The sequence below is a fragment of the Streptomyces sp. NPDC031265 genome (assembly GCF_055570295.1).
This window is the reverse complement of sequence record NZ_JBVIHM010000002.1, coordinates 171943-286792: the sequence shown is the minus strand read 5'-3', so window position 1 is coordinate 286792 and position 114850 is coordinate 171943. Positions and strand designations below refer to the sequence as shown.

Annotated in this window: 101 protein-coding genes and 4 pseudogenes (2 of these 105 running past the window's edge); 67 read left to right on the top strand and 38 right to left on the bottom strand. The window is 72.1% G+C overall.

Features of this window, described 5'->3' with window-relative positions; translation table 11 throughout:
• The 16 genes from rsmH to ACZ499_RS05390 form a co-directional block, all read left to right on the top strand.
• On the top strand, positions 1 to 162 hold the final stretch of the coding sequence (rsmH, locus tag ACZ499_RS05465) for a 16S rRNA (cytosine(1402)-N(4))-methyltransferase RsmH (protein WP_468672520.1). Its footprint begins 843 nt before the window's first position; 162 of the gene's 1005 nt are visible here — the last part of the coding sequence; the start codon falls outside the window, past its left edge; its stop codon occupies positions 160 to 162.
• Positions 159 to 758 carry a cell division protein FtsL gene (ftsL, locus tag ACZ499_RS05460; protein WP_468672518.1) on the top strand — a complete coding sequence of 200 codons (600 nt, stop codon included), beginning with the start codon at positions 159 to 161 and terminating at the stop codon, positions 756 to 758. The genes rsmH and ftsL overlap by 4 nt, the downstream gene beginning before the upstream one ends.
• 4 nt (positions 759 to 762) lie before the next feature.
• Positions 763 to 2718, top strand: a complete 1956-nt coding sequence (locus ACZ499_RS05455) for a peptidoglycan D,D-transpeptidase FtsI family protein (RefSeq protein WP_468672516.1) — start codon at positions 763 to 765, stop codon at positions 2716 to 2718.
• A 14-nt stretch (positions 2719 to 2732) separates the two neighbouring features.
• Positions 2733 to 4421: a UDP-N-acetylmuramoyl-L-alanyl-D-glutamate--2,6-diaminopimelate ligase gene (locus ACZ499_RS05450; protein WP_468405344.1), complete on the top strand. Its 1689-nt coding sequence runs from the start codon at positions 2733 to 2735 to the stop codon at positions 4419 to 4421.
• Complete coding sequence (locus tag ACZ499_RS05445) at positions 4418 to 5824, top strand: UDP-N-acetylmuramoyl-tripeptide--D-alanyl-D-alanine ligase (protein WP_468672511.1); 1407 nt, start codon at positions 4418 to 4420, stop codon at positions 5822 to 5824. Before ACZ499_RS05450 ends, ACZ499_RS05445 begins: the two co-directional genes overlap by 4 nt.
• The gene (gene mraY, locus ACZ499_RS05440; protein ID WP_371652236.1) at positions 5821 to 6891 is read left to right on the top strand and encodes a phospho-N-acetylmuramoyl-pentapeptide-transferase; all 1071 of its coding nucleotides are present in this window, start codon (positions 5821 to 5823) and stop codon (positions 6889 to 6891) included. Before ACZ499_RS05445 ends, mraY begins: the two co-directional genes overlap by 4 nt.
• Positions 6873 to 8303, top strand: a complete 1431-nt coding sequence (gene murD, locus ACZ499_RS05435; protein WP_468672508.1) for a UDP-N-acetylmuramoyl-L-alanine--D-glutamate ligase — start codon at positions 6873 to 6875, stop codon at positions 8301 to 8303. Before mraY ends, murD begins: the two co-directional genes overlap by 19 nt.
• A 60-nt stretch (positions 8304 to 8363) precedes the next feature.
• On the top strand, positions 8364 to 9713 hold the full coding sequence (gene ftsW, locus ACZ499_RS05430) for a putative lipid II flippase FtsW (RefSeq protein ID WP_468672506.1): 1350 nt from the start codon (positions 8364 to 8366) through the stop codon (positions 9711 to 9713).
• A 6-nt stretch (positions 9714 to 9719) separates the two neighbouring features.
• On the top strand, positions 9720 to 10805 hold the full coding sequence (murG, locus tag ACZ499_RS05425; protein WP_101387923.1) for an undecaprenyldiphospho-muramoylpentapeptide beta-N-acetylglucosaminyltransferase: 1086 nt from the start codon (positions 9720 to 9722) through the stop codon (positions 10803 to 10805).
• 24 nt (positions 10806 to 10829) lie between these two features.
• A complete protein-coding gene (locus ACZ499_RS05420) occupies positions 10830 to 11633 on the top strand; it encodes a cell division protein FtsQ/DivIB (protein WP_468672504.1) in 804 nt (267 codons plus the stop codon).
• A gap of 276 nt (positions 11634 to 11909) precedes the next feature.
• Positions 11910 to 13103, top strand: coding sequence for a cell division protein FtsZ (ftsZ, locus tag ACZ499_RS05415; RefSeq protein ID WP_468672502.1), 1194 nt, complete (start codon positions 11910 to 11912; stop codon positions 13101 to 13103).
• Entirely contained in the window at positions 13100 to 13906 is an 807-nt protein-coding gene (gene pgeF, locus ACZ499_RS05410) for a peptidoglycan editing factor PgeF (protein ID WP_468672500.1), read from the top strand. Before ftsZ ends, pgeF begins: the two co-directional genes overlap by 4 nt.
• Positions 13893 to 14615 (top strand): YggS family pyridoxal phosphate-dependent enzyme, encoded by a 723-nt coding sequence (locus ACZ499_RS05405; protein ID WP_468672497.1) that lies wholly within the window; start codon positions 13893 to 13895, stop codon positions 14613 to 14615. The genes pgeF and ACZ499_RS05405 overlap by 14 nt, the downstream gene beginning before the upstream one ends.
• A 142-nt stretch (positions 14616 to 14757) precedes the next feature.
• On the top strand, positions 14758 to 15375 hold the full coding sequence (locus tag ACZ499_RS05400; RefSeq protein ID WP_101387917.1) for a cell division protein SepF: 618 nt from the start codon (positions 14758 to 14760) through the stop codon (positions 15373 to 15375).
• 68 nt (positions 15376 to 15443) lie between these two features.
• Positions 15444 to 15734 (top strand): YggT family protein, encoded by a 291-nt coding sequence (locus ACZ499_RS05395; protein WP_067158122.1) that lies wholly within the window; start codon positions 15444 to 15446, stop codon positions 15732 to 15734.
• 55 nt (positions 15735 to 15789) lie between these two features.
• Entirely contained in the window at positions 15790 to 17031 is a 1242-nt protein-coding gene (locus ACZ499_RS05390; protein WP_468672493.1) for a DivIVA domain-containing protein, read from the top strand.
• A 533-nt stretch (positions 17032 to 17564) separates the two neighbouring features.
• Here the strand turns inward: ACZ499_RS05390 and ileS are convergent.
• On the bottom strand, positions 17565 to 20717 hold the full coding sequence (ileS, locus tag ACZ499_RS05385) for an isoleucine--tRNA ligase (protein WP_385541444.1): 3153 nt from the start codon (positions 20715 to 20717) through the stop codon (positions 17565 to 17567).
• Between the two features lie 587 nt (positions 20718 to 21304).
• Between ileS and ACZ499_RS05380 the strand changes: the two genes are divergently transcribed.
• The 4 genes from ACZ499_RS05380 (at position 21305) to ACZ499_RS05365 (ending at position 25633) form a co-directional block, all read left to right on the top strand.
• On the top strand, positions 21305 to 22273 hold the full coding sequence (locus tag ACZ499_RS05380) for a TraR/DksA family transcriptional regulator (RefSeq protein WP_468672491.1): 969 nt from the start codon (positions 21305 to 21307) through the stop codon (positions 22271 to 22273).
• A gap of 60 nt (positions 22274 to 22333) precedes the next feature.
• Entirely contained in the window at positions 22334 to 22900 is a 567-nt protein-coding gene (lspA, locus tag ACZ499_RS05375) for a signal peptidase II (RefSeq protein ID WP_468672489.1), read from the top strand.
• Positions 22901 to 22952: 52 nt separating this feature from the next.
• Positions 22953 to 23894 carry an RluA family pseudouridine synthase gene (locus ACZ499_RS05370; RefSeq protein WP_468672488.1) on the top strand — a complete coding sequence of 314 codons (942 nt, stop codon included), beginning with the start codon at positions 22953 to 22955 and terminating at the stop codon, positions 23892 to 23894.
• A gap of 152 nt (positions 23895 to 24046) precedes the next feature.
• A complete protein-coding gene (locus ACZ499_RS05365; protein WP_468672486.1) occupies positions 24047 to 25633 on the top strand; it encodes a Na+/H+ antiporter in 1587 nt (528 codons plus the stop codon).
• A gap of 158 nt (positions 25634 to 25791) precedes the next feature.
• On the opposite strand, the gene ACZ499_RS05360 is transcribed toward ACZ499_RS05365, so the two are convergent.
• Entirely contained in the window at positions 25792 to 26823 is a 1032-nt protein-coding gene (locus ACZ499_RS05360) for a mechanosensitive ion channel family protein (RefSeq protein WP_468405316.1), read from the bottom strand.
• Between the two features lie 30 nt (positions 26824 to 26853).
• On the opposite strand from ACZ499_RS05360, the gene ACZ499_RS05355 reads away from it, so the two are divergent.
• On the top strand, positions 26854 to 27423 hold the full coding sequence (locus ACZ499_RS05355) for a dienelactone hydrolase family protein (RefSeq protein WP_468672481.1): 570 nt from the start codon (positions 26854 to 26856) through the stop codon (positions 27421 to 27423).
• An 8-nt stretch (positions 27424 to 27431) separates the two neighbouring features.
• On the opposite strand, the gene ACZ499_RS05350 is transcribed toward ACZ499_RS05355, so the two are convergent.
• From ACZ499_RS05350 to ACZ499_RS05335, 4 genes are all read right to left on the bottom strand, one after another.
• Complete coding sequence (locus ACZ499_RS05350; protein ID WP_468672479.1) at positions 27432 to 29081, bottom strand: alkaline phosphatase D family protein; 1650 nt, start codon at positions 29079 to 29081, stop codon at positions 27432 to 27434.
• A 128-nt stretch (positions 29082 to 29209) separates the two neighbouring features.
• A complete protein-coding gene (locus ACZ499_RS05345) occupies positions 29210 to 30022 on the bottom strand; it encodes a thioredoxin domain-containing protein (RefSeq protein ID WP_468672476.1) in 813 nt (270 codons plus the stop codon).
• A gap of 91 nt (positions 30023 to 30113) precedes the next feature.
• On the bottom strand, positions 30114 to 30803 hold the full coding sequence (locus tag ACZ499_RS05340) for a hypothetical protein (protein WP_468672474.1): 690 nt from the start codon (positions 30801 to 30803) through the stop codon (positions 30114 to 30116).
• Positions 30804 to 31115: 312 nt separating this feature from the next.
• The gene (locus tag ACZ499_RS05335) at positions 31116 to 32468 is read right to left on the bottom strand and encodes a DUF2252 domain-containing protein (protein ID WP_468672471.1); all 1353 of its coding nucleotides are present in this window, start codon (positions 32466 to 32468) and stop codon (positions 31116 to 31118) included.
• A 235-nt stretch (positions 32469 to 32703) separates the two neighbouring features.
• On the opposite strand from ACZ499_RS05335, the gene dnaE reads away from it, so the two are divergent.
• A complete protein-coding gene (gene dnaE / locus ACZ499_RS05330) occupies positions 32704 to 36249 on the top strand; it encodes a DNA polymerase III subunit alpha (protein WP_468672468.1) in 3546 nt (1181 codons plus the stop codon).
• 92 nt (positions 36250 to 36341) lie between these two features.
• Here dnaE and ACZ499_RS05325 read toward each other — a convergent pair whose 3' ends face one another.
• On the bottom strand, positions 36342 to 36515 hold the full coding sequence (locus ACZ499_RS05325; protein WP_371652212.1) for a hypothetical protein: 174 nt from the start codon (positions 36513 to 36515) through the stop codon (positions 36342 to 36344).
• A 282-nt stretch (positions 36516 to 36797) separates the two neighbouring features.
• Here ACZ499_RS05325 and ACZ499_RS05320 point away from each other — a divergent pair, with 282 nt between their 5' ends.
• From ACZ499_RS05320 to ACZ499_RS05305, 4 genes are all read left to right on the top strand, one after another.
• Positions 36798 to 38060, top strand: a complete 1263-nt coding sequence (locus ACZ499_RS05320; RefSeq protein WP_468672465.1) for an NYN domain-containing protein — start codon at positions 36798 to 36800, stop codon at positions 38058 to 38060.
• Positions 38061 to 38225: 165 nt separating this feature from the next.
• Complete coding sequence (locus ACZ499_RS05315) at positions 38226 to 39233, top strand: ABC transporter ATP-binding protein (protein ID WP_385541419.1); 1008 nt, start codon at positions 38226 to 38228, stop codon at positions 39231 to 39233.
• A gap of 23 nt (positions 39234 to 39256) precedes the next feature.
• Positions 39257 to 40066 carry an ABC transporter permease gene (locus ACZ499_RS05310; RefSeq protein WP_468672853.1) on the top strand — a complete coding sequence of 270 codons (810 nt, stop codon included), beginning with the start codon at positions 39257 to 39259 and terminating at the stop codon, positions 40064 to 40066.
• Between the two features lie 34 nt (positions 40067 to 40100).
• Positions 40101 to 40742 (top strand): DUF2567 domain-containing protein, encoded by a 642-nt coding sequence (locus ACZ499_RS05305; protein ID WP_468672461.1) that lies wholly within the window; start codon positions 40101 to 40103, stop codon positions 40740 to 40742.
• Between the two features lie 343 nt (positions 40743 to 41085).
• On the opposite strand, the gene ACZ499_RS05300 is transcribed toward ACZ499_RS05305, so the two are convergent.
• From ACZ499_RS05300 to ACZ499_RS05280, 5 genes are all read right to left on the bottom strand, one after another.
• Positions 41086 to 41160 (bottom strand): hypothetical protein, encoded by a 75-nt coding sequence (locus ACZ499_RS05300; RefSeq protein ID WP_465270266.1) that lies wholly within the window; start codon positions 41158 to 41160, stop codon positions 41086 to 41088.
• A 61-nt stretch (positions 41161 to 41221) separates the two neighbouring features.
• Positions 41222 to 41713 carry a Cys-tRNA(Pro) deacylase gene (ybaK, locus tag ACZ499_RS05295; RefSeq protein ID WP_468405298.1) on the bottom strand — a complete coding sequence of 164 codons (492 nt, stop codon included), beginning with the start codon at positions 41711 to 41713 and terminating at the stop codon, positions 41222 to 41224.
• A gap of 18 nt (positions 41714 to 41731) precedes the next feature.
• The gene (locus ACZ499_RS05290; RefSeq protein WP_385541413.1) at positions 41732 to 42493 is read right to left on the bottom strand and encodes an LON peptidase substrate-binding domain-containing protein; all 762 of its coding nucleotides are present in this window, start codon (positions 42491 to 42493) and stop codon (positions 41732 to 41734) included.
• A gap of 5 nt (positions 42494 to 42498) precedes the next feature.
• Positions 42499 to 43662, bottom strand: coding sequence for a hypothetical protein (locus ACZ499_RS05285; protein ID WP_468672458.1), 1164 nt, complete (start codon positions 43660 to 43662; stop codon positions 42499 to 42501).
• 96 nt (positions 43663 to 43758) lie between these two features.
• Positions 43759 to 45360, bottom strand: coding sequence for an oxidoreductase (locus ACZ499_RS05280; RefSeq protein ID WP_468672456.1), 1602 nt, complete (start codon positions 45358 to 45360; stop codon positions 43759 to 43761).
• 179 nt (positions 45361 to 45539) lie between these two features.
• Between ACZ499_RS05280 and hisD the strand changes: the two genes are divergently transcribed.
• The 8 genes from hisD to hisF are packed head-to-tail and all read left to right on the top strand — an operon-like array spanning position 45540 to position 51298.
• Complete coding sequence (gene hisD, locus ACZ499_RS05275) at positions 45540 to 46880, top strand: histidinol dehydrogenase (RefSeq protein WP_468672454.1); 1341 nt, start codon at positions 45540 to 45542, stop codon at positions 46878 to 46880.
• Positions 46877 to 47995 (top strand): histidinol-phosphate transaminase, encoded by a 1119-nt coding sequence (locus ACZ499_RS05270; protein WP_468672452.1) that lies wholly within the window; start codon positions 46877 to 46879, stop codon positions 47993 to 47995. The genes hisD and ACZ499_RS05270 overlap by 4 nt, the downstream gene beginning before the upstream one ends.
• Positions 47992 to 48585, top strand: coding sequence for an imidazoleglycerol-phosphate dehydratase HisB (hisB, locus tag ACZ499_RS05265; protein WP_067158063.1), 594 nt, complete (start codon positions 47992 to 47994; stop codon positions 48583 to 48585). Before ACZ499_RS05270 ends, hisB begins: the two co-directional genes overlap by 4 nt.
• Positions 48582 to 48746, top strand: a complete 165-nt coding sequence (locus ACZ499_RS05260; protein WP_468405288.1) for a hypothetical protein — start codon at positions 48582 to 48584, stop codon at positions 48744 to 48746. The genes hisB and ACZ499_RS05260 overlap by 4 nt, the downstream gene beginning before the upstream one ends.
• Complete coding sequence (gene hisH / locus ACZ499_RS05255; protein WP_468672451.1) at positions 48743 to 49390, top strand: imidazole glycerol phosphate synthase subunit HisH; 648 nt, start codon at positions 48743 to 48745, stop codon at positions 49388 to 49390. Before ACZ499_RS05260 ends, hisH begins: the two co-directional genes overlap by 4 nt.
• The gene (priA, locus tag ACZ499_RS05250; RefSeq protein WP_385541399.1) at positions 49390 to 50127 is read left to right on the top strand and encodes a bifunctional 1-(5-phosphoribosyl)-5-((5-phosphoribosylamino)methylideneamino)imidazole-4-carboxamide isomerase/phosphoribosylanthranilate isomerase PriA; all 738 of its coding nucleotides are present in this window, start codon (positions 49390 to 49392) and stop codon (positions 50125 to 50127) included. The genes hisH and priA overlap by 1 nt, the downstream gene beginning before the upstream one ends.
• On the top strand, positions 50124 to 50546 hold the full coding sequence (locus ACZ499_RS05245; protein ID WP_468405283.1) for a RidA family protein: 423 nt from the start codon (positions 50124 to 50126) through the stop codon (positions 50544 to 50546). Before priA ends, ACZ499_RS05245 begins: the two co-directional genes overlap by 4 nt.
• A complete protein-coding gene (gene hisF, locus ACZ499_RS05240; protein WP_385541395.1) occupies positions 50543 to 51298 on the top strand; it encodes an imidazole glycerol phosphate synthase subunit HisF in 756 nt (251 codons plus the stop codon). The genes ACZ499_RS05245 and hisF overlap by 4 nt, the downstream gene beginning before the upstream one ends.
• Before the next feature lie 588 nt (positions 51299 to 51886).
• On the opposite strand, the gene ACZ499_RS05235 is transcribed toward hisF, so the two are convergent.
• Positions 51887 to 52519: a TIGR03085 family metal-binding protein gene (locus ACZ499_RS05235; RefSeq protein WP_385541393.1), complete on the bottom strand. Its 633-nt coding sequence runs from the start codon at positions 52517 to 52519 to the stop codon at positions 51887 to 51889.
• A gap of 82 nt (positions 52520 to 52601) precedes the next feature.
• Between ACZ499_RS05235 and hisI the strand changes: the two genes are divergently transcribed.
• The 11 genes and pseudogenes from hisI (at position 52602) to lgt (ending at position 61645) form a co-directional block, all read left to right on the top strand.
• Positions 52602 to 52958 carry a phosphoribosyl-AMP cyclohydrolase gene (hisI, locus tag ACZ499_RS05230; RefSeq protein ID WP_358836572.1) on the top strand — a complete coding sequence of 119 codons (357 nt, stop codon included), beginning with the start codon at positions 52602 to 52604 and terminating at the stop codon, positions 52956 to 52958.
• A gap of 9 nt (positions 52959 to 52967) precedes the next feature.
• The gene (locus tag ACZ499_RS05225; RefSeq protein ID WP_468672446.1) at positions 52968 to 54452 is read left to right on the top strand and encodes an anthranilate synthase component I; all 1485 of its coding nucleotides are present in this window, start codon (positions 52968 to 52970) and stop codon (positions 54450 to 54452) included.
• A 74-nt stretch (positions 54453 to 54526) separates the two neighbouring features.
• Positions 54527 to 55177 carry a TIGR02234 family membrane protein gene (locus tag ACZ499_RS05220; RefSeq protein ID WP_385541446.1) on the top strand — a complete coding sequence of 217 codons (651 nt, stop codon included), beginning with the start codon at positions 54527 to 54529 and terminating at the stop codon, positions 55175 to 55177.
• A 132-nt stretch (positions 55178 to 55309) separates the two neighbouring features.
• Positions 55310 to 55582 carry an HGxxPAAW family protein gene (locus ACZ499_RS05215; protein ID WP_468405280.1) on the top strand — a complete coding sequence of 91 codons (273 nt, stop codon included), beginning with the start codon at positions 55310 to 55312 and terminating at the stop codon, positions 55580 to 55582.
• Between the two features lie 94 nt (positions 55583 to 55676).
• The gene (locus ACZ499_RS05210; RefSeq protein WP_468672443.1) at positions 55677 to 56114 is read left to right on the top strand and encodes a DUF2752 domain-containing protein; all 438 of its coding nucleotides are present in this window, start codon (positions 55677 to 55679) and stop codon (positions 56112 to 56114) included.
• A gap of 148 nt (positions 56115 to 56262) precedes the next feature.
• Positions 56263 to 57072, top strand: a complete 810-nt coding sequence (gene trpC, locus ACZ499_RS05205) for an indole-3-glycerol phosphate synthase TrpC (protein ID WP_468672441.1) — start codon at positions 56263 to 56265, stop codon at positions 57070 to 57072.
• A 4-nt stretch (positions 57073 to 57076) separates the two neighbouring features.
• On the top strand, positions 57077 to 57232 hold the full coding sequence (trpM, locus tag ACZ499_RS05200) for a tryptophan biosynthesis modulator TrpM (protein ID WP_468405276.1): 156 nt from the start codon (positions 57077 to 57079) through the stop codon (positions 57230 to 57232).
• A gap of 148 nt (positions 57233 to 57380) precedes the next feature.
• Positions 57381 to 58628: a tryptophan synthase subunit beta gene (gene trpB, locus ACZ499_RS05195; protein WP_468405274.1), complete on the top strand. Its 1248-nt coding sequence runs from the start codon at positions 57381 to 57383 to the stop codon at positions 58626 to 58628.
• Positions 58625 to 59440: a tryptophan synthase subunit alpha gene (trpA, locus tag ACZ499_RS05190; RefSeq protein WP_385541380.1), complete on the top strand. Its 816-nt coding sequence runs from the start codon at positions 58625 to 58627 to the stop codon at positions 59438 to 59440. Before trpB ends, trpA begins: the two co-directional genes overlap by 4 nt.
• A gap of 130 nt (positions 59441 to 59570) precedes the next feature.
• Positions 59571 to 60392 (top strand): annotated as a pseudogene (locus ACZ499_RS05185) (DsbA family protein); the annotation flags it as partial.
• A 299-nt stretch (positions 60393 to 60691) separates the two neighbouring features.
• A complete protein-coding gene (gene lgt, locus ACZ499_RS05180) occupies positions 60692 to 61645 on the top strand; it encodes a prolipoprotein diacylglyceryl transferase (RefSeq protein ID WP_468672438.1) in 954 nt (317 codons plus the stop codon).
• 456 nt (positions 61646 to 62101) lie between these two features.
• Here lgt and ACZ499_RS05175 read toward each other — a convergent pair whose 3' ends face one another.
• From ACZ499_RS05175 to ACZ499_RS05145, 7 genes and pseudogenes are all read right to left on the bottom strand, one after another.
• Positions 62102 to 62920, bottom strand: coding sequence for an HpcH/HpaI aldolase/citrate lyase family protein (locus ACZ499_RS05175; RefSeq protein ID WP_468672850.1), 819 nt, complete (start codon positions 62918 to 62920; stop codon positions 62102 to 62104).
• A 5-nt stretch (positions 62921 to 62925) separates the two neighbouring features.
• Positions 62926 to 64128 (bottom strand): CaiB/BaiF CoA transferase family protein, encoded by a 1203-nt coding sequence (locus ACZ499_RS05170; protein WP_468672435.1) that lies wholly within the window; start codon positions 64126 to 64128, stop codon positions 62926 to 62928.
• Positions 64125 to 65036 (bottom strand): ribokinase, encoded by a 912-nt coding sequence (gene rbsK, locus ACZ499_RS05165; RefSeq protein WP_468672433.1) that lies wholly within the window; start codon positions 65034 to 65036, stop codon positions 64125 to 64127. The genes ACZ499_RS05170 and rbsK overlap by 4 nt, the downstream gene beginning before the upstream one ends.
• Complete coding sequence (locus ACZ499_RS05160) at positions 65033 to 66691, bottom strand: ADP-ribosylglycohydrolase family protein (RefSeq protein ID WP_468672431.1); 1659 nt, start codon at positions 66689 to 66691, stop codon at positions 65033 to 65035. The genes rbsK and ACZ499_RS05160 overlap by 4 nt, the downstream gene beginning before the upstream one ends.
• The gene (locus tag ACZ499_RS05155; protein ID WP_468672429.1) at positions 66688 to 67851 is read right to left on the bottom strand and encodes an ADP-ribosylglycohydrolase family protein; all 1164 of its coding nucleotides are present in this window, start codon (positions 67849 to 67851) and stop codon (positions 66688 to 66690) included. Before ACZ499_RS05155 ends, ACZ499_RS05160 begins: the two co-directional genes overlap by 4 nt.
• A pseudogene (locus tag ACZ499_RS05150) lies at positions 67814 to 69216 on the bottom strand (ADP-ribosylglycohydrolase family protein). Before ACZ499_RS05150 ends, ACZ499_RS05155 begins: the two are co-directional and overlap by 38 nt.
• 203 nt (positions 69217 to 69419) lie before the next feature.
• Positions 69420 to 70427: an ADP-ribosylglycohydrolase family protein gene (locus tag ACZ499_RS05145; protein WP_468672427.1), complete on the bottom strand. Its 1008-nt coding sequence runs from the start codon at positions 70425 to 70427 to the stop codon at positions 69420 to 69422.
• A 243-nt stretch (positions 70428 to 70670) separates the two neighbouring features.
• Here ACZ499_RS05145 and ACZ499_RS05140 point away from each other — a divergent pair, with 243 nt between their 5' ends.
• The 6 genes and pseudogenes from ACZ499_RS05140 (at position 70671) to ACZ499_RS05115 (ending at position 79243) form a co-directional block, all read left to right on the top strand.
• On the top strand, positions 70671 to 71402 hold the full coding sequence (locus ACZ499_RS05140) for a VIT1/CCC1 transporter family protein (protein WP_468672425.1): 732 nt from the start codon (positions 70671 to 70673) through the stop codon (positions 71400 to 71402).
• Positions 71403 to 71847: 445 nt separating this feature from the next.
• The gene (gltB, locus tag ACZ499_RS05135) at positions 71848 to 76419 is read left to right on the top strand and encodes a glutamate synthase large subunit (protein WP_468672423.1); all 4572 of its coding nucleotides are present in this window, start codon (positions 71848 to 71850) and stop codon (positions 76417 to 76419) included.
• Entirely contained in the window at positions 76412 to 77872 is a 1461-nt protein-coding gene (locus ACZ499_RS05130) for a glutamate synthase subunit beta (protein ID WP_468672420.1), read from the top strand. The genes gltB and ACZ499_RS05130 overlap by 8 nt, the downstream gene beginning before the upstream one ends.
• Positions 77873 to 78184: 312 nt before the next feature.
• Positions 78185 to 78325: a hypothetical protein gene (locus ACZ499_RS05125; RefSeq protein ID WP_468672418.1), complete on the top strand. Its 141-nt coding sequence runs from the start codon at positions 78185 to 78187 to the stop codon at positions 78323 to 78325.
• 62 nt (positions 78326 to 78387) lie between these two features.
• Positions 78388 to 78642: pseudogene (locus ACZ499_RS05120) on the top strand (VWA domain-containing protein); the annotation flags it as partial.
• Between the two features lie 85 nt (positions 78643 to 78727).
• Positions 78728 to 79243 carry a pyridoxamine 5'-phosphate oxidase family protein gene (locus ACZ499_RS05115; RefSeq protein WP_385549717.1) on the top strand — a complete coding sequence of 172 codons (516 nt, stop codon included), beginning with the start codon at positions 78728 to 78730 and terminating at the stop codon, positions 79241 to 79243.
• On the opposite strand, the gene ACZ499_RS05110 is transcribed toward ACZ499_RS05115, so the two are convergent.
• Positions 79240 to 80355 carry an acyl-CoA dehydrogenase family protein gene (locus ACZ499_RS05110; RefSeq protein WP_468672415.1) on the bottom strand — a complete coding sequence of 372 codons (1116 nt, stop codon included), beginning with the start codon at positions 80353 to 80355 and terminating at the stop codon, positions 79240 to 79242. The two genes, ACZ499_RS05115 and ACZ499_RS05110, sit on opposite strands and share 4 nt — an antisense overlap.
• Complete coding sequence (locus ACZ499_RS05105; protein ID WP_468672413.1) at positions 80352 to 81500, bottom strand: acyl-CoA dehydrogenase family protein; 1149 nt, start codon at positions 81498 to 81500, stop codon at positions 80352 to 80354. Before ACZ499_RS05105 ends, ACZ499_RS05110 begins: the two co-directional genes overlap by 4 nt.
• A 61-nt stretch (positions 81501 to 81561) precedes the next feature.
• Between ACZ499_RS05105 and ACZ499_RS05100 the strand changes: the two genes are divergently transcribed.
• The 5 genes from ACZ499_RS05100 (at position 81562) to ACZ499_RS05080 (ending at position 86292) form a co-directional block, all read left to right on the top strand.
• Positions 81562 to 82350: an SDR family oxidoreductase gene (locus tag ACZ499_RS05100; RefSeq protein ID WP_385546307.1), complete on the top strand. Its 789-nt coding sequence runs from the start codon at positions 81562 to 81564 to the stop codon at positions 82348 to 82350.
• A 37-nt stretch (positions 82351 to 82387) separates the two neighbouring features.
• Positions 82388 to 82999, top strand: a complete 612-nt coding sequence (locus ACZ499_RS05095) for a TetR/AcrR family transcriptional regulator (protein ID WP_385546310.1) — start codon at positions 82388 to 82390, stop codon at positions 82997 to 82999.
• Positions 83000 to 83026: 27 nt separating this feature from the next.
• Positions 83027 to 84184: an acetyl-CoA C-acetyltransferase gene (locus ACZ499_RS05090; RefSeq protein ID WP_468672409.1), complete on the top strand. Its 1158-nt coding sequence runs from the start codon at positions 83027 to 83029 to the stop codon at positions 84182 to 84184.
• Positions 84185 to 84374: 190 nt separating this feature from the next.
• Entirely contained in the window at positions 84375 to 84578 is a 204-nt protein-coding gene (locus ACZ499_RS05085; protein ID WP_385546315.1) for a cold-shock protein, read from the top strand.
• Between the two features lie 94 nt (positions 84579 to 84672).
• Positions 84673 to 86292, top strand: coding sequence for a DEAD/DEAH box helicase (locus ACZ499_RS05080; RefSeq protein ID WP_468672405.1), 1620 nt, complete (start codon positions 84673 to 84675; stop codon positions 86290 to 86292).
• 548 nt (positions 86293 to 86840) lie between these two features.
• Here ACZ499_RS05080 and ACZ499_RS05075 read toward each other — a convergent pair.
• The 4 genes from ACZ499_RS05075 to ACZ499_RS05060 are packed head-to-tail and all read right to left on the bottom strand — an operon-like array spanning position 86841 to position 90251.
• Positions 86841 to 87908: an NAD(P)H-dependent flavin oxidoreductase gene (locus tag ACZ499_RS05075; protein WP_468672403.1), complete on the bottom strand. Its 1068-nt coding sequence runs from the start codon at positions 87906 to 87908 to the stop codon at positions 86841 to 86843.
• A complete protein-coding gene (locus ACZ499_RS05070) occupies positions 87908 to 88645 on the bottom strand; it encodes a CoA-transferase subunit beta (RefSeq protein ID WP_385546324.1) in 738 nt (245 codons plus the stop codon). The genes ACZ499_RS05075 and ACZ499_RS05070 overlap by 1 nt, the downstream gene beginning before the upstream one ends.
• Entirely contained in the window at positions 88642 to 89490 is an 849-nt protein-coding gene (locus ACZ499_RS05065) for a CoA transferase subunit A (RefSeq protein ID WP_468405240.1), read from the bottom strand. The genes ACZ499_RS05070 and ACZ499_RS05065 overlap by 4 nt, the downstream gene beginning before the upstream one ends.
• Entirely contained in the window at positions 89487 to 90251 is a 765-nt protein-coding gene (locus ACZ499_RS05060) for an enoyl-CoA hydratase family protein (protein WP_468672401.1), read from the bottom strand. The genes ACZ499_RS05065 and ACZ499_RS05060 overlap by 4 nt, the downstream gene beginning before the upstream one ends.
• 56 nt (positions 90252 to 90307) lie before the next feature.
• On the opposite strand from ACZ499_RS05060, the gene ACZ499_RS05055 reads away from it, so the two are divergent.
• A complete protein-coding gene (locus ACZ499_RS05055) occupies positions 90308 to 91087 on the top strand; it encodes an SDR family oxidoreductase (RefSeq protein WP_468672399.1) in 780 nt (259 codons plus the stop codon).
• Position 91088: 1 nt separating this feature from the next.
• Positions 91089 to 91970, top strand: coding sequence for an SDR family oxidoreductase (locus ACZ499_RS05050; RefSeq protein WP_468672397.1), 882 nt, complete (start codon positions 91089 to 91091; stop codon positions 91968 to 91970).
• Positions 91971 to 92077: 107 nt separating this feature from the next.
• Here ACZ499_RS05050 and ACZ499_RS05045 read toward each other — a convergent pair whose 3' ends face one another.
• Positions 92078 to 92548, bottom strand: coding sequence for a MarR family winged helix-turn-helix transcriptional regulator (locus tag ACZ499_RS05045; RefSeq protein ID WP_468672394.1), 471 nt, complete (start codon positions 92546 to 92548; stop codon positions 92078 to 92080).
• 178 nt (positions 92549 to 92726) lie between these two features.
• On the opposite strand from ACZ499_RS05045, the gene ACZ499_RS05040 reads away from it, so the two are divergent.
• Positions 92727 to 93143 carry a guanyl-specific ribonuclease gene (locus ACZ499_RS05040; RefSeq protein WP_468672392.1) on the top strand — a complete coding sequence of 139 codons (417 nt, stop codon included), beginning with the start codon at positions 92727 to 92729 and terminating at the stop codon, positions 93141 to 93143.
• Between the two features lie 32 nt (positions 93144 to 93175).
• On the opposite strand, the gene ACZ499_RS05035 is transcribed toward ACZ499_RS05040, so the two are convergent.
• The 7 genes from ACZ499_RS05035 to ACZ499_RS05005 form a co-directional block, all read right to left on the bottom strand.
• Complete coding sequence (locus ACZ499_RS05035; RefSeq protein ID WP_468672390.1) at positions 93176 to 93931, bottom strand: GntR family transcriptional regulator; 756 nt, start codon at positions 93929 to 93931, stop codon at positions 93176 to 93178.
• Between the two features lie 38 nt (positions 93932 to 93969).
• The gene (locus tag ACZ499_RS05030; protein WP_468672387.1) at positions 93970 to 94620 is read right to left on the bottom strand and encodes an HAD family hydrolase; all 651 of its coding nucleotides are present in this window, start codon (positions 94618 to 94620) and stop codon (positions 93970 to 93972) included.
• The gene (locus ACZ499_RS05025; protein WP_468672385.1) at positions 94617 to 95675 is read right to left on the bottom strand and encodes an ABC transporter ATP-binding protein; all 1059 of its coding nucleotides are present in this window, start codon (positions 95673 to 95675) and stop codon (positions 94617 to 94619) included. The genes ACZ499_RS05030 and ACZ499_RS05025 overlap by 4 nt, the downstream gene beginning before the upstream one ends.
• Complete coding sequence (locus tag ACZ499_RS05020) at positions 95672 to 96541, bottom strand: ABC transporter permease (protein WP_468672383.1); 870 nt, start codon at positions 96539 to 96541, stop codon at positions 95672 to 95674. The genes ACZ499_RS05025 and ACZ499_RS05020 overlap by 4 nt, the downstream gene beginning before the upstream one ends.
• A complete protein-coding gene (locus tag ACZ499_RS05015) occupies positions 96529 to 97428 on the bottom strand; it encodes an ABC transporter permease (protein ID WP_468672381.1) in 900 nt (299 codons plus the stop codon). The genes ACZ499_RS05020 and ACZ499_RS05015 overlap by 13 nt, the downstream gene beginning before the upstream one ends.
• Positions 97429 to 97436: 8 nt before the next feature.
• Positions 97437 to 98606, bottom strand: coding sequence for an ABC transporter substrate-binding protein (locus tag ACZ499_RS05010; RefSeq protein ID WP_468672378.1), 1170 nt, complete (start codon positions 98604 to 98606; stop codon positions 97437 to 97439).
• 691 nt (positions 98607 to 99297) lie between these two features.
• On the bottom strand, positions 99298 to 100206 hold the full coding sequence (locus ACZ499_RS05005; RefSeq protein WP_468672376.1) for a hypothetical protein: 909 nt from the start codon (positions 100204 to 100206) through the stop codon (positions 99298 to 99300).
• Positions 100207 to 100460: 254 nt separating this feature from the next.
• On the opposite strand from ACZ499_RS05005, the gene ACZ499_RS05000 reads away from it, so the two are divergent.
• The 3 genes from ACZ499_RS05000 (at position 100461) to ACZ499_RS04990 (ending at position 105175) form a co-directional block, all read left to right on the top strand.
• Positions 100461 to 101207: a S1 family peptidase gene (locus ACZ499_RS05000; protein WP_468672848.1), complete on the top strand. Its 747-nt coding sequence runs from the start codon at positions 100461 to 100463 to the stop codon at positions 101205 to 101207.
• Positions 101208 to 101542: 335 nt separating this feature from the next.
• Positions 101543 to 102013, top strand: a complete 471-nt coding sequence (locus ACZ499_RS04995) for an ATP-binding protein (protein WP_468672374.1) — start codon at positions 101543 to 101545, stop codon at positions 102011 to 102013.
• A 93-nt stretch (positions 102014 to 102106) separates the two neighbouring features.
• Positions 102107 to 105175, top strand: coding sequence for an endo-alpha-N-acetylgalactosaminidase family protein (locus ACZ499_RS04990; RefSeq protein ID WP_468672371.1), 3069 nt, complete (start codon positions 102107 to 102109; stop codon positions 105173 to 105175).
• 54 nt (positions 105176 to 105229) lie between these two features.
• On the opposite strand, the gene ACZ499_RS04985 is transcribed toward ACZ499_RS04990, so the two are convergent.
• The 3 genes and pseudogenes from ACZ499_RS04985 to ACZ499_RS04975 all read right to left on the bottom strand — a co-directional run bounded on the left by ACZ499_RS04985 (position 105230) and on the right by ACZ499_RS04975 (position 107275).
• Complete coding sequence (locus ACZ499_RS04985; protein WP_468672369.1) at positions 105230 to 105376, bottom strand: hypothetical protein; 147 nt, start codon at positions 105374 to 105376, stop codon at positions 105230 to 105232.
• A 22-nt stretch (positions 105377 to 105398) separates the two neighbouring features.
• A pseudogene (locus ACZ499_RS04980) lies at positions 105399 to 105533 on the bottom strand (hypothetical protein); the annotation flags it as partial.
• Positions 105524 to 107275 carry a beta-galactosidase gene (locus ACZ499_RS04975; RefSeq protein WP_468672367.1) on the bottom strand — a complete coding sequence of 584 codons (1752 nt, stop codon included), beginning with the start codon at positions 107273 to 107275 and terminating at the stop codon, positions 105524 to 105526. The gene ACZ499_RS04975 and the pseudogene ACZ499_RS04980, both read right to left, overlap by 10 nt.
• A 119-nt stretch (positions 107276 to 107394) precedes the next feature.
• On the opposite strand from ACZ499_RS04975, the gene ACZ499_RS04970 reads away from it, so the two are divergent.
• The 5 genes from ACZ499_RS04970 (at position 107395) to ACZ499_RS04950 (ending at position 114266) form a co-directional block, all read left to right on the top strand.
• Positions 107395 to 108282, top strand: coding sequence for a helix-turn-helix domain-containing protein (locus ACZ499_RS04970; RefSeq protein ID WP_468672365.1), 888 nt, complete (start codon positions 107395 to 107397; stop codon positions 108280 to 108282).
• Positions 108283 to 108293: 11 nt separating this feature from the next.
• Positions 108294 to 108596 (top strand): chorismate mutase, encoded by a 303-nt coding sequence (locus ACZ499_RS04965; RefSeq protein ID WP_385537111.1) that lies wholly within the window; start codon positions 108294 to 108296, stop codon positions 108594 to 108596.
• Positions 108597 to 108779: 183 nt separating this feature from the next.
• Positions 108780 to 111308 (top strand): aminopeptidase N, encoded by a 2529-nt coding sequence (pepN, locus tag ACZ499_RS04960; protein ID WP_468672362.1) that lies wholly within the window; start codon positions 108780 to 108782, stop codon positions 111306 to 111308.
• Positions 111309 to 111489: 181 nt separating this feature from the next.
• Positions 111490 to 112857, top strand: coding sequence for a pyridoxal phosphate-dependent decarboxylase family protein (locus ACZ499_RS04955; protein WP_468672359.1), 1368 nt, complete (start codon positions 111490 to 111492; stop codon positions 112855 to 112857).
• Positions 112854 to 114266: a lysine N(6)-hydroxylase/L-ornithine N(5)-oxygenase family protein gene (locus ACZ499_RS04950; protein ID WP_468672357.1), complete on the top strand. Its 1413-nt coding sequence runs from the start codon at positions 112854 to 112856 to the stop codon at positions 114264 to 114266. The genes ACZ499_RS04955 and ACZ499_RS04950 overlap by 4 nt, the downstream gene beginning before the upstream one ends.
• A 100-nt stretch (positions 114267 to 114366) precedes the next feature.
• Here the strand turns inward: ACZ499_RS04950 and ACZ499_RS04945 are convergent, their stop codons facing one another.
• On the bottom strand, positions 114367 to 114850 hold the final stretch of the coding sequence (locus ACZ499_RS04945; protein ID WP_468672354.1) for a bifunctional metallophosphatase/5'-nucleotidase. The gene runs 1325 nt beyond the window's last position; the window shows 484 of its 1809 coding nt (coding positions 1326-1809); the start codon falls outside the window, past its right edge; it ends in the stop codon at positions 114367 to 114369.

The window sequence follows — 114850 nt, the reverse complement described above, 5'->3', positions numbered from 1 at the left end:
GCCCCGCCGGGTCTGCCGGTCGTGCCCGAGCAGTACCAGCCGCGTCTCAAGCTCCTCACCCGCGGCGCCGAACTGCCCACGGAGGAGGAGGTCGCCGAGAACCGGCGGGCGGCCCCCGCCAGGTTCCGCGGGGCTCAGCGGATCCGGGAGGACGTGCGGTGAGCGGACCGGCCAGGCAGCTGCGGGGGCGGGCGGCCCGGCTCGGCCGGCTGCTGCCCCCCGCGGGCGCGCGCAGCGCCGCCCGCACCCCTTTTGTGCTGCTGGTCGTCGTGCTCCTCGGCGGCGGTCTGATCAGCCTGCTGCTGCTGAACTCCGCGCTGAACGAGGGCTCGTTCAAGCTGAGCGAGCTGCGCCGCGAGACCACCGGGCTCACCGACGAGCAGCAGGCGCTCCAGCACGACGTGGACAGCCTCTCCGCCCCCGACGCGCTCTCCCGCCGGGCCACCGAGCTCGGCATGGTCCCCGGCACCAGCCCCCTGTTCCTCAACCCGGACGGCGCGGTCAAGGGCGTGCCCGGCGCGGGCACCGCCCAGCCGGCCCCCGCGCTCAGCCCCGAGCTGGTCCAGGGCGCGGCCGTGACCGCCCCTGCCACCGAGGCCCCCGCAGCGTCCCCGGCGTCCAGCGCCCAGCCGCACGGCACCCCCGCGCCGGTCCCCGCGCCCGCGCACACATCCTCCGGCACGCCGCCGAGTGCCGCCGCTTCCGCCGCACTCCCGGCGCCCGCCCCCGCGAAGACCTCCCCGACCCCCGGCAGGTGACGCAGTGAGCCCCCAGGAACCGCCGCGCCGCCGGGTGCCAGGACCCGCGCGGCCGCGCCCCCAGGCCCGCCCGGCGCCGCGCCGCCAGGCCCGCTCGGCGCCGCGCCGCCCCAAGGCCCCCGCACGCATAAGGCTCGGCAGCCCCCGGCCCCGGCTGCGCCTGGTCAGCCTGGGGCTCACCCTCATCATGATCGCGTTCGTGGTGCGGCTGCTCCAGGTGCAGGCGGTCGACGCCAGCGCGTACTCGGCCAAGGCGGAGAAGAACCGGTACGCCAGCTATGCGCTGCCCGCCGAGCGCGGCGAGATCACCGACCGCGACGGCATCGCCCTGGCCACCAGCGTCGACGCGTACGACATCACCGCCGACCCGTCGTTGTTCACGCCGGCGACCAGCAAGGCCGACGACGCCCCCGAGCAGGCCGCGGCCCTGCTGTCCCCGCTGATCGGCCAGGACCAGGAGGAGATCGCCAAGAAGCTCAAGACGCCCAAGAGCCGCTATGTGGTCCTGGCCCGCCGCCAGACCCCGCAGGTGTGGAACCAGATCAAGGACCTCAAGAAGGTCTTCGCCGAGAAGGCCCGCGCCGACTCGGCCAAGGGCGGCCCCGGCGCCAATGTGCTCGGCGGCGTCTTCAACGAGTCCAGCAGCAAGCGGGTCTACCCCAACGGCGACCTCGCCGCCGGGATACTGGGTTACGTCAACGCCGAGGGGCGCGGCGGCGGGGGCCTGGAGTCCCAGCTCGACAAGGTGCTGGCCGGTCAGGACGGCAAGATCACCTATGCCCAGTCCGGCGGCCGCCGGGTGCCCACGGCGGGCACGTACGAGACCCCGGCCGTGCCCGGCTCGGGCGTCGAGCTGACCATCGACCGGGACATCCAGTGGATGGCCCAGAAGGCCGTCACCGACCAGGTCCGCAAGTCCCAGGCCGACCGGGGCTATGTAGTGGTCCAGCGCACCGACACCGGCGAGGTCCTGGCCATGGCCAACGCCCCCGGCTTCGACCCCAACGACCTGTCGCACGCCAACAAGGCGGCGCTGGGCAACGCGGCCCTTCAGGACGTGTACGAGCCGGGCTCCACCGCCAAGGTCATGTCCATGGCCGCCGTCCTGGAGGAGAACGCGGCGACCCCGCTGACCCACGTCACCGTGCCCAACCGGCTGCACCGGGGCGACCGGCTCTTCAAGGACGACATCGACCACCCGACCTGGAACCTGACGCTCAACGGCGTCCTCGCCAAGTCCAGCAACATCGGCACGATCCTCGCCGTGGAGCAGATCGGCAAGACCGACGCCGAGGCCGGCCGGGTCCTCTACTCGTATCTGCGCAAGTTCGGCCTCGGCTCGCCGACCGGCCTCGGCTACCCCGGCGAGACCTCCGGCATCCTGTCGCCGCCGCAGAAGTGGTCGACCTCCCAGCAGTACACGGTCCGCTTCGGCCAGGGCCTCTCGCTCAGCGCCATGCAGGCGGCCTCCGTGTACTCGACGATCGCCAACGGCGGGGTGCGGATCGAACCGACCCTGGTACGGGGCACGAAGGGCCCCGACGGCCGCTTCACCCCGGCCCCCGCGCCCAAGCAGTCCCGGGTGGTCAGCGAGAAGACCGCAAGGAGCGTGGCCCAGATGCTGGAGTCGGTCGTCGGGGACGAGGAGGGAACCGGAATCAAGGCCCGTATTCCCGGGTACCGGGTCGCGGGCAAGACCGGAACCGCCAACCGGGTCGACCCCAAGACCGGCCGCTACCACGGCTACACCGCGTCCTTCGCCGGCTTCGCCCCCGCCGACAAACCGGCGATCACCGTCTACTGCGCCATCCAGAACCCGACCAGGGGCAGCTACTTCGGCGGCCAGATCTGCGGTCCGATCTACAAGCAGGTGATGGAGTTCGCGCTCAAGACCCTGCAGATCCCGCCGACCGGCGCCAAACAGCCCAATCTGCCCGTCTCCTTCGGCGGCAACGACTGAATCCGGAACCATCAGTGACAACCATCACCCCCGGCCCCGGGAACCAGGACCGCGACCACCACGCCCCGCCCCCCTCTTTTGGCGACCCGGCGGGTGCGCCCGGTACGCTCACCGCCGTGCCACACGCTGATCAGTACCGAACCGCCCCGCAGGACGCCCCCGCGCACCAGCCGGGAGCGCCCCGGCCGGACCGGGCCCGCCCGACATCCCTGGGCGAACTGGCCGACCGGCTGGGAGCCGGGACCCCGGGGTCGGGAGAGGTCTCGGGCATCACCCACGACTCCCGCGCGGTCCGCCCCGGCGACCTCTACGCGGCCCTGCCCGGCGCCCGCTTCCACGGCGCCGACTTCGCCGCCCAGGCCGCGAGCCTCGGCGCGGCCGCCGTCCTCACCGACCCGGCGGGCGCCGACCGCGCCGCCGCGACCGGCCTGCCGGTCCTGGTCACCGAGGACCCGCGCGGCGCCATGGGCGAGCTGGCCGCCGAGATCTACGGACACCCCGGCCGCGACCTGCTCCAACTGGGCATCACCGGGACCTCCGGGAAGACCACCACCGCGTACCTCGTCGAGGGCGGGCTGCGCGGGGCGGGGCACCGCACGGGCCTCATCGGCACGGTGGAGATGCGCATCGGCGACGAGCGCATCAAGTCCGAGCGGACCACCCCCGAAGCCACCGATCTGCAGGCCCTGTTCGCGGTGATGCGCGAGCGCGGGGTCGAGTCGGTCGCCATGGAGGTCTCCAGCCACGCGCTGGTGCTCGGCCGGGTCGACGGCTGCGTCTTCGACGTCGCCGTCTTCAACAACCTGAGCCCTGAGCACATGGAGTTCCACTCCGACATGGAGGACTACTTCCAGGCCAAGGCGCAGCTGTTCACGCCGGAGCGCGCGCGGCTCGGGGTGGTGAACCTCGACGACGAGTACGGCCGCAGACTGGCCACCGGCGAGTCCGGCATCCCGGTCACCACCTTCTCGGCCGAGGGCCACCCGGACGCCGACTGGCGCGCCGAGGACGTGGACGTACGCCAGGACAGCTCGACCTTCACGGCCGTCGGCCCCAAGGGCGAGCGGATCTCCGCCACCGCCCCGCTGCCCGGCCCCTTCAACGTGGCCAACACCCTCGCCGCGATCGTGACGCTGGCCGTCGCGGGCATCGACCCGCAGACCGCCGCCGACGGCGTGGCCGCCGTACCCGGAGTGCCCGGCCGGCTGGAGCGGGTGGACGCGGGCCAGCCGTTCCTGGCCGTGGTGGACTACGCGCACAAGACGGACGCCGTCGAATCGGTTCTGCGCTCGCTGCGCAAGGTCACCCGGGGCAAGCTGCACATCGTCCTCGGCTGCGGCGGGGACCGCGACCAGACCAAGCGCGCGCCGATGGGCGCCGCCGCCGCCCGGCTCGCCGACACCGCCGTACTGACCTCGGACAACCCGCGCTCCGAGGACCCCCTCGCCATCCTCGCCGCGATGCTCGCGGGCGCCGCCGAGGTGCCCGTCCACGAGCGCGGCAACGTCCTGGTCGACGCCGACCGGGCCGCCGCCATCGCCGCGGCCGTGGCCCGCGCCGAGCCGGGCGACACCGTCCTGGTCGCGGGCAAGGGCCACGAGCAGGGCCAGGACACCGCCGGAGTGGTCCGCCCCTTCGACGACCGTCTGGTCCTGCGGGCCGCGATCGAACACCGCCAAGCACAGTCAGGGATGAAGCAGTGATCGCCCTCTCCCTCGCCGAGATCGCCGAAATCGTCGGCGGGCAGTCGTACGACATACCGGATCCGTCCGCCCAGGTCACCGGATCCGTCGTCATCGACTCCCGCCGAGTGGCGCCCGGTTCCCTCTTCGCCGCCTTCGCGGGCGAGCAGGTCGACGGCCACGACTACGCGCGCGTTGCGTACGAGGCGGGAGCGGTGGCCGTGCTGGCCACCCGGCCCGTCGGTGTGCCCGCGATCGTCGTCGACGACGTCCAGGGCGCCCTCGGGGCGCTGGCCCGCGAGGTCGTACGCCGCCTGGGCACCGACGTGGTGGCGCTCACCGGCTCCTCCGGCAAGACCTCCACCAAGGACCTGATCGCGCAGGTGCTCCAGCGGCACGCGCCGACGGTCTACACACCGGGCTCGCTCAACAACGAGATCGGCCTGCCGCTGACCGCGCTCACCGCCACCTCCGAAACCCGGCACCTGGTCCTGGAGATGGGCGCGCGCGGAATCGGCCACATCCGCTATCTGACCGGTCTGACCCCGCCGCGGATCGGGCTCGTCCTCAACGTCGGCACCGCCCACATCGGCGAGTTCGGCGGCCGCGAGCAGATCGCCGAGGCCAAGGGCGAGTTGGTGGAGGCGCTGCCGCAGGACGGCTGCGCCGTGCTGAACGCGGACGATCCGCTCGTACGGGCCATGGCGCCGCGCACCAAGGCGCGCGTCGTGCTCTTCGGCGAGGCCGAGGACGCGGACGTACGTGCCGAGAATGTCCGGCTCACAGAAGCCGGACAGCCTTCTTTCAGGCTTCACACACCCTCCGGGTGCAGCGACGTGACCTTGCGCCTGTACGGTGAGCACCACGTGTCGAACGCGCTCGCCGCGGCCGCCGTCGCCTATGAGCTGGGCATGCCTGTCGACGAGATCGCCCTCGCGCTCTCCGAGGCGGGCAACCTCTCCCGCTGGCGCATGGAGGTCACCGAGCGCCCGGACGGAGTGACAGTCGTCAACGACGCCTACAACGCGAACCCCGAGTCCATGCGAGCCGCTCTGCGCGCGCTCGCGGCCATGGGCAAGGGGCGCCGTACGTGGGCGGTGCTCGGTCCGATGGCCGAGCTCGGCGACGAATCGCTCGCCGAGCACGACGCGGTCGGACGGCTCGCCGTCCGGCTCAACGTCAGCAAGCTCGTGGCAGTCGGGGACCGGGAAGCGTCCTGGCTGCAACTGGGCGCATATAACGAGGGTTCGTGGGGTGAGGAGTCGGTGCACGTGTCCGACGCACAGGCGGCCGTCGACCTGCTGCGCAGTGAACTGCGCCCGGGAGACGTCGTGCTGGTGAAGGCATCGCGGTCGATCGGCCTGGAACGGGTGGCACTCGCGCTGCTCGACGGTGGCGTCGAGGGCGAGGTCGCCGCCCGATGAGGCAGATCCTCTTCGCGGGAGCCATCGGTCTCTTCCTGACGCTGGTCGGCACCCCGTTGCTCATCAAGCTGCTCGCCCGCAAGGGCTACGGCCAGTTCATCCGTGACGACGGCCCGCGCGGCCACGCCGGCAAGAAGGGCACGCCCACCATGGGCGGCATCGCCTTCATCCTTGCCACGCTCATCGCGTACGCCGCCACCAAGGTGATCACCAGCGAGGACCCGACCTTCTCGGGTCTGCTGGTGCTCTTCCTGACCGCGGGCATGGGTGTGGTCGGCTTCCTGGACGACTACATCAAGATCGTCAAGCAGCGTTCGCTCGGTCTGCGCGCCAAGGCGAAGATGGCCGGCCAGCTGATCGTCGGTATCGCCTTCGCGGTCCTGGCGCTCCAGTTCGCGGACAAGCGGGGCAACACCCCCGCCTCCACCAAGCTCTCCTTCATCACGGACTTCGGCTGGTCCATCGGGCCCGTCCTGTTCGTGATCTGGGCGCTGTTCATGATTCTCGCCATGTCCAACGGCGTGAACCTGACGGACGGTCTGGACGGCCTGGCCACCGGCGCGTCGGTGATGGTCTTCGGCGCGTACACCTTCATCGGGCTGTGGCAGTTCCAGGAGTCCTGCGCCAACGCGCAGACCCTGACCAACCCCAACGCCTGCTTCGAGGTGCGCGATCCGCTGGACCTCGCGGTGGTCGCCTCGGCCCTGATGGGCTCCTGCTTCGGCTTCCTGTGGTGGAACACCTCGCCCGCCAAGATCTTCATGGGCGACACCGGTTCGCTCGCGCTCGGCGGCGCGCTCGCCGGTCTCGCGATCTGCTCGCGCACCGAGTTCCTGATCGCGCTGCTCGGCGGCCTCTTCGTGATGATCACCATGTCGGTGGTCATCCAGGTCGGCTCGTTCAAGATGACCGGGAAGCGCGTCTTCCGGATGGCCCCGCTCCAGCACCACTTCGAACTCAAGGGCTGGTCAGAAGTCCTTGTGGTGGTGAGATTCTGGATCATCCAGGGCATGTGCGTCATCGTGGGTCTGGGTCTCTTCTACGCGGGATGGGCAGCCGACAAGTGAGTCAGAGCTGGCAGGGCAGGCGGATCACCGTCGCCGGTCTCGGGGTGAGCGGCATCAGCGCCGCCCGCGCCCTGGCCGGTCTCGGCGCCGTGGTGACGGTCGTGGACGGCGGTGACTCCGGTACGCACCGGGAGCGCGCGGCCGAACTGGCGGAGGAAGGTATCTCCGTCCGCCTCGGGGACGCGGAAACGCTGCCCGAGGGGACCGGTCTGGTCGTCACCTCGCCCGGCTGGAAGCCCGACTCCCCGCTGTTCGCGGCCGCCGCCGAGGCGGGCGTGGACGTGGTCGGCGATGTGGAGATCGCCTGGCAGTTGCGCGGCGACGACGCCGCGCCCTGGCTGGCGATCACCGGTACCAACGGCAAGACCACCACCACCCAGATGCTGGCGTCGATCCTGCGCGCGGCGGGCCTGCGCACCGCCGCCGTCGGCAACATCGGCACGCCGATCGTCGACGTGGTGCTCGGCGAGGAGACGTACGACGTACTCGCCGTCGAGCTCTCCAGCTACCAGCTGCACTGGGCGCCCTCGCTGCGCGCCCACTCGGCCGCCGTGCTCAACCTGGCCCCGGACCACCTCGACTGGCACGGCTCCATGGAGGCGTACGCGGCCGACAAGGGCCGGATCTACGAGGGCAACACGGTCGCCTGCGTCTACAACGCGGCCGATCCGGCCACCGAGGACCTGGTCCGCGAGGCCGACGTCGAGGAGGGCTGCCGGGCGATCGGCTTCACCCTCGGCACCCCCGGCCCCTCCCAGCTCGGCGTCGTGGACGGCATCCTGGTCGACCGCGCCTTCGTCACCAACCGGCAGAAGAACGCGCAGGAGCTGGCCGAGGTCGCGGACGTCAATCCGCCCGCGCCCCACAACATCGCCAACGCCCTCGCGGCGGCCGCGCTGGCCCGTGCCTTCGGCGTGGAGCCCAAGGCCGTACGGGACGGGCTGAGGGCCTTCCGCCCCGACGCCCACCGCATCGCGCACGTGGCGTACGTGGACGAGGTCGCGTACGTGGACGACTCCAAGGCGACCAACACGCACGCCGCCGAGGCGTCCCTGGCCTCCTACGAGCCGATCGTCTGGATCGCCGGGGGCCTCGCCAAGGGCGCGTCCTTCGACGAGCTCGTCCAGAGGTCGGCCAAGCGGCTGCGCGGGGTCGTCCTGATCGGCGCCGAGCGCCACCTGATCGCCGAAGCGCTGACGCGACACGCCCCCGAGGTACCGGTGGTCGACGTCGGCCGGACCGACACTGGGGCGATGTCCGCGGCGGTCCGCGAGGCGGCCGGGCTCGCGAAGCCCGGGGACACGGTCCTGCTGGCCCCGGCCTGCGCCTCGATGGACATGTTCACCAACTACAACAAGCGCGGCGATGCCTTCGCGGAAGCGGTCCGCGAACTCGCAGCCGAGCGCGCCTAGCCGGCCGGGACCCGTCCCGCGGACCGGCGGCGCCGGACACGAGTGGAGGGGACAGCACACATGCCGGCCGAAGCGACCCCGCCCGGGCTCGTCCTGCGCAGCCGTGCCGCCGGGTCCGTACGCCGCCCCGCGGTCGGGCGCGGCGGCACGAGCGGCACCCCGTCACGCCCCCGGGGCGGCGGCCCGCGGCGGCTGCTCGAGCGGGCCCGGCGGGCCTGGGACCGGCCGCTCACCGCGTACTACCTGATCCTCGGCAGCGCGCTGCTGATCACCGTGCTCGGTCTGGTGATGGTCTACTCGGCCTCGATGATCAAGGCCCTTGAGCTGTCGCTGCCGGCCTCGTACTTCTTCCGCAAGCAGTTCCTCGCCGCCGTGATCGGCGGCGCCCTGATGTTCGCGGCCGCCCGGATGCCCGCCAAGCTGCACCGGGCGCTCTCGTACCCGATGCTGATGGTCACCGTCTTCCTGATGGTCCTGGTGCAGATCCCCGGGATAGGGATGTCGGTCAACGGCAACCAGAACTGGATCTATCTGGGCGGCCCGTTCCAGCTCCAGCCCAGCGAGTTCGGCAAGCTGGCGCTGATCCTGTGGGGCGCCGACCTGCTCGCCCGCAAGCAGGACAAACGGTTGCTCACCCAGTGGAAGCACATGCTGGTGCCGCTGGTCCCGGTGGCGTTCCTGCTGCTCGGGCTGATCATGCTCGGCGGCGACATGGGCACCGCGATCATCCTCTGCGCGATCCTCTTCGGACTGCTCTGGCTCGCCGGAGCCCCCACCCGGCTCTTCGGGGGCGTCCTCGCGGTGGCCGGGACCATCGCGGGGCTGCTCATCAAGACCAGCCCCAACCGGATGGGCCGGCTCGCCTGCATCGGGGCCACCGACCCCGGCCCGCAGGACCAGTGCTGGCAGGCCGTCCATGGAATCTACGCCCTCGCCTCGGGCGGATGGTTCGGTTCCGGCCTGGGTGCGAGTGTGGAAAAATGGGGTCAACTCCCCGAACCGCACACCGACTTCATCTTCGCCATCACCGGTGAGGAACTGGGCCTGGCGGGCACACTGTCGGTGCTCGCCCTGTTCGCGGCTCTAGGCTATGCGGGTATCCGCGTGGCCGGACGCACGGAGGACCCCTTCGTGAGGTACGCCGCGGGAGGTGTGACCACCTGGATCGTGGCCCAGGCCGTGATCAACATCGGTGCGGTGCTCGGCCTGCTGCCGATCGCTGGTGTCCCGCTCCCGCTGTTCTCCTACGGTGGGTCCGCGCTGCTGCCGACCATGTTCGCCGTGGGGCTGCTGATCGCGTTCGCGCGGGACGACCCCGCGGCGCGGGCGGCGCTGGCCATGCGGCAGCCTCGGGTGAGTTGGAAGTCGATGAGACGGCGCGTCAAGAAGCGTCCGTCCGGAGAGCGGTGAATTTCGGTGCATGTCGTACTCGCCGGTGGGGGGACCGCCGGCCACATCGAGCCCGCGCTCGCCCTCGCGGACGCCCTGCGCAGGCAGGACCCGACCGTGGGGATCACGGCCCTCGGTACGGAGAAGGGCCTGGAGACGCGGCTGGTCCCCGAGCGGGGCTATGAACTCGCGCTCATCCCGGCCGTCCCGCTGCCCCGCAGGCCCACCCCCGAACTGATCACGGTCCCGGGCCGGCTGCGCGGCACGATCAAGGCCGCCGAGCAGATCCTGGAGCGCACCAAGGCGGACTGCGTCGTCGGCTTCGGCGGCTATGTGGCGCTGCCCGGCTACCTCGCCGCCAAGCGGCTCGGGGTGCCGATCGTGGTCCACGAGGCCAACGCCCGCCCCGGCCTCGCCAACAAGATCGGCTCGCGGTACGCGGCCGGGGTGGCCGTCGCCACCCCCGACAGCAAGCTGCGGGGCGCCCGCTACATCGGGATCCCGCTGCGGCACTCCATCGCCACGCTCGACCGCGCCCGGGTCCGCCCCGAGGCGCGCGCCGCGTTCGGCCTGGACCCCAACCTGCCGACGCTGCTCGTCTCCGGCGGCTCACAGGGCGCCCGCCGTCTCAACGAGGTGATCCAGCAGGTCGCTCCGGTGCTCCAGCGCTCCGGCATCCAGATCCTGCACGCGGTCGGCCCGAAGAACGAAGTGCCGCGCGTCGACAACATGCCCGGAATGCCGCCGTACATCCCGGTACCGTACGTGGACCGGATGGATCTCGCGTACGCGGCGGCCGACATGATGCTCTGCCGCGCGGGCGCGATGACCGTCGCCGAACTCTCCGCCGTCGGGCTGCCCGCCGCCTACGTACCGCTGCCGATCGGCAACGGCGAACAGCGGCTCAACGCCCAGCCGGTGGTGAAGGCGGGCGGCGGTCTGCTGGTCGACGACGCCGAGCTCACCCCCGGGTGGGTGCAGGACCAGGTCCTGCCCGTGCTCGCCGACCCGCACCGGCTGTACGAGATGTCCCGCGCCGCCTCCGAGTTCGGCCGCCGGGACGCCGACGACCTGCTCGTCGGCATGGTGTACGAGGCGATCGCCGCACGCTGACGGGGCGGCAGAAGGCAGGGGACCGTGGCCGGACAGGCGACCGCTCGACGCGGAACGGGGCAGGCGAGGAAGTCCGGCCCGTCCGGCTCCCGCCGCCCCGGCGCGGGACGGCCGCGGCTGCGCCTGCCCGCCCGGCGCCGGCTGCTGCTGATTCTGGCCACGGCCGTCGTCCTCGGCGCGGCCGCCGTGTGGGTGCTGTACGGGTCCACCTGGCTGCGGGTCGAACAGGTGGAAACCACCGGCACCGAGGTGCTCACCACCGCCGAGGTCGAGGCGGCGGCGGCCGCTCCGGTCGGCTCCCCGCTGGTCTCGGTCGACACGGGGGCGATCGAGGCCCGGCTGCTGCGCAAACTGCCGCGGCTGGACTCGGTGGAGGTCAGCCGTTCCTGGCCGCACGGCATCGCGCTCGACGTGACCGAACGCAAGCCCGTTCTCCTGATGAAAAAAGGCGCGAACTTCACCGAAGTGGACGCCAAGGGTGTGCGGTTCGCCACGGTCACCAAGGCGCCCGGACATGTACCGCTACTCGATCTGAACCCGGACAACTCGCCCTCGTTGCGCCGCTTTCCGGTCGACGCACTGGTGCGCGAGGCGGTCAAGGTGGCGGCCGAACTACCGTCCGCAGTCGCCAAGGACACCCGCCTCGTCCGGGTCACCTCGTACGACGCGGTCTCCCTGGAGTTGAGCCGCGGGCGTACGGTCCTGTGGGGCAGTGACGAGGAGGGGGAGCTCAAGGCCCGTACGCTGGTCGCCCTCATGAAAGCGGCGCCCAGAGCGCAGTACTTCGATGTGAGCGCCCCCACCGCCCCGGCGGCATCGGGGAGTTGACGCACATATGCGCTGGCCAGCACCCTGGTTGGTCATCGCTACGGGTGATCACATAGGGTGAAAAGAAAAACGGGAGGTTCGGCGTGTTCGTTGAACGTGCGCCACTTGTCGACTTAGTGTCCTGTTCGGAAGAGTCCAGGGAACAGACACATTGGTAACCCTAAGCTTCAACGTTAGGGTTCGGGTCGGCGTTCGGACCGTCCCACATCGGCATTCGTCGTCGCCGTGCGACACCCGCACGTGACGACCCGTAACTCGAGGCGAGAGGCCTTCGACGTGGCAGCACCGCAGAACTACCTCGCAGTCATCAAGGTCATCGGTGTCGGCGGCGGTGGTGTCAATGCCATCAACCGAATGATCGAGGTCGGTCTCAAGGGCGTCGAGTTCATCGCGATCAACACCGACGCACAAGCTCTGTTGATGAGCGACGCCGACGTCAAGCTCGACGTCGGCCGTGAACTCACCCGCGGCCTCGGCGCCGGAGCCAACCCGGCAGTCGGGCGCAAGGCGGCGGAGGACCACCGCGAGGAGATCGAGGAGGTCCTCAAGGGGGCCGACATGGTCTTCGTCACCGCGGGAGAGGGCGGCGGCACCGGCACCGGTGGCGCACCCGTCGTCGCCAACATCGCGCGCTCGCTCGGCGCACTCACGATCGGTGTGGTCACCCGGCCGTTCACCTTCGAGGGCCGCCGTCGCGCCAACCAGGCGGAGGACGGCATCGCCGAGCTCCGTGAAGAGGTCGACACCCTCATCGTCATCCCCAACGACCGGCTGCTCTCCATCTCGGACCGCCAGGTCAGCGTGCTCGACGCGTTCAAGTCGGCCGACCAGGTACTGCTCTCCGGCGTCCAGGGCATCACCGACCTGATCACCACCCCGGGCCTGATCAACCTCGACTTCGCCGACGTCAAGTCGGTCATGTCCGAGGCCGGTTCGGCGCTCATGGGCATCGGCTCGGCGCGCGGCGACGACCGCGCGGTGGCCGCCGCCGAGATGGCGATCTCCTCGCCGCTCCTGGAGGCGTCCATCGACGGGGCCCGTGGTGTGCTGCTCTCCATCTCCGGTGGCTCGGACCTCGGTCTCTTCGAGATCAACGAGGCCGCGCAGCTGGTCAGCGAGGCCGCCCATCCCGAGGCCAACATCATCTTCGGTGCGGTCATCGACGACGCCCTCGGCGACGAGGTACGGGTCACGGTCATCGCGGCCGGGTTCGACGGCGGCCAGCCGCCCGCCCGTCGCGACACCGTGCTGGGCTCCACCGCCGCCAAGCGCGACGAGCCCACCCCGGTCCGCGCCGCCGAGCGCCCGCTCGGCGGGCTCGGCACGGTGAGCGCCCGCGAGGAATCCCCGGCCCCGGCCCAGGTCGAGACGGCGCCGGTCGGCGAGGCGAGCCCGGCGCAGGTGCCCACGGCCCGCCCGTACCAGGACAGCCAGGCCGAAGAGCTGGATGTCCCGGACTTCTTGAAGTGATAGGGCAGCACGCCCTCGTGAGCGGCGCGCACTTCGCCTTCACCGACCGGTGGGGCGGAGTGAGCGCCGCTCCGTACGAGGAGCTCAACCTCGGCGGCGCGGTCGGCGACGACCCCGCCGCGGTCCGGACCAACCGCGGCCTCGCCGCGAAGGCGCTGGGGCTCGACCCGGACCTGGTGGTCTGGATGAACCAGGTGCACGGGCCGGACGTGGCCGTGGTGGACGGGCCTTGGGGCCCGGGCGCGGTCAAAGGGATCACACACAGTCCGGCCGTGGACGCGGTGGTGACGGCTCGTCGCGGGCTCGCCCTCGCGGTCCTGACCGCCGACTGCACACCTGTTCTCCTCGCCGACCCGGTCGCCGGGGTGGTGGCCGCCGCGCACGCGGGGCGGCCGGGGATGGTCGCGGGCGTGGTGCCCGCGGCGGTCGCGGCGATGGTCTCGCTCGGCGCCGAGCCGTCCCGGATCACCGCGCGGACCGGGCCCGCCGTCTGCGGCAAGTGCTACGAGGTCCCGGCGGCGATGCGGGACGAGGTCGCCGCGGCCGAGCCGGCCGCGCGGGCGGAGACGAGCTGGGGGACCCCGGCCGTCGACGTCACCGCCGGAGTGCACGCGCAGCTCGGGGCGCTCGGGGTGAACGACCGGCAGGCGTCCGGGGTGTGCACGCTCGAATCGCACGACCACTTCTCGTACCGCCGCGACCGCACCACCGGGCGGCTCGCCGGATACGTCTGGCTCGACGCCGCGGGAGCCGGTGCGGCCGGTGCAGCCGAGGGGGAGGGAAGCGGGCATGACGGACCGTAAGGCGGAACTCGCCGCGAACCTGGCACAGGTGGAGGAACGTATCTCCGCAGCCTGTGCGGCCGTCGGGCGCAAGCGGGCCGAGGTGACGCTCATCGTGGTCACCAAGACCTACCCCGCCAGCGACGTCCGGCTCCTGTACGAGCTGGGGGTGCGTCAGGTCGCCGAGAACCGGGACCAGGACGCGGCGCCCAAGGCGGCCGACTGCGCGGACCTCGCGGATCTGCGCTGGCACTTCGTGGGCCAGCTCCAGACGAACAAGGTCCGTTCCGTGGTGACCTACTCGGATCTGGTGCAGTCCGTCGACCGGCCCAAGCTGGTCGGCGCGCTCTCCTCGGCCGCCGTGAAGGCGGAGCGCGAGGTGGGGTGCCTGATCCAGGTGGCGCTCGACGCCGCCTCGGGGGCGCGGGGCGACCGGGGCGGCACCGCCCCTGATGGAATCGAGCAGTTGGCCGGACTTGTGGCGGACGCGCCCGGTCTGCGGCTGGACGGTCTGATGACCGTGGCGCCGCTGGCGGGTGAGTACGCCGACCGGCAACGGGCTGCATTCGAGCGGCTGATGGATTTGTCGACTGACCTGCGCCGTGCTCATCCGGCTGCGAACATGGTGTCAGCAGGGATGAGTGCGGATCTCGAAGAGGCTGTTGCGGCCGGAGCGACACATGTACGCGTCGGTACGGCGGTACTCGGAGTCCGACCCCGGCTCGGGTAACGTCGCGAAGCAAGTCGGACCACAGCAGAAAATATGGTCATTCCCACTCTTCGGTGGGCAGACCTAGTGGATCGTGGGCACTTGGTGACACAGCGACATTTGGCGACAAGGGCGATCCACCACAGAGCGGAGGAATCGGAGCATGGCCGGCGCGATGCGCAAGATGGCGGTCTACCTCGGTCTCGTGGAGGACGATGGGTACGACGGCCCGGGGTTCGACCCCGATGACGAGTTCGAACCCGAGCCGGAGCCCGAGCGGGACCGCCGCCGGCACCAGCCTCCGCATCAGGTCGAACGGGACGAACCGGTACGAGCCGTACAGCCGCCGGCCCCCCGTGAACCGGTCGCGCACGCTGCCGTGATGCCCGCGGAATCGGGGCGTCCGGCACGAATCGCCCCCGTGGCATCCATCACACCTGAACGCCCGAGCCTGGAGAAGAACGCACCGGTGATCATGCCCAAGGTCGTGTCCGAGCGGGAGCCCTACCGCATCACCACGCTGCACCCGCGGACCTACAACGAGGCCCGTACCATCGGGGAACACTTCCGCGAGGGCACGCCGGTGATCATGAACCTCACCGAGATGGACGACACGGATGCGAAGCGACTTGTCGACTTTGCCGCCGGACTTGTGTTTGGTTTGCACGGCAGCATTGAACGGGTGACGCAGAAGGTGTTCCTGTTGTCGCCTGCTAACGTCGATGTCACGGCGGAGGACAAGGCCCGTATCGCAGAGGGCGGTTTCTTCAACCAGAGCTGAGACACGACACCGGGAACGATCCGGCCACGGGGCCGGGGGCATAGAGCAAGGGGAGAGGGAAGCGCGAGATGGGCGTCGCACTGGATGTGGTCTACATCGCGCTGATGTGCTTCCTCATCGTGCTGATCTTCCGGCTCGTCATGGACTACGTCTTGCAATTCGCACGTTCATGGGAACCCGGCAAGGCGATGGTGGTCGTTCTTGAGGCCACCTACACTGTCACCGATCCACCGCTCAAGCTTCTGCGGCGGTTCATTCCGCCGCTGCGTCTCGGGGGCGTGGCACTCGACCTGTCCTTCTTCGTTCTGATGATCATCGTGTACATCCTGATCTCCATCGTCACCAGCGTGGGGAGATAGATGTGAGCGACACGGTCCTGCCGACTGCCGACGACTACGTAGAGGTGAAGAAGAGATGCCGCTGACCCCTGAGGACGTGCGGAACAAGCAGTTCACGACCGTCCGGCTACGCGAAGGCTACGACGAGGACGAGGTCGATGCCTTCCTGGACGAGGTCGAAGCCGAACTGACCCGCCTGCTTCGCGAGAACGAGGACCTGCGCGCCAAGCTGGCCGCCGCGACGCGTGCCGCCGCGCAGAACCAGCAGCAGGGTATGCGCAAGCCGGAGCCGCAGGACCAGCGCGGTCCGGGCGCTCCCGTGCCCGCCGCCATATCCGGACCTCCGCAGGTGCAGCAGCAGCCGCAGATGGGCCCGCCCCAGCTGCCGAGCGGCGCTCCGCAGCTGCCCGCCGGCCCCGGTGGCCACGGCCAGCAGGGCCAGCACGGACAGGGCCAGCACGGCCAGGGCCAGCTCGGGCAGGGCCAGCTCGGGCAGGGTCCGATGGGCCAGGGCCAGCTCGGCCAGGGCCCCATGGGCCAGGGGCCGATGGGCCAGAACCAGCTCGGCCAGGGTCCGATGGGCCAGGGCCCCATGGGTCAGGGTCCGATGGGCCAGAACCAGATGGGTCAGAACCAGCTCGGCCAGGGCCCCATGGGCCAGCAGATGGGCGGCCCCATGGGCGGCCACGGTCCGCAGATGTCGCAGCCCGGTCAGGGCCCCGGCGGCGACAGCGCCGCGCGTGTCCTCTCGCTGGCCCAGCAGACCGCCGACCAGGCGATCGCCGAGGCCCGCTCCGAGGCCAACAAGATCGTCGGCGAGGCCCGGTCGCGTGCCGAGGGCCTGGAGCGGGACGCCCGCGCCAAGGCCGACGCGCTGGAGCGGGACGCGCAGGAGAAGCACCGCGTCGCGATGGGCTCGCTGGAGTCCGCCCGCGCCACGCTTGAGCGCAAGGTCGAGGACCTGCGCGGCTTCGAGCGCGAGTACCGTACGCGGCTGAAGTCCTACCTGGAGTCGCAGCTGCGCCAGCTGGAGACCCAGGCGGACGACTCGCTGGCTCCGCCGCGCACCCCGGCGACCGCGTCGCTGCCGCCGGCTCCGCAGATGAGCGGGTCGATGGCGTCGGCCGGTGCCGGTTCGATGGGTCACACCATGGGCGGCCAGCCGTCCATGGGCGGTGCGCCGTCGTACGGCGGGCAGCAGCAGATGTCGCCCGCGATGACGCAGCCGATGGCGCCGGTGCGGCCGCAGGGGCCGTCGCCGATGCAGCAGGCTCCCTCTCCGATGCGGGGCTTCCTGATCGACGAGGACGACAACTGACGGGCGGCGGTACGCGCGTACGCCGCGCACAGCCGTCGGCAGGCTGAAGGGCCGGGCCCCCGGATTTTTCCGGGGGCCCGGCCCTTTTTTGCCCCACCCCGCCCCTTCACCTAGACCCTCCGGGGGTGGGTGGGGGGCGAGGTGGTCTCCCGGGGGCTGCGCCCCCGGACCCCGTTGCGGGGCTGCGCCCCCGGACCCCGTTGCGGGGCTGCGCCCCTGCACCCCTGGCGGGGCCTGCGGCCCCTGCACCCCGCTTACGGGGGCTTCGCCCCCGCCCCCGCTTCGGGGCTCCGCCCCGGACCCCGCTCCTCAAACGCCGGAGGGGCTGAATTTGCCCGGGCCCCGTTCTGCCTTCAGGGGCGCGGGGAACTGCGCGACCAGCCCCCACCGGCCCGCAGACGAACCGGGACCCCGGGCGAAGCCCCCGGCCGCCCGCCCGAGGGCTTTCGGGAAGGGGCGGGGTGGGGGTAAAAACACAGCGGCCCGCCCCCCGGAGTCTCCAGGGGGCGGGCCGCTTCGGCGTCGGCCGGAAGTTACGCCTTGCGCAGGCGGAACGTCAGCGACAAGGACTCGTCCGTGAACGGGGCGCCGTACGACGCGTCCGCCGCCGCCGACGCGAAGTCGACCGCCAGGACCTCCTCCGCGACGAGGCCCGCGTGGGCGGACAGCGCCGAGACGACCTCCGCGTCCGAGGACTCCCACCGCACCGCGATCCGGTCCGCCACATCCAGCCCGCTGTTCTTGCGAGCCTCCTGGATCAGCCGGATCGCGTCACGGGCCAGGCCCGCCAGCCGCAGCTCCGGCGTGATCTCCAGGTCGAGCGCGACCGTCGCGCCGGAGTCGGACGCCACCGACCATCCCTCACGCGGGGTCTCCGTGATGATCACCTCGTCCGGAGCGAGGGAGACCGGCTCGCCGTTGACCGACACCTCCGCCGTCCCGGTGTCGCGCAGGGACGCGGACAGCGCCGCCGCGTCCGCCGCCGCGACCGCCTTGGCCACGTCCTGGACGCCCTTGCCGAACCGCTTGCCCAGCGCCCGGAAGTTGGCCTTGGCCGTCGTGTCGACCAGGGAGCCGCCGACCTCGGACAGGGAGGCCAGGGACGAGACGTTCAGCTCCTCCGTGATCTGCGCGTGCAGCTCCGGCGAGAGCGACTCGAAGCCCGCCACGGCCACCAGCGCGCGCGACAGCGGCTGGCGCGTCTTGACGCCCGACTCCGCGCGGGTGGCGCGGCCCAGCTCCACCAGGCGGCGCACGAGCAGCATCTGCTGCGACAGCGTCGGGTCGATCGCCGACGCGTCCGCCTTCGGCCACGACGACAGGTGCACCGACTCCGGCGCGTCCGGCGTCACCGGCACCACCATGTCCTGCCACACCCGCTCGGTGATGAACGGGGTCAGCGGGGCCAGCAGCCGCGTGACCGTCTCCACCACGTCGTGCAGCGTGCGCAGCGCCGCCTTGTCGCCCTGCCAGAACCGGCGCCGCGAACGGCGCACGTACCAGTTGGACAGGTCGTCCACGAACGCCGACAGGAGCTTGCCCGCGCGCTGCGTGTCGTACGCCTCCAGCGCCTGCGTGACCTGGTCGACCAGCGTGTTCAGCTCGCTCAGCAGCCAGCGGTCCAGGACCGTGCGGTCGGCCGGGGCCGGGTCGGCCGCGCTGGGCGCCCAGTCGGACGTGCGCGCGTACAGGGCCTGGAAGGCCACCGTGTTCCAGTACGTGAGGAGCGTCTTGCGGACGACCTCCTGGATGGTGCCGTGGCCCACCCGGCGCGCGGCCCACGGGGAGCCGCCGGCGGCCATGAACCAGCGCACCGCGTCCGCGCCGTGCTGGTCCATGAGCGGGATCGGCTGCAGGATGTTGCCGAGGTGCTTGGACATCTTGCGGCCGTCCTCGGCGAGGATGTGGCCGAGGCAGACCACGTTCTCGTACGACGACTTGTCGAAGACCAGGGTGCCGACCGCCATCAGCGTGTAGAACCAGCCACGGGTCTGGTCGATGGCCTCGCTGATGAACTGCGCCGGGTAGCGGCTCTCGAACAGTTCCTTGTTCTTGTACGGGTAGCCCCACTGCGCGAACGGCATCGAGCCCGAGTCGTACCAGGCGTCGATCACCTCGGGGACGCGGACCGCCGTGTGCGAGCAGCCCTCGGCCGTGCAGGTGAAGGTGACGTCGTCGATGTACGGGCGGTGCGGGTCGAGGTCCGTCTGGTCGGTGCCGGACAGCTCGCTCAGCTCGGCGCGCGAGCCGACGCAGGTCAGGTGGTCGTCCTCGCAGCGCCAGATCGGCAGCGGGGTGCCCCAGTAGCGGTTGCGGGAGAGCGCCCAGTCGATGTTGTTGTTCAGCCAGTCGCCGAAGCGGCCCTGCTTGACCGAGTCCGGGAACCAGTTGGTCTTCTCGTTCTCCCGCAGCATCGCGTCCTTGACGGCGGTGGTGCGGATGTACCAGGACGGCTGCGCGTAGTAGAGCAGCGCGGTGTGGCAGCGCCAGCAGTGCGGGTAGCTGTGCTCGTACGGGACGTGGCGGAAGAGGAGGCCGCGCTCCTTGAGGTCCTCGGTCAGCTTCTCGTCGGCCTTCTTGAAGAAGATGCCGCCGACGAGCGGGACGTCCTCCTCGAAGGTGCCGTCGGGGCGGACCGGGTTCACCACCGGCAGGCCGTACGCCTTGCAGACCAGGAGGTCGTCGGCGCCGAAGGCGGGGGACTGGTGGACCAGACCCGTACCGTCCTCGGTCGTCACGTACTCGGCGTTGACCACGTAGTGGGCCGGGGCCGGGAACTCGATCAGCTCGAAGGGGCGCTGATAGGTCCAGCGCTCCATCTCGGCGCCCGTGAAGGTCTGCCCGGTGGCCTCCCAGCCCTCGCCGAGTGCCTTCTCAAGCAGCGGCTGGGCGACGACCAGCTTCTCTGCGTCCTCGCCGCCGGTACGGCGGGCGACGACGTAGGTGACCTCGGGGTGGGCGGCCACGGCGGTGTTGGAGACCAGCGTCCACGGCGTGGTCGTCCACACCAGGAGCGCGGCCTCGCCCGCGAGGGGGCCGCCGGTCAGCGGGAAGCGGACGAAGACCGAGGGGTCGACGACCGTCTCGTACCCCTGCGCCAGCTCGTGGTCGGACAGGCCCGTGCCGCAGCGCGGGCACCAGGGGGCGACGCGGTGGTCCTGGGTGAGCAGGCCCTTGTTGAAGATCTCCTTCAGGGACCACCACACGGACTCGACGTACTGCGGGTCCATGGTGCGGTACGCGTCGTCCAGGTCGACCCAGTAGCCCATCCGGGTCGTGAGCTCGGCGAAGGCGTCGGTGTGGCGGGTCACGGACTCGCGGCACTTGGCGTTGAACTCGGCGATGCCGTACGCCTCGATGTCCTTCTTGCCGTTGAAGCCGAGTTCCTTCTCGACGGCGAGCTCGACCGGCAGGCCGTGGCAGTCCCAGCCGGCCTTGCGGGCCACGTGGTAGCCCTGCATGGTCCGGAAGCGGGGGAAGACGTCCTTGAAGACGCGGGCCTCGATGTGGTGGGCACCGGGCATGCCGTTGGCGGTCGGGGGGCCCTCGTAGAAGACCCACTCGGGGCGGCCCTCGGACTGTTCGAGACTCTTGGCGAAGACCTTCGCCTCGCGCCAGAAGTCGAGCACGGCGTGCTCCAGCGCGGGCAGGTCGACCTGGGCGGGCACCTGGCGGTACTGCGACATCCGTTCATCCTCCGGCGGATCGTCGTACGTTTCCGTCGGAGGGACGAGAGCCCCGGCCGTCCTACGGCCCCGCGCTCCCGCGGTACCACCCTCCTTGGCGGTGTGTGGAACACCGCCCCCTCATTGGGGTCGCGAAGCCGGTTCTACTCGCACCCGGGGGTGCTTTCTTCCGGCGGCTCCGGGGTGATCTTCACATCGCGCTCGCCTCCGGGCTCCCACCGTCCCCGGATCGCTCTTGGCTGCGTACGACGCTACTCGTCCCATTCACGCCTCTCGCTGCGCCCAGTGTACGGGCCCGCACCGACAGCGGCCGACCGGTTTTCGGCGCGGCCGGACCGGAGGCCTGCGGGGCGGTCCCCACACGTGCGTACATGACCCGAATGGGCATACGTGGTCCGGCGGAGTCCGGCGCCGCCCGTGTGGCGGATTACGGGCCGGAGAGCTGGGCACAACGGATGCAGGTTCGTCTCCGGGCATGTCGCGCGGGGCCGGACCGGCGGCGTGCCCCGTTGCCGCGGGCCTGGGGTCGATTTATCGTCCCAGCACGATTCGCGAGCAAGATCACAATATGTGAAGGGGCCGCGGCCATGGTGGCGAAGAAGACCGCGTTGGCGTCCGAGGCCGCGGTGAAGAGGGCCGCTACGGAGGACTCGTCCGGGAAGAAGACTGCGGCCAAGAAGGAGGCGGCCCCGAGGAAGTCGGCGGCCAAGAAGGCACCGGCCAAGAAGGCTGCGACCAAGGAGGCCGCCGCCAAGAAGGCCACGCCGAAAGAGGCTGCGACCAAGAAGGCTGCGACCAAGAAGGCTGCGACCAAGAAGGCTGCGGCTGAAGAGGCGGGGGCCGAGAAAGCCGTTGCCAAGAAGGCTCCGGCCAAGAAGGCCGTGGCTGAGAAGGGCGCTGCCAAGAAAGCCGTGGCCGAGGAGGCTGCTGTGGAAAAGGCGGCTCCGGCCACCAAGGCTGCCGCCAGGAAGACGGCGTCTGCCAAGAAAGCGGTACCGGACAAGGCTGCCACGGCGGCCAAGGGGGCGGCCGAGGCCGCGGAGCAGAGGGGAGCCAAGAAGGTGGTAGCCAAGAACACGGCCGGCGAAGCGGCGGCCAGGAGGTCCACGGCGGCGGCATCGGCCGTGCCCAAGGCCCGTACCATCGTCGCCGGGGTGCCCGGCGAGCTGCCGGTACGGCCCGGGGAGGACCCGTGGACGCCCGCCGAGGTCGCCGAGGCGCGCACCGGGCTGACCAGCGAGGTCCTGCGGCTGCGTGCCGAGATCGAGGCCTCGGAGACCGCCCTGAGCGGGCTGATGCGGGACTCCGGGGACGGCGCGGGCGACGACGACGCCGACACCGGGACCAAGAACATCACCCGCGAACACGAGATGGCGCTCGCCGCCATCGCGCGCGAGATGCTGGAGCAGACCGAGCGGGCGCTGGAGCGGCTCGACGCCGGTACGTACGGCTACTGCGAGGTCTGCGGCAATCCCATCGGCAAGGCGCGGATGCAGGCCTTCCCGCGCGCGACCCTCTGTGTGGAGGACAAGCAGAAGCAGGAACGCCGAGGCTGACTCCGTACGCGTGTGTCGTACCCTCGTCCTCAGTCAGGTACCTAGGGTTGAGGGACTCACGTGGCAGAGGCGGAGCGCATCATCGGTACGCCGGACGTAGAAGGGCCCGACGAGGCCGCGGCTCCCGGCGAGCGGCCCAAGGGCGGGCGCAGGATCGCCGTGCTGTTCGCGGTGGCGCTGTTCGCGTACCTGCTCGACCTCGGCAGCAAGATGCTCGTGGTGGCCAGGCTGGAGCACCACGAGCCGATCCAGATCGTCGGAGACCTGCTGGAGCTCAACGCGATCCGCAACCCGGGCGCCGCGTTCGGCATGGGCGAGGCCTTCACCGTGATCTTCACGGTGATCGCGGCGACGGTCATCGCGGTGATCTTCCGGCTGGCACGCAAGCTCTACAGCCTGCCGTGGGCGATCGCGCTCGGCCTGCTGCTCGGCGGCGCGCTCGGCAACCTCACCGACCGCATCTTCCGCTCCCCGGGCGTCTTCGAGGGCGCGGTGGTCGACTTCATCGCGCCGGCCCACTTCGCGGTCTTCAACCTGGCCGACTCCGCGATCGTCTGCGGCGGTTTCCTGATCGTGATCCTCTCTTTCCGGGGCCTGGACCCGGACGGAACGGTCCACAAGGACTGAGCCGCACCCCGGTCGGGCGGGTGTTGTCGGTGCGACAAGGCATACTCGACGGGTGAGTACGTTTCCCGAGATCCGCACCTTGCCCGTTCCCGACGGTCTGGAGGGCGAGCGCGTCGACGCCGCCATCTCCCGCATGTTCGGGTTCTCCCGTACGAAGGCCGCTGAGCTCGCCGCGGCGGGGAAGGTCCAGGTCGACGGCTCGGTGGTAGGCAAGTCCGAGCGGGTCCGCGGGGGCGCGTGGCTGGAGGTCGAGATGCCCCAGGCGCCCGCGCCGGTGCAGATCGTGGCCGAGCCGGTCGAGGGCATGGAGATCGTGCACGACGACGACGACATCGTCGTGATCGTGAAGCCGGTCGGCGTCGCCGCCCACCCGAGCCCGGGCTGGACGGGGACCACGGTCATCGGCGGCCTCGCGGCGGCCGGGTACCGGATCTCCACCTCCGGCGCCGCCGAGCGCCAGGGCATCGTCCACCGCCTCGACGTCGGCACCTCAGGCCTGATGGTCGTCGCCAAGTCGGAGCGGGCGTACACGTATCTGAAGCAGCAGTTCCGCGAGCGCGTCGTGGACAAGCGCTACCACGCCCTGGTGCAGGGCCACCCGGACCCGATGAGCGGCACCATCGACGCCCCCATCGGCCGCCACCCCAACCACGACTACAAGTGGGCGGTCACGGCCGAGGGCAAGCCGTCGGTGACGCACTACGACCTGATCGAGGCTTTCCGGGCGGCCTCGCTGCTCGACATCAAGCTGGAGACGGGCCGCACCCACCAGATCCGCGTGCACATGTCCGCCCACCGCCACCCGTGCGTGGGCGACCTGACGTACGGCGCGGACCCCACCATCGCCAAGCGCCTCGGCCTGACCCGGCAGTGGCTGCACGCGGTGCGCCTCGGCTTCGAGCACCCGTCGGACGGCGGCTGGGTCGAGTTCGAGAGCGGCTACCCGGACGACCTCCAGCACGCGCTGGATGTGATCCGGGCGGAGAGCGAGTGACAGCGGTCCTCGTCCGCCCACGCGGCGGAGCAGCACCTGTCACAGCCCCACGTCCCTAGCGGTGTGGGCCACTTCGCCCCCGGCTAGGGGCATTTGGGCGGACCGCGTGGCAGGCTGGGGGTCTTGATCGCCTCGCCGCCCGGAGGGCATCCGTGGATCAGCTGGCCCTGCTGTTCGTGCTTCTGCTCGGAGCGGTGGTCACCGTTCCGGTCGGGGACCGGCTCGGGCTGCCCGCGCCGGTGCTGATGACGCTCCTCGGTGGGGTCCTCGCCCTGCTGCCGTTCGTCCCGAACGTCGCCGTGCCGCCGGACTTCATCCTGCCGCTCGTTCTGCCGCCGCTGCTCTACGCCTCCGTCCAGCGCACCTCCTGGCGGCAGTTCGCCGCCAACGTCCGGCCGATCCTGCTGCTCGCGGTGGCCCTGGTGTTCGTCACCACGGCGGCCGTGGCGGCCGTCGCCCACGCCATCGTGCCGGGACTGCCGATCGCCGCCGCCGTCGCCCTCGGCGCCCTCGTGGCGCCTCCCGACCCGGTCGCCGCCACCGCCGTCGCGGGCTCGCTCGGGCTGCCCCGCCGGCTGGTGTCGATCCTGGAGGGCGAGGGGCTGTTCAACGACGTCACCGCGATCGTGCTCTACCACGTGGCGATCGCGGCGGCGGTCAGCGGCGACTTCTCCTGGCCGGACGCGGTGGGCGAGCTGGTGCTCTCCGCCGTGGTGGCGGTCGTGGTCGGTCTCGTCCTCGGCTGGACCGCCAACAAGCTGATGGGCCTGCTCGACGACGCCACGCTCCAGATCGGCCTCACCCTGCTCGTGCCGTTCGTCGGCTATGTGCTGGCCGAGGAGTTCGGCGGCTCCGGGGTGCTCGCCGTGCTCACCCTCGCGCTGTTCCTGGCCGAGCACGCGGTGGACGCCGACGACGTCCAGGGGCGCCTCGCCGGGGCCACGTTCTGGCAGATCGTCGACACCCTGGTGACCGGGATCGCGTTCGGGCTCATCGGCCTCGAACTGCACCACGTGTTCGGCACCGCGACCGGCCGCGTGGGCGAGATGGCGGGCTGGGGCGCGGTCGTGGTCGGGGTCGTGGTGGGCGTACGGCTGGTGTGGCTGCTGCCCGCGACCTGGCTCGCCAAGCGGCTGCACACACGGCGGGACTACAACGAGGAGATCCCCACGACCTGGCGGGAGACGATCGTCATGTGGTGGGCGGGGATGCGCGGGGTGGCCTCGGTCGCGCTCGCCCTCGCGATCCCGTTCAGGACCGAGGACGGCTCGCCCTTCCCCGCGCGCGACGAGATCGTCTTCGTCGCGTTCTGCGTGATCATGGTGACGCTGGTGCTCCAGGGCCTGACCCTGCCGTCCCTGGTGCGGCGGCTCGGCGTACAGGCCGACACCGACGCCGAGCGGGCGCTGGAGCGGGAGCTCGCGATCCGCGCGGCGAAGGCGGCGAAGCGGCGGCTGCGGGAGATCGAGGACGTGGAGGAGCTGCCCGAGGAGGTCATGGAGCAGCTCCTGCGGCGGGCGTACGACGTGGGGGCGCGCATCAGCCCGGACATGGTCGACGTGGAGCGGCGGGAGGCGTACGCGAAGCGGGTGGAGCGGCTGCGGACGATCCAGCGGATCCAGCGGGAGATGATGTCGGCGGCGCGCCACGAGGTGCTCTCTGCACGCAGCGAGGCGGGCGCGGACCCGGAGATCGTCGACCGGGTCCTGCGCCAGCTGGACGTACGCAGCCTGCGGTGATCCCACCCCGCCCCGTCCCGCTGTGACATGTGCGGCTCCGCCGCGTGGCCTCCGGGGGTGGGCGGGGGGAGGGGGGTTACCCGGGGGCTTCGCCCCCGGATCCCCGACCGGGGCCCGCGGTCCCTGCATCCCGCTTGCGGGGCTGCGCCCCGCCCCCGCTATTCCCGCTCCGTATTGATCCGCGGCAGCGCCGCCGGGTGGTGGTCGTGGAGCCAGGCCACCATCTCTTCGCGGACCGCGCAGCGGACCGTCCAGATGTCGCCCGCGTCCTTCGCGGTGACCGTCGCGCGCACCACGATCGTCGACGGGGTGGTGTCGGTGACCGCGAGGCCGCTCTCGCGGCCGTCCCACGCCGGGCACTCCCGCAGGATGTCGGCCAGCTTCTCGCGCATCAGCGCCACCGGGGCCGCGTGGTCCAGGTGGAAGAAGACCGTGCCGGTCATCTGGACGCCGCCGCGCGACCAGTTCTCGAACGGCTTGCTGGTGAAGTACGACACCGGCATCGTCAGCCGCCGCTCGTCCCAGGTGCGCACCGCGAGATAGGTCAGCGTGATCTCCTCGATGACGCCCCACTCGCCGTCGACCACCACGGTGTCCCCGATCCGCACCATGTCGCCGAACGCGATCTGCAGCCCCGCGAAGAGGTTGCCGAGCGTCGACTGGGCGGCGACACCGGCCACGATGCCGATGATGCCCGCGGAGGCGAGGATCGAGGTCCCCGCCGTCCGCATCGCCGGGAACGTCAGCAGCATCGACGCGACCGCGACGACGCCCACGACCGCCGTCACCACGCGCTGGATCAGCGTCACCTGCGTACGGACTCTGCGCACGCGCGCCGGGTCGAGCGCGGAGGCCGCGTACCGCGCGTACGACGCCTCGACGATCGCCGCCGCGATCCGCACCACCAGCCAGGCGCTCGCCCCGATGAGGACGAGGGAGAGGATCTGGCCGAGGCCCGCCTCGTGGTCCTGGACCGGGGACCATCCGATCTGGCGGTAGGTGCCTCTCAGCAGCGAGGTGAGGACGACGACCTGCAACGGGACGCGGCAGCGGCGCAGCAGGCCCCACAGAGGGGTCTCGCTGTGCCGGGCGTCGGCCTGGCGGAGCAGCCGGTCGGCCAGCCACACGAGGGCCAGCGTGAGCACGACCGAGCCGCCGATCACGATCAACGGACGCAGCACGTTCTCCATGCCCCCGACCGTAGCTGGCACCATGGCCTCATGAACATCATGCTTTTCCATTCGGTGTACGGCCTGCGGCCCGCCGTGCACGAGGCGGCCGAGCGGCTGCGCGCCGCCGGACACGTGGTGCACGTGCCCGACCTCTACGAGGGCCGCACCGCCGACACCATGGAAGAGGGCATGACGATCCGCGACGGGATCGGCAATGACGAGCTGCTCAAGCGCGCGATCCTGGCCGCCGCCCCGCACTCCGACGAGGGCCTGGTCTACGCCGGGTTCTCGCTCGGCGGCTCGCTCGCCCAGACCCTCGCGCTCGGCGACGAGAAGGCCCGCGGGCTGCTGCTCCTGCACGGCACCGCCGACATCGCCGACGGCGCGTCGGTGGACGAACTGCCCGTACAGCTGCACGTGGCGGACCCGGACCCGTTCGAGACGGACGACTGGCTGAACACCTGGTACCTGCGCATGGGCCGGATCGGCGCCGACGCGGAGGTGTACAGGTACCCGGGCGCCGGGCACCTGTACACCGATCCTGAGCTGCCGGACTACGACGAGGCGGCCGCCGAGCAGAGCTGGAGCACCGCGCTCGGCTTCCTCGACTCGCTGTAGCGGACGGGTCAGACCACCGGCGAGTAGACCCGCTCGGCCTTCTGGCTGCCGTTGAGCGTCCGGTACGAGCGGGTCCACGCGGACGTGGCGTCCTGCTTCCGCTTGTCGGAGACCACGTAGTAGTCCATCTGCGAGCGCTGGGCGTCGACGTCGAGGACGCCGTAGCCGTGCGAGTCCATGTCGACCCACTTCACATGGCGGTTGGCGGCCTTGATCGCGGCCGCCGCCACCAGGGACACGGTGTGCGGGGCGACGTGGAGCATCTCGTCCAGGTTGTCGGAGGTGACCGACGTCACCACGAACTCGGTGCCCGCCGACTTCGACAGCGGGTAGGTGCCCGCCTTCACCGGTACGTCGTTGGCCCACGCCATGTGGATGTCGCCGGTGAGGAAGACGGTGTTCTTGATGCCGTTGTCCACCAGATGGCCCAGCAGCTCGCGGCGGTCGTCCGTGTAGCCGTCCCACTGGTCGACGTTGATGGCGATGCCCTCCTTGGGCAGGCCGAGCAACTCCGCCAGCGGCGCGGTCAGTTCGGCCGGCAGCGCGCCGAAGGCGACCGGCGAGATCATCACGGACGTGCCGACCAGCTGCCAGGCGGCGTTGGAGGCCGAGAGCCCCGACTTGAGCCAGTCCAGCTGGGCGCGGCCGGTGATGGTGCGCTCCGGGTCGTCCACCTTGCCGCTGCCCACGCTCGCCTGCTGCGAGCGGAAGGAGCGCAGGTCGAGCAGGTGCAGATCGGCCAGCTTGCCGTAGCGAATGCGCCGGTAGGTGGTGCCCGCGATGGAGGGGCGGACCGGCATCCACTCGAAGTAGGCCTGCTTGGCGGCCGATACGCGCGCCGCCCAGTCGCCCTCGGTGCCGGGCGTGTGGTTCTCGGCCCCGCCCGACCAGGCGTCGTTGGCGAACTCGTGGTCGTCCCAGATCGCGATCACCGGGTGCGCGTGGTGCATCGCCTGGAGGTCGGTGTCCGTCTTGTACTTGCCGTGCCGGGTGCGGTAGTCGGCCAGGTTCAGGATCTCGTGGGCCGGCTCGTGCTGTCGTACGACGTACTTCGCCTCTGGGTAGGCGCCCGACGCGTACTCGTAGATGTAGTCGCCCAGGTGCAGCACCGCGTCCAGGTCGGAGCGGGCGGCGAGGTGACGGTAGGGGGAGAAGTAGCCGGACTCCCAGTTGGAGCAGGAGACCACGCCGAAGCGGACGTTGGCGGCCGCCGCGTCCGTGGCGGGGGCGGTGAGCGTACGGCCGACGGGGGAGAGCGCGGTGCCCGCGGCGAACCGGTACCAGTACGCGGTCGCCGGGCGCAGGCCGCGCACATCGGCCTTGACGGTGTGGTCCGAGGCGGCCGTCGCGGTGGTGCGGCCCTGGGCCACGATCCGCGAGAAGCCCTTGTCCTCGGCTATCTCCCAGGAGACTTCGGTGTCCGGGCCCTTGCCGGAACCGGGCACCGCGTCGGGAGCGGGGGTGACCCGGGTCCACAGCAGGATGCCGTCGGGGAGCGGGTCGCCGGAGGCGACGCCGTGCAGGAAGGCGGGGGCAGGCGCGGAGTCCGCGACGGCGGCGGTCGCGCCGGCCACGAGGGGCGCGGCGACGACAGCGGTGGCGGCAGCGGCCTTGACGACCGTGCGGCGCGTGGGGGTTGAGGTGAATCGACTGGTCACAGCCGCACACCTTACTGATGGGTAGCGCGAACGGGCAGACTCACGGCAAAAGTTTGTCTGCCCGTTCGCCGGCGGACATCTGAGCGCGCGTCAGCGCCCGGACCCGCCGGAGCCCCTCCGGAGCGGCGTCAGCCCTTCAGTGCCTTGTCGATGGCGCGGGTGAACGACGCCGGGTCCTGCGGGGCGTTGTCGCTGCCCTCGCCGGTGATCTTCTTGCCGTCCATCTTCAGGGTCGGCGTGGCGGTCACACCGCTGTCGTCGAACTTCTTCGACATGGTGAGCGCCCACTTGTCGAACGTGCCGTCCTGCACGTCCTTCTGGAACTTGGCGTTGCCCTTGAGGGCCGGAACGCTGTCGGCGACCTGGAGCAGGTAGTCGTCGTTCTTGAACTTGTCCGTGGTCTCGGCCGGGTGCCACTTCGCCGAGTAGAGCTGTGCCTTGTACTCCATGAACGCCTCGGGGCTCACGTTGAGCGCGGCGCCCAGGGCGCTGAGCGCGTTCTTGGAGCCGGTGCCCGGGCTGCCGTTGTCGATGAAGGTGGCGCCGATGAACTGGATCTTGTACTTGCCGGCGTCGACGTCCTTCTTGACCGTGGCGCCGACCTGCTGCTCGAAGACCGAGCAGACCGGGCAGCGCGGGTCCTCGTACATCTCCAGCGTCTTCTTGGCGGTGGGCTTGCCGATGACGACGGTGGTGCCGTCGGTGCCCGTGGTGTTGGCGGGCTTGACCAGCGTCTTGTCCTTGGCCGCGTCCCACGCGCCGGGCTTGTTGGCCTGCATGACCGCGTAGCCGGCGCCGCCGGCTATCGCGAGGACGCCGACGATCGAGGCGGCGACGACCACCTGGCGGCGCACCTTGTCCTTCTTGGCCTGGCGCTCGCGCTCCAGTTTCAGTCGCTCACGGGCGGCTGCCTTGTTGGCCTGGCTGTTGCGCTTGCTCATGATCGTTTTCTCCGTGTGGCAGGTAGGGCAGGTGAGAAAGTGCTGAGGGGGACCCGTGTGGTCGGGTCGCCGTGCTCGGGAGGGCCGTCGCTCAGACGGCGGTGAGCAGCGCGGGGCGGGGCGGCCCGCGCCGTCCCACGCAGTGCACGAGCAACCGGGCGCGCGACGGCGGCCCCGCGCGCCGCACGGGCCACAGCCGCGCCCGTACGGGACGGATCGCGCCGCCCACCACGGCGACCGCGAGCAGCAGCGGCCGGAACGCCAGCACCCCGACGGTGCGCACGAGGCGCGCGAGGGCGGCCTCGCCTCGCCGCAGCCAGGCCGCGGCGAGCAGCCCCACCGTCACGTGCGCGGCGAGCAGCAGCCACGGCACGGCCGGTCCCGGCCCGCCGAGGAGCACGGCCGCGCCGGCCCGGGAACCGGCGACGCCGGGCAGCTCGGTGCCCACGTTCCCGCCGCACAGCACGTTCACGCCCACCGACCGCAGCGCGCCCGCGACCGGGCCGCCGGAGGGCCCGTAACAGACGTGCTGGCCGGTCGAGAAGACGGTGTCGGCGGCCAGCTCCAGCGGGACGAGCAGTCCGGCGATCGACCAGAAGCCGCGCTCCCGGCCCGCCAGCGCGTACGCGATCAGGAACACGGCGCCGGCCGCGCCGGCCACCAGGGGCACCGGCAGCGGGACGTGGGAGAGCAGGACGTGGGACGCGCTGGAGAGCGCCACGACGAGCGCCGTGAAAAGCGCCGCGCGTGCCGCTCTGAGCCGCGTCCCTGATACGTCCATCGGTGTGGAAGTCTGCCACGGTCCCCCGTCGCCGTGGCCTAAGAATTCCGTGAGACCAGGGCCTGTCCGGCGGATCTGGTCGGCACGCGGGGGTCTGGCACGCCCTCCCCCAAGGCCTCAAGGGCCAGGGGGGACCCCCAGCGGCGTTGTCGTCGGTTGCCATGGCTCCGCCATGTCGCCCTCCTCCGCCTTGCAGCATCGGGGTCTCCCCTGCTCGAACGAAGTCGAGAGCTTGGGGAAGCACCAGACCCCCGCTCACCAGAACCGAAACAGCGCCCCGGGCCGAAGCCGACCAGATCCACCGGACAGGCCCTAGAGACCCGGAATCCGACCGTTACGGAACAGGTCGACGAAGATCTGGTGGTCGGCCCGCGCCTGCGCCCCGTAGGCGTGCGCGAACTCCACCAGCAGGTCCGCGAAGCCCTCCTCGTCGGCCGCGATCGCCGCGTCGATGGCCCGCTCGGTGGAGAAGGGCACCAGGTTCGAGTGGCCGCTCTCGTCGTCCGCCGCCGCGTGCATGGTGGCGGTGGCGCGGCCCAGGTCCGCGACGACCGCCGCGATCTGCTCCGGGTCGTCGATGTCCGACCAGTCCAGGTCCACCGCGTACGGCGAGACCTCGGCGACCAGCTGGCCCGCCCCGTCCAGCTCCGTCCAGCCCAGCCACGGGTCGGCGGCGTCCTGCAGGGCGCGCTGCGAGATCACCGTGCGGTGGCCCTCGTGCTGGAAGTAGCCGCGCACCGCCGGGTCGGTGACGTGGCGGGAGACCGCCGGGGTCTGCGCCTGCTTCATGTAGATCACGACGTCGTTCTCCAGCGCGTCGCTGTGGCCCTCAAGCAGGATGTTGTACGAGGGCAGACCGGCCGAGCCGATCCCGATCCCGCGCCGCCCGACGACGTCCTTCACCCGGTACGAGTCGGGCCGCAGCAGGCTGGAGTCCGGCAGCGTCTCCAGGTAGCCGTCGAAGGCGGCCAGCACCTTGTAGCGGGTCGCCGCGTCCAGCTCGATCGAGCCGTCGTCCTCGGAGAAGCGGCGCTCGTACTCGCGGATCTCGGTCATCGAGTCGAGCAGCGAGAAGCGCGTACGCGCGCGTGCCGAGCGCAGCGCCCCGAGCAGCGGCCCCTCGGCCGTGTCCAGGGTGAACGCGGGGACCTCGTCATCCATGGCGCCGGTCGCGAGGGCGTGGATCCGCTCGCGGTAGGCGGCGGCGTAGATCCGCACCAGCTCGGTGATCTGCTCGTCGCTGAGCGCCTTGGCGTGGCCGACCAGGGCCAGGGAGGCGGCGAAGCGCTTGAGGTCCCAGGTGAAGGGGCCCACGTACGCCTCGTCGAAGTCGTTGACGTTGAAGATCAGCCGGCCGTTGGCGTCCATGTACGTGCCGAAGTTCTCGGCGTGCAGGTCGCCGTGGATCCACACCCGGCCGGTGCACTCGTCCAGGTACGGACCGCTGTGTATGTTCCCACCACCCCGCCCGGCGTTCTCGGCGTCCAGGTCCGCGTAGAACAGGCAGGCCGTGCCCCGGTAGAAGGCGAACGCGGAGGCCGCCATCTTGCGGAACTTGACCCGGAACGCGGCAGGGTCGGCGGCCAGGAGCTCGCCGAAGGCGGTGCCGAAGACGGAGAGGATCTGCTCGCCGCGCTCCTCGTTGGTGTGCTGCGGGACCGACATCGCCGGGTGCCTCCTGGTGCGTACGTGCGAGTAGAGATGCGCGACAAAGGGGACGGGTGGTTCCGCCCCTTCCAACGCGTGACCGTACCCCGGAGTGCCCACCCGTCGCCCGACCACCACCCCTCATCGAGGCGCTGCGCGCCGCTGCAATCACTCCGGACTGTCAGCGGGGCGACGTAGACTTCCAGGCTGTCCCCCTCGCTCCGAGATCCTGCTGCCGCTGGAGGCCCACACCGTGTCGAAGCCGCCGTTCACGCACCTTCACGTACACACCCAGTACTCGCTGCTGGACGGTGCCGCGCGGCTCAAGGACATGTTCGACGCGTGCAACGAGATGGGCATGACGCACATCGCGATGTCCGACCACGGCAACCTGCACGGGGCGTACGACTTCTTCCACACGGCGAAGAAGGCGGGCGTGACGCCGATCATCGGCATCGAGGCGTACGTGGCCCCCGAGTCCCGCCGCAACAAGCGCAAGATCCAGTGGGGCCAGCCGCACCAGAAGCGCGACGACGTGTCCGGTTCGGGTGGTTATACCCACAAGACGATCTGGGCGGCGAACGCGACGGGCCTGCACAACCTCTTCCGCCTCTCCTCCGACGCGTACGCGGAGGGCTGGCTGACGAAGTGGCCCCGGATGGACAAGGAGACCATCTCCCAGTGGTCGGAGGGCCTGATCGCCTCCACCGGCTGTCCCTCCGGCGAGCTCCAGACCCGCCTGCGCCTGGGGCAGTACGAGGAGGCCCGCCAGGCCGCCTCCGACTACCAGGACATCTTCGGCAAGGACCGGTACTTCCTGGAGCTGATGGACCACGGCATCGACATCGAGCGCCGGGTCCGCGACGACCTCCTGAAGATCGGCAAGGAGCTGGGCATCCCGCCCCTGGTCACCAACGACTCGCACTACACGTACGCGCACGAGGCCACCGCGCACGACGCGCTGCTGTGCATCCAGACCGGCAAGAACCTCTCGGACCCCGACCGCTTCAGGTTCGACGGCACCGGCTACTACCTGAAGTCGACCGACGAGATGTACGCGATCGACGCCTCGGACGCCTGGCAGCAGGGCTGCGCCAACACCGCCCTGGTCGCCGAGCAGGTCGACGTCAGCGGCATGTTCGAGGCGAAGAACCTCATGCCGAAGTTCGACATCCCCGAGGGCTACACCGAGGTCACCTGGTTCCGCGAGGAGACCATGCGCGGCATGCACCGCCGCTTCCCGGGAGGCATCCCGGAGGACCGCATGAAGCAGGCCGAGTACGAGATGGACACCATCATCTCGATGGGCTTCCCGGGCTACTTCCTGGTGGTCGCCGACTTCATCATGTGGGCCAAGAACCAGGGCATCGCGGTGGGTCCGGGCCGTGGTTCCGCGGCCGGTTCGATCGTGGCGTACGCCATGGGCATCACCGACCTCGACCCGATCCCGCACGGTCTGATCTTCGAGCGGTTCCTCAACCCCGAGCGCGTCTCGATGCCCGACGTCGACATCGACTTCGACGAGCGCAGGCGCGTCGAGGTGATCAGGTACGTGACCGAGAAGTACGGCGCCGACAAGGTCGCCATGATCGGCACGTACGGCAAGATCAAGGCGAAGAACGCCATCAAGGACTCCGCCCGCGTCCTCGGCTACCCGTACGCGATGGGCGACCGCCTCACCAAGGCGATGCCCGCCGACGTCCTCGGCAAGGGCATCGACCTCAACGGCATCACCGACCCCAAGCACCCGCGCTACAGCGAGGCGGGCGAGATCCGGGCGATGTACGAGAACGAACCGGACGTGAAGAAGGTCATCGACACCGCCAAGGGCGTCGAGGGCCTGGTCCGGCAGATGGGTGTGCACGCGGCCGGCGTGATCATGTCCAGCGAGACCATTACCGAGCATGTACCGGTGTGGGTGCGCCACACCGACGGCGTGACCATCACCCAGTGGGACTACCCGAGCTGTGAGTCGCTCGGCCTGCTGAAGATGGACTTCCTGGGTCTGCGCAACCTGACGATCATGGACGACGCCGTCAAGATGGTGAAGTCCAACAAGGGCATCGACATCGACCTGCTCGGGCTGCCGCTCGACGACCCGACCACCTTCGAGCTGCTCCAGCGCGGCGACACCCTCGGCGTCTTCCAGTTCGACGGCGGGCCCATGCGGTCCCTGCTGCGTCTGATGAAGCCCGACAACTTCGAAGACATCTCCGCCGTGTCCGCGCTCTACCGGCCGGGCCCGATGGGCATGAACTCGCACACGAACTACGCGCTGCGCAAGAACAAGCAGCAGGAGATCACCCCGATCCACCCCGAGCTGGAGAAGCCGCTCGAAGAGGTCCTGGCCGTCACCTACGGCCTGATCGTCTACCAGGAGCAGGTCCAGAAGGCCGCCCAGATCATCGCCGGGTACTCACTCGGCGAGGCCGACATCCTCCGCCGCGTCATGGGCAAGAAGAAGCCCGACGAGCTGGCGAAGAACTTCGTCATCTTCGAGGCCGGCGCCAAGAAGAAGGGCTTCAGCGACGCGGCCATCAAGGCGCTCTGGGACGTGCTGGTCCCGTTCGCCGGGTACGCCTTCAACAAGGCGCACTCCGCCGCGTACGGCCTCGTCTCGTACTGGACCGCCTACCTCAAGGCGAACTACCCCGCCGAGTACATGGCGGCGCTGCTGACCTCCGTCAAGGACGACAAGGACAAGTCGGCGGTCTACCTCAACGAGTGCCGCCGCATGGGCATCAAGGTGCTGCCGCCGAACGTCAACGAGTCCGAGTCCAACTTCTCGGCGCAGGGCGACGACGTGATCCTGTTCGGCCTCACCGCCGTGCGCAACGTCGGTCAGAACGTGGTGGACTCGATCATCAAGTCCCGCAAGGCGAAGGGGAAGTACACCTCGTTCCCCGACTTCCTCGACAAGGTCGAGGCGGTCGTCTGCAACAAGCGGACCGTCGAATCGCTGATCAAGGCCGGCGCCTTCGACGAGATGAAGCACACCCGCAAGGGACTCACCGCACAGTTCGAGCCGATGATCGACAACGTGGTGCAGGTCAAGCGCAAGGAGGCCGAGGGGCAGTTCGACCTCTTCGGCGGGATGGGCGACGCCGACGACGACTCCTCCGAGCCGGGCTTCGGCCTCGACGTCGAGTTCTCCGACGTCGAGTGGGAGAAGTCGTACCTGCTCGCCCAGGAGCGGGAGATGCTCGGTCTGTATGTGTCGGACCACCCGCTCTTCGGTCTGGAGCACGTGCTCTCCGACAAGTCCGACTCCTCGATCCAGCAGCTCACCGGAGGTGAGCACGCGGACGGCGCGATCGTGACGATCGGCGGCATCATCTCGGGCCTCCAGCGCAAGATGACCAAGCAGGGCAACGCCTGGGCGATCGCCACCGTCGAGGACCTGGCGGGCTCCATCGAGTGCATGTTCTTCCCGGCGACCTACCAGCTGGTCTCCACCCAGCTCGTCGAGGACGCGGTGGTCTTCGTCAAGGGCCGCCTCGACAAGCGCGAGGACATCCCGCGCCTGGTCGCGATGGAGCTGATGGTCCCGGACCTGTCCTCGGCGGGCACCAACGCGCCGGTGGTGCTGACCATCCCGACGGTGAAGGTGACCCCGCCGATGGTCAGCCGCCTGGGCGAGATTCTCGGCCACCACAAGGGCAACACCGAAGTGCGGATCAAGCTCCAGGGGCCGCGCTCGACGACGGTGCTGCGGCTCGACCGGCACCGGGTCCAGCCGGACCCGGCGCTCTTCGGAGATCTGAAGGTGCTGCTCGGCCCGGCCTGCCTGGCGGGCTGACCGGCGGCAGACTTTTTATTTCATACGGTAAGGGGCGCGTCCAATAGGGCGCGCCCCTTACCGTATTTGTGTGCCTGGTGTGTCTTGAATTATCAGTTGTGGCCGAAGCGACGCTGGTGCTTGCGGGCAACATCTGCCGGGCTGCCCTGTGCCTGCGTCTGGGGCATGCCCTGCGACTCCATCGCGGACTTCTGTGCCTCTTGCTGACCGCGCTCGGCCTGCGAGGCGGGCTGCTGCTGCTTACGGCCGGACTTGTTCTTGGCCATGGTGATGCCTCCTGGGGGGACTAGGGTCCAGGGCCGCTGCCAGCCTCACACGTCACGACAAAGAACGCATTTCAGACGATTACCGTGTGTAGCCCTCTGTAAGGGATGGGCGATGTACGGGTTCGCCACGCCGATGATCGAGTTCCGGCCGTTAACCCTCGCAGGGTCGGGCAGACTCGAAGGAAACCCGAAGTACGTTCCCTGATCTCTCGATCTCCTGCACTCTTATCTCCCTGATCTCCTTTGCCTCTGATCTTTTGATTTTCAAGGTTCTGAAAGAGGGTGGAACGCGTGGACCGCTGCGTCGTCCTTGTGGATGCGGGTTACTTGTTGGGCGCGGCCGCAAGCCTTCTGGCCGGAGAGCCTGCCCGTTCGCGGATCACCGTCGACCACGCCGCCCTGATCCAGGCGCTGCGCGAGCGGGCGGAGGCCGACACCGAGCAGCCGCTGCTGCGGATCTACTGGTTCGACGGCGCCCCCGACCGGGTGCCGCAGCCGGAACACCGCAGGTTGCGGGTGATGTCCCGGGTGACGGTGCGGCTGGGCGCACTGACCCGCAGCGACGGGCGGTGGGCCCAGAAGGGCGTCGACGCGGCGATGCACGCCGAGCTCACCGAGTTGGCCAGAAATCGCGCCTGCTCGGATGTGGTCCTGGTGACCGGGGACGGCGATCTGCTGCCCGGTCTGATGTCGGCCAAGGAGCACGGGGTCGCCGTGCACCTGTGGGCCGTCCAGGCCGCAGACGGCGACTACAACCAGTCCGAGGACCTGGTGGCCGAGGCCGACGAACGGCGGGTGCTCGACCGCGCCTGGATCACCCAGGCGGTCCGGGTCAAGGAACTCAGCACCATGTACGCCCCGGCCGCGGCCCCCCGCCCGGAGATCGCCGCCATCCTCTCCGCCCCGCTGCCCGAGTCGGCCCTCGCCGCCTCCGCCGAGCGGGCCGCGGAGGCCCAGGCCGCGGCCGCGCGCAACGGGACGGCCCAGCCCGCGGCGGCCGTCGGCAACGGCACGGCGGTCGCCCCCGCGCCCGGCACCGCGGTCAAGGGCGTGCCCACGCCCAAGGACCTGGCGGGCCTGCGCGCGCCCGGCCTCCAGGCCCCCTCGCCGCACGCCCCGCACGCGACCCTGCGGTGGTCCTCCGACAAAGGCTGGGTCGAGCGCCCCGGCTCCACGCTCGGCGAGTCCCCGGAGACCGCGTCCCTGCCCACCCTCGCCCAGCTGACCAGCGCCGAGCAGCGCTGGGCGGACCGCGAGGAGGACATCACCACGGTCGGCGGCGACCCGTACGAGGTGGGGCAGGTCTTCGCGCGCCGCTGGATGGAGCGCCTGCCGGAGACGACCCACGTACAGAAGCTGTCCACCATGTACCCGCGCATCCCGCACCGCATCGACGGCGAACTCCTGCGGTACGCGGCCCGGTTCGGGCTGCTCGCCCACAAGGACGACCAGATCGACGAGCACGACCGGTACGCGATCCGGGCGGGCTTCTGGCGGGAGATCGACGTCAGGGCCGCGGTGGAACGCGTACCGGTGGGGGAGTAGGCGGTACGCGGCGGGGCGCGCGGAGAGCACCGCCGCGCACCCGGCGCCCCGAACGCCGGGGGGCGAACCGGACTGTTCGGCTCCTCGGCATCGACCGTTCGGCGAACGGAACAAACGGGGGTCCGGGGGCGGAGTGGCCCGGCGGACCCCGTAGGCTCGTTGTCCGTGAGTACCGGCACAGCAGCGGCGCGGGCCGGCACCGTTTGCGCGGTGCGGGGCCTCACCAAGACGTACCCCGCCGCGCGCGGAAGACGCGGCTCGGCCGGTACGCCCGAGATCAGGGCCACCGACGGCATCGACCTCGACGTGGGACGCGGCGAGATCTTCGGCCTGCTCGGGCCCAACGGCGCGGGCAAGTCGACCCTGGTGCGCCAGCTCACCGGGCTGATGCGGCCGGACTCCGGCACCGTCGACGTCCTCGGCCACGACCTGGTGCGCCACCCCGAACGGGCCGCCCGGCTGATCGGCTACCTCGGGCAGGAGTCCACCGCCCTCGACGAGCTGACCGTCTCGCTCGCCGCCGAGACCACCGGCCGGCTGCGCGGACTCACCGCCCGCGCCGCCCGCGCCGAGCGCGACGCCGTACTGGAGGAGCTCGGGCTGACCGCGCTCGCCGGACGGCCGCTCAAGAAGCTCTCCGGCGGACAGCGGCGGCTCGCCTGCTTCGCCGCCGTGCTGGTCGGCGACCGGCCCGTGCTCGTCCTCGACGAGCCGACCACCGGCATGGACCCGGTGGCCCGGCGGGCCGTCTGGGCCGCCGTCGACCGCCGCCGGGCCGAGCGCGGCGCGACCGTGCTCCTCGTCACCCACAACGTCATCGAGGCCGAGACCGTGCTCGACCGGGTCGCCGTCCTCGACCGCGGCAAGGTCATCGCCTGCGACACCCCGGCGGGCCTGAAGGAACGGGTCGCCTCCGAGGTCCGGGTCGAGCTGGTGTGGCGCGAGCGGGCGCCCGTCGAGCTGCCCGAGGTCGCGGCGCTGCGCGCGGACGCGCAGGAATCGGGGCGGCGCTGGGTGCTGCGGCTCGGCCCCGACGCCGCGCGCGCCGCCGTCGCGGCGGTCACCGGCGGGCCCGCGTTCGCCGCCCTCGACGACTTCACCCTGGCCACGCCGAGCCTGGAAGACGTCTACCTCGCCCTCGGCGGCCGCACGGAAGGTCTGGTGAAGGCGTGAGCGCGATTCCCCTGGAGGTTTCCGTGGAGGCTCCTCCGGAGGCGCTCACCGCCCCGGCGGAACGGGCCGGGGCAGCCGCGCCGCTCGCGCCCCGGGCGCGGCTGTTCCCCGCCCTCTCGGCCGTCTACCGGGCCCAGCTCTCCCGGGCCAAGGTGGCCCGCATCCCGCTGCTGTTCGTGGCGACCTTCCAGTCGATCGGGATCATGGTCCTGATGCGGGGGGTCGTGGACGGCGGCAGCGAGGCGCGGGCCGTGGTCGCCGGGTCGAGCGTGCTGGTGGTCGCCTTCGTCGCGCTCAACCTGCTCGCGCAGTACTTCGGGCAGCTGCGGGCGGGCGGCGGCCTCGACCACTACGCGACGCTGCCGGTGCCGCCCGCCTCCGTGGTGCTCGGCGCGGCCGCCGCGTACGCCTCGTTCACCGTGCCCGGCACGCTGGTCACGGCCATCACCGGCTGTGTGCTCTTCGGGCTCCCGATGGCGCACCTGTGGGTGCTCGCCGCGGTCGTCCCGCTGGCGGGCGCCGCGCTCGCCGGGCTCGGCGCGGCCCTCGGGCTGCTGGCCCCGCGCCAGGAACTGGCGACCCTGCTCGGCCAGTTGGGCATGTCGGCGGCGCTGCTGCTCGGCGTCCTGCCGGCCGACCGGCTGCCCGGACCGATCGCGTACGCACGTGATCTGCTGCCCTCCACGTACGGGGTGGAGGCCTTCGCGCACAGCTTCGACGGGCACCCCGACTGGGCCGTCATCGGGCTGGACCTCGCGGTCTGCGCGGCCGTCGGTGTCGTCTCGCTGCTCGTCGCGACCTGGGCGTACCGGCGGGCGGCGGTCTCCCGGTGAGGCGCCGCACAGGAGCGCCTGGCACGATGGCGGGGTGACCGCACCTCTGACGCCGCCTCACCAGCAGCCACCGGACGACGACGCCTGGCAGGACTCCGCACACCCCGGTCCCGGGCCGGGTGCCGAGGGCGGCCCCGTCGCCCCCGTACGCGAGGAGGGGACCGCGATGAAGGCGGAGCTGCGGGACGCCGTGATCGCGGCGGTCGCGGTGGCGGTCACGGGCGTGCTGCTCGGGCTGCTGTGGGTGTGGCTGGCGCCGCGGGTGCCGCTCGTCTCCGACGACAAGGCCGTGTTCCTCAAGGACACCGAGGGCGAAGAGGCGATCGGGGCGGACGGAACGTTCATCCTGCTCGCGCTGGGGTTCGGCGTGGTGTGCGCAACCCTCGTCTTCCTGCTGCGCAAGCGCGGCGGCATCCCGCTGGTGGCCGGGCTCGCCGTGGGCGGGTTGCTGGGGTCCTGGCTGGCCTGGCGGGTCGGGGTGTGGCTGGGGCCGACGCAGGACGTGGTGGCGGCGGCGCGGGCCGCGGGCAAGGGGGTCGTGTTCGACGCGCCGCTGAAGCTGAACGCGAAGGGGGCGTTGTTGGCGTGGCCGGTGGCGGCGATGGGGACGCATCTGGGGCTGACGGCGCTGTTCGCTCCGCGAGACCCGGAGGCGTGGCCCCCTACCGAGCTTTGACCCCCACCCAGCCCGTTCCCGCTGTGACATGTGCGGCTCCGCCGCGTGGCCTCCGGGGGTGGGTGGGGGGTGAGGCGGGTTTCCCGGGGGCTGCGCCCCCGGACCCCGTTGCGGGGCCTGCGGCCCCTGCACCCCGCTACGGGGGCTTTGCCCCCGGTACACCGCCGCCGGTACCTCACACCGTGGCCGCACCCCATCCCCTCAGGGGCGCGGGGAACTGCGCGATCAGCCCCCGCTGACCCGCACAGAAACACCGGGCCGGAAAGGGGCGCGGGGAACTGTGCGATCAACCCCCACCGCCCCGCAGCCGAACACCCGGTCGGCGGGGCGCAGCCCCAGGCAGCTACGCCGGGCGCCTCCCATGGTTTGCTCGGCCCTTTTTGATGCGCCACTTCCGCTTGCGCGTTCGTTTCGACATGGGGGCAACTTGCTCGCCCATGAGCGAAGTGTCCAGGGGGGTTACCGGACACAACCGAAAACTACCCCCGCGCCACCGCCGCCAGCACCGCTCCCGTCAGCGCCACCAGATCCCCGGGCGCCAGCTCGACCTCCAGGCCCCGGCGCCCGGCCGAGACGCAGATCGTGGCGTGTGAGGACGCCGACGCGTCCAGGACCGTGCGCAGACGGCGGCGCTGGCCCAGCGGAGAGATGCCGCCCCGGACGTAGCCCGTGGTCCGCTCCGCCGCCGCCGGGTCCGCCATCGCCGCCCGCTTGCCCCCGACCGCCGCCGCCAGCGCCTTCAGGTCGAGGGAGCCCGCCACCGGGACCACCGCCACGGTCAGCTCGCCGTCGACGTCCGCCACCAGCGTCTTGAAGACGCGGTCGGGGGACACGCCGAGGGCCCGGGCGGCCTCCTCCCCGTACGACGCGGACGCGGGGTCGTGCTCGTACGCGTGCACCGTGAACTCCGTGCCCGCCGCCGTCAGCGCCACCGTCGCCGGGGTGCCCCCGGACGCCTTCTTCTTCGCCAACTCGCCTGCGTCCTTACGTCAGTTGGGGCTCGTGGGGGAGCGGGTCAGGTCCACCGCCGGGAGAGAGGGCAAATGGCGGATCACCGCCGTCTCCGCTCGTAGCAGCTTCAGCTCCTCGCGCAGCCGCGTCGCCGTGTCCGGTGCCTGGAGCAGGCGCTGCTTCGCCGGGACGTCAAGCACCGCGGCCGCCGCCACCAGGTACGACACCACCGACGGCTCGTCGGGCAGCTCGGCCGAGCCGGTGACGGATCGCTCACGCGCCCCCGCCAGCCGCTTCTGGTACGCCCGGAACGCCCGCAGCACGCCCTCCGCCAGCGCCCCGGCCTCCTCGCCCGGCTCCTCGGGCAGCTCTTCCAGCTCTGCCGTGAGGTACGGGCCGCTCGCGTCCACCGAAAGGAGCTTCACGCGCGTGGTGCCCGTTGCCAGGACCTCGAAGCTGCCGTCCGCGCGCTCCCGGATCGTCGCCGCGTCCGCGATGCACCCGACCTGGTGGAACGCCTGGATCGGGTCGGGGCCGAACCCGGCCGCCGGACCCTTCTCCGGGATCGCCGTCTGGTCGGGCAGCCCGGGGCCGGTCGGCGCGACCTCGCGGCCGTCGCGGATCGCGACCACGGCGAACCGGCGCGGCTCGTCGTCGGAGTCGGCGCCGGAGTCCGGGCCGGACTTCAGCAGATCGCGCATCATGGCGCGATAGCGCTCCTCGAACACGTTCAGCGGCAGGACGAGGCCGGGGAACAGGACCGAGTTGAGCGGGAAGAGGGGCAGGCGAGCGGTGGTCACAACGCTCAAGCGTAATGGTCGCCGGACCGGCTGCGTCCGGGCTTCCCGAGGGCGCCCGCGCTCGGGAGCCCGGCGGCCCGGCCCGGCGCCTTCGCCGGGGGCTGCCCGGGGGCGCCGACGGGTCCGGCCGCAGCCCCTGCCGGGCCGCGTTCGCGCGCCGGCGGCGTCCTCGCCGCCACCTGCCTGCGCACCCCGTCGCGCAGCTCGGTGAACCGGCCCAGCGGGTCGTCGTCGAGCCGCGCCCACGGGAAGGCCGTGGCGTGGGGGCCGATGCGGCGGAACTGCTCCAGGGCCTCCTCCCAGCGCTCCCGTACGACCAGGACGTACGTCAGCAGATTGCGCACCTCGGCGGGCCACGGGTCGCCCGGCTCGTACGCGGCGGAGAGCGAGATGGCGAGGTCCGCCGCCGCGTCGATCCGGTCGCGGAACAGCTCCTGCGGGCTCTGGCGGCCGGTCGGTGCCCCGCTGGCGTCGGCGGCCAGGCAGGCGAACGCGGCCCGTACCGGCAGCGCCTGGACGAGCGAGCCGGGCAGCGCGTCCGCCGCGGCCTCCTCGGCGAAGCCGAAGCACTCCCGGTGCGAGCCGTACCACTGCGCCGAGAGGTACTGGAGCGCGGCCACATGGCAGCCGTAGTGGTGCGAGGAGCGGCCGACCGCCTCCCCCCACAGCGACTCGAAGACCGTGTGCGGCGCATGGGTGCCGCGCGCGTGGTCGAGCGCGATGCGCCACGGCACCGGGTCCGCGGGCTCGGCCGAGGCCGCCGCGTCGATCAGCGGCGCGACCTCGCGCAGCAGCTCGGCGCGGGCCGGCGAGCCCCACGCCCGTACGATCGCCAGCTCCGCCTTGACCAGCAGGGCGTCCGGGTCCCGGGGCGCGGCGGCCAGCCAGTCGGCGAGCCAGTCCGGGCGGCTGACCGCGAAGGCCGCGAGCCGCATGGTGTAGCGGTCGCGGTTCTCCCACTCGGCCGACTCGCGGGTGACGGCGAGGAGTTCGGCCGCCGCTCTGTACTCGCCCCGGGCGGCGGACACGAGCGCGGGGCCGAGCCGGCCGTCGGGTGCGTCGAGGAACAGATCCTCGTCGGCCGGGAGGTCGGTGGCGAGGTGCGGGGTGTGCCTGACCGCGCGGACGGCACGGAGCAGGGCGCGTACGAATGACATGGTGCGGACCATTCAAAACCGCAGGTCGGAGCTCCGCCAGTGGTGTGCGGTGAAGAGTCTGTGGTGGCCGTGACGGTTGTACGGGCGCGGGTCAAGGACCGGCAAATTTCAGCCACGCCGCAGCAGGCGCGAGGCGCCCGCCGCCACGGTGGTGGCAAGGATCCAGCCGAGCACGATGAGCACCGCCGAGACCCACTGCCAGCTGCCGTGCAGCTGCCAGTAGCCGTCCTGCCCCAGGTTGATCACCGGTACGAGCAGATCGAGGGCGTACAGCGACGCGTTCCAGTCCGGGTGCTCGTCCGCCTTGATCGGCGTCGGGTCGTAGTGCGAGAACGCCAGCGCGCCCATCGCCCACAGCACCGCCATCCACAGCGCCGCCCGGCCCGGCCGGTAGCCGTACGCCACGGTCAGGTCCTGGAGCACGCCCCACAGTTTCCCGGCCAGCGGAAGGGTCTCGCGGCGCCGGCGCTGCTTGGCGAGCAGCACCTCGCGCGCGTCCGCGTCCTCGCCGCTGTTGCGCAGCACGGTGGCCAGCCGCTCGTAGGGCTCCGGCGCGTACTCCGGAGTCGCCGCCGCCACCCACTCCAGCCGTCTGGCCAGCGGGAACAGTCCGCGCGGGATCAGGTTGTCGTAGCTGAAACCGCCCATCGCGAGCCCGCCGGGCCCCGGCCAGCTCGTCGACATGTCGACGAGGTTCACGACCCGGGCGCCCGAGAGCACCACCCGGCCCCGCTCCGGCCGCTCCCCGAGGAAGCGCAGCTCCGGCGTCTGCACCCGGCGCAGCGACAGCTCCTGGTAGTCCCGCATCACGAAGCGCGCGCTCTGGAAGTCCACGGCGTCCCCGAACCGGCCGTCGTCCAGACGCAGCCCGCCCTCGCAGACGAACGGCTGGACACGGGTGCCCCGGGCCGGTGTGCCCGTGTAGTTCGTCCCGTACGGCGGAGTGGTGGTCTCGGTGGCGCCGGGCGAGACGGCCGCCGCCGTCATGTAGAGCGTCCGCTCCACGGTCAGCTGCGGCGCGTTCAGCGCGCGCCGCCCCTCCGGGTTCACCAGCCGGCTGCCGCGCAGGCTCAGCGTCACCCCGACCTTCGCCGCGCGCAGGCTCACCTCCCCGTACGACTCGATCAGCTCGGCCTGGAGGTCCTGGGCGACCGAGAGGCCGTCGGCCGCGATCGAGCGGCCCTTGCGGTCGGCGCGGATCACGGCCTCGTTGAGCAGCAGATCGGTGCCGATGTGGGCGTCGGTGAGCCGGATGCCGCGGGCGATCCGGCAGCGCGGCAGATGCAGATCGCCCTCGGTCTGCAGCCGGGCCGCCTCGACCCGCGGGATCGCGCAGTTCACCATCCGCACGGTGGTGACCCGGCACTCGGGCATCAGCACCTCGTTCTCGAACCGGCAGTTGTTCAGCTCCACGTACGGCGTGACCGTGCCGCCCGACAGGTTGAGCGCCCCGACGATCTGCACGCCGTTCAGCTTCAGGGCCGCGACCCGGCCGGGCAGCGCGGGCGGCCCGTGGAGCAGCAGCAGTGCCACCGCGCGGGCCTTCACATGGCGCTCGGGCCCCCATACGCGCCCCGAGAACGGGTCGTCCCGCACCCGGTTGCGGGTGCGCAGGTCGTAGGTGCCGCCGTTGCGGAAGGCCTCCCACATCCCCAGCTCCACCGGACTGAACCAGTCCGGGGCCACATCGGCATCCGGCGCCTCGGTCACTGCCGTCCCCCTCGTCCCCTGCCCGCCCCGCGCGGTCGTGTGCGGTCGCGTGCGGATGTACATGCGTGTGTAACGGAGTGAACGCTAGTGGTCACGGCCGGGCGCGGGGCGGCCGGGATACGTATCAGCCAGTGATACGGGCGATCGGTGGCGTGATGCGGTCTGAGAGAATTGGTTCCGTGATCTCTCGAATCGATCTGCGCGGCAACGCCCTCCCCGAGGGGGGCGCCCTGCGCGACCTGCTGCCCCGTGCCGAGTTCGACGTGGAAGCCGCCCTGGAGAAGGTGCGGCCCATCTGCGAGGACGTGCATCATCGCGGCACGGCGGCGCTGATCGAGTACGCGGAGAAGTTCGACGGAGTGACCCTGGAGCGGATCCGGGTGCCCGCCGAGGCGCTCGCCGAGGCCCTGGAGACGCTCGACCCGCAGGTCAAGGCGGCGCTTGAGGAGTCCATCCGGCGCGCCAGGATCGTCCACCGAGCCCAGCGCCGCGGCGAGCACACCACCCAGGTGGTGCCCGGCGGCACCGTCACCGAGAAGTGGGTACCGGTCGAGCGCGTGGGGCTCTACGCGCCGGGCGGCCGGTCGGTGTACCCGTCGTCCGTGGTCATGAACGTGGTCCCGGCCCAGGAGGCGGGCGTCGAGTCCATCGCGCTGGCCTCCCCGCCGCAGAAGCCCCGCTTTGAAGGAGACACAGCCGGCGGACTGCCGCACCCGACGATCCTCGCCGCGTGCGCGCTGCTCGGCGTCGACGAGGTGTACGCGGCGGGCGGCGCCCAGGCCGTCGCGATGTTCGCGTACGGCACCGAGGAGTGTGCGCCCGCGAACATGGTGACCGGCCCCGGCAACATCTGGGTCGCCGCCGCCAAGCGCTACTTCACCGGCCGCATCGGCATCGACACCGAGGCCGGACCGACGGAGATCGCCGTCCTCGCGGACGAGACCGCCGACCCGGCGCACGTCGCCGCCGACCTGATCAGCCAGGCCGAGCACGACCCGATGGCGGCCGCCGTCCTGGTCACCGACTGCGCGGCGCTCGCAGACGCGGTCGAGCGCGAGCTGGAGCCGCAGATCGCGGCCACCAAGCACGTCGAGGACCGGATCAAGCCGGCCCTCGCGGGCAAGCAGTCCGCGATCGTCCTGGTCGACGGCCTGGAGCAGGGCCTCAAGGTGGTCGACGCGTACGGCGCCGAGCACCTGGAGATCCAGACCGCCGACGCCGCCGCCGTGGCCGGCCGGGTCCGCAACGCGGGCGCGATCTTCGTCGGCCCGTGGGCCCCGGTCTCGCTCGGCGACTACTGCGCGGGCTCCAACCACGTGCTGCCCACCGGCGGCTGCGCCTGCCACTCCTCGGGCCTGTCGGTCCAGTCCTTCCTCAAGGGCATCCACATCGTCGACTACAGCCGGGACGCCCTGGCCGAGGTCGCCCACCACGTGGTCACGCTCGCGGAGGCCGAGGACCTGCCCGCGCACGGGGCGGCCCTCAAGGCGAGGTTCGGATGGAAGGTGCCGGGCCAGTGAGCGCGTACGACATCGGCATCGACGACCTGCCCGTACGCGACGAGCTGCGCGGCAAGTCCCCCTACGGGGCGCCCCAGCTGGACGTGCCCGTCCAGCTCAACACCAACGAGAACCCGTACCCGCTGCCCGAGCCGCTGGTCGCGAGGATCGCGGAGCGCGTGGCGCAGGCCGCGCGCGGGCTCAACCGCTACCCCGACCGGGACGCGGTGGAGCTGCGCACCGAGCTCGCCCGCTACCTCACCCGCACCGGCGGGCACACCGTCGGCGTCGAGAACGTGTGGGCGGCCAACGGCTCCAACGAGGTCATCCAGCAGCTGCTGCAGACCTTCGGCGGCCCCGGCCGCACCGCCATCGGCTTCGAGCCCTCGTACTCGATGCACGGCCTCATCGCGCGCGGCACCGGCACCGGCTGGATCTCCGGGCCGCGGGGCGAGGACTTCACGATCGACGTGGAGGCCGCCGAGAAGGCCATCGCGGAGAACGCCCCGGACGTCGTCTTCATCACCTCGCCCAACAACCCCACCGGCACGGCGGTCGACGCCGAAACGGTTCTCGCGCTCCACGAGGCCGCACAGGCCGCCAAGCCGTCCCTGGTGGTCGTCGACGAGGCGTACGTCGAGTTCAGCCACCGCGAGTCGCTGCTGCCGCTCATCGAGGGCCGCCCCCACCTGGTCGTCTCGCGGACCATGTCCAAGGCCTTCGGCGCGGCCGGGCTGCGCCTCGGCTACCTCGCCGCGCACCCGGCGGTGGTCGACGCGGTCCAGCTCGTCCGGCTGCCGTACCACCTCTCCGCCGTCACCCAGGCGACCGCGCTCGCGGCCCTGGAGCACACCGACACGCTGCTCGGCTACGTCGAGCAGCTCAAGCGGGAGCGGGACCGGCTGGTCACCGAGTTGCGGGCGGCCGGTTACGAGGTGACCGAGTCGGACGCCAACTTCGTCCAGTTCGGCCGCTTCGAGGACTCGCACACCGCCTGGCAGCAGATCCTCGACCAGGGGGTCCTGGTCCGTGACAACGGGGTGCCCGGGTGGCTGCGCGTCACCGCCGGCACCCCGACCGAGAACGACGCGTTCCTGGACGCGGTCCGTCAACTCAAGAAGGAGCAGAGAGCATGAGCCGCGTCGGCCGTGTCGAACGCACCACCAAGGAGACGTCCGTCCTTGTCGAGATCGACCTCGACGGGACCGGAAAGGTCGACGTGTCGACGGGAGTCGGCTTCTACGACCACATGCTCGACCAGCTCGGCCGCCACGGCCTCTTCGACCTCACGGTCAAGACGGACGGCGACCTGCACATCGACTCGCACCACACCATCGAGGACACCGCCCTCGCGCTCGGCGCCGCCTTCAAGCAGGCGCTCGGCGACAAGGTCGGCATCTACCGCTTCGGCAACTGCACGGTCCCCCTCGACGAGTCCCTCGCCCAGGTGACCGTGGACCTCTCCGGCCGCCCGTACCTCGTACACACCGAGCCCGAGAACATGGCGCCGATGATCGGCGAGTACGACACCACGATGACCCGGCACATCCTGGAGTCCTTCGTGGCTCAGGCGCAGATCGCCCTGCACGTCCACGTCCCGTACGGGCGCAACGCGCACCACATCGTGGAGTGCCAGTTCAAGGCGCTGGCGCGGGCGCTGCGCTACGCATCCGAGCACGACCCGCGTGCCGCGGGCATCCTTCCTTCGACCAAGGGCGCGCTGTGACCGGCCTCAACACCATCCTCATCGTCCTCGGGCTCTTCCTCGCGGGCGGCGTCTACTCCTTCGTCAAGCAGGACATGTCCAAGAGCCTGATCACGCTCCTGGCGATCAGCTCGGCGCTCTGCCTGGCCGCGGGCGTCCTCCGGCTGGAGGTGTGGAGTTGAGCGCCCCCTCCCGCAAGAAGGTCGTGGTCTTCGACTACGGCTTCGGCAACGTGCGCTCCGCCGAGCGCGCCCTCGCCCACGTCGGCGCGGACGTCGAGATCACCCGTGACTACGACACGGCCATGAACGCCGACGGGCTGCTCGTCCCCGGCGTCGGCGCCTTCTCCGCCTGTATGCAGGGGCTGCGCGAGGCGCGCGGCGACTGGATCGTGGGCCGGCGCCTGTCGGGCGGCCGCCCGGTGATGGGCATCTGCGTCGGCATGCAGATCCTGTTCGCCCGGGGCATCGAGCACGGCGTGGAGACCGAGGGCCTGGACGAGTGGCCCGGCACGGTCGGGCCGCTGAAGGCGCCGATCGTCCCGCACATGGGCTGGAACACGGTCAAGGCCCCCGAGGACAGCGAGCTGTTCGCGGGCCTGGACGCCGAGGACCGGTTCTACTTCGTGCACTCGTACGCCGTGCACGACTGGAGCCTGGAGGTCACCAACCCCAAGATCCGCGCGCCCCGGGTCACCTGGGCCACCCACGGCGAGCCGTTCGTGGCCGCGGTGGAGAACGGCGCGCTGTGGGCGACCCAGTTCCACCCCGAGAAGTCCGGCGACGCCGGCGCCCAGCTGCTGACCAACTGGATCGGAACCCTGTGATGGCACCGTCGTCCCCGAAGCTCGAACTCCTGCCCGCCGTCGACGTCCGCGACGGCCAGGCCGTCCGCCTCGTCCACGGCGAGTCCGGCTCGGAGACCTCCTACGGCTCCCCGCTCCAGGCGGCGCTCGCCTGGCAGGCCTCCGGCGCCGAGTGGCTGCACCTGGTGGACCTGGACGCGGCCTTCGGCACCGGCGACAACCGCGCGCTGATCGCCGAGGTCGCGGGCGCGATGGACATCAAGGTCGAGCTGTCCGGCGGCATCCGCGACGACGCCTCCCTGGAGGCCGCGCTCGCCACCGGCTGCCGCCGCGTCAATCTGGGCACCGCGGCCCTGGAGACCCCGGAGTGGGTCGCCAAGGTCATCGCCGAGTACGGCGACAAGATCGCGGTCGGTCTGGACGTACGCGGCACGACCCTGCGCGGCCGCGGCTGGACCCGCGACGGCGGCGACCTCTACGAGACGCTGGCGCGCCTCGACTCCGAGGGCTGCGCGCGGTACGTGGTGACCGACATCGCCAAGGACGGCACCCTCCAGGGCCCCAACCTGGAGCTGCTGCGCAACGTCTGCGCGGCCACCGACAAGCCGGTGGTGGCCTCCGGCGGCGTCTCCTCGCTCGACGACCTGCGGGCGATCGCGGGGCTCGTGGGGCAGGGTGTGGAGGGCGCCATCGTGGGCAAGGCCCTGTACGCGAAGGCGTTCACCCTCGAAGAAGCCCTGGAGGCTGTGTCCCGATGAGCGACGTTCGGCGTGTACAGAGTGACGTTCCCAGTCCCTGGGAGGACTCGATCGGCTTCGCGCGCGCCGTCGCCGCGGGCGACCATGTGCACGTCGCCGGCACCACGCCGTTCAGGGGCACGGTGCTGTACGGCGAGGGCGACCCGTACGAGCAGGCCAAGGTGGCCTTCTCGAACGCCCTCGCCGCGCTCGCGGAGTTCGGGCTCGGGGCCGAGTCCGTGGTCCGCACGCGTATGTATCTGACCCACGCGCGGGACATCGACGAGGCGGGCAGGGCCCACAAGGAGCTCTTCGACGCCGTCCGCCCGGCGGCCACGCTGGTCATCGTGACCGGTCTGGTCGACCCGCGCATGCTGGTCGAAGTGGAAGTAGACGCTTACCGAGGCGCCGCCGGTGCCCCTGAAGGAGCCCCCGCATGACCCTCGCGGTGCGAGTCATCCCCTGCCTGGACGTCGACAACGGCCGGGTGGTGAAGGGTGTCAACTTCCAGAACCTGCGCGACGCGGGCGACCCGGTCGAGATGGCCAAGCTGTACGACGCCGAGGGCGCGGACGAGCTGACGTTCCTGGACATCACCGCGTCCTCGGGCAACCGCGAGACGACGTACGACGTGGTGCGGCGCACCGCCGAGCAGGTCTTCATCCCGCTGACGGTGGGCGGCGGGGTCCGCTCGGCGGACGACGTGGACAAGCTGCTGCGGGCCGGGGCGGACAAGGTGGGCGTCAATACGGCGGCGATCGAGCGCCCCGAACTGATCCGCGAGATCGCGGAGCGGTTCGGGCGTCAGGTGCTCGTCCTGTCGGTCGACGCGCGGCGTACCGAGTCCGGCTCCTTCGAGGTGACCACGCACGGCGGGCGCCGGGGCACCGGCATCGACGCGGTGGAGTGGGCGCACCGGGCGGCGGAGCTGGGGGCGGGGGAGATCCTGCTGAACTCCATGGACGCGGACGGGACGAAGGACGGGTACGACGTCCCGATGATCTCGGCGGTCCGCCGCCACGTCACCGTGCCGGTGATCGCGTCGGGCGGGGCGGGGCGGCTCGCCGACTTCGCTCCGGCGGTGGCGGCGGGGGCGGACGCGGTCCTGGCGGCGTCGGTGTTCCACTTCGGGGACTTGCGGATCGGGGATGTGAAGACGGCCCTGCGCGCCGCGGGCCACCCGGTGCGCTAGCCCCACCCCGCCCCTTCACCTAAACCCTCCGGGGGTGGGTGGGGGTTGAGGTGGGTTTTCCGGGGCCGGCGGCCCCTGGACCCCTGGGCTGGGCCTGCGGCCACCCCTGGGCGGGCCTGCGCCCCTGCGCCCCCGGGCTGGGCCTGCGCCCCCGGGCGGGCCTGCACTCCCGGGTGGGGCGCGGCCCCTGCACCCCGCTCACGGGGGCTTCGCCCCCCCAGTAGCCCCGCTGGGGCTGCGCCCCCGCCCCCGCTGGGGCTGCGCCCCCGCCCCCGCTGGGGCTGCGCCCCCGCCCCCGCTGGGGCTGCGCCCCCGCCCCCGCTTGGGGGCTCCGCCCCCGATCCTGTTCGTCTGCAGGCTGTCTGTGGCTGGTCGCGCAGTTCCCCGCGCCCCTGAAGGGCCCCCGCTCCTCAAACGCCGGAGGGGCTGGATTTCGGCCGGGCCCCTTCTGCCTTTGGGGGCGCGGGGAACTGCGCGCTCAGCCAGCGACGGCCCGCAGACAGACCCCGGGTCGGAAAGGGGCGCGGGGAACTGCGCGACCAGCCAGCGACGGCCCGCAGTCGAACGGGGCCCGGGGCGGAGCCCCGGCTACACGCCCAGCTTCGCCTCCAGCGCTCGCGTCGCCGCCGACTTCTCCCCCTCCACCTGCACATCCGCCGCCTCCTGGCGCCCCGAGACGAACAGGGCCAGTTCGGACGGGTCACCCGTGACCGTCACCACGGGAGTCCCGCGGCGGGCCACCGCCGTCTGGCCGTCGGGGCGGCGCAGGACCAGGCCCACGGGGGAGCGGCGGCCCATCAGGCGCGCCATCTTCTCCAGGCGGGACCAGAGGACGTCCGCGAAGACCGGGTCGACCGGGCGCGGCGTCCAGTCGGGCTGGGCGCGGCGGACGTCCTCGCCGTGGACGTAGAACTCGATCGCGTTCGCCCCCTCGTCGACCTGCTTGAGGTTGTACGGCGAGTACTTCGGCGGCCCCGTACGGAAGAGCCGGACCAGCTCCTCGTAAGGCTTCGCGGCGAACTCCGCCTGCACCCGGTCCAGCCGGGACTTCAGCGCGCCGAGGATTATCCCGCCGGCCGCGTCGAGGCGGCGCTCGCGGACCACGAGGTGCGCGGCGAGGTCGCGCGCGGTCCAGCCGTCGCAGAGGGTCGGGGCCTCCGGGCCCGCCGCCTCCAACAGGTCGGCGAGCAGAAGCCGTTCACGCTTGGCATGGGTCGACATGGGGGCCAGCGTACGACCCGCGCCCACGTCCGCCCAGTGGACGCACCGCCGGAGCGCCCCCGAGCCACGGCACAATGGGGCCATGACCAGCACTCTCGACCCCGCCGTCGCCGCCCGCCTGAAGCGGACCGCCGATGGACTGGTCCCGGCCATCGCCCAGCAGTACGACACCGGCGAGGTGCTCATGCTCGGCTGGATGGACGACGAGGCCCTGCACCGCACCCTGACCACCGGCCGTTGCACCTACTGGTCGCGCAGCCGGAACGAGTACTGGGTCAAGGGCGACACTTCCGGGCATTTCCAGCATGTGAAGTCCGTTGCGCTGGACTGTGACGGGGACACCCTGCTCGTCAAGGTCGATCAGGTCGGCGCCGCCTGCCACACCGGGGATCGGACATGCTTCGACGCCGACGTCCTGCTGCCCGCCCCCGCTCAGTAGGGTCTCGCCATGGATCTCGAAACCTTCCGCAAGCTCGCGGTGGACCGCCGCGTCATCCCGGTCAGCCGCCGCCTCCTCGCGGACGGCGACACCCCCGTGGGGCTCTACCGGAAGCTCGCCGCCGAGCGGCCCGGCACCTTCCTTCTGGAGTCCGCCGAGAACGGGCGGTCCTGGTCGCGCTACTCGTTCGTGGGCGTGCGCTCCGCCGCCACGCTCACCGCCCGCGACGGCGAAGCCCACTGGCTGGGCACCCCGCCCGTCGGCGTCCCCACCTCGGGTGATCCGCTGGAGGCCCTGCGGGCGACCGTCGAGGCGCTGCACACCCCGCGCGACCTGGCGGCCGGGATGCCGCCGTTCACCGGCGGCATGGTCGGCTACCTCGGCTACGACATCGTGCGCAGGCTGGAGAGGATCGGGGAGCACGGGCGCGACGACCTGCGGCTGCCCGAGCTGACCATGCTGCTCACCTCCGACCTCGCCGTGCTCGACCACTGGGCCGGGTCGGTGCTCCTGATCGCCAACGCGATCAACCACAACGACCTGGACACCGGCGTCGACGAGGCGTACGCGGACGCCGTGGCACGGCTCGACGCCATGGAGGCGGACCTGGCCAAGCCGGTCGAGTACGCGCCCGCCGCCCTCCCGCCGTCCGTGCTGCCCGAGTACACCGCGCTGTGGGGCGGCAAGGCGTACCAGGACGCCGTCGAGGACATCAAGGAGCGCATCCGCGCGGGCGAGGCCTTCCAGGTGGTGCCCTCGCAGCGGTTCGAGACGCCCTGCAGCGCCAGCGCGCTCGACGTCTACCGGGTGCTGCGGGCCACCAACCCGTCCCCGTACATGTACCTCTTCCGCTTCGACGGCTTCGACGTCGTCGGCTCCAGCCCCGAGGCGCTCGTCAAGGTCGAGGACGGGCGGGCCATGGTCCACCCGATCGCCGGGACCCGGCACCGGGGCGCCACTCCGCAGGAGGACAACGACCTGGCCGAGGAGCTGCTCGCCGACCCCAAGGAGCGGGCCGAGCACCTGATGCTGGTGGACCTGGGCCGCAACGACCTGGGCCGGGTCTGCGAGCCGGGCAGCGTCGAGGTCGTCGACTTCATGTCCGTCGAGCGGTACTCGCACGTCATGCACATCGTGTCGACCGTGACCGGCCGGGTCGCCCCGGGCCGTACCGCCTTCGACGTGCTCACCGCGTGCTTCCCCGCCGGGACCCTCTCCGGCGCGCCCAAGCCGCGTGCCATGCAGATCATCGAGGAGCTGGAACCGAGCCGCCGCGGCCTCTACGGCGGCTGCGTCGGTTATCTCGACTTCGCCGGGGACTCCGACACCGCCATCGCCATCCGCACCGCGCTGCTGCGCGACGGCACGGCGTACGTACAGGCCGGAGCCGGCGTGGTGGCCGACTCCGACCCGGTGTCGGAGGACAACGAGTGCCGCAACAAGGCGGCCGCCGTCCTCCGCGCCGTGAACACGGCCAACCAGCTGAGCAGCTAGGGCCTGTCGGGGGTGGGGGGGAGGCGCGACGCAACACGGCCCCGGGTGACAAGATCACCGCGGTGCAGGCGATAGTGGAGTACGTGAGTGCCGTTCCCGAACCCCAGTCGCGTGCCGAATCCGCGCCGTCCGCCCGTGGCGGCGGCCGCCGCACCCTCGCCGCCGCCCTGCTCTTCGGCGCCGTCGGAGCCGCCGTCGTCCTGCTCGCCTCCGGGCAGACCTGGGCCGAGGGCCACGCCGCGGTCGGGGGCGGCTCCGTGCCGCTGCGCGCCACCGGACAGAACGTGACGGGTGTGCCCGCCGCGCTCGCGATAGTCGGGCTCGCCGCGCTCGTGGCGGTCTTCGCGGTCCGCCGGGCCGGCCGGTTCCTGGTCTCCGGGCTGCTCGCGCTGAGCGGCGCCGGGGCCGCGCTCGCCGCCTTCCTCGGCGCCGACGACAGCTCCGCGCTGGACGAGAAGGCCGCCAGGACCAGCGGCGACGCCGCCGCGACCATCGGCGGCCTCACCCACACCGCCTGGCCCTACGTCACCTTCGCGGGCGGCCTGCTGCTCCTGATCGCCGGGCTGCTCGCGCTCCGGTTCGGCGCCGCCTGGCCCGCGATGGGCGGGCGCTATGAGCGCGACGGCAGCCCCCGGGCCCGCAAGCCCCGCCCGGTCAAGGACCCGGACCGGCCCGAGGAGCTGTGGAAGGCCCTGGACCGGGGCGAGGACCCGACCGGAGTGTGAGCTGCCCCACGGGCGGCGACCCCAGGCTCGGGGCACGTACACGGGTGGGCGACAATGGTCGGTGAGCGGTCGGCGTCCCCGGACTGAGCGGCCGACTCCGCGACCCAGAGATTCACCAACGAGGAGCAACTCATGGCGGGCAGCAGCGGCGGCCACGGACACACCCCGGCCGCCTGGACCGGTTCGATCATCTCCTTCATCGGGTTCTGCGCGGCCTCGGTCTTCATCGTCGCCGCCAACCCGATCGGCTTCTGGGCCGGCACGGCGCTCACCGTGCTCGGCGCGGTCGTCGGCGGCATCATGAAGATGATGGGCATGGGCACCCCCAAGGAGACCGCCGAGATGGCCGCGGCCCGTGAGGACGCCGGCCTCAAGGCCCGCGCCCGCCTCGCCGAGGCCCGCTGAGACGACGCGCCACTCGACTGAGACAACGCTGTACGCAGATGAGGCGCGGCCCCCTGGGGCTGCGCCTCTCCGCGTGAACGGGGACAATCACCGCGTGGACGCCACCCCGACCCCGACGCCCGCCCCGACGGCCCCCGCCGCGGCGCGCCGGCTGCTCGTTCCGCTGGGCACCCTCGCCGGGGTCGCCGCCGCCTTCGCGTACGTGGGCGCGGTCGACCCGAACGAGCCCGGCCACTACCCCGTCTGCCCGCTGCTGCGGCTCACCGGGATCTACTGCCCCGGCTGCGGCGGTCTGCGCAGCGCCCACGACTTCATCACCGGCGACTTCGGCGCGGCCCTCGGGGCGAACGCGCTCGCGGTGGCCGGTTATGTGCTCTTCGCGGTCCTCTGGGTGGTCTGGGCCGTCCGCGCCACGCGCGGGCTGCCCTTCCGTGTCGACGTCAAGGACGCCCACTGGTGGGGCATCGGGGCGGTGCTGCTGGTCTTCTCGGTTGTCCGGAATCTACCGTTCGGGTCCGTGCTCGCGCCGTGACATTCCGTATATCTCCCCACGTCCCGGCTGTCCGAGGAGTGGGACGGGCGTCAACCGGATGCGGGCCCTTCGCTCCGGTGCGGATACCATCGTCATGGCTGATCCTGGCCGATCGTCAACGTCACCGTCCTGGAAGGGGGCCGCTCGCGTGAGTGTGCTCGACGAGATCATCGAGGGCGTCCGCGCCGATCTGGCGGAGCGGCAGGCGCGGGTCGGCCTCGACGAGCTCAAGGAGCGCGCCGCCAAGGCGCCCCAGGCTCGGGACGGCGTCGCGGCTCTGCGCGGCGAAGGCGTCAAGGTCATCTGCGAGGTCAAGCGCTCCAGCCCGTCCAAGGGCGCGCTCGCGGCCATCGCGGACCCGGCGGCCCTCGCCGCCGACTACGAGGCGGGCGGCGCCGCCGTCATCTCCGTGCTCACCGAGGAGCGCCGCTTCGGCGGCTCGCTCGCCGATCTGGAGGCCGTCCGGGCCAAGGTCGACATCCCGGTGCTGCGCAAGGACTTCATCGTCACCGCGTACCAGCTGTGGGAGGCCCGGGCGTACGGGGCCGACCTGGCGCTCCTGATCGTCTCCGCCCTGGAGCAGTCCGCCCTGGTGTCGCTGATCGAGCGGGCCGAGTCCATCGGGCTCACCCCGCTGGTCGAGGTGCACGACGAGGACGAGGTCGAGCGGGCGGTCGACGCGGGCGCCCGGATCATCGGCGTCAACGCGCGCGACCTGAAGACCCTCAAGGTGGACCGCACCGTCTTCGATCGCGTCGCCCCCGAGATCCCCTCGCACATCGTGAAGATCGCCGAGTCGGGCGTGCGCGGCCCGCACGACCTGATCGCGTACGCCAACGCCGGCGCGGACGCCGTCCTGGTCGGCGAGTCCCTGGTCACCGGCAAGGACCCCCGGGCGGCCGTCGCCGACCTGGTGGCCGCCGGCGCCCACCCGGCCCTGCGCCACGGACGGAACTGACCCCATGCCCATTGCCACCCGCCTCGCCCCCGGCTGCCGCCCCCGCGGCTGCCGCGCTCCGGCGCGCCGGGTGCACGGGCGACGGGTGCGGTACGTGATCGGCGACGAGCCGGGCCAGGTCAACGGGATGCGATGGCGCGGTGCCCTGAGCGCCGCCTGAGCTGCGCCCCTCAGGGGCGCGGGGAACTGCGCGACCGGCCCGGCGCGGCCCGCAGTCGCACACCCGGCTCATCACCGCGGCGCCTGGGCGCACTCGTGACCACACGTAACCCAGGACCGGGGCCAAGACGCCCCGGGGAGGTATCCCCATGTCCCACGAGTTCTTCATCCCCGACCCCGAGGGTCAAGTGCCCAGCCCCGAAGGGTACTTCGGAGCGTTCGGCGGCAAGTTCATCCCCGAGGCGCTGGTCGCCGCCGTGGACGAGGTCGCCGTCGAGTACGAGAAGGCCAAGGCCGACCCTGCCTTCGCCGCCGAGCTCAACGACCTCATGGTCAACTACACCGGCCGCCCGAGCGCCCTCACCGAGGTGCCCCGGTTCGCCGAGCACGCGGGCGGCGCCCGGGTCTTCCTCAAGCGCGAGGACCTGAACCACACCGGCTCGCACAAGATCAACAACGTGCTCGGCCAGGCGCTGCTCACCAAGCGCATGGGCAAGACCCGCGTCATCGCCGAGACCGGCGCGGGCCAGCACGGCGTCGCCACCGCGACCGCCTGCGCCCTCTTCGGGCTTGAGTGCACCATCTACATGGGCGAGGTCGACACCCAGCGCCAGGCGCTGAACGTCGCCCGGATGCGGATGCTCGGCGCCGAGGTCATCCCCGTGAAGTCCGGCAGCCGCACGCTGAAGGACGCCATCAACGAGGCGTTCCGCGACTGGGTCGCCAACGTGGACCGTACGCACTACCTGTTCGGCACGGTCGCGGGCCCGCACCCGTTCCCGGCCATGGTCCGCGACTTCCACCGGGTCATCGGCGTCGAGGCCCGCCGCCAGATCCTGGAGCGTGCCGGACGGCTCCCGGACGCGGCCGTGGCCTGCGTCGGCGGCGGCTCCAACGCCATCGGGCTCTTCCACGCCTTCATCCCGGACGCGGACGTCCGTCTGATCGGCTGCGAGCCCGGCGGGCACGGCATCGAGACCGGCGAGCACGCGGCGACCCTGACGGCGGGCGAGCCGGGCATCCTGCACGGCTCCCGCTCGTACGTGCTCCAGGACGACGAGGGCCAGATCACCGAGCCCTACTCGATCTCGGCCGGTCTGGACTACCCCGGCATCGGGCCCGAGCACTCCTACCTCAAGGACACCGGCCGCGCCGAGTACCGCGCGGTCACCGACGACGCGGCCATGCAGGCCCTGCGGCTGCTCTCGCGCACCGAGGGCATCATCCCGGCGATCGAGTCCGCGCACGCGCTCGCGGGCGCCCTCGAGGTCGGCCGCGAGCTCGGCAAGGACGGGCTGCTCCTGGTCAACCTCTCCGGGCGCGGCGACAAGGACATGGACACGGCGGCCCGCTACTTCGGGCTGTACGACAACGGGGCCGAGGGGGACGCGAAGTGAGCGGGAACGTACAACTGCTGAGCGACACCCTCGCCAAGGCGAAGGCCGAGGACCGCGCCGCGCTCATCGCCTATCTGCCGGCCGGGTTCCCGACCGTCGACGGCGGCATCGACGCGGTCAAGGCCGTCTTCGACGGCGGCGCGGACGTGGTCGAGGTCGGCCTTCCGCACAGCGACCCGGTGCTCGACGGGCCGGTCATCCAGACCGCCGACGACATCGCCCTCAAGGGCGGGGTGAAGATCGCCGACGTGCTGCGCACGGTCCGCGAGGCCCACGCGGCCACCGGCAAGCCGGTGCTGGTGATGACGTACTGGAACCCCATCGACCGGTACGGCGTGGAGCGCTTCACCGCCGAGCTGGCCGAGGCGGGCGGCGCCGGCTGCATCCTGCCCGACCTGCCGGTCCAGGAGTCCGCGCTGTGGCGCGAGCACGCCGACAAGCACGGCCTCGGCACGGTCTTCGTGGTCGCGCCCAGCAGCAGGGACGAGCGGCTCGCGCAGATCACCGCGGCGGGCTCCGGCTTCGTGTACGCGGCGTCCCTGATGGGCGTCACCGGCACGCGCGCGTCGGTCGGCGCGCAGGCCGAGGACCTGGTCCGGCGCACCCGGGCCACCACCGGCCTGCCGGTCTGTGTCGGCCTCGGCGTGTCCAACGCGGAGCAGGCCCAGGAAGTCGCGGCCTTCTCCGACGGCGTGATCGTCGGCTCGGCGTTCGTCCAGCGGATGCTGGACGCGCCGGACCACGCGAGCGGGCTCGCCGCCGTGCGCGCCCTCGCGGGTGAACTCGCGCAGGGCGTACGCCGTACGCCGTAAGGGCGCAGGCCGACGCCGCAACGCGCCGTAACCCCGCCCGGGCCGGGCGGACCGGGCTCGCGTTAGCTCGTACGGGTGGATATGGGACCGGGGAGGCACGTGGGTGCCTCCCCGGTTCGTTGCTGCGGGTGTGAGCGAGAAGAACCAAGAAGGCAAGAGAACAGCCCGCGAGCGGCTGGCCCAGGAGCGCGAGCGGCAGCGGTCCCAGGACCGCCGCAGACGCACGATGATCGTCGGCGGGGCGGTGGTGTGCGTCCTCGGGCTGGCCGCGGTGATCGGTGTGATCGCGGCCAACACCAAGAGCGACGACAAGAAGAGCACGGCGGGCCCGCTGCTCGCGCCCGCCGGCGCCGAGGGCAAGGACAACCTGGCCATCCCGGTGGGCGCCGCCGACGCGCCGTCCACGCTCACGGTCTGGGAGGACTTCCGCTGCCCGGCCTGCGCCGCGTTCGAGAACAGCTTCCGGTCCACGATCCACGAGCTGGAGGGCAGAGGCCAGATCCGCGTCCAGTACCACCTCGCCACCCTGATCGACCGCAACCTCGGCGGCAGCGGCTCGCTGCACGCGGCGAACGCGGCGGGCTGCGCACAGGACGCCGGGAAGTTCTCGGCGTACCACGACGTGCTCTACAGCAACCAGCCCAAGGAGACGGACGACGCGTACGGGAAGAACAGCAAGCTGATCGAGCTGGCCCAGAAGGTCCCCGGCCTCGACACGGCCGGCTTCCGCTCCTGCGTGGAGGGGGGCAAGCACAACAGCTGGGTCGGCAAGTCCAACGACGCCTTCCAGAACGGCGGCTTCAGCGGCACGCCGACGGTCCAGCTGAACGGGGAGTCGGTCTTCCCGCAGAGGGGCAGCGAGCAGATCAGCCCGGCGAACCTGAAGAAGTGGGTCGTCGAGGCGAACAAGGGCAAGCAGCCGGGGACGGCTTTGCCGTCGCAGCCGGGGGCGCCCGCCCCCAGTTCGCCGCCGGCGGGCGCGCCTGCCGTGTCCGGGGCGAAGCCGAGGTCCGCGCATGTGCCGGGGACGGTCCCGAAGAAGGCGCCGGCACCGGGCTCGGCGCATCCGGGGGCCCCGGCGGCCCACGCGGGACCGGGCGCGGGAACCGCGACCCGGTCCGGGGCGGGGACGGGAGCGGGGGCCGCTCCGGCTCCGGCGGCCCCTTAGGCCCCTGCCGTACCGCTCGTTACTCATAAGTTGCCGGGTGGGTGGTCCGACCGCCCGCCCGGCAGGGTAGCGTCGACCCTGCCATGAACCTCGCCTTCATTCCCAGCCCGTCGACCGGCGTGATCCATCTCGGACCGATCCCGCTGCGCGGCTATGCCTTCTGCATCATCATCGGTGTCTTCGTCGCCGTCTGGTACGGCAACAAGCGCTGGATCGCCCGGGGCGGCAGAGCCGGCACCGTGGCCGACATCGCCGTCTGGGCGGTGCCCTTCGGCCTCGTCGGCGGCCGCCTCTACCACGTCATCACCGACTACCAGCTGTACTTCAGCGACGGTGAGGACTGGGTCGACGCCTTCAAGATCTGGCAGGGGGGGCTCGGCATCTGGGGCGCCATCGCGTTCGGCGCGGTGGGTGCGTGGATCGGCTGCCGGCGCCGGGGCATCCCGCTGCCGGCCTGGGCCGACGCGCTGGCCCCGGGCATCGCCTTCGCCCAGGCCGTGGGCCGCTGGGGCAACTGGTTCAACCAGGAGCTGTACGGCAAGCCCACCGACGTGCCGTGGGCGCTGAAGATCACCGAGGGCACCAACCGGGTCGCGGGCACCTACCACCCGACCTTCCTGTACGAGTCGCTGTGGTGCCTCGGCGTCGGCTTCCTCGTCATCTGGGCGGACCGCCGCTTCAAGCTGGGCCACGGCCGGGCGTTCGCGCTGTACGTCGCGGCGTACTGCGTGGGACGCGGCTGGATCGAGTACATGCGGGTCGACGAGGCCCACCACGTGCTGGGGCTGCGCCTCAACGACTGGACCGCGATCACCGTCTTCGTGCTCGCCGTGACGTACATCGTGATCTCTTCGCGGGTGCGGCCGGGGCGGGAAGAGGTGGTCGAGCCGGGCGGCGTCGACGAGGCGGTGGAGCCGGGCTCCGCGGAGTCCGCCGACGCGGAGCCGGAGTCGGGGGATGCGCCCTCCGACGACGCGCCCGCCGGCGAGGCCGAGAAGTCGGTGCCGTCCGAGAACGGGACGACGAGCAAGAGCTGAGGCCCGTTGGGGCCGGGTTTCGTCTGCGGGCCGTCTGCGGCTGGTCGCGCAGTTCCCCGCGCCCCTGGGCGGCTGGGGCCTGTCCGGCGGATCTGGTCGCCCGCGAGGTGCCTGCGCCTTTCGGTCCCGGTGAGCGGGGTCCTGGTGTGTCCTGCTGCAAGGCGGAGGAGGGCGTCGACGCGATGGGGGTCCCCCTGCTCGAACGAAGTCGAGAGCTTGGGGGAGTCGGCAACCGACGACAACGCCGCTGGGGGTCCCCGCCCCTGGCCCTTGAGGCCTTGGGGGAGGGCGTGCCAGGACCCCGCGTCCCAGACAGGATCCGCCGGACAGGCCCTAGGGGCGCGGGGAACTGCGCGAGCAACCCAGCACGGCCCGCAGTCGACATGGGGGTCCGGGGGCGTAGCCCCCGGGAAGAACCCGCCCCCGCCCGGAGGCCACACGGCGGAGCCGCACATGTCACAGCGGGGGCGGGCGGGGTGGCGGATCGCGACGGTGCGCCAGCGCCAGCGTGCGGCGGGCCGCCTCCACCACCGCCGCGTCCACGAAGCGGCCGTCCGGTAGGGCCAGGGCTCCCGTGTCCGTGGGGGACGCCGTGAGGATCTCCTCCGCTGCGGCCACCTCCGACGGCGGTGGCAGATAGGCGCGTTCGATCACCGGCAGTTGTGCCGGGTGGATCGCCGCGCGGCCCAGGAAGCCCAGCGCGCGGCCGTGGGCGCAGGACGCGGCCAGGCCCGTCAGGTCGCTGATGTGCCGGTACACCGACTGGGCGGGCGGGGCCAGACCCGCCGCCCGCGCGGCCACCACCACCCGGCTGCGCGGCCAGTCCAGGCCCGACTCGTTGCGTACGCCCAGATCCGCGCAGAGGTCCGCCTCGCCGAGCGCGATGCCCCGTACCGCCGGGTGGGCGGCGGCGATCGTGTACGCGTACTCCACTCCCAGCGCGCTCTCCAGGAGCGGGTGGAGGGCGACGCCGGGGGCCAGGGCCGCGATGCGCTGGACCTGGAAGGCGTGGGTGACCTTGGGCAGGCGCAGGCCCGACAGGCCCGGGAGCCCGGCCAGGGTCCGTACGTCCTCCTCCGTGGCCACCCTGACGTGGACCGGCGTGGACAGCGGGGCGGCGAGCAGCTCCGCCGTCGCCGCCCGGGCGTACTCCTTGCGGTCCGGCGCCACCGCGTCCTCCAGGTCCACGATCACCACGTCCGCGCCCGCCGACAGCGCCTTCTCGACCACCTGCGGCCGGTCGCCGGGGGCGTACAGCCAGGTCAGCGGGACCATCGTCGTCACAGGGCGCCCGTCTTGCGCAGCGTGGTGATCTCCTGGGCGGACAGGCCCAGTTCGGTCAGGACCGCGTCCGTGTCCGCGCCGTGCGGGCGGCCCGCCCAGCGGATCGCGCCCGGGGTCTCGGAGAGCCGGAAGAGGACGTTCTGCATCCGGACCGGGCCCAGCTCCGGGTCGTCGACCGTGGTGAGTGTGTCGAGCGCGCGGTACTGGGGGTCCGTCATCACCTCGCGGATGTCGTAGATCGGCGCGATCGCCGCCTCCGCCTTCTCGAACGCCGTCATCGCCTCCTCACGGGTGCGCCGCCCGATCCAGCCGCCCACCGCCTCGTCCAGCTCGTCCGCGTGCTCGGCCCGCCCCGAACCGGTGGCGAACCACGGCTCGGCGATCAGCTCCGGGCGCCCCACGAGCCGCATCACCCGCTCGGCGACCGACTGGGCCGAGGCGGAGACGGCCAGCCAACTGCCGTCCGCCGTACGGTAGGTGTTGCGCGGGGCGTTGTTGCGGGAGCGGTTGCCGGTGCGCGGCTGGACGTAGCCGAGCTGGTCGTACCAGATGGGCTGGGGGCCGAGGACGGTCAGGATCGGCTCGATGATCGCCATGTCGATCACCTGTCCACGCCCGGTGGCGGTGCGCGCGGTGAGAGCGGTCAGTACGGCGTACGCGGTGGCCAGCGCGGCGATCGAGTCCGCGAGGCCGAACGGGGGCAGCGTCGGCGGGCCGTCCGGCTCGCCGGTGACGGCGGCGAAGCCGCTCATCGCCTCGGCGAGCGTGCCGAATCCGGGCCGGTGGGCGTACGGGCCGCACTGGCCGAACCCGGTGACCCGGGCCAGTACCAACCGGTCGTTGGCGGCGACCAGTTCGGGCCAGCCCAGGCCCCAGCGCTCCAGGGTGCCCGGGCGGAAGTTCTCGATGATCACATCGGTGGAGGCGGCGAGCCGGAGCAGGGTCTCGCGGCCGCCCGGCGTGGACAGATCGAGAGTGATCGTCCGTTTGTTGCGGCCGAGCAGCTTCCACCAGAGCCCGATGCCGTCCTTGGCGGGGCCGTGGCCGCGCGAGGGGTCGGGGCGGCGGGGGTGCTCGACCTTGATGACCTCGGCGCCGAAGTCGCCGAGCATCGTCGCCGCGAGCGGCCCGGCGAACAGGGTGGCGAGGTCCAGAACCCGCAGCCGTTGCAGGGGAGTCGTCGGCAGGGGAGTCGTCACCGCCCGGTTCCCTCGGCCCCGGCCGCCGCCGCGTCGATCTCCGCGCGGTACGGCATGGCGGCCACCGCGCCGGGCCGCTGGACCGAGAGCGCGGCGGCGTCCGACGCCCAGGCGAGCGCCTCGGGCATCGCCCGGCCCTCGCCCAGGGCGACGGCGAGCGCGCCGACGAACGTGTCGCCCGCGCCCGTCGTGTCGACCGCGGTCACCTCGGGGGCCGGCACCGCGACCGGGTCCTGGTCGCGCGCCGCGTACAGACTGCCCCGGGCGCCGAGCGTGACCACCACCTCGGGGACCAGCTCAAGGAGCGCGCGGGCGGCCGCCTTCGGGTCGCCGATGCCGGTGAGCGCGGCGGCCTCGTGCTCGTTGGCCACCAACAGGTCCGTGACGGCGAGGAGTTCGGGCGGCAGGGGCTGGACGGGGGAGGGGGTGAGGACCGTCCGCACCCCGTGGTGCCGGGCCGCCTCGGCGCCCTCGACGACCGTGTCCAACGGCAGCTCCAACTGGAGCAGCAGCGACTCGGCGCCCGCGATCAGCGCCTCGTCGCCGGGGCCGAGATGGGTGACGGAGGCGTTGGCTCCGGGGATGACGACGATCGCGTTGCCGCCGGTCGCGTCGACCACGATGTGGGCCGTGCCGGACGGTCCCTCGGTGGTGCGCACGAGGTCGGTGTCGACGCCGGAGCCGTCGAGCGCGGCCCGCAACCGTACGCCGAACCCGTCCGTGCCGACGGCCCCGATCATCGCGACGTCGCCGCCCGCGCGGGCCGCGGCGACGGCCTGGTTGGCGCCCTTGCCGCCCGGGATCGTACGGAAGTCGTGACCGGTGACGGTCTCGCCGCGGCGCGGGGCGGCCGTCACGTAGGCGACCAGGTCCATGTTGGTGCTGCCGAGCACCGCGATGCGCGTCATGCGCTCCGTACCTCCTGGGGGACGAGTTGTGCGGTCTGTTGTGCGGTTGCGTGTGCGCTTACTTGTGCGGTCGCCTGTGCGGTCAGTTCCGCCGTCAGTTCCGCTGTCAGTTCTGCGAGGGTGTCGAATCCGGTGCCGTCGAAGCCGGCGACGGTGGTGGCGAGACGGTTCTTGAGCGGTGCGGTCCAGCGGGCGGGCAGCGCGTCCGGGTGCCCGGCGAGGAGTCCCGTGAGCGATCCGGCGGTGGCCCCGTTGGAGTCGGTGTCCCAGCCGCCGGACACCGCGCGGCAGATGGAGCCGGAGAAGTCGCCGTCGGCGTGGGTGAGGGCGGCGGCGAGCAGGGCGGCGTTGGGGACGGAGTGCACCCAGTGGTAGGCGCCGAGGGCCGCGTGCAGCCGGTCGACGACCGTGTCGAAGTCGTCCTCTTCGCGGGCGAGACGGATCCCGAGGCGGACGGCCTCCGCGAGGCGGGAGCGCGGGGGGATCACGGCGAGGCCGCCGTGGAGGCAGCCGTGCACGTCGTACGCGCCGGTGGCGGCAAGGGAGATCGCCGCGGCCGTGAACATGGCGCCGTACACGCCGTTGGCGGTGTGGGTGAGAACGGCGTCGCGGTGCGCCTGCTCGGCGGCGGCCGCGGGGTCGCCCGGGTTGGTCCAGCCGTGGACGTCGGCGCGGATGGTGGCGCCGATCCACTCGCGGAACGGGTTGCGGTGGGTGGCGGTGTGCGGCGGCTCGATCCCGTCCAGGAGATTGCGGTACGCGACCCGCTCGGCGGTGAACGTACGCCCCGCCGGGAGCTCGTCCAGCCACAGCCGCGCCACGTCGGCGGTGGTGAAGGCGGGGCCGTGGCGCTGGAGTAGGAGCAGGCCGAGGAGCGGGTAGTTGAGGTCGTCGTCCTCGGGCATGCCGTCGATGTTCTCGGCGAGGGACGTGGGGGCGGAGCGGCGGTTCCAGGGGTACGCGGCGGCCAGCTCGGCGGGGAGGCGGTGGGCGGTGAACCAGCTGTGGAGGGGCCAGTTGCCGGTGGCTCGGGCGATGGCGCGGATGCCGGTCAGGGGCAGCTTCTCTACGGGTTTGCCGAGCAGGCAGCCGGCGGCTCGGCCGAGCCAGGCGGAGTGGAGGGCGTTGGTTCGCCCCTCCCCGCCCCTTCCCGCAACCCTCCGGGGGTGGGTGGGGGAAGGGGGAGGTGTTCCTGGGGGCTGCGCCCCCAGACCCCTGAGCGGGGGCTTCGCCCCCTGCACCTCCTCGGGGCTGCGTCCTGGGGTGGGTGGGTGGCCGGGGGCTTCGGGCTCGGGCCCCTGGGCGGGGCTGCGTCCCTGCACCTCCTCGGGGCTGCGCTCCGGGGCGGGTGGGTGGTTGAGGCCGTCCGGCCAGGTGGGTGTTGCGGATCTGATCGCCTCGAAGTCCGTCGGTTCTCGCTCCGCCAACGGGGAAGGCATCTCGGCCAGTTCGTCCAGGAGCCGGATCGCCAGGGCGCGCAGGGGCGGGGGTGCCGGGGTCGGGGAGGCGCCCGAGGGGGCGGGGGTCGCAGTGCCGCCCGCCGTTGCCCAGCGCGCTTCGATCCTTCTCGCGTCGCGGCCGTCCTCCTTCGCCTGACGGAGCTCGTGGGCGATGAGGTCCTCCGGCTGGACCCAGGTCAGGCGCAGGGGGGTCATCGGGTCAGCGCCTCGAAGGCCGTGCGGTGGGCGTCCTGGCGGGCGCGGTCCTTCGCGTACACCTCGCGCGTCACCTCCGTGAGGGCCCGCGCGGGGGCGTGCAGGTCCAGGCGGCTGGCCTCGGCGACCGGTTTGGACCAGGCGGCGGGGATGGGGGCCTCGCCCCGGAGCGCGCCCGCCAGCGCGCCCGCCATCGTCGCGATGGAGTCGCAGTCCCGGCCGTAGTTCACCGCGCCGAGTACTGCCGTGCGGTAGTCGCCGTCGGCGACGAGCAGCATGGCCAGGGCGATCGGGAGCTCCTCGATGGCGTGCAGGCGGGACGGGCGGCGGGCTCCCAGGGACGGGGCGCGGTAGTCCGGGCCGACCGTGTCGAAGGGGGTGACCGCCGCCCGGAGGGGAGCGAGGGCGGTCTCGAAGTCCGTGTGTGCGGATGCTGTTTCCGCCACGGCCTCGATCGCCGCGTGCGTTCCGTCCTTCGCCAGGGACAGGCAGGTCTCCACCACCCCGGCCGCCGTCGCGGCCGGGGCGCACGCCGCCGCCACCGCCGCCGCGAAGACGCCCGCCGCCTCCCGCCCGTACGAGGACTGGTGCGGGGCCGCCACCTCCAGGGCCTCCGCGTACGCCGCCGCCGGGTTGGCCGCGTTGACCAGGCCGACCGGGGCCATGTACATCGCCGCGCCGCAGTTGACGATGTTGCCGGTGCCCGCCTCGCGGGGGTCGACATGGCCGTAGTGCAGCCGGGCCACGATCCACTTCTCGGCGAGGAAGACGCGGTGGAGGGGGATTGTCTCGGCTTCGAGTTCGGGGATCCAGAGCGGGCGGGAGATCAGGTCGGGGACCAGGTGGTCCGCGATCGCGTACGCGTCCAGGTGGTCGCGGACCCGCTCGTACACCCGGATCAGCGCGTGGGTCATCAAGGTGTCGTCGGTGATGTGCCCGTCGCCCTTGTGGTACGGGGCGATCGGCCGCGCCGTACGCCAGTCGTCCCCGTGCCAGGGGCCGACGATGCCGTGGACGCGGCCGCCGTGCCGCTCCACGATCTGCTCGGGGGTGTAGCCCTCGACCGGGCCGCCGAGGGCGTCCCCGACGGCCGCGCCGACCAGGGCGCCGGTGATGCGGTCCTCAAGAGTGAGCGTCGCGTACGACGTCGTGAGCGTCATGCCGGAATTGTCCACCCTGGACGGTCAGTTCGGGGTGGTTCGTGGCATTTTCGCGAAAAGCTCAGCCGCCCGGGGGTGGCGCAGCGTGTCGGCGAGGAGCCCGGCGAGCTCCACGAGGTCGGTACCGGCCAGGCGTGGCAGGGCGCAGCCTGACAGGGTGCGGCAGGCGTCGAGCCAGGGGGCGGGGATCGCGGCGCCGCCGCCGAGCGCGCCGGTGAGCGCCCCGGCGAGGGCGGGCGCCGAGTCCGCGACCCGGGACAGACAGGCCGCGGCCGGGACCGCCTCGGCGACCGTGCCGCGCGAGGCGGTGGCGAGGGCGAGGGCGACGGGAACGGTCTCCGCGGCGGCGATCCCGTAGCTGTAGACGTGGTCCACGATCTGGTGCTCCAGGAGCGGGACCAGGGCGAACGCGCCCGCCGTGTCGTCGGCGAAGTCGTGCGCGAGCTTGACGGCGAGCCGGGCGTTGCGGCCGATCTCGGTGTCGGGCGGGAGTTCGTCGAGGGCGGCCGCCACGGCGTCCTCGACGCCGGCCCCGCCGAGCGCGGCCGCGATCGCCGCGGCGATGGCGCGGGCGCCGTGCACCCCGTCGCCGTCCTGGGTGTAGCGGGCGTCGAACTCGGCCAGTTCGGCGGCTTCCCGGGGCGCGCCGGGGTGGACCACGGCGAGGACCGCGGCGCGTACGCAGGCGGCGTCGTCGAAGTAGTGCGGGTTGTCGTGGCCGGTGGCGGGCGGGCGCAGGCCGGTGGCCAGGTTGCCGAGGCCCGCGCGTACGGAGATACGGGCGCGCAGGGGGAGCACCGCCGACTCGACCTCGGGGGCGCGGTCGGCGGCCGCGGCGACCTCGGCGGCGAGGAGGTTCCAGGCGCGGTCGACGGCGGCGCGGACGCGTCTGGCCGGGGTGAGGTGGGCGAGCAGGGGCTCGGCGGCGGTGAGTACGGTCTCGGCGGCGAACGCGGCCCACTCGGCATCGTCCGACGGGCCCAGGCGCAGGGGTTCGGGGGGCTGGTTGAGGGCGATGGGGACGGGGAGGGTGGTGGTGGCGTTCTGCTCGGCGAAGGTGTCGAGTTCGCGGGTGAGTCTTCGGGTCCACTCGGGCATGCGGGCCGCGCGGTGCCGCGCTGCCGGCCATCCTGCGGCGTCGCCTGCGGCCAGGCCCAGGAGGAGGCCCAGGATGCGGTCGTCTTGGTGCGGGGGTGGCGGGGTGGGCGCTTCGCGCCGGGATTCCCCCACCCCGCCGACCCTCCGGGGGTGGGGGCGGGTGGGGGAAGGGGAGGTGGTACCCGGGGGCTTCGCCGCCGGGCCTCCTTGCGGGGCCTGCGGCCTCTGTGCCCTGCTCGGGGGTGTAGCCGCCGGGCCTCCCGGCAGGGCTTGCGGTCCTTGTGCCCCGCTCGGAAGCGGCGCCGCCGGGCCTCCTTGCGGGGCTTGCGGCCCCTGTGCCCCGCTCGGGGGTGTAGCCGCCGGGCCTCCCAGCAGGGCCTGCGGCTCCCGCACCCCGCTCGGGCCCTGCACCCCCGGACCGCCGCTCCGAAGCATCGGCCCCGGCCCCCGCCCTGAAACCTCGTCACCCATCACGCGATCTGCCCTTCCTCTTCTTCCGGGTCCGGCGTCAGCAAGTCCGCGATGTCCAGGACGTGGTAGCCGCGCATCTCGGGGAGGCAGCTGCCGCGGACCGGGCCGATCGCGGACGACCAGGCGGGGGGGATCGATGCGGCACCGCCGTGCGCGCCTGCCAGGGCTCCCGCCACCGCCGCCGTCGTGTCCGCGTCGCGGCCCATGTTCACCGCCGTCAGGACCGACGCCGTGAAGTCGCCCCGGGCCGTGGCGAAGGCGCCGAAGGCCAGGGCGACCGCTTCGGGGGCAAGGTCCGTCCAGGGGTAGCCGCCGATCACCACCGCCGAGCGGACGGCCCTTTCGCCCTGGTCGGCCACCGCTACCGCGCGGCGCAGCGAGCGTGCCGTCCAGGAGTCCATCGGGATCACCGACAGAGCCGCCGCGATCACGGACGTGAGGCCCGCGCCCGTCATCGCCGCCGCGACGCCCGCCGCCACCGCCTGGCCGCCGTAGATGCCCTCGCCCTCGTGGCTGACGCAGCCGTCGATCGCCACCAGCCGCGCCGCCTCCTTCGGCGCCCCCGCGGCGAAGACGCCGAAGGGGGCCGCGCGCATCGCCAGGCCGTCGCTCCAGGCGTGGCGGTGCTGGGCGGAGATGGGGGCGGCGAGACCCCGGCGGAGGTTCTCCAGGGTGCCGCGCTCGCTGAAGCCCGCGCCCCGGAACGGGCCTTCGTCGAGGTCCGCGATCCAGTGGTGCCAGGCGTGTTCGACGTGGGTGACGGTGAGCGCCGAGCCGTGCCGGGCGAGCAGCAGGCCCGAGAAGATGGCGTACTCCGTGTCGTCCGTACCCGCCGGGTCGTCGGAGACGAAGCCCTCGATACGGCCCCAGCGGCGCCGGATCTCCGAGGGTTTGAGGTTCTCGGCGGGGGCTCCGAGCGCGTCCCCCACCGCCAGGCCCAGCAGCGCGCCTCTGGCTCGCTCGCGGATGGCCTCGGCTGTTCCCGGGCCGCTGGCGATCAACTCCATGGGAGGCCTTTCGACGTCGCCTGATCCTTCGGTTGATCTCTGCCACGCCGAACGAGCCGGGAGTCCATCTGTCACCCTCCCGCCACATGTGTGCAAGAGCGGACACGGATGAGCGCAACACTCCTCTGACCTGGGTAAGTACGGCCTGCCTTGCTAGCGCGGGGCTTACATCGAGCGTAATTTCGACGAAGACGAGGGGGGAGCGGGACGCGAGAGCCCGCTGCTGAACGCAAGGGGAGAGCTGTGTCCGTCATCAACACCGAAGCCACGCTGCACGAGGCGCACCGGGACAACCACACGCACCGGGACGTCAACGGCGGCTGGCTGCGGCCCGCCGTCTTCGGCGCGATGGACGGGCTCGTATCCAATCTGGCCCTGATGACCGGCGTCGCGGGCGGCGCCGTCTCGCAGCACACCATCATCGTCACCGGCCTCGCGGGCCTGGCCGCCGGAGCCTTCTCGATGGCCGCCGGCGAGTACACCTCCGTCGCCTCGCAGCGCGAGCTCGTCGAGGCCGAACTCGACGTCGAGCGCCAGCAGTTGCGCAAGCACCCGGTGGACGAGATGGAGGAGCTGGCCGAGCTGTACGTGTCGCGCGGCGTCGAGCCCGCGCTCGCCCGCGAGGTCGCCATGCAGCTCTCCCGCGACCCCGAACAGGCGCTGGAGATCCACGCCCGCGAGGAGCTCGGCATAGACCCGGACGACCTGCCGTCGCCGGCCGTCGCCGCCGTCTCGTCCTTCGGCTCGTTCGCGCTGGGTGCGATCCTGCCCGTACTGCCGTATCTGCTCGGCGCGAGTGCCCTGTGGCCCGCCGTGCTGCTCGCGCTGGTCGGTCTCTTCGCCTGCGGCGCCGTGGTCGCCAAGGTCACCGCGCGCTCGTGGCTGTTCAGCGGAATGCGCCAGCTGGCCCTCGGCGGCGCGGCCGCGGCCCTCACCTTCGGCCTCGGCTCGCTCTTCGGCGCGGCGGCGGGCTGACCGGGGCCCGGCCCCTACTGGCCCTCTGAGCCCCCCTGAGCCCCCTCAGCCCCTCTCGACTCGAAAGGCCCGCCAGGACGTACCCCCGTCCGGGCGGGCCTTCGCCGTGCAGGCGTGCGAGTCCGGGGTCACCATGTGACCTACGTCCTGCGCGGGATCGCCCCGCCACCCGTAGAATGCGGGAATATGCAGGACCCCACATAACTAGTCGTTACTCGGCGGTTTCGCATCTTTGAACACCGGGCATAGGCCGTACACACTCCGCCGACGCAGGCAATGAAGCCTGCCCCCGGAAGGCACGGCGATCGCCGCCCGAGTGTCCGCATGCTGGAATGGGCTATCCGGTTCCCGAGATCCGTCCCATCATGTAACCTGCACGAAATTTCGCAGAGGGCCAACGTCGTCCCTCGGTTATTCATATGCCACGACGACGACGGGAGAGCCGATGCGTTCCGACGCCTGGTCGCCCATGGACGGTCGACCTGCCCCGCAGGGGATGTACGACCCCCGTAACGAACACGACGCCTGCGGTGTCGGGTTCGTGGCCACCCTGACCGGTGAGGCCGGCCATGAGCTGGTCGAGCAGGCGCTGACCGTACTGCGCAATCTCGAACACCGGGGCGCCACCGGCTCCGAGCCGGATTCCGGTGACGGCGCCGGCATCCTGCTCCAGGTGCCGGACGCGTTCCTGCGCGAGGTCACCTCCTTCGAGCTGCCCGAGGCCGGTGCGTACGCCGTCGGCATCGCCTTCCTGCCCGTCGAGGACAGTGCCTCGTCCGTGGCGAAGATCGAGGCCATCGCCGCCGAGGAGGGCCTGGACGTCCTCGGCTGGCGCGAGGTGCCCGTCACGCCCGAGCTGCTCGGCAACGGCGCCCGCGCCACCATGCCCGCCTTCCGGCAGATCTTCGTCGCCGACGGCACCAGCAGCGGTATCGCGCTGGACCGCAAGGGCTTCGTCCTGCGCAAGCGCGCCGAGCGCGAGGCCGGGGTGTACTTCCCCTCGCTCTCCGCCCGGACGATCGTCTACAAGGGCATGCTCACCACCGGGCAGCTGGAGCCGTTCTTCCCGGACCTCTCCGACCGCCGGTTCGCCACCGCCGTCGCGCTGGTCCACTCGCGCTTCTCGACGAACACCTTCCCGAGCTGGCCGCTCGCCCACCCGTACCGCTTCGTCGCGCACAACGGCGAGATCAACACGGTCAAGGGCAACCGCAACTGGATGGTGGCCCGCGAGTCGCAGCTGGTCACCGAGCTGTTCGGGGAAGGCCGGGACGCCAAGGACCTGGAGCGGATCTTCCCGGTCTGTACGCCGGACGCCTCCGACTCCGCCTCCTTCGACGAGGTGCTCGAACTCCTCCACCTCGGCGGGCGCTCGCTGCCGCACTCCGTCCTGATGATGGTTCCCGAGGCGTGGGAGAACCACGACTCGATGGACCCGGACCGGCGCGCCTTCTACCAGTACCACGCCACGATGATGGAGCCCTGGGACGGCCCGGCCTGCGTCACCTTCACCGACGGCACCCAGGTCGGCGCGGTCCTGGACCGCAACGGCCTGCGCCCGGGCAGATACTGGGTGACGGACGACGGACTCGTGGTCCTGTCGTCCGAGGTCGGCGTGCTCGACATCGACCCGGCGAAGGTCGTCCGCAAGGGACGTCTGCAGCCCGGCAAGATGTTCCTCGTCGACACCGCCGAGCGGCGCATCATCGAGGACGACGAGATCAAGGCGGCGCTGGCTGCCGAGAAGCCGTACAAGGAGTGGCTGGAGACCGGCGAGATCGAGCTGGAGGACCTGCCCGAGCGTGAGCACATCGTGCACACGCACGCCTCGGTCACCCGCCGCCAGCAGACCTTCGGCTACACCGAGGAAGAGCTGCGTGTCATCCTCGCGCCGATGGCCCGCACCGGCGGCGAGCCGCTCGGCTCGATGGGCACGGACTCGCCGATCGCGGCCCTCTCCGAGCGCCCGCGGCTGCTCTTCGACTACTTCACCCAGCTGTTCGCGCAGGTCACCAACCCGCCGCTGGACGCCATCCGCGAGGAGCTCGTCACCTCGCTGCGCTCCTCGCTCGGCCCGCAGGGCAATCTGCTCGACCCGACCGCCGCGTCCTGCCGCAGCGTCACGCTGCCCTTCCCGGTGATCGACAACGACGAGCTGGCGAAGCTGATACACATCAACGCCGACGGCGACATGCCGGGGATGAAGGCCGCCACGCTCTCCGGCCTCTACCGGGTCTCCGGCGGCGGCGCCGCGCTCGCCGAGCGCATCGAGGCCATCCGCGCCGAGGCCGACGCCGCCATCGAGGACGGTGCCCGTCTGATCGTCCTCTCCGACCGGCACTCCGACGCCGAGCACGCGCCGATCCCGTCGCTGCTGCTCACCGCCGCCGTCCACCACCACCTCATCCGTACGAAGCAGCGCACCCAGGTGGGTCTGCTCGTCGAGGCCGGTGATGTGCGCGAGGTGCACCACGTCGCTCTGCTCATCGGCTACGGCGCCGCCGCCGTCAACCCGTACCTGGCGATGGAGTCCGTCGAGGACCTGGTCCGCGCGGGCACCTTCATCGAGGGCCTGGAGCCCGAGCAGGCCATCCGCAACCTGATCTACGCGCTCGGCAAGGGCGTCCTCAAGGTGATGTCCAAGATGGGCATCTCGACCGTCGCCTCCTACCGGGGCGCCCAGGTCTTCGAGGCCGTCGGCCTCGACGAGGAGTTCGTCGGCACGTACTTCATCGGCACCGCCACCAAGATCGGCGGCGCCGGGATCGACGTCATCGCCAAGGAGGTCGCCGCCCGGCACGCCAAGGCGTACCCCGTCTCCGGCATCGCGGCCACCCACCGCGCGCTTGAGATCGGCGGGGAGTACCAGTGGCGCCGCGAGGGCGAGCCGCACCTGTTCGACCCGGAGACGGTCTTCCGCCTCCAGCACGCCACCCGCGGCCGCCGGTACGACATCTTCAAGAAGTACACCGAGCGCGTGAACGAGCAGTCCGAGCGCCTGATGACGCTCCGCGGGCTCTTCGGCTTCTCCTCGGACCGCCCCTCGATCTCCATCGACGAGGTCGAGCCGGTCTCCGAGATCGTCAAGCGCTTCTCCACGGGCGCCATGTCGTACGGCTCGATCTCGCGCGAGGCGCACGAGACGCTCGCCATCGCCATGAACCAGCTGGGCGGCAAGTCCAACACCGGTGAGGGAGGCGAGGACCCGGACCGTCTGTACGACCCGGCGCGCCGCTCCTCCATCAAGCAGGTCGCCTCCGGCCGCTTCGGTGTGACCTCCGAGTACCTGGTCAACGCGGACGACATCCAGATCAAGATGGCCCAGGGCGCCAAGCCCGGCGAGGGCGGCCAGCTGCCCGGCCACAAGGTCTACCCGTGGGTCGCCAAGACCCGGCACTCCACCCCGGGCGTCGGCCTCATCTCGCCGCCGCCGCACCACGACATCTACTCCATCGAGGATCTGGCCCAGCTGATCCACGACCTCAAGAACGCCAACCCGGCGGCACGTATCCACGTGAAGCTGGTCTCCGAGGTCGGTGTCGGCACGGTCGCCGCGGGTGTCTCCAAGGCGCACGCGGACGTCGTCCTCATCTCCGGCCACGACGGTGGCACGGGTGCTTCTCCTCTGACGAGTCTCAAGCACGCGGGCGGCCCCTGGGAGCTCGGCCTCGCCGAGACCCAGCAGACCCTGCTGCTCAACGGACTTCGCGACCGGATCGTCGTTCAGACGGACGGCCAGCTCAAGACCGGCCGTGACGTGATCATCGCCGCGCTGCTCGGCGCCGAGGAGTTCGGTTTCGCGACCGCGCCGCTCGTCGTCTCCGGCTGCGTCATGATGCGCGTCTGCCACCTCGACACCTGCCCGGTCGGCATCGCCACCCAGAACCCGGTGCTGCGCGACCGGTTCTCCGGCAAGCCCGAGTTCGTCGTCAACTTCTTCGAGTTCATCGCCGAAGAGGTCCGCGAGCTCCTCGCCGAGCTCGGTTTCCGTACGATCGAGGAGGCCGTCGGCCACGCCGAGCTCCTGGACACCAGCCGCGCGGTGCGCCACTGGAAGGCGCAGGGCCTCGACCTGGACGCCCTCTTCTACGTGCCCGAGCTGCCCGAGGGCGCGGTGCGCCACGCCCGGGTCGAGCAGGACCACGGCCTGGCGAAGGCGCTCGACAACGAGCTCATCGAGCTGGCCGCCGACGCGCTGGGCGCCGACTCCGCCGAGGCCGCCCAGCCGGTCCGCGCCCAGGTCGCGATCCGCAACATCAACCGGACCGTCGGCACCATGCTCGGCCACGAGGTGACCAAGAAGTTCGGCGGTGCGGGCCTGCCCGACGACACCATCGACGTCACCTTCACCGGCTCGGCCGGCCAGTCCTTCGGCGCCTTCCTGCCGCGCGGTGTGACGCTGCGCCTGGAGGGCGACGCCAACGACTACGTCGGCAAGGGCCTCTCCGGCGGCCGCGTGATCGTCCGCCCGGACCGGGGCGCCGACCACCTCGCCGAGTACTCGACCATCGCGGGCAACACCATCGCGTACGGCGCGACCGGCGGCGAGCTGTTCCTGCGCGGCCGCACCGGCGAGCGGTTCTGCGTCCGCAACTCCGGCGCCCTGGTGGTCTCGGAGGGCGTGGGCGACCACGGCTGCGAGTACATGACCGGCGGCCACGCGGTGGTCCTGGGCGAGACCGGGCGCAACTTCGCGGCCGGTATGTCCGGCGGTATCGCGTACGTGATCGACCTCGACCCGAACCACGTCAACTCCGGCAACCTGGCGGCGGTCGAGGCCCCCTCGGAGGCCGACAAGCAGTGGCTGCACGACGTCGTGCGCCGCCACCAGGAGGAGACCGGCTCCACGGTCGCCGAGAAGCTGCTCGCCGACTGGCCCGCCGCGGCGGAGCGCTTCAGCAAGATCATCCCGTCCACGTACAAGGCAGTGCTCGCCGCCAAGGAAGCCGCTGAGCTCGCCGGTCTCTCCGAGCAGGAGACCACCGAGAAGATGATGGAGGCGGCGACCAATGGCTGACCCCAAGGGCTTTCTCACCACCGGTCGCGAGGTCGCCCAGACCCGCCCCGTGGCCGAGCGCGTCAAGGACTGGAACGAGGTCTACGTTCCCGGTTCGCTGCTGCCGATCATCAGCAAGCAGGCCGGACGCTGCATGGACTGCGGCATCCCGTTCTGCCACAACGGCTGTCCGCTGGGGAACCTGATCCCCGAGTGGAACGACTACGCCTACCGGGAGGACTGGTCGGCGGCGTCGGAGCGGCTGCACGCCACCAACAACTTCCCGGAGTTCACCGGGCGGCTGTGCCCGGCTCCCTGTGAGTCGGCGTGTGTGCTCGGCATCAACCAGCCCGCCGTCACCATCAAGAACGTCGAAGTCTCGATCATCGACAAGGCGTGGGACAGCGGCGACGTCACCCCGCAGCCGCCGGAGCGGCTCTCCGGCAAGACCGTCGCGGTCATCGGCTCGGGCCCGGCGGGCCTGGCCGCCGCCCAGCAGCTGACCCGGGCCGGTCACACGGTCGCGGTGTACGAGCGCGCCGACCGCATCGGCGGCCTCCTGCGCTACGGCATCCCCGAGTTCAAGATGGAGAAGGTGCACATCAACCGCCGCATCGAGCAGATGCGCGCGGAGGGCACCAAGTTCCGCACCGAGGTCGAGATCGGCCGCGACATCGACGCGGCGAAGCTGCGCAGGCGCTACGACGCGGTGGTCATCGCGGCCGGCGCCACGGTCTCCCGCGACCTGCCGGTCCCCGGCCGCGAGCTCAACGGAATCCACTTCGCCATGGAGTACCTGCCGCTGGCGAACAAGGTGCAGGAGGGCGACTTCGTGGCGCCCCCGCTCACCGCCGAGGGCAAGCACGTCGTCGTGATCGGCGGCGGTGACACCGGCGCGGACTGCGTGGGCACCGCCCACCGCCAGGGCGCGGCCTCGGTCACCCAGCTGGAGATCATGCCGCAGCCGAGCGAGGACCGCCCGGCCGGCCAGCCCTGGCCGACCTTCCCGATGCTCTACAAGGTCACCTCGGCCCACGAGGAGGGCGGCGAGCGGGTCTACTCCGTCTCCACCACCCACTTCGAGGGCGACGAGGACGGCAACGTCCAGTTCCTGCACCTGGTCGAGGTCGAGTTCGTCGACGGCAAGCTGACCCAGAAGCCGGGCACCGAGCGGAAGATCCCCGCGCAGCTGGTCACCCTCGCCATGGGATTCACGGGCACCGACCAGGCCAACGGCCTGGTCCAGCAGTTCGGCCTGAAGCTCGACGAGCGCGGCAACGTCGCCCGCGACGCGGACTTCGCGACCAATGTCGACGGAGTGTACGTGGCCGGTGACGCGGGCCGCGGCCAGTCCTTGATCGTCTGGGCGATCGCGGAGGGCCGTTCGGCAGCACGTGGTGTGGACCGGTACCTTACGGGGAGGAGCGAACTGCCCGCCCCGATCCGTCCCACGGACCGGGCCCTGACGGTCTGAGTCCCTCCACCCCAAAAACGTTCCGTACAACGGTGTACGGGCTGCGCCGGATCGGGGGATACCCCGGACCCCCGCAGCGCGGCGCCTGCCCCACTGTCCCCGACCGGACGACTGGGTGGGCGCCGCGGCGCGTCACCCCTTGCGGCCCCCGGAACTCCACCCGCGCGTCCTCCGCGTACGCCCCCAGGGCGCCCTGGGGGCAAGGGCGCCCGGTGCCGGTGAAGTCGGCGAGGCCCGCCGTGTCCACGGCCACCCGGAGACGGCCGCCCTCCCGCTGGACCCGGACCGTGTACCCCTTACGTCGTCAACGACGTGCACGGGACGAAGGTGCTGCCGGAGAACATCGGGAACCATGAGCCCGTGGCGTACCGCAACCATCCGCCGCGGCTGCCCGCGGACGAACTCGCGTGCCTGTCCGCTCTCCCCGCGGACGACCTGCGGCGGCCGCGCTAGCAGACCGTGGCCGCGCTCTTCGACGGCATGCCGGAGGACCTGTGGGAGTCCCTGCTCCCCCTGGATACGCCTGCAAGGACGCCGGGCTGCCGATGTTCTGGCAGTTCATCGGCTGCGGCGACCCCGGCAGCCGGCAGTTCGACTTTCTGCGCAAGCTCGACGAGCGGGCGGTCCCGGCGCTCCGGCCCGTCGACAACGCGGGGTTCTTCCACGCGGGCGCCGACCCGCGCCGGGTGGCGGACGCGGAGCTCTACGACCGTCTCCTCGGGGAGTTCCCGTACTGGCTGCGGGCGGCGCGGGCGCGGGGGATCGTGCGGCGACGGTCACGTCCCGGGTGGACGCCCGGCAACCCCCGGAGTAGTCCAGGCAGAAGATGCCGGGCACCTGCGGTTTGATGGGTGCATGGCATCGCAGACATTCCGCTGGAAAGAGTTCGAGACCGCCGAGCCGCAGTTCGCCGAGGCCGTGCGCGAGCGTTTCCTTCTGTACAAGCATCATGTCCTCGCGACCTTGCGCGCGGACGGCAGTCCCCGGGTCACCGGTCTTGAGGTCGAGATCCGTGGTGGCGAGTTGTGGCTCGGCATGATGCCGAACTCCCGTAAGGCGTACGACCTGCGCCGCGACCCGCGTTTCGCGGTCCAGGCGAACCCGGGGCCCGACGCGGAGATGGCCGAGGGTGACGTCCGGATCAGCGGACGGGCGGTCGAGGTCGTCGACGCCGGGGAGCTCGCCCGGTACGCGGGCGATGTGCATCCGCCCGAGCCGTTCCTCCTCTTCCGGGCGGAGCTGGCCGAGGTGGTCCACACGGGCATCGACAAGGAGGCGGAGGAGATCGTCCTGCGGGCCTGGCGCCCCGGCGCCGCCCTGCGCACCATCCGGCGGGGCAACGGGACCGAGCCGCCGCGCGAAGACGCCTAGGGGTACGCCGCCAGCACCTCCGCCCGGCAGGCGGCCGGTGTGCCCCAGGCGTCACGTAGCGGGCGCGCCTTGCGCAGCCAGAGGGAGAGGTCCAGCTCCTCGGTGTAGCCGATCGCGCCGTGGAGCTGGAGCGCGGCCCGGGCCGCCGTGTAGGCGGCCTCGCCCGCCGTCGCCTTCGCCGCCGCGAGGTCGCCCGGCGCGAGGGTGAGCGCCGCCCCGTACACCAGCGGCCGCGCGAACTCCACCGCGAGCAGTGTGTCCGCGAGCCGGTGCTTGACCGCCTGGAACGAGCCGATCGGCACCCCGAACTGGGTGCGCTGCTTGACGTACGCGACGGTTCGCCGCAGCAGCTCCTCGGCCACCCCGACCGCCTGGGCGGCCGCCGCGAGCCGGGCCCAGCGGACGGCGCAACCGACCGCCTCTGCCAACAGGGGTCCGGCGGCGAGGAGTTCCCCACCGGGGTCGGGGCGCGCGAGCCGCCGTGCGGGGTCGAGGGAGGTGAGAAGGGGGCCGTGGCCGGGGGCGAGCCGGAGCTCGGGGGCGGGGCCGGTGCGGCGGCCGGTGCGCGCGGCTCCTGCCCCACCGGTCCCGGCTCCACCGGTCCTGGCTCCACCGGTCCCGGCTTCCCCGGCCTCGCCCGGAGCGGCCCCGGCCCCGCCCGCCCCCGTCACCACCAGCACCACATCCGCCCCGTCTGGATCCAGCACATACCCCCCGCCCGCCCCCTCCGGCACCGCCAGCGTGACGACGCTCTCGCCCGCCAGCACGCCCGGCAGCAGGCGCTTGGCCGGGGCGGGGTCGCCGCCGTCCGCCAGGTGGCAGAGCAGGGCCGTCGCCGCCGCCGTCTCCACCAGCGGGCCCGGTACCGCGTGGCGGCCCAACTCCCGGTAGGCCATGGCCAGTTCGACCGGACGGCGACCCATCCCGTCGTGCGCCTCCGGCGCCGCGAGCGCGAACACCCCCGCCCCGGCGAGCCGCGCCCACAGCGCCCGGCCGGACCCGTGGTCCCCGGCCGACCAGGACCGTACGGCCGACGGGGTGTCCGAGGCGGTCAGGAGCGCGTCCAGGGAGCGGGCGAAGTCGCGCTGCTCGGCGGTCGGCAGAAACCTCATCGGGGGCGGCCCTTCGGGAGGCCGAGCAGGCGCTCGGCGACGATGTCGCGCTGGATCTCGTTGGTACCGGCGTACACGGGCCCGGCCAGGGCGAAGACGTACCCCTCTCCCCACCCTTCGGGCGACTCCGCCAACTCGCCCTCCGCGCCCAGCAGTTCCAGCGCCGTCTCGTGCAGCGTGATGTCGTACTCCGACCAGAACAGCTTGTTCAGGCTCGACTCCGCGCCCATCTCCCCGCCCGCCGCGAAGCGGGACGCGCCCGCGTACGTGAACAGCTGATAGGCCCGCGCCCCGATCACCGCGTCCGCCACCCGGTCGCGCATCCCACGGTCCTCGCCCCGCTCGTGCCACAGCCGTACGAGCCGGTCGGCGGCGGCCAGGAAGCGGCCGGGGGAGCGCAGGGTCAGGCCGCGCTCGTTGCCGGTCGTCGACATCGCGATGCGCCAGCCCTGCCCCGGCTCCCCGATGACGTCCTCGTCGGGGACGAACACCTCGTCCAGGAACAGCTCCGCGAAAGCGGGTTTGCCGTCGAGGCGGCCGATCGGGCGGACGGTCACCCCGGGGGCCCGCAGATCGAACATCACGTAGGTCAGGCCCTGGTGGGGGCGGGGCGCCGCCGGGTCCGTACGGAAGATGCCGAAGGCGCGGTCGGCGAACGCGGCCCGCGACGACCACGTCTTCTGGCCCGACAGCAGCCAGCCCCCGTCCGTGCGTACGGCCCGGGACCGCAGCGACGCCAGGTCGGACCCGGCCTCCGGCTCCGACCAGGCCTGCGCCCACACCACCCCCCCGCTCGCCATGTCCGGCAGCACCCGGGCGCGCTGCTCCTCCGTACCGTGGTCGAAGAGCGTCGGCGCGAGCAGGCTGATGCCGTTCTGGGAGACCCGGCCCGGCGCTCCCGCCGCCCAGTACTCCTCCTCGAAGGCCAGCCACCGGAAGAGGTCGGCGCCCCGGCCCCCGAACCGCTCGGGCCAGGAGACGGCCGACCACCGCCCGGCGTACAGCTCGGCCTCCCACTCCCGGTGCGCGGCGAAACCCTCCGCCGTCTCCAGGGAGGGGAGCGGCGCGCCCGGCACATGGACGGCGAGCCACCGGCGCGCCTCGGCGCGGAAGGCGTCCTCCTCGGCCGTGTGGTCCAAGTCCATTGCGGGGCCCGCCCCTTCGCGACCGTTCCCTAACAAGTGTTTGGTAGGTTAGCCTGCGGACGTGACCGACAACAAGGTTCCGTACGTGCCCGGGCACGGCCTCCTCGACGGCCGCACCGCCGTCGTCACCGCCGCCGCCGGGGCCGGGATCGGCGGCGCGACCGCCCGCAGGTTCCTGGAGGAGGGCGCGCGGGTGCTGGTCAGCGACGCGCACGCGCGCAGGCTCAAGGAGACCGAGGAGGCCCTGGCGGCCGAGTTCGGCGCCGGCGCCGTGGCCGCGCTGCCCTGCGACGTCACCGACGACTCACAGGTGCGCGCGCTGTTCGACGGGGCGGTACGGCTGCACGGCCGCCTCGACGTCGTCGTCAACAACGCGGGCCTCGGCGGCACTGCCGAGCTGGCCGACATGAGCGACGAGCAGTGGGACCGGGTCCTCGACGTCACCCTCAACGGCACCTTCCGGTGCACCAGGGCGGCCCTGCGTGCCTATCGGGCCGCCGGCCGGGGCGGCGTGATCGTCAACAACGCGTCCGTCGTCGGCTGGCGCGCCCAGGCCGGGCAGGCCCACTACGCCGCCGCCAAGGCGGGCGTCATGGCGCTCACCCGCTGCGCGGCGATCGAGGCGGCCGCCCACGGGGTGCGGGTCAACGCGGTCTCGCCCTCCCTGGCCATGCACCCCCACCTCGCCAAGGTCACCTCCGCCGAGCTCCTCGACGAGCTCGCCGCGCGGGAGGCCTTCGGGCGGTACGCCGAGCCGTGGGAGGTGGCCAACGTCGTCGTCTTCCTGGCCAGCGACTACTCCTCCTACATGACGGGCGAAGTCGTCGCCGTCAGCAGCCAGCACGCCTAGCGCCGCCGCCCAGGACCCCCAGGACCACAATGGACCCGTGCCGAAGAACAAGAAGCAGCAGGTGACCGGCGTGCCCGAGCGGCGCGGAGAACTCCTCGCCACCGCGGCCGAGGTGTTCGCCGCCCAGGGCTACAACGCCACCACCGTCCGCAGGATCGCCGACGAGGCGGGCATGCTCGCGGGCAGCCTCTACTACCACTTCGATTCCAAGGAATCGATGCTCGACGAGATCCTCTCCACCTTCCTGACCGAGCTGTGGGAGGGGTACGACGCCGTGCTCGCGGCCGGGCTCGGGCCGCGCGAGACCATCGAGGCCCTGGTCACCGAGTCCTTCCGGGAGATCGACCGGCACCGGGCCGCCGTCGCGATCTACCAGAAGGAGTCCAGGCACCTCACCGCGCTGCCGCGCTTCGGCTACCTCGCCGACTCGCAGCGGAAGTTCGAGGAGGCGTGGCTGGGGACCCTGGAGCGGGGGGTCGCGGCGAAGGCGTTCCGGGCGGACCTGGACGTCCGGCTCACCTACCGGTTCGTCCGCGACACGGTGTGGGTGGCCGCGTCCTGGTACCGGCCCGGCGGACAGCACAGCCCGGAGGAGATCGCCCGCCAGTACCTGTCGATGGTGCTGGACGGAATCGCCGTACGAGAGTAATCCGTTGGCGTATCAGGGGAGTTGAGAATGGGCGAGGCATACATAGTCGAAGCGGTGCGCACCCCGGTGGGGCGACGCGGGGGCGGGCTCGCGGGTGTCCACCCGGCGGACCTGGGGGCGCATGTGCTCAGCGCGCTCGTCGAGCGCTGCGGGATCGACCCGGCCGCCGTCGAGGACGTCGTCTTCGGCTGCCTCGACGCGGTCGGGCCGCAGGCCGGGGACATCGCGCGGACGGCGTGGCTGGCGGCCGGGCTGCCGCAGGAGGTGCCGGGCGTCACCGTCGACCGCCAGTGCGGCTCGTCCCAGCAGGCCGTGCACTTCGCCGCGCAGGCCGTGCTCTCCGGCACCCAGGACCTGGTGGTCGCGGGCGGCACCCAGAACATGTCGATGATCCCGATCGCCTTCGCCTCCCGGCAGGCGGCCGAGCCGCTCGGCCTGACCGAGGGCCCCTTCGCGGGCTCCGCGGGCTGGCGGGCGCGGTACGGGGACCAGCCCGTCAACCAGTTCCACGGCGCCGAGCTCATCGCGCACAAGTGGGGGGTCAGCCGCCAGGACCAGGAGGAGTTCGCACTCCGCTCGCACCGGCGCGCGATCCGGGCCGCCGACGAGGGCCGCTTCGTACGCGAGACCGTGCCGTACGGGGACGTGCGCGTCGACGAGGGGCCGCGCCGCGACACCACGGCGGAGAAGATGGCGGCCCTGAAGCCGGTCGTCGAGGGCGGCACGATCACCGCCGCGTGCTCCTCCCAGGTCTCGGACGGCGCGGCCGCGATGCTCCTGGCGAGCGAGCGGGCCGTACGGGAGCACGGGCTCACCCCGCGCGCCCGGATCCACCACCTCTCGGTACGCGGCGAGGACCCCATCCGGATGCTCTCGGCGCCGATCCCGGCGACGGCGTACGCGCTGAAGAAGACGGGCCTGACGATCGACGCGATCGACCTGGTCGAGATCAACGAGGCGTTCGCGCCGGTGGTGCTCGCCTGGCTGAAGGAGACCGGCGCGGACCCGGCGAAGGTCAATGTCAACGGGGGCGCCATCGCGCTGGGGCACCCTTTGGGAGCCACCGGTGTACGGCTGATGACGACGCTGCTGCACGAGCTGGAGCGCACCGGCGGGCGCTTCGGCCTCCAGACGATGTGCGAGGGCGGTGGCCAGGCGAATGTGACGGTGATCGAGCGCCTGTGAGCCGGGCCCGGGGGAGTGGTGCGGCCCACACGGCCCGCACCTGCCCCTGAGGGGGGCACGTGGTACAGTTTCTCCGTTGCAGTTTTGGTACCCATAGACTTTATGTGCGCCTGACGGGAATGTTCCTCAGGCGCATTATTGTTTTTCCGGCTTTCTCCGGATGGGGCCCCTACCTATTCAGGAGAATGACATGGCTACTGGCACCGTGAAGTGGTTCAACTCGGAAAAGGGCTTCGGCTTCATCGAGCAGGACGGTGGCGGCCCGGACGTCTTCGCCCACTACTCGAACATCGCCTCCTCCGGCTTCCGTGAGCTCCTTGAGGGCCAGAAGGTCTCCTTCGAGGTCACCCAGGGCCAGAAGGGCCTGCAGGCGGAGAACATCCTCCCCGTCTGATCACGGCGAATTCCGAGCCGGGGCCCGCACCGCGCAGGTGCGGGTCCCGGCTTGCGTGCTGTCCGTCCACCGGGCCCAGGAAGGCAATTTCCGTATGACGCGTATGACCCCCCGCAAGCGCTCCACCTCCAGCTCCGCCAAGCCCGCCGCGAACGCCGCGCGCGGCCGGACCGTGCAGCCGCAGGGCGAATTCACGTTGCCGGAAACGGTCACGCCCGCGCTGCCCTCGGTGGCCGGTTTCGACGACCTCGACATGCCCGCGGCGCTCCTCAAGACGCTGGCCGCGCAGGGCGTGACCGAGCCGTTCCCGATCCAGGCCGCGACCCTGCCGAACTCCCTCGCAGGCCGCGACATCCTCGGCCGCGGCCGCACGGGCTCGGGCAAGACCCTCGCCTTCGGCCTCGCACTCCTGGCCCGTACGGCCGGCCACCGCGCCGAGCCGAAGGCGCCGCTCGCCCTCGTGCTCGTGCCGACGCGTGAGCTGGCCCAGCAGGTCACCGACGCGCTGACGCCGTACGCCACGGCCGTCAACCTGCGCCTGACCACGGTCGTGGGCGGCCTTTCGCTCACCAAGCAGTCGAACGCGCTGCGGCGCGGCGCCGAGGTGCTCGTGGCGACGCCCGGCCGCCTCAAGGACCTCATAGAGCGCGGCGACTGCGTGCTCGGCCAGGTACGGATCACCGTCCTCGACGAGGCCGACCAGATGGCCGACATGGGCTTCATGCCCCAGGTCACGGCGCTGCTGAAGCAGGTCGAGCCGGGCGGGCAGCGCATGCTGTTCTCCGCGACCCTGGACAAGAACATCGACCGCCTGGTCCGTATGTTCCTGACCGACCCGGTCGTCCACTCGGTGGACCCGTCGGCGGGCGCGGTCACGACGATGGAACACCACGTCCTCTACATCCAGGACGAGACCGACAAGAAGGCCGTCACCGCGCGGATCGCGGCGCGCGACGGCCGGGTGATCATGTTCCTGGACACCAAGCGTTCGGTGGACCGGCTGGTCAAGCGGCTGCTCGCGAGCGGCGTACGGGCGGGGGGCCTGCACGGCGGCCGCTCCCAGCCGCAGCGCAACCGCACCCTTGAGCAGTTCAAGAACGGCCAGCTCACCGCGCTCGTCGCGACGAACGTGGCGGCGCGTGGCATCCACGTCGACGACCTCGACCTGGTCGTCAACGTCGACCCGCCCACGGACCACAAGGACTACCTCCACCGAGGCGGCCGCACCGCCCGCGCGGGCGAGTCCGGCAGCGTCGTGACGCTGGTCCTGCCCGAGCAGAAGCGGGAGATGAGCCGCCTGATGACGTTCGCGGGGATCCGTCCCCGGACGGCGGCGGTGAAGTCGAGCGACGAGGAGCTGGTACGGGTCACGGGCGCGCGCGAGCCGTCCGGGGTGCCGGTCGTGATCGAGGTCCCGGCCCCGACGCCGCCGTCGGGTGCCCGCACCCGTAGCCGGGGCGCCCGCTCGGGCTCCCGCACGTCCTCGGGCCACACGGGGCAGTCCCAGGGTGCCCGTACGCAGGGTTCTGCCCAGGGTGGCCGCGCTCAGGGTTCTGCCCAGGGCGGTCGGGCTACGGGTTCTGCCCAGGGTGGCCGGGCCGGGCAGTCCCAGGGCGGGGCCCGGAGTGCCCAGTCCCAGGGCGCCCGCGCCCAGGCCGGCGGGGCGCGGCGTGGCCGTCCCCAGTCGGGCGGCCGCCGCAGCGCGTCGGCGTAGCCGGAGCTTCCACCGGTCTCAGCGCCCCCAGACCCCTCTGTTTGTCTGCGGCCCCGGTGGGGGCTGGTCGCGCAGTTCCCCGCGCCCCTTAGGGGGATGGGGGTGTCCAGCGCGGACAGGTCGGGCAGCGGGGGCACATTCAGCTCCTCCGGCGTTTGAGGAGCAGGGGGCAGGGAGCGAAGCTCCCGCCCTTCAGGGGCGCGGGGAACTGCGCGACCAGCCACAGACGACCCGCAGACGAACGAGGTCCGGGGCGGAGCCCCGAAAGCGGGGGCGGGGGCGAAGCCCCAGCGGGGGTACCGGGGGCGGAGCCCCCGTGAGCGGGGTGTAGGGGCCGCAGGCCCCGCCAGGGATCCGGGGCCGCAACTCCCGTGAACAGGGTGCGCGGGCCACAGGCCCCAGCGTGGCGGTACCGGGGCCGCAGGCCCCGTCAGGGGTGCAGGGGGCGGAGCCCCCGCAAGCGGGTGCAGGGGCGCAGCCCCGCGACGGGGGTCCGGGGGCGTAGCCCCCGGGAGAGCCACATCACCCCCCACCCACCCCCGGAGGGTTTAGGGAAGGGGCGGGGTGGGGCCAAGGTCACGGAGCGCGGACAGCGTCGCCGTCGCCTCCCGCATCACCCTCCCCACGAGCTCCCCCACGCTAGGCAGATCCTCAATCACCCCCGCCACCTGCCCGGACGCCATCACCCCCGCCTCCACCCGCCCCTCCACCATCGACGCCCGCAGCAGCATCGGCGTATTCGCCGCAAGCAGTACCTGGCTCCACGTCAGGTCCTTGCCGTGGCGAAGTGCGCGGCCGTCCGCCACCAGACGGGCCCACGACGAGCCCGACAGCGAGCGGAACGCCGCCGCGTGCCGCACGGCAGAGACCAACGAACGCACCCGCCCGGCCCGTTCGAGCAACGCCACCAGCTCCGTACGGAGCATGCGGTGCGGCAACCCGTCCACCGCCCGCGTCACCGTCACGTCCCCCACCCCCGCCGCCAGATACCGCGCCTTCACCGCATCCGGCACCGGAGAGTCCGACGTGAGAAGGAACCGCGTGCCCATCGCGACCCCGGCCGCCCCGTACGCCAGCGCGGCCACCAGCCCGCGCCCGTCGTGGAAGCCCCCGGCCGCCACCACCGGGATGTCCACCGCGTCCACGACCTGCGGCAGCAGGACCGTCGTCGCCACCTCGCCGGTGTGCCCGCCGCCCTCCCCGCCCTGCACGATCACCGCGTCCGCGCCCCACGCCGCCACCTTCTCGGCGTGCCGCCGCGCCCCGACGGACGGCACGACCACCACCCCCGCGTCCTTGAGCGAGGCGATCAGCTCCCGCGAGGGGGCGAGCGCGAAGGACGCCACCCGTACCCCTTCCTCCACGATGATCCGCACCCGCTCCCGCGCGTCCCCCGCGTCGGCCCGCAGGTTCACCCCGAACGGCGCGTCCGTACGCGACTTGACCTCCCGTACCGCCGCGCGCAGCTCCCGCGTGGTCATCGTCGCCGAGGCGAGGATGCCCAGCGCCCCGGCCTCGGCCGTGGCCGACACCAGCCGGGGACCGGCCACCCACCCCATCCCCGTCTGCACGATCGGGTGCCGCACTCCCACCAGCCGGGTCAGTGCCGTCTCCATCAGCTACGGACCTCCCCGTCGCGCCGCCCCTCCGGGTCCAGCACCTCCCGTATCAGACGCAGCTCTTCGGGAGTGGGGTCCCGGGTGTACGGGACCTCGTCCTTCACCGTCAGCTCGAAGCCCGTCGCCGCGCGCACCTGCTCCACCGTCACCCCGGGGTGCAGCGACGCCAGTCGCATCGTGCGGTCCGGTGTGGCGAAGTCGAGGACGCCGAGGTCGCTGACGACCCGGGGGATGCGGTGGTAGCGCGCCCCGGCGGCGGCCGCCCGGTCGTAGCCGACGCCGCACACCATGTCGACCTCGGGCACGAACACCCGGGGGGAGTGGCGCGGGATCCAGTAACTCACCGGGTTGTTGAGGGTGTTGACGGGGGCGCCGCGCACCCCGAGCAGCTGGCGTGTGGGCGCCGCCCAGTCGCCGATGCAGGAGATGTTCTGGTTGCCGAACCGGTCGATCTGGCTCGCGCCCATCATCACGTGCCGTCTGCCCCCGGTGACCATGGTCAGATGGCGGCGGTACGGCAGCCAGCCCTCCGCCGCCCCGTCCGCCCCGACCAGCGTCGCCTCGCCGTCGGTGAGCAGCAGGTCCGGGGCGAAGGTGCGCCGGGCCAGGCGCGCGCCCAGCGACGGGATCAGGCCCATCGGGCTGGCCAGCACCTCCCCGTCGCCGCGCCAGGCCTCGGCGCAGGCGATCACGCAGTACTCGGCGCGGCCGATCACCACGGTCGAGTCCGTCATCGGACCTCCTCGTGCCAGGCCTGGACGGCCGACTGGTAGCTCTTCTCGTCCGGCCCCGCCAGGAACCGCGGGGCGAACTCGTCCCACGGTGTCGTCGCGTACAGCTTCTGGAACGGCTCGTCCCGCCCGTAGTCCGGTACGCACGACGTGAAGTGCGCTCCGTTCGGCGTCTCGACGACGCCCGTGACCGAGTGGCGTCCGACCAGGAGGGTCTGCGGGACGGCGTCCGCGAAGCCGCCCGGCTCGACGAGTTGTTCGCAGGAGACGTACGCGCTGTCGGCGGCCTCGCAGAACAGGTCGTCGAAGTAGGGGTCGGGGCCCAGGTACTGGGCGTTGCCGAGCCGGTCGGCGCGGTTGAGGTGGACCAGGGCCGCGTCCATGTGGAGCGCGGGCACGGCCACGAACGTCTCCCCGTCCTCGTACGGCGAAGTCACCGTCCGCAGACCGGGGTTGACCCGCATGACGTCCGAGCCCAGTCCGGCCCGTACCGGCAGGAAGGGCAGCCGGTTGGCGGCCGCGTGCAGCCCCCACATGAACATCGCCTCGTCGATCTCCGTCAGCGTGAACGCCCCCGCCTCGCGCGCCGCGCGGAAGTGCGGCTCCAGCGGGATGGAGTCGAGGGTGGCGAAGGGGGCGATCAGCCTGCGGATCCTTCCGGCGGCCGCGAGCAGTCCGACGTCCGGGCCGCCGTACGAGATCACCGTCAGATCCGTCACCGGCGCTCTGAGCAGCGCCCTGACCAGCGCCATCGGCTTGCGGCGTGAGCCCCAGCCTCCGATGCCGAGGGTCATGCCGCTGTGCAGCCGCGCGACGGCCTCCTCGGGCGTCATGGTCTTGTCCGTCATGCCCGCTCCTTCCCCTTCCCCGGTTCCTCGCCGAAGGTGTCGCGGACCCGGTCGGCCACCCCGCTGAGGTTGGCCTCGAACGTGAAGCCCTGTTCGAAGCGGTAGCTGCGGCGGACGTCGACGGGGTCGATGCCGTTGATGGCGGCCTTGGCCAGCCGGATGAGTGAACCGTCCTTACGGGCGATCTCTCGCGCCAACTCCACTGCGGTGTCGAGGAGTTCGGAACCGCGGACCACCTTCCACACCGATCCGTGGGCCAGCAGCTCCCGGGCCGTGGCCGTCCGCGAGGTGTAGTAGAGCGCGCGCATCAGGTGCTGGGGGACGAGCCGGGCCAGATGGGTGGCGGCGCCGAGTGCGCCCCGGTCCAGCTCGGGCAGCCCGAAGGTGGCGTCCTCGCTGGCGACCACCACGTCGGCGTTGCCCACCAGACCGATCCCGCCGCCCAGGCAGTGCCCCTGCACCGCCGCGACCACCGGCACCTCACACTCGTACACCGCCGCGAAGGCCTCGTAACAGCCCCGGTTGGCGCCGATGAGCGCGCTGTGGCCGGGGTCGCGCTGCATCTCCTTGATGTCGACCCCGGCGTTGAAGCCGCGCCCCTCGGCGGCCAGGACGACACAGCGGATCTTGGGGTCGCGCCCGGCCGTGCGCACGGCGTCGGCCAGCTCGTACCAGCCGTGCACGGGAAGCGCGTTGACGGGTGGGAAGTCGACGGTGACGAGGGAAATCCCCTTCTCGGGGCCGGTGGTGGAGACACCCATGAGCGGATCAGCTACCTTTCCACCAAACATTTGTTAGGTAGGGAAGGTAGCAGCGGATGGAGCTGGCCGGGAAGGCGGCGGTCGTCACGGGCGGCACCCGGGGCGTCGGTGCGGGCATCGCGCGGGCGTTCCTCGCGGCGGGCGCCGAGGTGGTGGTCTGCGCCCGCAGACCGCCGGAGCGGCCGGTCGGAGCGGAGGGCAGGGAGGCCGAGTTCCGCCCGCTCGACCTGCGGGAACCTTCCGCCGTACGGGAGTTCTTCGACGCGGTCGCGACGGCGTACGGGCACCTCGACGTGCTCGTCAACAACGCGGGCGGCACGCCCTACCGCCTCCTCGGGGAGTCGCCCGCCGAGCGCCACGCGCGCGTGGTGGAGCTCAACCTCACCGCGCCGCTCACCGCCTCGCTCGCCGCGTACCCGCATCTGCGGGCGTCCGGCGGCTCGGTGGTGATGATCGGCAGCGTCAGCGGTACGCGCGCCTCGCCCGGCACCGCCGCGTACGGCGCCGCCAAGGCGGGCCTGGAGAACCTGGCCCGCTCGATGGCGGTGGAGTGGGCGCCCGGGGTGCGGGTCAACACGCTCGTCCTGGGAATGGTCCGCACCGAGCTCGCGCATCTGCACTACGGGGACGGGCAGGGCGTCGAGGCCGTCGCCAGGACCGTGCCGCTCGGCCGCCTCGCCGAGCCGGGCGAGGTGGGGGAGGCGGCCGTCTTCCTCGCCTCCGCGCGGGCCGCGTACATCACCGGCGCGTCCCTCCTGGTCCACGGCGGCGGCGAGCGCCCGGCGTTCCTCGACGCGGCCACGGTCAACAAATCACCCGAGGAGCAAGGGAGTTGAGATGACGGACATCAGTGCGGGGCGGGTCGTCGTGGTGACCGGGGCGGGGCGGGGGCTCGGCCGTGCGCACGCCCTGGCGTTCGCGGCCGAGGGGGCGAAGGTCGTCGTCAACGACCTCGGCGTCGGCCTCGACGGCTCCCCCGCCCCCGGCAGCCCGGCCGAGCAGGTCGCCGCCGAGATCCGTGCGGCGGGCGGTGAGGCGGTCGCACACGGCGGGGACATCGCGACGGCGAAGGGCGCTGCCTCCCTCGTCGAAGCCGCCCTCGACCGCTTCGGCCGCCTGGACACGCTGGTGAGCAACGCGGGCTTCCTGCGCGACCGGATGCTGGTCAACCTCGACGAGGACGACTGGGACGCGGTCCTCCGGGTCCACCTCAAGGGCCACTTCCTGCCGCTGCGGGCAGCGGCGGCGCACTGGCGCGCCGAGTCCAAGGCGGGCCGCGGGCCGGTGGCCCGGGTCGTCCACACGACCTCGGGGGCGGGCCTGCTCGGCAGCGTGGGCCAGGGGAACTACGCGGCGGCCAAGGCCGGGATCGTCGGCCTCACGCTGGTGGCCTCGGCGGAGCTCGGGCAGTACGGCGTCCAGGTCAACGCGATCGCCCCGGCGGCGCGCACCCGGATGACCGAGCAGGTCTTCACCGGCCTCGCGGCCACACCCGAGGACGTGTCACCGCTGGTGGTGTGGCTCGGCTCGGCGGCGAGCGAGGGCGTGACGGGCCGGGTCTTCGAGGCGGAAGGGGGCCGCATCACGGTCATGGAGGGCTGGCGCCCGGGCCCGACGGCGGACAAGGGAGCCCGCTGGACCCCGGCGGAGGCGGGCGAGACGGCACGAAGGCTGCTGGGGGAGGCAGAGGCGCCGGGGGCGGTGTACGGGGCGGGGTGAGGGGGCGGGGAAGCCGCCGGCTGCGGCGGCGCGTCCCGCGCTGGGGCCCTTTCGTCGAATTCCCGTCGTCGCCCGTCGCGGGGCAGGCGGGAATCTGACGACAGGGCCTACGGCCCCAGCCGCGCCGCCGCCTCGCGCTGGAGCGTGCTGTTGCCGACGAGGAAGCGGATCACGGTCTCCAGCTCGTCCGTCGTGAACTCCTCGCAGAAGTCCGCCACTTGATGGGACCAGTCCACGAAGAACCGCTTCAGGCCGTCGATGTTCTCCCGGCGGATCTCGATGAGGACGCGTCGCTTGTCCGTGGGGTGCTTGGCGCGCCGTGCGAACCCCTTGGCCTCCAGGCGGTCGACGAGGCCGGTGACGGAGGCGGGGGCGAGGCCGGTGTGCTGGGAGAGTTCCTTCGCGGTGAGCGGACCGAACCGTTCCAGCAGATCGAGCGTCTTGGTCTCGGAGGCGCCCAGGCCTTGCCTTTCGGCGACCGCGGTGTGGAACATCACCGTGACGCCGCTGTGTTCGCGCGTCACGGAGACAAGATCTTCGACCGCCTTGGCACGGTCGGCAGCGAGTCTGTGGTCCATGGCGGGAGAGAGTAGCAAGGCCTTTAGTTCGCTTAAACGAAAGAATGACCAAATTCTTCCCATGAGAGCAAAGAGCGGCAGACGCTTCCGTTACGGGCGGGTGCCGCAGGTTAACTCGTGGGAAATTCAACGGAATTGACGTTGACGGCCCCCGCTCTACGCGCGTCATCATGGCCGCATGAGAATCCCCCCACGTATCACCACGCTTGGCGGAATAGTCACCCTCGCCGCCACCCTGCTCCTCGGCCCGGCCGCACTTCCGGCCACCGCGGCCACCGCGGCCACCGCGTCGACGGCGTCCGTCCAGAGCGTCGGCAGCATCTGCTACTCCGCCCTGCCCTCGCAGGCGTACGACACGCTGCGGCTCATCGACAAGGGCGGCCCGTTCCCGTACTCCCAGGACGGCGTCGTCTTCTCCAACCGCGAGCACGTGCTGCCGTCGGAGCCGAGCGGCTACTACCACGAGTACACCGTGAAGACGCCCGGCTCCTCGACGCGCGGCGCCCGCCGCATCGTCACCGGACAGCAGAGCGACGAGGACTACTACACCTCGGACCACTACGCGACGTTCGACCTGGTCGACCACGGCTGCTGAGCAACAGCGGCGGACCCGGGCAGGCAGGAGCCTCACGAGCCGTTGAGGCTCCTGCCCATCGCCCTCGACCCCGACGAGTTCCGTACCGTGAACGCCACCGTGCCCGGCAGATAGCGGTCCTGGGACCACTCCAGCGGCAGGCCCGCCGGGTCGGTGGAGCGGCGGCGCTCGCGCAGCAGGCCGTCACCGGCCCGGCAGCCGAGCAGCTCCGCGTCGGCGGCGTCCGCCGGGACCACGTCGATCGTGTGCAGGGCGTCGCTGAACAGCACCCCGTGCGCCTCCAGCTCGTCGGCGTGGGAGGCGAGGCCCGGGTCCATCGCCGCCACCAGCTCACCCACCCGCTCCGGGTAGGTCGTGCGCTCCACCATCACCGGGGACCCGGAGAGCGTACGGACCCGAAGGACCCGGAAGATCCGCTCCCCGACCGGGAGCCGCAGATGGTAGGCCTCCTCCTCGGTCGCCTCGCCCGGGTCCACCGCGACCGTCCGGCCGCCCGGCTCCTCGCCCTGCGAGCGCGCCCAGCGCGCGAACGACCGCAGCTCCTCGAAGCTCTGCAGCCGCGTCCCGCCCCCGCCGAGCACCACCCGCCGCGCCCCGCGCCGCGAGGTGACCAGCCCGTCGGCCCGCAGCGCGGCGAGCGCCTGGCGGACCGTGCCCCTGGACACGCCGTAGGTACGGGCGAGTTCGTCCTCGGCGGGCAGCCGCGCCCCCGACCCGTACTCCCCGGCGGTGATGGCCGCCCGCAGATCGCCGGCCACCTTCCGGTACAGCGGCGCCTTGCCTGCCATCTCTCCCCGTCCCCGTTCCTGTCCCCGTCGACTGCCCGCTAGCGCACGCTGATCAGCGAGCGGAGCAACGCCAGATCAGCTTCCTCCAGACTAGCCAGCACGGTCCGGCCCGCCGCTGGCGCGATGGGTTCCATCGACGGCACCGCGAGCACCGCGCACCCCGCCGCCTCCGCCGACGCCACCCCCGTCACCGTGTCCTCGACGGCCACGCACCGCGAAGGCTCCGCGCCGAGCGCCGCTGCCGCCGCCAGATAGGGATCGGGCGCGGGCTTGGTCCGTACGGTGTCCTCCGCCCCGTACACCGCGTCGAAGCGGTGCCCGGCCAGGGAGGCCGCGACCCGGTCGACGACCGCGCGAGGGGACGCCGACACCAGCGCGGTCGGCACCTGGTTGCGGCGCAGCACCGAAAGGAGCCGCAGCGCGCCCGGCCGGGGCTCGGCCCCGTCCGCGAGCCGCGCGGCGAAACCGTCGCCCAACTCGGCCGCCAGGGCGGCTTGTTGAACGCCGAGCGGCTCGTACAGCATCGTGGCGGTGTCCTCGACGGACCGTCCGTACACCGCCGTGCGCCCGGTGCCCACCAGCGCGTACCCGTGCCGGGCCGCGACCTGTTCGACGACCTCGACCCAGGCCCGCTCGGTGTCGACCAGGGTGCCGTCCATGTCGAAGAGCACCGCCCGCAGCCCGCTCACGCCTCCTCACCCGCCGCGAGCACCGGACGCCGCTGCGGCCGTACGGTCACGGCCGCACCGGCGCCGAACGCGCCCGCCGCGTGCGAGGGCAGATCAACCTTCACCTCGGTGCCGTCCGCGAGACGGACGCGCAGCCGGGTACTGGCCCCGTGGAAGGAGCTGCCGGTGACGAGGTCGGGTCCGTCCGCCGACACGTCGAGCGCCTCGGGGCGCACCAGGAACGCGGTGGCACCGGCCGCCGGACCGTCCACGGGAAGCGTGACGCCGAGGACCTCCGCCTGCCCGTCCGGGGCGGGGCGCCCCGGGACCCGGTTCATGGTGCCGATGAAGGACGCCACGAACGCGGTCGCCGGACGGTCGTACAACTCGGCCGGGGTGGCGCACTGCTCCAGCCGCCCGCCGCGCATCACCGCGACCCGGTCGGCCATCGACAGGGCCTCCTCCTGGTCGTGCGTGACGAACACGGTGGTGATCCCGAGCTCCAGCTGGAGCCGCCGGATCTCCTCGCGCAGGTTCACCCGCACCTTGGCGTCGAGCGCCGAGAGCGGCTCGTCGAGCAGCAGCAGCCGGGGCCGCAGGGCGAGCGCCCGGGCCAGCGCCACGCGCTGCTGCTGACCGCCGGAGAGCTGGTGCGGAAATCGCCCGCCGTGGTCGGGCAGACCCACAAGCTCCAGCAACTCGGCGGCGCGCGAACGCCGTTCGGCCGCCGCGACCTTGCGCATCCGCATCCCGAAGGCCACGTTGTCGGCCGCGGTCAGATGCGGGAAGAGGCTGTACGACTGGAAGACCATCCCGGTGTCGCGCCGGTTGGCCGGGACCGGCACGATGTCCTCACCGTCGAGCAGCACCTGACCGGAGTCGGGCTTCTCGAAGCCCGCGAGGACCCGCAGCGCCGTGGTCTTGCCGCAGCCCGACGGGCCGAGCAGGGCGAGGAGTTCACCGGGTACGACATCGAGGTCGAGCCCGTCGAGCGCGACGGCGGAGCCGAAGGTGCGGCGCAGCCCCCGGATCCTCAGGGCGGTCCCGGTGCGCGCAGCTGCGTCGGTGATCGTCACGCGCCCGCCTCCTTCTTGGTCTTGTCACTGCGGGGGGCACGCGCCGAACGGGCGGCACGCGTACGGAAGACGGCGGTCAGGGCCAGCAGCAGCACCCAGGTGAGCACCAGGCTGAGCAGCGAGACGGCCACGGACAGCTGGGCGTTGGAGCCGGACGCCTGCACGATCCACACCGCGAACGGCCGGAACCCGAGCAGCTGCGCCACCGTGAACTCGCCGAGCACCAGCGCGAGCGCCAGGAACGAGGCGTTGAGCAGCGCTGTGCGCAGATTGGGCAGGACGACCGAGACGATCGCCCGGGGCCAGGAGGCGCCCAGGTCGCGGGCGGCCTCGACGAGCGTACGGACGTCGACGGCCCGCAGCCCCGCCTCCAGTGAGCGGTAGACGAACGGCAGCGCCATCACCACGTACGCGAGGACCAGCACGATCGGGAAGTCCGGGTCCTGCACGGCGACGAACGTCTCGTACAGCGGAGTGCCGGCGAGGTGGTCGGGCCCCCACTTCAGTACGGTCCCGATCCCGGCGACCAGCGCGACCGGCGGCACCACCAGCGGCAGCGTGCAGACCACTTCGAGCACCGCCCGCAGCCGTCCCGAGCCCGAGATCCGCACCGCGAGCGCGGCCGGGAGCGTCAGGAGCAGCGCGAGGGCGACCGTGGTGAGCCCGAGGCCGAGGGAGAGCAGCAGGGCGGTGGTGAAGCCGTCGGCGGAGAAGATCTGCGTGTACGAATCAAGGGTGAACCCCTGACCGGGCACATCCACCGTGAAGACAAGAGCCGCGATCAGCGGAACCAGGAAGTAGAGCCCGGCGGCGCCGAGGACGACACCGCGCCACCGGCGCATCCCGGCCGGGATCAGGCGAGCCATCGGGCGCTCCTTCGCTGCAGCGGCAGATGGACGGCCATGACGAGCGCCGCGACCAGGACCATGTCGAGGCTGAGGGCGAGCGCCACGTTCTCCTGGCCGATCAGGACGTTGCCGGAGAGCGCGTCCGCGATCTGGAGCGTCACCAGCGGCACCGAGCTGCCGACCATCGCGGCGGCCGTGGCGTACGCGGCGAAGGCGCTGCCGAAGAGCAGCACGAACCCGCCGAGCAGGGTCGGCAGCAGCACCGGGATGCCCACGTGCCGCCAGTACTGCCAGGCGCCGGCACCGGAGTTGAGCGCGGCCTCGCGCCACTGCGGCCGCAGCCCGTCGAGGGCGGGTGCGACGGTGAGAACCATCAACGGCACCAGAAAGTACAGATAAGTAAGGGAGAGTCCCCAGAAGCTGTAGAGGCTCCACCCATGCCGGTCGAGGCCGAGGCGGGTGGTGAGCACACCGGCGTTGCCGAGGGTCGCGACGAAGGCGAACGCCAGCGGTACACCGCCGAAGTTGGCGAGCACGCCGGACGCGGTGAGCACGGCTTCGCGCAGCGCCCGGCCGCGCGAGGTGACGACGGCCTGGGCGAGCAGCAACCCGAGCACCGAGCCGATGGCCGCGGTGACCGCGGCCAGCTTGAGGCTGCCGAGGAGCGCGGTGCGGTAGGCGCCGTGCAGGGACTGGTCGAGGTTGCCGAGCCCGTACGAGCCGCTGACGGTGAGCGCGCCGTTGAACATGGCGACGGCGGGGAGCCCGAAGGCGAGGGCCACGAAGGCGAGCAGGGGCAGGGCGGCGAGCCAGGACCCGGGTGCCCTGAGGCCCCGCCGGGGACGGCGCACGTCAGTCGCGGCGCCGGCCCCCGACGAGGAGGAGGTGAGGAGTGACGAGGTCATGGATCAGATCAGCCCGAGATCGCCTTGGCCCAGCCCGCGGCGAGGACCTGCTTGGCCTTGGCGGTCTGCGCCTCGGACGGGAACTTCGGGGTGCCCGCGACCTTGGGCAGCGCGGCCGCGGCGGCCTTGTCGAGCGAGCCGTCCTGCTCCATGGCGGTCATGAGCGCGGGACGGGCGTGGCCCTTCAGCCACAGGTTCTGCCCCTCGGTGGAGTACAGGTACTCCTGCCACAGCCGGGCGGCGGCGGGGTGGGGCGCATCCTTGTTGATGGCCTGGGAGTAATACTGCGCGTAAACGCCATCCCCCGGCACAGCAACCTTCCAGTCCAGCCCCTTGCTCTTGAACTCCTCCCCATACCCGGCGTTGAGATAGTCCCAGTCGATACTGATCGGGGTCTCACCCTTCTCGACGGTGGCCGGGGTGGACTCGACGGGGTTGTAGTTCCCGTTCTTCTTGAGCTTGCCGAAGAAGTCGAGACCGGGCTGGATGTCGTCGAAGGACCCGCCGGAGGCGAGGGCGGCGGCATAGACACCGGCGAAGGCCGAACCCGACTTGGTCGGGTTGCCGTTGAGCGCGACCTGCCCCTTGTACTGCGGCTTCAGCAGATCGGCGAAGGTCTGCGGGCACTCCTTGACGCGCTTGGCGTCACAGCCGATGGAGACGTAGCCGCCGTAGTCGTTGAACCAGCGGGCCTGCGCGTCCTTCTGCCCCTCGGCGATCTTGTCGTACGCGGTCACCTTGTACGGGGCGGTCAGCCCCTGCTGGGCCGCGGCCTGCGCGAACGAGGCACCGAGGTCGAGCACGTCCGGGGCGCGGTCCTGGCCCTTGCGGGTCTTGACGGCGTTGATCTCGTCCTGGCTGGTCCCGTCCGGGTTCTCGACGGCGACCTTGATCCCGTACTTCTTCTGGAACCCGTCGATGAGGGCACCGTAGTTGGCCCAGTCGCGGGGGATGGCGATGGCGTTGAGCGTGCCTTCCTTCTTGGCGGCGGCGATGAGGGCGTCCATCCCACCGGCCTCGGCGGCGGACCCGGCGGCCGCGACGGAAACCCCGCCGCCCTTCCCGCCCGAGTCGACGTTCTTGGCATCGCTCTTCGCGCCGCAGGCGGCAAGGGCGAACGCGGATGCGGTGAGCGCGAGGGCGATACCGGTGGTGCGGATACGGGGGGCGGTCGTCACGAGGGCTCCATGAGGGGCGAGGTTGTACAGCCAACTGTTGTACAGACAACTCCTTCATTACGGGGGTGGGGTGTGACGCGGTGGTGAACGTGGGGCGTCGGGCAGGGCGGGCGGGGGCGAATTTCGGCCGGGCCGGTGGGTGATGGCTGATTTACGGGTTCATCTGCGGGTTCGGTGGGGGCTGGTCGCTCCCCCACGTTCTCGGCTTCGCTCGAACAGGGGGGACCCCCATCGCGGCGGAGCCGCACAATGTCACGGCCCCGCGCCCCTTTTGGGCCCGGTGTATGTCTGCGGGCCGGGCTGTGGTTGCTCGCGCAGTTCCCCGCGCCCCTAAAGGCACGCAGAAGGGGGCCCGGCCAAGATTCAGCCCCGGCGGCGGGAAATTCAGCCCCTCCGGCGTGCGAATCCAGCCTCTCCGGCGTTTGAGGAGCCGGGGCAGGGAGTGAGGCTCCCGCTCTTCAGGGGTGCGGGGCTGTGACATGTGCGGCTCCGCCGCGTGGGCGAGACCAGCCACAGACGGCCCCGCAGACGAACAGGGGCCGGGGCGGAGCCCCGAAAGCGGGGTGCAGGGTCCGGGGCCCCGCCCGGGGTCCGGGGCGTAGCCCCCGGGAAACCCTCCTCCACCCCCACCCACCCCCGAGGCCGCGCGGCGGAGCCGCGAACGTCACAGCGGGAACGGGCGGGGTGGGGGCTATGTGTCGCAGGTCAGTACCGCCCCGCACACCCCGCACCGCACCCGCACCCTCCCCCGAACCCCCACCCGATTCCGCTGCCCACACGTCGGGCACGAGAAGCACACCCGCAGCGAGGACCCCTCCCCCTCGAAGGAGTACGGCGCCCCCGCCGACCCCCGCGCACCCCGCCGGTCCCGCGCGTACCGCCGCCGCCCCGCCCACCCCGCCGCCACCAGCGGCGGCTGCTGCTCGTCGAGCCGGGCCCGGGCGAGCCCGGCCCGGTACGCGGGGTACGCCTGCGGGCTGGTGAACCACGGCGACGGGTCCTCGCCGAACACCGCCGCCCGCTTCGCCAGTACGTAACCGAACTCCTCCGGCGTCAGGTACCCCAGCTTCTGGCTGGACACCCCGTCCTCCCGGAAAGCGTCGAGCAGCAGCCACCCCGCCCCCAGATACGTGGTCGCCGTGTCCGTGAGGATCTCGTTGGCCCGCGTCCCCGGGAACTCCAGCCCGAGCCGGTGCAGCAGCACATGTGTGATCTCGTGTGCGAGGGCCGCCCCGATGTCCCGCCGGTGGCGCCGGAAGCGGTCGTTGAGTTCGATGAAGTACTCGGGCCCCGCGGCCAGTTCGACCGACGCCGCGTGCTGCATCTCGCGGAACCCGACGATCATCCGGGCGTCCGGCAGATGGAGGTGCTGGACCAGCGCCCTGGCCACCCGCTGGGCGCCCAGATGGAGGTCGTCGTGGTCGGCGAAGGCCACGTCCGCGGGGAGGACGCTCGTCGCGTACCCCTGGATCCCGTCGGACGACAGCCGCCGGTACAGCGCGGTGATCGCCGCCCGCACGGTCTCGATGTGCGGATACCCGTGGACGACCGGACCGGAGCCGTGACCGGCCCCGGACCCGGCCGCGTTCGTATGGGCCACGCTGTCACCCCCGTACGACGGTGAACCAGCCTCCACTGTACGAGGGACCCGCGGCACGCCGCCTTCGTACACATGGCCGGAAAGTCATCCTTGTTGGGCGCCCCGGGGGCTCCGATAATCCACAACACGCGCATTGACGCGCCCATGTCATCCCAGTGGCGCGCCGGGGCGCGGAGACGTTCGATCCCCACGCTCAACCCCCCACGAAAGGCAGTCCCTTGAAGAACACCCTCGTGCGTGCGCTCAAGAGATGCATGGCCGTCGCGGCGGTCACCCTCGCCGCGTTCACCCTCCAGCCCGCCATGGGAGCCTCCGCGTCCCAGGCGCCCGTGGTCGGCGGAACCCGGGCCGCCCAGGGCGAGTTCCCGTTCATGGTCCGCCTCTCCATGGGCTGCGGCGGCGCCTTCTACACCCAGCAGATCGTCCTCACCGCCGCCCACTGCGTGGACGGCTCCGGCACCAACACCTCCATCACCGCGACCGCGGGCGTGGTCGACCTCCAGAGCAGCAGCGCCATCAAGGTGAAGTCGACCAAGGTGCTCCAGGCGCCCGGCTACAACGGCAAGGGCAAGGACTGGGCGCTGATCAAGCTCGCCAAGCCGGTCAACCAGCCCACCCTCAAGATCGCCACCACCACCGCGTTCAACAACGGCACCTTCACCATCGCCGGCTGGGGCGCCCGCAGTGAGGGCGGCGGCCAGCAGCGCTACCTCTACAAGGCGACGGTCCCGTTCGTCTCCGACGCGCAGTGCCAGCAGGCGTACGGCAGCGACCTCGTCCCGAGTGACGAGATCTGCGCGGGCTACGTCCAGCAGGGCGGCGTCGACACCTGCCAGGGCGACTCCGGCGGCCCCATGTTCCGCAAGGACAACAACAACGCCTGGATCCAGGTCGGCATCGTGAGCTGGGGCCAGGGCTGCGCCGAGCCCGGCTACCCGGGCGTCTACAGCGAGGTCTCGACCTTCGCCGCCGACATCGCGAAGGCCGCGGCCACCCTCTAGGGCGTGTTTCGAAAGTCCCGTCTGCCCGGCGGCGTCTGGCACGCACGCTCGCCGCGTTGTCGGGATCGCCCCGATACAACCAGTATCGGGGCGACCCTCCGCCTTGCGATCGCACGCACCAGACGCCGCCGGGCCCGCCCTTCGGGCGGACGACGCTACTTTCGAAACACGCCCTAGCGCTCCGCTCGCACCGCACAGCTCCTCCCGGCCGGGCGCCCCGAATGTGCGGGCGTCCGGCCCAATCTGGTCAGATGTGGACATGTCGATCACAGTGGTCATCGCGGAAGACCAGGAGATGGTCAGGACCGGGTTCCGCATGATCTTGGAGAGCAGGCGTGACATGGCCGTCCTGGACGAGCAGGCACGCGGCCGAGGCGAGTGCAGTGCGGGTGGGGCTGCGGCTGGTCGAGGACGGCCTTGAGGTCCGGGTCGCGGACGACGGCTCCCGCGCGACGAAGGTTCCGCCGAGCGTGCGGGGCGGGGGGTTCGGCCTCGCGGGCCTGGACGAGCAGGTGACGGCCCTCGGCGGCGAACTGACGGCGGGCCCGTCGCCGGAGGGCGGCCGGCCGGTCCTGGCGGTCCTGCCACTGGAGGGCTGCGGTGGCGCGATCTTCGGCTGCGGACCGTCTGTGGCTGATCGCGCGGTTCCCCGCGCCCCTGAGTGGCCGTCTTTCGCCTGCGGACCGTGCAGGCTTGCTCGCGCGGTTCCCCGCGTCCCTGACCTCCCAGAGGCGCGGGGCTGTGACATGTGCGGCTCCGCCGCGTGGGCGCGGCCGGCCACGCACAACCCGCAGTCGAACACTTAGTCCAACACCCCCTCCCCTTTGTCCATGGGCGTACCCACACCTCCCGGCCCATCGTGACCTGGCACGAGACCCCGTCACGAGGAGGAAGCCGGCGTGAACGCTGAAGTACGCGGACCGAAGCGGAGGACGGTGGTGGCGGCCACCGCGCTGGCCGGGGCCGGGGTCGCGCTGGGGGCGCCCGGGACCGCGCTCGCCGCCGGGGAGAGCGCCATCCGCTCGCGCGACCTGGAGGTGCTGGTCGACGCCGCGTTCCCGCGCATCGTCTCGTACACCGACCGCGCGACCGGCGCGAAGCTGTACGGGCAGGAGGAGCCGGTCACGAGCGTGCTGGTCGACGGGGTCGCCCACACGCCCCGGGTCACCGCGCGGACGGGCCGGGACCGGGCCGCGTACACGCTCGCCTTCGACGGCGGCACCGAGATCGGCGTGGAGATCCGCGTCGAGGGGCACCGCGTCGACTGGCGGGTGACCCGGATCGACGACACCGCGGCCCTGCGCGTGGGCACCCTCCAGATCCCCGGCCTCGCCCTGCTCTCCGTGCGCAGCGACCAGCCGGGCGCGGCGCTGTTCGCCGCCCGGATCCAGCTGGACAAGGCGAAGAGCGGAGACACGCTCGTCCGGGTCACCGCGGACACCGCCCCGGACGCGGCGCCGGTCGGCTGTGCGTACGCGGTGGTCGCCCACGACGGGCTCGGCGGGGCCGTCGAGACCAACACCGTCTACGACAAGCCCGACAGCGCGGCCGGAACCACCTGGGAGAACGGGCGGCTGTGGCGTCAGACCCTCAAGCGCGACGGCTACGTCGAGGCGCGGCTCGTCCCCGGCCAGTGGACGCACCGGGCCGCCACCGCCGTCGTGCGGGACACCGAGCCGCTGCCGTACGCCACCGTGATCGTCACCGGCGACCGCAACGGCGACGGCACCGTCGACTGGCAGGACGCGGCCATCGCGTTCCGCGACATCATGGTCAGCCCGCTCGGCGCCGACGAACAGCATCTGCGGGTCGTCCCGCACATCCCGTTCAACTTCGCCTCGCAGGCGACCAACCCGTTCCTGGCCACCCTCGACAACGTCAAGCGGATCTCGCTCGCCACCGACGGCCTGCGCCAGTACACGCTGCTCAAGGGCTACCAGTCCGAGGGCCACGACTCGGCCCACCCCGACTACGCGGGCAACTACAACGAGCGCGCGGGCGGCATCGAGGACCTCAACCACCTGGTCCGCGAAGGGAAGAAGTGGAACAGCGACTTCGCCGTCCACGTCAACGCCACCGAGTCCTACCCCGTCGCCCACGCCTTCTCCGAGACGCTGGTCGACAAGGCGAACGAGCAGTGGGACTGGCTCGACCAGTCGTACCGCATCGACCAGCGCCGCGACCTGGTCTCCGGTGACATCGCGCGGCGGTTCGCCGCGCTGCGCCGCGACGCGGACCCGGCGCTGGGAGCCGTCTACATCGACGTGTTCCGCGAGTCGGGCTGGACCTCCGACCGCCTCCAGCGCGCCCTGCGCGACCAGGGCTGGCTGGTCACCTCCGAGTGGGGCCACGGCCTGGAGCGCTCCTCGCTCTGGTCGCACTGGGCCAACGAGACCGACTACGGCGGCGACACCTCGCGCGGCATCAACTCCCGGCTGATCCGCTTCATCAGGAACCACCAGAAGGACGTCTTCGCCGACAAGTGGCCGACGCTGCTCGGCCATGCCCGTATGGGCAACTTCGAGGGGTGGGTCGGAAAGACCGACTGGACGGCGTTCTACGAGCTGATCTGGACGCAGTCGCTGCCCGCCAAGTACCTCCAGGCGTATCCGATCCGGCGCTGGAACGAGCACGAGATCACCTTCTTCGGACCCGGAGCCACCTCGGTCTCCGACGCCGACGGCACCCGCCGCATCACCACGGACGCGCGCGTGGTGTACGACGGCGGCGCCTATCTGCTGCCCTGGGAGCCCCGCCGCGCGGCCGACCCGGCCAAGCTCTACCACTACAACCCGGCCGGTGGCACGACCAGTTGGCGGCTGCCGCGCGGCTGGTCCGGGGCCCGCACGGTGGCCCTGTACCGGCTCACCGACCAGGGCCGGGCGTACGAGCGCGAGCTGCCGGTCCGCTCCGGCACGGTCACCATCGAGGGCGCGGCGGCCGGACAGCCCCATGTCGTCCTGCGCGAGCGCGCCCGGAACCGGGACCCGCGCTGGGGCCAGGGCACCGGGCTGTACGATCCCGGGTTCCACTCCGGCTCCCTGAAGGGCTGGACGGTCAGCGGCCCCGCGTCCGTACGCCGCAGCGCACTCGGTGACTACGAGCTGGTGATCGGCGCGGGCGCGGCGGCCTCGGCCGGACAGCGCCTGACCCGCCTCGCGCCCGGTACGTACGCCGCGTCCGTGCAGGTCGAGGTGGGCGAGCGGGCGGGGGAGCGGCGCGTCGCGGCCCTGGAGGTGCGCACCGCCGACGGTGTGACCGCGCGCAACTGGACGGCGACCTCCACGGCGGGCAACCACGTCGCCGCCGACCGCAAGCACGGCACCCGCTTCCAGCGGATGTTCACCCACTTCACGGTCCCCGAGGGCGGCGGCCCGGTCGAACTCGCCCTGTGCGCGGAGGCGGGGGAGGCCCGGGTGCGGTTCGACAACGTACGGGTCGTGGCGGCCCGGCCCACCGTCAAGGAGGGCGCGCTGGTCTACGAGGACTTCGAGAACGTGCCGCAGGGCTGGGGCGTCTTCGTCAAGGGCGACGCGGGCGGCGCCACCGACCCCCGCACCCACCTCGCACAGCGGCACGCCCCGTACACCCAGCGCGGCTGGAACGGGAAGGCGGTCGACGACGTGATCGACGGCGGCCAGTCGCTGAAGTCGCGCGGCGAGAACGACGGCCTGGTCTACCGGACCGTGCCCTTCACCGTCCGGTTCCTCCCCGGTAAGCGCTACCGCGTCGGCTTCCGTTACGAGAGCGAGAAGGCCGGTCAGTACGCGTGGATCACGGCCGTCGACGAGGGCGCCGGGACGCGCGAGCTGAGCCGCGAGGTGTTCGGGACGGCGACTGGACCGACCGCGTACGTCTACGAGTTCACGGCCCCCGCGACCGGCGAGGCGTGGGTCGGGCTGCGCAAGACCGGTGACGACGGCACGGCGGAGTTCACACTGGACGCGTTCGAGGTGACGGAGCTGTAGGAGCGGTCGCCCGCCCCGCCCCGCGAGGGGGCGGGGCGGCCGTTGCTCACTCGCTCAGGCGAAGGAGATGTTCTGCACCGTGTTGCCCGGGGCCTGCTCCCAGGCCGTGATGTTGCACTGCACGGCGGCACAGTCCACGTTGATCTCCTGGCCCGTTGACCAGTCCTTGGCGGTGAAGGCCTTCTTGACGTCGAGCGACACCGATATCACCGCCGTCGGCGTCGGCGGTGAGGTACTTGACGTCGCTGGAACAGACGGTGGCGTAGGCGCACTCGCCCACGTTCACGGCGGCGCCGGGCGTGTAGCCGGAACCGGTGATCGAGACCGCTTTCTTCGCGCTCTTCGAGGCTAGTGGAATTTCACTTCCGGACCCGTTGGGTCCTCAACCTCAAGTTCCCACACCCACACCACGTTGGCTTGATCCCGCAGCACCGCTCCGGGGACGTACAGGGACTGCTGTGGTCCGGTGGACCAGTAGCGTCCGAGATTGAAGCCGTTCACCCAGACGAAACCCCGCACCAGGCCGTGGAGTCCGAGACGCGCGTCTCCCGGAACCGGGGCGTCGAAGGTGCCTCGAAACAGTCCCCGGCCCGCCTCCGCAGTTGAACGGAACGGGAGCCGCCGCACCCGCTCGGGGTCCTCGAACGCGTCGAGCCGCAGCCCACATGCGCGTACGCCGTGCAGGAACTGCCGTTCGTGCAGCACCCCGACGGTGATCCCCTTGGGTTCAGCGAGCGTCGGCCCGTAGTTGACGCGCCCCAGCGACTCCACCCACAGCTCGACCACGGCGGGCCCCGCCACCGGCTCCGGCAGCACCGCGTCGTCCTCGGTGAGCACCCCGGCCCGCACCCCGTCGACGTATACGACCGCCCGGTCCCGCAGTCCGAGCACCCGCAGCGGATACGGCTGCCGGGGCCCGGGGACCTCGAACCGGTAGCGCACCACACCCCGGTCCACGTCCAGCTCCTCGAACGTCGGCGGCGCCCCGTACACCCCCTCCGCCGACCCCAGCGCCTCCAGTACGTCCTCGGCCGCCACCCACTGCGTCAGCGGCACGGTGACCGGGGCGCCCAACACCGGTGGCGCGGGCGGGAGTTCGGGGAGCGGTTCCTGCGCGTACTCGGCGAGCACCTCGCGGAACGCCCAGAACTTCGGCGTCGGGCGGCCGTACTCGTCGATGGGCGCGTCGTAGTCGTATGACGTGACGTCCGGCCGCAGCGTGCCCAGATGCGCCTCGCCGTCCCGGTTGGCGCCCGCCCACCCGGCGAAGCTGGTGCCGCCGTGCGCCATGTAGAGGTTGACGGAGGCGCCGCACTCCAGGATCTCCCGCAGCGCCCCGGCCGCCTCGCGCGCGTCCCGCACCACCGGCTCCGCGCCCCAGTGCTCGAACCAGCCGCACCAGAACTCCATGCACATCAGCGGCCCCTCGGGGCGGTGACGGCGCAGCACCCCGAAGGCTTCGAGGGCGTCCGAGCCGAAGTTCGCGGTGGCGAGCACACCCGGAAGGGAACCGCCGGTCAGCATGTGGTCCTCGGGGCCGTCGGAGGTGAACAGCGGTACGGTCACGCCCAGTTCGGCAAGGAGGTCCGCGAGCGCCCGCAGATACACCCGGTCCGAGCCGTAGCTGCCGTACTCGTTCTCCACCTGCACCATGACCACCGGGCCGCCCCGGTCGGCCTGGCGCGCCGCGACCTGCGGCAGCAGCGCCCGGAACCAGCGCTCCACGTGCCGCAGATACTCCGGGTCCCGGGTGCGCACCCTGGACCCGAGCGCGCCCGTCAGCCAGTGCGGAAGCCCGCCGTTCTCCCACTCGGCGCAGATGTACGGGCCGGGGCGCACGATCGCCCACAGCCCGGCAGCGTGCGCCGCGTCCAGGAAGCGGCCCAGCGCGTCCGGATCCCGGTAGCGGCCCGGGGCCGGCTCGTGCAGGTTCCACGGCACGTACGTCTCGACGCAGTTCAGCCCCATCGCCCGCAGCATCGCGAGCCGGTGGCCCCACTGGGACTCGTGCACCCGGAAGTAGTGCAGCGCCCCCGAAAGCAGCCGCACCGGCCGCCCGTCCAGCAGAAAGTCCTCGTCACCCACGGTGAAGTCAGCCACCGGCCCCGCCCGTCTCTCGATCTCCCGGGGTCAGCCTCGCCCCTGGCGCGGGCGCCGGTCCATGGACAAAGATCGGCGCTGATTGGACGCAAAGGGGGACGGGAGGCGGCGGAACCGGCATGTACCAGACCTGGATGCGCTATTTCACGCCGAGCCCGGTCCACCACCGGCTCGGCCTGGTCTGCCTGGGCGTCGGGATGCAGCACGGCGTGCTGCCCACCGTCGGGCCGCGCACCCTGGACCACCACGTCGCCGTGGTGATCGGCGCGGGCGGCGGCTGGTTCCGGGGCGCGGACGGGGAGCGCCTCACCGTGACCGCGCCCGCGCTGATCTGGCTCACCCCGGGCGTACCGCACCACTACGGGCCCGACCCGGTCACCGGCTGGGACGAGTCGTTCGTCGACTTCGCCGGGCCCGCGACCGCCACGTACACCGAGCTCGGCTACATCGAACCCGAGCGGCCCGTCGTGCCGCTCGCCGACACCGCGGGCGCCCGGGCCGCCGTCGGCCGGATCGCACGGGCGGCCCGCCGGGGCAACCCGCTCCTGGAGGTCGAGACGGGCGCCGCCGTCCACGAACTCCTCGTCGCCCTGCGCCGCGCCCGCGCCGACCTCGCGCCCGACGGCGACCCCGTCCTGCAGGCGCTGGCGCGCGACGCCTTCCAGCCGCTGTCGGTGGCCGAGCACGCCGCCCGGCACGGTATGACCCCCGCGGAGCTGCGCACGGCGGTGCGCCGGGGCGCGGGGTGCAGCCCCAAGGACTACCTCCTGGGCATCCGGCTCGGCCGCGCCAAGGAACTGCTCGCCGCCACCGAGCTGCCGGTCGCCGCCGTGGCCCGCCGGGTGGGCTACGACGACCCCGCGTACTTCTCGCGCCTGTTCACCCGGCGTGTCGGCACCGCCCCCGTCCGCTTCCGCGAGCAGCAGGGCCGGGCCGTCCCCGGCGGCTGGAGCAGCAGGATCCCGGATCCTGAACACCCTCCGACGATCCCGGGCCCGGCCACGTAAGCTCGACGACCATGACCACGATCGACCCCTCCGTGCAGGCGGAGCTCGCCCGGCTCCGGGACAGCATCGACAACATCGACGCGGCCGTCGTCCATATGCTCGCCGAGCGCTTCAAGTGCACCCAGCAGGTCGGCCACCTCAAGGCCGAGCACAAGCTGCCGCCGGCCGACCCGGCCCGCGAGGCCGAGCAGATCGACCGGCTGCGCCGCCTGGCGGAGAACGCCAAGCTGGACCCGGCCTTCGCCGAGAAGCTCCTGACCTTCATCATCGCGGAGGTGATCAGGCACCACGAGACGATCGCCAAGTCGTCGTGACGGGGGCCCGTGGCATCGAAGCGGGAGAGCGGCGCCCGCGACGCGGCTGACCCGGTTGCCCGCACCACGGGCCCGCACCGCGTCCGGGGCACCAACTCGCCGCCGCGCGCCCGGGCGCCCTGCGCTGAGAGCGCAACGCATTCCCCGTGTGCGGACCGGGGCGCATCGGGCAGCATGGCCTCCATGTCCGTACTGACGCGCGACGAAGCGCAGACCCGTGCCCGGCTCCTCGACGTCCAGCGGTACGAGATCGAGCTCGATCTCACCACCGGCGAGGAGACCTTCGACTCCCAGACCGTCATCCACTTCACCGCACGCGCGGCCGGGGACACGTTCGTCGAGGTCAAGCCCGCCACCCTGCGCTCGGTCAGCCTCGACGGACAGCCGCTGGACCCCGCCACGCTGGTCGGGAACCGCCTCGCGCTCACCGGTCTCGCCGAAGGCCCGCACGAGCTGCGCGTCGAGGCGGAGATGACGTACTCGCACACCGGCGAGGGGCTGCACCGCTTCACCGACCCGGTCGACGGCGAGACCTACACATACACCCAGCTCTTCATGGAGGACGTGCAGCGCGTCTTCGCCGCCTTCGACCAGCCCGACCTGAAGGCCGCCTTCGACCTCAGCGTCACCGCGCCCGAAGGCTGGACCGTGCTGGCCAACGGCATCACCGAGCGGCAGGGCGACGGCCGCTGGAAGGCCGCCACCACCCCGCTGCTCTCCACCTACTTCGTGGCGCTCGCCGCCGGCCCCTGGCACTCGGTGACCACCGAGCACGCGGGCCTGCCCTTCGGCCTGCACTGCCGCCGCTCGCTCGCGCCGTACCTGGACGCCGACGCCGAGGAACTCTTCGAGATCACCCGGCAGTGCTTCGACCGCTACCACGAGAAGTTCGACGAGCCGTACCCGTTCGACTCGTACGACCAGGCCTTCGTGCCCGAGTTCAACGCGGGCGCGATGGAGAACCCGGGCCTGGTCACCTTCCGCGACGAGTTCATCTACCGCTCCGCCGTCACCGACACCGAGCGCCAGACCCGCGCCATGGTCGTCGCGCACGAGATGGCCCACATGTGGTTCGGCGACCTGGTCACCCTGCGCTGGTGGGACGACATCTGGCTGAACGAGTCGTTCGCCGAGTACATGGGCTACCAGACCCTCACCGAGGCCACCCGCTTCACCGACACCTGGGTGGACTTCGGGATCGTCCGCAAGGCCTGGGGGTACGACGCCGACCAGCGGCCCTCCACCCACCCCGTCGCACCCGACCCGGCCGCCGTGCCCGACACCGCCTCCGCGATGCTCAACTTCGACGGCATCTCCTACGCCAAGGGCGCGTCCGCACTGCGCCAGCTGGTGACCTGGCTGGGCGAGAAGGACTTCCTCGCGGGCATCAACACCCACTTCAAACGGCACAAGTTCGGCAACGCCACGCTCGCCGACTTCATCGACAACCTCGCCTCCGCCACCGACCGCGATGTGCACGCCTGGGCCGACAAGTGGCTGCGCACCACCGGCGTGGACACGCTGACGTCGGTGGTCGGGGCGGACGGCGGCTCCTGGACGCTCGCCGTCGAGCAGGACGGGGACCGGCCGCACCGGATCGCCGTCGGCGCGTACGACACCGACCCGGCGCGCCCCGGGCAGCTGGTGCTGCGCGAGCGCTTCGAGACCGACGTGCCCGGAGCCGAGCCGGTGACCCGCACCGGCGCGCGCCCCGCGCTCGTGCTCCTCAACGACGGCGACTTCAGCTATGCCAAGGTGCGCCTGGACGCCGAGTCGTGGCAGACGGCCCTGCGCTCCCTCTCCGGACTGCCCGACCCTTCCCCAAGCTCTCAACTGCGTTCGAGCAGGGGAGGACCCATTGCCCGCGCGGTCATCTGGAACGCGGCCCGCGACATGGTCCGCGACGGCCAGCTCCCGCCCGCCGCCTACCTGGAGGCGGCCCGCGCCCACCTCCCGCACGAGTCGGACCTGGCCATCGTGCAGGGCGTCCTCACCTTCGCCCGCGGGCAGGTGGCCGACCGCTATCTCGCGGACGGCGCGCGCCCCGCCGCGCTCGCGCTCCTCGGCGAGCTGACCCGGGACCTGATCCGGCGCACCGAGGACGGCGACAACCCCGGCCTGCGCCTCACCGCCGTCCGCCACTTCATCGACTGCGCCGCCCAGCCCCACACCATCCAGGAGTGGCTGGCCGACGGAAGCGTCCCCGGCGGCCCCGAGCTCGACCCGGAGCTGCGCTGGCGCGTCCTGTACCGGCTCGCGGTGCTGGGCGCGACCTCCGGGGCGGAGATCGCCGCCGAGCTGGCGCGCGACCCCAGCGCGACGGGCGAGGAGGGCGCGGCCCGCTGTCGCGCCGCGCTCCCGGACGCGCCCGCGAAGGCGGCCGCGTGGGCCGCGATGTTCGACGGCGACGCGCTCTCCAACTACCTGTTCACAGCGACCGCCCAGGGCTTCTGGCAGCCCGAACAGGCCGACCTCGTACGGGAGTACGTGACGCGCTTCTACGTCGACGCGGTCCCGCTGGCCGCCCGGCGCGGCCCCGCGATCGCGGAGGCGGCGGGCCGCTACGCTTTCCCGGACTTCGCGGTCGACGCGGAGACGGTGGCCCTGGGCGAGGAGTGCCTGTCCCGCGACGACCTCCTCCCGGCCCTGCGGCGCAAGCTGACCGACCAGGTCGACGACCTGCGCAGGGCGCTGGCGGTACGGAACGCCTGACCCGGTAGCCGCACGACGGCCCCGGAGGCGGCGTGCTCATACCAGTGCGCCACCCACCAACACCCCACCTCCGGGGGCCAGTACCACTTTCGGGTTGAGATCGTTGTGCAGGGCAGCCTCACCGCGTCGGAACGCTCCACGCTGGTGAGGCCGTCGTTCGCGCACCCGAAGGACTCCCCCCATGCACACCCCGCCCCTCGCCGGCGGCCCCACCGGCCCCACCGCCCTGCACCCTCTCCTCGGCGTCGTCCTCGACGCGCTGCGCGAGGGCGCGGTGGCCCGGGGCGGGCCGCTGCCGCGCGGCGGGCCGGAGGCGGTGGCCGTGCGGGTCGGGGCCGCGGTCGGGGAGGCGTTCCCGTCACGGGGCACCAGTGCCGAGGAAGCGCTGACCACGCTGGTCCGGGCACTCGCGGAAGGCGCGGCCGACCCCGCCGACCCCCGCTGCGCCGCCCATCTGCACACCCCGCCGCTGGCCCTCGCCGCAGCCGCCGACCTCGCCGCCTCCGCCCTCAACCCGTCGCTGGACTCCTGGGACCAGGCCCCCGCCGCCGCCGAGCTCGAAGCCCTCGTCACCCGGGCGCTGGCCGCCGAGTTCTGGCCCGGCGGCGACGCGCTGGTCACCAGCGGCGGCACCGAGTCCAACCAGCTCGCCCTCCTGCTCGCCCGCGAACGGCGCGGCTCCGTCCAGGTCGTCCAGGGCGCCAACGCCCACCACTCCCTCTCCCGCGCCGCCTGGCTCCTGGGCCTCCCCGAGCCGGTCACCGTCCCCGCCCCCTCCGGCACCGTCGACCTCGCCGCGCTCGACGACGCCCTCACCGACCTGCACCACCACCAGGTCCTGGTCACCGCCACCGCGGGCACCACCGACACGGGCGCCGTCGACCCGCTCCCCGAGATCGCCGCCCTGTGCGCCCGGCACGGCGCCGAGCTGCACGTCGACGCCGCGTACGGCGGCCCGCTGATCTTCAGCGACACCCACCGCACCAAGCTGCGCGGCCTCGAACACGCCCACTCCGTCACGCTCGATCTGCACAAACTCGGCTGGCAGCCGGTCGCCGCCGGGCTGCTCGCGGTCCCCGACCCGGCCCGCCTCGCCCCGCTCGCCCACACCGCCGACTACCTCAACGCCGATGACGACACCGAAGCGGGCCTGCCCGACCTCCTCGGCCGCTCCCTGCGCACCACCCGCAGACCGGACGTACTGAAGATCGCCGTCACGCTCCGCACCCTCGGCCGCACCGGCCTCGCCGAGCTCGTCGACCGCACGCTCGCCCTCGCGTTGACCTTCGCGGACCTCGTCGAGGAACACCCCCGTCTCGACCTGTACGAGCGCCCCACGATCTCCACCGTCCTGTTCCGCCCGAGGGGCGCCACCGATGACGAGGCCGCCGGGATCCGCCGCGCCCTGCTCACCGAAGGCCGGGCCGTCCTCGGCAGGGCCCGCGCCGACGGGCGCCTCTGGCTCAAGGCCACCCTGCTCAACCCCCACACCACCACCGGCGACCTGGCACAGCTCCTCAAGACCGTGGAAGGCAGCATCCCGCGATGACCGCACCGGCACCCGTCCAAGACAACGACCGTCCGCACGACCTGGTGGGCATCGGAGTGGGCCCGTTCAACCTCTCGCTCGCCGCCCTCGCCCACGGTGTGCCCGGCGGACTCTCGGCCGCCTTCTACGAACAGCGCCGCGCCTTCCACTGGCACCCCGGCCTGCTCATCGAGGGTGCCACCCTCCAAGTCCCGTTCCTGGCAGACCTGGTGACCCTCGCCGACCCCGCCAGCCCCTGGTCGTTCCTCAACTACCTGCGCCACCGGGAGCGGCTCTTCCCGTTCTACTTCGCCGAGCGCTTCCACATCGAGCGCACCGAGTACGACGCGTACTGCCGCTGGGTCAGCGAGAGCCTGCCCGGAATGCACTTCGGACACCAGGTGGACGCGGTGCGCTGGAACCCCGAACGGGAGGTGTTCGAGGTGGACTTCACCCAGCTCGACATCCACGGGCAGGCCGAGGCCCTGGGCCGTGCCCTCGCCCGCAACCTGGTCCTCGGCGTCGGCACCGAACCGTACGTACCGGAGCCGCTCAAGCCGCTCGCGGACGCACCCGCGGTGCCGGTGATCCACTCGGCCGACTACCTCGACCACCGCGAGCGTTTCCTCGCCGCCGACCACATCACCGTCGTCGGCTCAGGCCAGTCCGGCGCCGAGGTCTTCCTCGACCTGCTGCGCAACCGCCCGGCGGGCCGCGAGCGCATCACCTGGCTCGCCCGCACCGAGACCTTCGCGCCGATGGAGTACTCCAAGCTGGGCCTGGAGCACTTCACCCCCGACTACACACGCTACTTCCACGCCCTGACCGAGCCCGTCCGCGACGAGCTGGTGCCCCGCCAGTGGCAGCTCCACAAGGGCATCGACGCGGACACCATCGCCGCCATCCACGACGAGCTCTACCGCCGCACCCAGCACGGCGGCTGGCCCGACGCGACCCTCACGCCCGGGGTCAGCGTCCGCACGGCGGGCCGCGTCGCCACCACCAAGGTCGAGCTGCACCTGGAACACGCGCAGCAGGGCGTGCGCTCCCGGCTCACCACCGACGCGGTGATCCTCGCCACCGGCTACCGGGAGCGCCCCCTGGCCCGCATGCTGTCCGGCCTCGACCCCTATATGCGCCTGGACTCCTCCGAACGCCCGCGCATCGACGCCGACTTCCGCCTGGTCCTGGACAGCTCGGTCACGGGCGCGGTGTACGTCCAGAACGCCGAGAAGCACACGCACGGCGTGGGCGCCCCCGACCTGGGCCTGGCGGCCTGGCGCAGCGCGGCGATCCTGAACTCCCTGACGGGCAAGGAGCCGTACCCGCTGCCGGAGCGCACGGCATTCACCACGTTCGGCCTGACCAAGCCACAGGAAGCCCGCCCGGCACCGAGGGCACCGGGCGGCTTGATCCCCTTGGAGGGCTGACCCCGCACCCCTTGAGGGACATCGGCCCAGGGGCGCGGGGCTGTGACATTTGCGGCTCCGCCGCGTGGGCGCGACCAGCCCCCACCGGCCCGCAGACGAACTACGGGAAGACGGGCGCCCCGTCCCGGACCAGCTTCCAGTCCACGGAAGCAAACGCGGCGGGGTCGACAACACCCTTCCCCTTCACCCACGAGATGATCGTGTTACGAATCTCCTCGGAGTTCGCCCACAACTGCTTCGCGCCCGCGACATGCGGGAAGTTGCCCCCGCCGTTCGCACGGTAGTTGTTGACGGCCAGCACGAACTGCGCAGCCGGATCCAGCGGCTTGCCCTGGAACGCAAGGTTCGAGATCCGCGCCCCCGCCGGCTTCGCGATGTCGATGTCGTACGTCAGCCCCGACACCGCGTCGTAGTTGTAGTCGGGCGTGTTGTCGGCGTTCGTCAGCTTCGACGTGTCGACGGGCGCCCCGGCAGCCGTCTGGACGTAGTACCGCGCCGAGAACTCCAGGTAGTCCTTGATCTGGGCGCCGGTCAGAAGCCGCGCCTCCAGCGTGTTCTCGAAGGGGTAGAGCCCGGCCGCGTCC

Excerpts from the sequence above, each read along its gene's own strand:
- mraY (WP_371652236.1), top strand. The coding sequence starts at position 5,821 with ATGAGGCAGATCCTCTTCGCGGGAGCCATCGGTCTCTTCCTGACGCTG.
- murD (WP_468672508.1), top strand. The coding sequence starts at position 6,873 with ATGGGCAGCCGACAAGTGAGTCAGAGCTGGCAGGGCAGGCGGATCACC.
- ftsW (WP_468672506.1), top strand. The coding sequence starts at position 8,364 with ATGCCGGCCGAAGCGACCCCGCCCGGGCTCGTCCTGCGCAGCCGTGCC.
- ACZ499_RS05405 (WP_468672497.1), top strand. The coding sequence starts at position 13,893 with ATGACGGACCGTAAGGCGGAACTCGCCGCGAACCTGGCACAGGTGGAG.
- ACZ499_RS05400 (WP_101387917.1), top strand. The coding sequence starts at position 14,758 with ATGGCCGGCGCGATGCGCAAGATGGCGGTCTACCTCGGTCTCGTGGAG.
- ACZ499_RS05395 (WP_067158122.1), top strand. The coding sequence starts at position 15,444 with ATGGGCGTCGCACTGGATGTGGTCTACATCGCGCTGATGTGCTTCCTC.
- ACZ499_RS05390 (WP_468672493.1), top strand. The coding sequence starts at position 15,790 with ATGCCGCTGACCCCTGAGGACGTGCGGAACAAGCAGTTCACGACCGTC.
- ileS (WP_385541444.1), bottom strand. The coding sequence starts at position 20,717 with ATGTCGCAGTACCGCCAGGTGCCCGCCCAGGTCGACCTGCCCGCGCTG.
- ACZ499_RS05380 (WP_468672491.1), top strand. The coding sequence starts at position 21,305 with ATGGTGGCGAAGAAGACCGCGTTGGCGTCCGAGGCCGCGGTGAAGAGG.
- ACZ499_RS05360 (WP_468405316.1), bottom strand. The coding sequence starts at position 26,823 with ATGGAGAACGTGCTGCGTCCGTTGATCGTGATCGGCGGCTCGGTCGTG.
- ACZ499_RS05355 (WP_468672481.1), top strand. The coding sequence starts at position 26,854 with ATGAACATCATGCTTTTCCATTCGGTGTACGGCCTGCGGCCCGCCGTG.
- ACZ499_RS05345 (WP_468672476.1), bottom strand. The coding sequence starts at position 30,022 with ATGAGCAAGCGCAACAGCCAGGCCAACAAGGCAGCCGCCCGTGAGCGA.
- ACZ499_RS05340 (WP_468672474.1), bottom strand. The coding sequence starts at position 30,803 with ATGGACGTATCAGGGACGCGGCTCAGAGCGGCACGCGCGGCGCTTTTC.
- ACZ499_RS05335 (WP_468672471.1), bottom strand. The coding sequence starts at position 32,468 with ATGTCGGTCCCGCAGCACACCAACGAGGAGCGCGGCGAGCAGATCCTC.
- ACZ499_RS05325 (WP_371652212.1), bottom strand. The coding sequence starts at position 36,515 with ATGGCCAAGAACAAGTCCGGCCGTAAGCAGCAGCAGCCCGCCTCGCAG.
- ACZ499_RS05285 (WP_468672458.1), bottom strand. The coding sequence starts at position 43,662 with ATGGTCCGCACCATGTCATTCGTACGCGCCCTGCTCCGTGCCGTCCGC.
- hisB (WP_067158063.1), top strand. The coding sequence starts at position 47,992 with ATGAGCCGCGTCGGCCGTGTCGAACGCACCACCAAGGAGACGTCCGTC.
- priA (WP_385541399.1), top strand. The coding sequence starts at position 49,390 with ATGGCACCGTCGTCCCCGAAGCTCGAACTCCTGCCCGCCGTCGACGTC.
- ACZ499_RS05245 (WP_468405283.1), top strand. The coding sequence starts at position 50,124 with ATGAGCGACGTTCGGCGTGTACAGAGTGACGTTCCCAGTCCCTGGGAG.
- hisF (WP_385541395.1), top strand. The coding sequence starts at position 50,543 with ATGACCCTCGCGGTGCGAGTCATCCCCTGCCTGGACGTCGACAACGGC.
- ACZ499_RS05235 (WP_385541393.1), bottom strand. The coding sequence starts at position 52,519 with ATGTCGACCCATGCCAAGCGTGAACGGCTTCTGCTCGCCGACCTGTTG.
- hisI (WP_358836572.1), top strand. The coding sequence starts at position 52,602 with ATGACCAGCACTCTCGACCCCGCCGTCGCCGCCCGCCTGAAGCGGACC.
- ACZ499_RS05225 (WP_468672446.1), top strand. The coding sequence starts at position 52,968 with ATGGATCTCGAAACCTTCCGCAAGCTCGCGGTGGACCGCCGCGTCATC.
- ACZ499_RS05215 (WP_468405280.1), top strand. The coding sequence starts at position 55,310 with ATGGCGGGCAGCAGCGGCGGCCACGGACACACCCCGGCCGCCTGGACC.
- trpM (WP_468405276.1), top strand. The coding sequence starts at position 57,077 with ATGCCCATTGCCACCCGCCTCGCCCCCGGCTGCCGCCCCCGCGGCTGC.
- trpB (WP_468405274.1), top strand. The coding sequence starts at position 57,381 with ATGTCCCACGAGTTCTTCATCCCCGACCCCGAGGGTCAAGTGCCCAGC.
- lgt (WP_468672438.1), top strand. The coding sequence starts at position 60,692 with ATGAACCTCGCCTTCATTCCCAGCCCGTCGACCGGCGTGATCCATCTC.
- ACZ499_RS05175 (WP_468672850.1), bottom strand. The coding sequence starts at position 62,920 with ATGGTCCCGCTGACCTGGCTGTACGCCCCCGGCGACCGGCCGCAGGTG.
- rbsK (WP_468672433.1), bottom strand. The coding sequence starts at position 65,036 with ATGACGCGCATCGCGGTGCTCGGCAGCACCAACATGGACCTGGTCGCC.
- ACZ499_RS05160 (WP_468672431.1), bottom strand. The coding sequence starts at position 66,691 with ATGACCCCCCTGCGCCTGACCTGGGTCCAGCCGGAGGACCTCATCGCC.
- ACZ499_RS05155 (WP_468672429.1), bottom strand. The coding sequence starts at position 67,851 with ATGACGCTCACGACGTCGTACGCGACGCTCACTCTTGAGGACCGCATC.
- ACZ499_RS05145 (WP_468672427.1), bottom strand. The coding sequence starts at position 70,427 with ATGGAGTTGATCGCCAGCGGCCCGGGAACAGCCGAGGCCATCCGCGAG.
- gltB (WP_468672423.1), top strand. The coding sequence starts at position 71,848 with ATGCGTTCCGACGCCTGGTCGCCCATGGACGGTCGACCTGCCCCGCAG.
- ACZ499_RS05130 (WP_468672420.1), top strand. The coding sequence starts at position 76,412 with ATGGCTGACCCCAAGGGCTTTCTCACCACCGGTCGCGAGGTCGCCCAG.
- ACZ499_RS05115 (WP_385549717.1), top strand. The coding sequence starts at position 78,728 with ATGGCATCGCAGACATTCCGCTGGAAAGAGTTCGAGACCGCCGAGCCG.
- ACZ499_RS05110 (WP_468672415.1), bottom strand. The coding sequence starts at position 80,355 with ATGAGGTTTCTGCCGACCGCCGAGCAGCGCGACTTCGCCCGCTCCCTG.
- ACZ499_RS05105 (WP_468672413.1), bottom strand. The coding sequence starts at position 81,500 with ATGGACTTGGACCACACGGCCGAGGAGGACGCCTTCCGCGCCGAGGCG.
- ACZ499_RS05090 (WP_468672409.1), top strand. The coding sequence starts at position 83,027 with ATGGGCGAGGCATACATAGTCGAAGCGGTGCGCACCCCGGTGGGGCGA.
- ACZ499_RS05085 (WP_385546315.1), top strand. The coding sequence starts at position 84,375 with ATGGCTACTGGCACCGTGAAGTGGTTCAACTCGGAAAAGGGCTTCGGC.
- ACZ499_RS05080 (WP_468672405.1), top strand. The coding sequence starts at position 84,673 with ATGACGCGTATGACCCCCCGCAAGCGCTCCACCTCCAGCTCCGCCAAG.
- ACZ499_RS05075 (WP_468672403.1), bottom strand. The coding sequence starts at position 87,908 with ATGGAGACGGCACTGACCCGGCTGGTGGGAGTGCGGCACCCGATCGTG.
- ACZ499_RS05070 (WP_385546324.1), bottom strand. The coding sequence starts at position 88,645 with ATGACGGACTCGACCGTGGTGATCGGCCGCGCCGAGTACTGCGTGATC.
- ACZ499_RS05065 (WP_468405240.1), bottom strand. The coding sequence starts at position 89,490 with ATGACGGACAAGACCATGACGCCCGAGGAGGCCGTCGCGCGGCTGCAC.
- ACZ499_RS05060 (WP_468672401.1), bottom strand. The coding sequence starts at position 90,251 with ATGGGTGTCTCCACCACCGGCCCCGAGAAGGGGATTTCCCTCGTCACC.
- ACZ499_RS05055 (WP_468672399.1), top strand. The coding sequence starts at position 90,308 with ATGGAGCTGGCCGGGAAGGCGGCGGTCGTCACGGGCGGCACCCGGGGC.
- ACZ499_RS05050 (WP_468672397.1), top strand. The coding sequence starts at position 91,089 with ATGACGGACATCAGTGCGGGGCGGGTCGTCGTGGTGACCGGGGCGGGG.
- ACZ499_RS05045 (WP_468672394.1), bottom strand. The coding sequence starts at position 92,548 with ATGGACCACAGACTCGCTGCCGACCGTGCCAAGGCGGTCGAAGATCTT.
- ACZ499_RS05040 (WP_468672392.1), top strand. The coding sequence starts at position 92,727 with ATGAGAATCCCCCCACGTATCACCACGCTTGGCGGAATAGTCACCCTC.
- ACZ499_RS05035 (WP_468672390.1), bottom strand. The coding sequence starts at position 93,931 with ATGGCAGGCAAGGCGCCGCTGTACCGGAAGGTGGCCGGCGATCTGCGG.
- ACZ499_RS05020 (WP_468672383.1), bottom strand. The coding sequence starts at position 96,541 with ATGGCTCGCCTGATCCCGGCCGGGATGCGCCGGTGGCGCGGTGTCGTC.
- ACZ499_RS05015 (WP_468672381.1), bottom strand. The coding sequence starts at position 97,428 with ATGACCTCGTCACTCCTCACCTCCTCCTCGTCGGGGGCCGGCGCCGCG.
- ACZ499_RS05000 (WP_468672848.1), top strand. The coding sequence starts at position 100,461 with ATGGCCGTCGCGGCGGTCACCCTCGCCGCGTTCACCCTCCAGCCCGCC.
- ACZ499_RS04970 (WP_468672365.1), top strand. The coding sequence starts at position 107,395 with ATGTACCAGACCTGGATGCGCTATTTCACGCCGAGCCCGGTCCACCAC.
- ACZ499_RS04965 (WP_385537111.1), top strand. The coding sequence starts at position 108,294 with ATGACCACGATCGACCCCTCCGTGCAGGCGGAGCTCGCCCGGCTCCGG.
- pepN (WP_468672362.1), top strand. The coding sequence starts at position 108,780 with ATGTCCGTACTGACGCGCGACGAAGCGCAGACCCGTGCCCGGCTCCTC.
- ACZ499_RS04955 (WP_468672359.1), top strand. The coding sequence starts at position 111,490 with ATGCACACCCCGCCCCTCGCCGGCGGCCCCACCGGCCCCACCGCCCTG.
- ACZ499_RS04950 (WP_468672357.1), top strand. The coding sequence starts at position 112,854 with ATGACCGCACCGGCACCCGTCCAAGACAACGACCGTCCGCACGACCTG.